Annotated in this window: 95 protein-coding genes, 2 tRNA genes and 1 rRNA gene; 19 read left to right on the top strand and 79 right to left on the bottom strand. The window is 58.5% G+C overall.

Annotated features, from left to right (window positions below; genetic code table 11):
• Nucleotides 1-75: 75 nt before the first annotated feature.
• The 8 genes from tpiA to uvrA all read right to left on the bottom strand — a co-directional run bounded on the left by tpiA (nucleotide 76) and on the right by uvrA (nucleotide 11,038).
• Entirely contained in the window at nucleotides 76-852 is a 777-nt protein-coding gene (gene tpiA / locus DD236_RS05500; RefSeq protein WP_109093385.1) for a triose-phosphate isomerase, read from the bottom strand.
• Nucleotides 853-855: 3 nt separating this feature from the next.
• A complete protein-coding gene (locus DD236_RS05495) occupies nucleotides 856-2,049 on the bottom strand; it encodes a phosphoglycerate kinase (protein ID WP_109093384.1) in 1,194 nt (397 codons plus the stop codon).
• A gap of 66 nt (nucleotides 2,050-2,115) precedes the next feature.
• Nucleotides 2,116-3,120, bottom strand: coding sequence for a type I glyceraldehyde-3-phosphate dehydrogenase (gene gap, locus DD236_RS05490; protein ID WP_109093383.1), 1,005 nt, complete (start codon nucleotides 3,118-3,120; stop codon nucleotides 2,116-2,118).
• Nucleotides 3,121-3,284: 164 nt separating this feature from the next.
• Nucleotides 3,285-4,274 carry a DNA-binding protein WhiA gene (whiA, locus tag DD236_RS05485; protein WP_109093382.1) on the bottom strand — a complete coding sequence of 330 codons (990 nt, stop codon included), beginning with the start codon at nucleotides 4,272-4,274 and terminating at the stop codon, nucleotides 3,285-3,287.
• Nucleotides 4,275-4,285: 11 nt separating this feature from the next.
• On the bottom strand, nucleotides 4,286-5,230 hold the full coding sequence (locus tag DD236_RS05480; protein ID WP_109093381.1) for a gluconeogenesis factor YvcK family protein: 945 nt from the start codon (nucleotides 5,228-5,230) through the stop codon (nucleotides 4,286-4,288).
• Nucleotides 5,231-6,163: an RNase adapter RapZ gene (gene rapZ, locus DD236_RS05475; protein WP_109093393.1), complete on the bottom strand. Its 933-nt coding sequence runs from the start codon at nucleotides 6,161-6,163 to the stop codon at nucleotides 5,231-5,233.
• Nucleotides 6,164-6,194: 31 nt separating this feature from the next.
• Nucleotides 6,195-8,198 (bottom strand): excinuclease ABC subunit UvrC, encoded by a 2,004-nt coding sequence (gene uvrC, locus DD236_RS05470; RefSeq protein ID WP_109093380.1) that lies wholly within the window; start codon nucleotides 8,196-8,198, stop codon nucleotides 6,195-6,197.
• The gene (gene uvrA, locus DD236_RS05465) at nucleotides 8,198-11,038 is read right to left on the bottom strand and encodes an excinuclease ABC subunit UvrA (RefSeq protein ID WP_423716459.1); all 2,841 of its coding nucleotides are present in this window, start codon (nucleotides 11,036-11,038) and stop codon (nucleotides 8,198-8,200) included. The genes uvrC and uvrA overlap by 1 nt, the downstream gene beginning before the upstream one ends.
• 95 nt (nucleotides 11,039-11,133) lie before the next feature.
• On the opposite strand from uvrA, the gene DD236_RS05460 reads away from it, so the two are divergent.
• On the top strand, nucleotides 11,134-11,415 hold the full coding sequence (locus DD236_RS05460; RefSeq protein WP_109093379.1) for a YciI family protein: 282 nt from the start codon (nucleotides 11,134-11,136) through the stop codon (nucleotides 11,413-11,415).
• An 11-nt stretch (nucleotides 11,416-11,426) separates the two neighbouring features.
• Here the strand turns inward: DD236_RS05460 and DD236_RS05455 are convergent, their stop codons facing one another.
• Both DD236_RS05455 and uvrB read right to left on the bottom strand, forming a co-directional pair.
• Nucleotides 11,427-12,440, bottom strand: a complete 1,014-nt coding sequence (locus tag DD236_RS05455; RefSeq protein WP_338078993.1) for a TerC family protein — start codon at nucleotides 12,438-12,440, stop codon at nucleotides 11,427-11,429.
• Between the two features lie 191 nt (nucleotides 12,441-12,631).
• A complete protein-coding gene (gene uvrB / locus DD236_RS05450; protein ID WP_109093390.1) occupies nucleotides 12,632-14,713 on the bottom strand; it encodes an excinuclease ABC subunit UvrB in 2,082 nt (693 codons plus the stop codon).
• Nucleotides 14,714-14,805: 92 nt separating this feature from the next.
• Here uvrB and ftsH point away from each other — a divergent pair, with 92 nt between their 5' ends.
• A complete protein-coding gene (ftsH, locus tag DD236_RS05445) occupies nucleotides 14,806-16,872 on the top strand; it encodes an ATP-dependent zinc metalloprotease FtsH (RefSeq protein WP_109093378.1) in 2,067 nt (688 codons plus the stop codon).
• On the opposite strand, the gene coaE is transcribed toward ftsH, so the two are convergent.
• From coaE to DD236_RS05420, 5 genes are read right to left on the bottom strand one after another with little or no spacing between them, the layout of a single operon-like run.
• Nucleotides 16,859-17,689: a dephospho-CoA kinase gene (gene coaE / locus DD236_RS05440; protein ID WP_165819833.1), complete on the bottom strand. Its 831-nt coding sequence runs from the start codon at nucleotides 17,687-17,689 to the stop codon at nucleotides 16,859-16,861. The two genes, ftsH and coaE, sit on opposite strands and share 14 nt — an antisense overlap.
• Before the next feature lie 10 nt (nucleotides 17,690-17,699).
• The gene (locus tag DD236_RS05435) at nucleotides 17,700-18,539 is read right to left on the bottom strand and encodes a MetQ/NlpA family ABC transporter substrate-binding protein (protein WP_109093376.1); all 840 of its coding nucleotides are present in this window, start codon (nucleotides 18,537-18,539) and stop codon (nucleotides 17,700-17,702) included.
• A gap of 11 nt (nucleotides 18,540-18,550) precedes the next feature.
• Complete coding sequence (locus DD236_RS05430) at nucleotides 18,551-19,219, bottom strand: methionine ABC transporter permease (RefSeq protein ID WP_109093375.1); 669 nt, start codon at nucleotides 19,217-19,219, stop codon at nucleotides 18,551-18,553.
• Nucleotides 19,219-20,241 (bottom strand): methionine ABC transporter ATP-binding protein, encoded by a 1,023-nt coding sequence (locus DD236_RS05425; RefSeq protein WP_109093374.1) that lies wholly within the window; start codon nucleotides 20,239-20,241, stop codon nucleotides 19,219-19,221. Before DD236_RS05425 ends, DD236_RS05430 begins: the two co-directional genes overlap by 1 nt.
• Nucleotides 20,234-21,424 carry a M20 metallopeptidase family protein gene (locus tag DD236_RS05420; protein WP_109093373.1) on the bottom strand — a complete coding sequence of 397 codons (1,191 nt, stop codon included), beginning with the start codon at nucleotides 21,422-21,424 and terminating at the stop codon, nucleotides 20,234-20,236. Before DD236_RS05420 ends, DD236_RS05425 begins: the two co-directional genes overlap by 8 nt.
• Before the next feature lie 175 nt (nucleotides 21,425-21,599).
• Here DD236_RS05420 and DD236_RS05415 point away from each other — a divergent pair, with 175 nt between their 5' ends.
• Nucleotides 21,600-22,748, top strand: a complete 1,149-nt coding sequence (locus tag DD236_RS05415; protein ID WP_109093372.1) for a trans-sulfuration enzyme family protein — start codon at nucleotides 21,600-21,602, stop codon at nucleotides 22,746-22,748.
• Nucleotides 22,749-22,753: 5 nt separating this feature from the next.
• Nucleotides 22,754-23,185, top strand: a complete 432-nt coding sequence (locus DD236_RS05410) for an RrF2 family transcriptional regulator (protein WP_341476530.1) — start codon at nucleotides 22,754-22,756, stop codon at nucleotides 23,183-23,185.
• 90 nt (nucleotides 23,186-23,275) lie between these two features.
• Here DD236_RS05410 and rpsA read toward each other — a convergent pair whose 3' ends face one another.
• Together rpsA and polA are read right to left on the bottom strand one after the other, a co-directional pair.
• A complete protein-coding gene (gene rpsA / locus DD236_RS05405) occupies nucleotides 23,276-24,751 on the bottom strand; it encodes a 30S ribosomal protein S1 (RefSeq protein ID WP_109093371.1) in 1,476 nt (491 codons plus the stop codon).
• Between the two features lie 153 nt (nucleotides 24,752-24,904).
• Nucleotides 24,905-27,586 (bottom strand): DNA polymerase I, encoded by a 2,682-nt coding sequence (gene polA, locus DD236_RS05400; protein WP_109093370.1) that lies wholly within the window; start codon nucleotides 27,584-27,586, stop codon nucleotides 24,905-24,907.
• 22 nt (nucleotides 27,587-27,608) lie between these two features.
• On the opposite strand from polA, the gene DD236_RS05395 reads away from it, so the two are divergent.
• A complete protein-coding gene (locus DD236_RS05395; protein ID WP_109093369.1) occupies nucleotides 27,609-27,983 on the top strand; it encodes a PaaI family thioesterase in 375 nt (124 codons plus the stop codon).
• On the opposite strand, the gene DD236_RS05390 is transcribed toward DD236_RS05395, so the two are convergent.
• From DD236_RS05390 to hisF, 12 genes are all read right to left on the bottom strand, one after another.
• Nucleotides 27,980-28,585: an ANTAR domain-containing response regulator gene (locus tag DD236_RS05390; RefSeq protein ID WP_109093368.1), complete on the bottom strand. Its 606-nt coding sequence runs from the start codon at nucleotides 28,583-28,585 to the stop codon at nucleotides 27,980-27,982. The two genes, DD236_RS05395 and DD236_RS05390, sit on opposite strands and share 4 nt — an antisense overlap.
• A 64-nt stretch (nucleotides 28,586-28,649) precedes the next feature.
• Nucleotides 28,650-28,733: transfer RNA gene (locus DD236_RS05385), tRNA-Leu, on the bottom strand.
• Nucleotides 28,734-28,738: 5 nt separating this feature from the next.
• A complete protein-coding gene (pyk, locus tag DD236_RS05380) occupies nucleotides 28,739-30,166 on the bottom strand; it encodes a pyruvate kinase (protein ID WP_109093367.1) in 1,428 nt (475 codons plus the stop codon).
• Between the two features lie 67 nt (nucleotides 30,167-30,233).
• Nucleotides 30,234-31,658, bottom strand: a complete 1,425-nt coding sequence (locus tag DD236_RS05375) for a glutamate synthase subunit beta (RefSeq protein WP_109093366.1) — start codon at nucleotides 31,656-31,658, stop codon at nucleotides 30,234-30,236.
• Nucleotides 31,651-36,141: a glutamate synthase large subunit gene (gene gltB / locus DD236_RS05370; RefSeq protein ID WP_109093365.1), complete on the bottom strand. Its 4,491-nt coding sequence runs from the start codon at nucleotides 36,139-36,141 to the stop codon at nucleotides 31,651-31,653. Before gltB ends, DD236_RS05375 begins: the two co-directional genes overlap by 8 nt.
• Nucleotides 36,142-36,243: 102 nt before the next feature.
• A complete protein-coding gene (gene lgt / locus DD236_RS05365; protein WP_109093364.1) occupies nucleotides 36,244-37,200 on the bottom strand; it encodes a prolipoprotein diacylglyceryl transferase in 957 nt (318 codons plus the stop codon).
• Nucleotides 37,197-37,988, bottom strand: coding sequence for a tryptophan synthase subunit alpha (gene trpA / locus DD236_RS05360; RefSeq protein ID WP_109093363.1), 792 nt, complete (start codon nucleotides 37,986-37,988; stop codon nucleotides 37,197-37,199). Before trpA ends, lgt begins: the two co-directional genes overlap by 4 nt.
• The gene (gene trpB / locus DD236_RS05355; RefSeq protein WP_423716458.1) at nucleotides 37,985-39,208 is read right to left on the bottom strand and encodes a tryptophan synthase subunit beta; all 1,224 of its coding nucleotides are present in this window, start codon (nucleotides 39,206-39,208) and stop codon (nucleotides 37,985-37,987) included. Before trpB ends, trpA begins: the two co-directional genes overlap by 4 nt.
• Nucleotide 39,209: 1 nt before the next feature.
• Nucleotides 39,210-40,028: an indole-3-glycerol phosphate synthase TrpC gene (gene trpC, locus DD236_RS05350; protein ID WP_109093361.1), complete on the bottom strand. Its 819-nt coding sequence runs from the start codon at nucleotides 40,026-40,028 to the stop codon at nucleotides 39,210-39,212.
• The gene (locus DD236_RS05345) at nucleotides 40,025-41,611 is read right to left on the bottom strand and encodes a chorismate-binding protein (RefSeq protein WP_109093360.1); all 1,587 of its coding nucleotides are present in this window, start codon (nucleotides 41,609-41,611) and stop codon (nucleotides 40,025-40,027) included. Before DD236_RS05345 ends, trpC begins: the two co-directional genes overlap by 4 nt.
• A complete protein-coding gene (gene hisI / locus DD236_RS05340) occupies nucleotides 41,611-41,976 on the bottom strand; it encodes a phosphoribosyl-AMP cyclohydrolase (protein WP_109093359.1) in 366 nt (121 codons plus the stop codon). The genes DD236_RS05345 and hisI overlap by 1 nt, the downstream gene beginning before the upstream one ends.
• A gap of 2 nt (nucleotides 41,977-41,978) precedes the next feature.
• A complete protein-coding gene (hisF, locus tag DD236_RS05335; RefSeq protein ID WP_109093358.1) occupies nucleotides 41,979-42,749 on the bottom strand; it encodes an imidazole glycerol phosphate synthase subunit HisF in 771 nt (256 codons plus the stop codon).
• Nucleotides 42,750-42,797: 48 nt separating this feature from the next.
• Between hisF and DD236_RS05330 the strand changes: the two genes are divergently transcribed.
• Nucleotides 42,798-43,373: a nucleoside/nucleotide kinase family protein gene (locus DD236_RS05330; protein WP_133246061.1), complete on the top strand. Its 576-nt coding sequence runs from the start codon at nucleotides 42,798-42,800 to the stop codon at nucleotides 43,371-43,373.
• On the opposite strand, the gene DD236_RS05325 is transcribed toward DD236_RS05330, so the two are convergent.
• From DD236_RS05325 to DD236_RS05300, 6 genes are all read right to left on the bottom strand, one after another.
• A complete protein-coding gene (locus DD236_RS05325) occupies nucleotides 43,351-44,184 on the bottom strand; it encodes an FKBP-type peptidyl-prolyl cis-trans isomerase (protein WP_109093356.1) in 834 nt (277 codons plus the stop codon). The genes DD236_RS05330 and DD236_RS05325 overlap by 23 nt on opposite strands.
• 2 nt (nucleotides 44,185-44,186) lie before the next feature.
• Nucleotides 44,187-45,545, bottom strand: a complete 1,359-nt coding sequence (gene pafA, locus DD236_RS05320; RefSeq protein WP_109093388.1) for a Pup--protein ligase — start codon at nucleotides 45,543-45,545, stop codon at nucleotides 44,187-44,189.
• A gap of 14 nt (nucleotides 45,546-45,559) precedes the next feature.
• Entirely contained in the window at nucleotides 45,560-45,739 is a 180-nt protein-coding gene (locus tag DD236_RS05315; protein ID WP_109093355.1) for a ubiquitin-like protein Pup, read from the bottom strand.
• A gap of 9 nt (nucleotides 45,740-45,748) precedes the next feature.
• Entirely contained in the window at nucleotides 45,749-47,341 is a 1,593-nt protein-coding gene (gene dop, locus DD236_RS05310; protein WP_109093354.1) for a depupylase/deamidase Dop, read from the bottom strand.
• Between the two features lie 9 nt (nucleotides 47,342-47,350).
• Nucleotides 47,351-49,003 carry a proteasome ATPase gene (arc, locus tag DD236_RS05305; RefSeq protein WP_109093353.1) on the bottom strand — a complete coding sequence of 551 codons (1,653 nt, stop codon included), beginning with the start codon at nucleotides 49,001-49,003 and terminating at the stop codon, nucleotides 47,351-47,353.
• A gap of 69 nt (nucleotides 49,004-49,072) precedes the next feature.
• On the bottom strand, nucleotides 49,073-50,107 hold the full coding sequence (locus tag DD236_RS05300) for a tRNA (adenine-N1)-methyltransferase (RefSeq protein WP_109093352.1): 1,035 nt from the start codon (nucleotides 50,105-50,107) through the stop codon (nucleotides 49,073-49,075).
• Nucleotides 50,108-50,148: 41 nt separating this feature from the next.
• Here DD236_RS05300 and DD236_RS05295 point away from each other — a divergent pair, with 41 nt between their 5' ends.
• The 3 genes from DD236_RS05295 to DD236_RS05285 all read left to right on the top strand — a co-directional run bounded on the left by DD236_RS05295 (nucleotide 50,149) and on the right by DD236_RS05285 (nucleotide 53,368).
• Nucleotides 50,149-50,988, top strand: a complete 840-nt coding sequence (locus tag DD236_RS05295; RefSeq protein ID WP_109093351.1) for a RecB family exonuclease — start codon at nucleotides 50,149-50,151, stop codon at nucleotides 50,986-50,988.
• An 89-nt stretch (nucleotides 50,989-51,077) separates the two neighbouring features.
• Nucleotides 51,078-52,496, top strand: coding sequence for a xylulokinase (gene xylB, locus DD236_RS05290; RefSeq protein WP_109093350.1), 1,419 nt, complete (start codon nucleotides 51,078-51,080; stop codon nucleotides 52,494-52,496).
• A 44-nt stretch (nucleotides 52,497-52,540) separates the two neighbouring features.
• Nucleotides 52,541-53,368 carry a proteasome assembly chaperone family protein gene (locus DD236_RS05285; RefSeq protein WP_109093349.1) on the top strand — a complete coding sequence of 276 codons (828 nt, stop codon included), beginning with the start codon at nucleotides 52,541-52,543 and terminating at the stop codon, nucleotides 53,366-53,368.
• Here the strand turns inward: DD236_RS05285 and DD236_RS05280 are convergent.
• Nucleotides 53,365-54,060: an HAD family hydrolase gene (locus DD236_RS05280; RefSeq protein WP_165819832.1), complete on the bottom strand. Its 696-nt coding sequence runs from the start codon at nucleotides 54,058-54,060 to the stop codon at nucleotides 53,365-53,367. The genes DD236_RS05285 and DD236_RS05280 overlap by 4 nt on opposite strands.
• A 10-nt stretch (nucleotides 54,061-54,070) precedes the next feature.
• Entirely contained in the window at nucleotides 54,071-54,907 is an 837-nt protein-coding gene (locus DD236_RS05275) for an undecaprenyl-diphosphate phosphatase (protein WP_109093387.1), read from the bottom strand.
• A 63-nt stretch (nucleotides 54,908-54,970) separates the two neighbouring features.
• On the opposite strand from DD236_RS05275, the gene DD236_RS05270 reads away from it, so the two are divergent.
• Nucleotides 54,971-55,918, top strand: a complete 948-nt coding sequence (locus DD236_RS05270; protein WP_109093347.1) for an aldo/keto reductase — start codon at nucleotides 54,971-54,973, stop codon at nucleotides 55,916-55,918.
• A gap of 5 nt (nucleotides 55,919-55,923) precedes the next feature.
• Here the strand turns inward: DD236_RS05270 and DD236_RS05265 are convergent, their stop codons facing one another.
• Nucleotides 55,924-56,244 carry a hypothetical protein gene (locus DD236_RS05265; RefSeq protein ID WP_109093346.1) on the bottom strand — a complete coding sequence of 107 codons (321 nt, stop codon included), beginning with the start codon at nucleotides 56,242-56,244 and terminating at the stop codon, nucleotides 55,924-55,926.
• Nucleotides 56,245-56,300: 56 nt separating this feature from the next.
• A complete protein-coding gene (locus DD236_RS05260; RefSeq protein ID WP_109093345.1) occupies nucleotides 56,301-58,343 on the bottom strand; it encodes a M3 family metallopeptidase in 2,043 nt (680 codons plus the stop codon).
• Between the two features lie 211 nt (nucleotides 58,344-58,554).
• On the opposite strand from DD236_RS05260, the gene DD236_RS05255 reads away from it, so the two are divergent.
• A complete protein-coding gene (locus tag DD236_RS05255; protein WP_109093344.1) occupies nucleotides 58,555-59,268 on the top strand; it encodes a C40 family peptidase in 714 nt (237 codons plus the stop codon).
• 167 nt (nucleotides 59,269-59,435) lie between these two features.
• Here DD236_RS05255 and betT read toward each other — a convergent pair whose 3' ends face one another.
• From betT to DD236_RS05240, 3 genes are all read right to left on the bottom strand, one after another.
• A complete protein-coding gene (gene betT / locus DD236_RS05250) occupies nucleotides 59,436-61,514 on the bottom strand; it encodes a choline BCCT transporter BetT (protein WP_109093343.1) in 2,079 nt (692 codons plus the stop codon).
• Nucleotides 61,515-61,587: 73 nt separating this feature from the next.
• Nucleotides 61,588-63,303, bottom strand: coding sequence for a choline dehydrogenase (gene betA / locus DD236_RS05245; RefSeq protein WP_109093342.1), 1,716 nt, complete (start codon nucleotides 63,301-63,303; stop codon nucleotides 61,588-61,590).
• 115 nt (nucleotides 63,304-63,418) lie between these two features.
• Nucleotides 63,419-64,909 (bottom strand): aldehyde dehydrogenase family protein, encoded by a 1,491-nt coding sequence (locus DD236_RS05240; protein WP_109093341.1) that lies wholly within the window; start codon nucleotides 64,907-64,909, stop codon nucleotides 63,419-63,421.
• 431 nt (nucleotides 64,910-65,340) lie between these two features.
• Here DD236_RS05240 and DD236_RS05235 point away from each other — a divergent pair, with 431 nt between their 5' ends.
• Nucleotides 65,341-66,507, top strand: a complete 1,167-nt coding sequence (locus DD236_RS05235; protein WP_279322695.1) for an IS1249 family transposase — start codon at nucleotides 65,341-65,343, stop codon at nucleotides 66,505-66,507.
• Between the two features lie 158 nt (nucleotides 66,508-66,665).
• Here DD236_RS05235 and DD236_RS05230 read toward each other — a convergent pair.
• A tRNA-Leu gene (locus DD236_RS05230) sits at nucleotides 66,666-66,751 on the bottom strand.
• 186 nt (nucleotides 66,752-66,937) lie between these two features.
• The gene (locus tag DD236_RS05225; protein WP_109093339.1) at nucleotides 66,938-68,371 is read right to left on the bottom strand and encodes an alanine/glycine:cation symporter family protein; all 1,434 of its coding nucleotides are present in this window, start codon (nucleotides 68,369-68,371) and stop codon (nucleotides 66,938-66,940) included.
• Nucleotides 68,372-68,500: 129 nt separating this feature from the next.
• On the opposite strand from DD236_RS05225, the gene DD236_RS05220 reads away from it, so the two are divergent.
• On the top strand, nucleotides 68,501-69,550 hold the full coding sequence (locus DD236_RS05220; RefSeq protein WP_109093338.1) for a GNAT family N-acetyltransferase: 1,050 nt from the start codon (nucleotides 68,501-68,503) through the stop codon (nucleotides 69,548-69,550).
• Here the strand turns inward: DD236_RS05220 and DD236_RS05215 are convergent.
• Genes DD236_RS05215 through DD236_RS05195 form a run of 5 tightly spaced genes read right to left on the bottom strand, consistent with a single transcriptional unit; the run spans nucleotide 69,547 to nucleotide 76,976 of the window.
• Nucleotides 69,547-70,863 (bottom strand): UTP--glucose-1-phosphate uridylyltransferase, encoded by a 1,317-nt coding sequence (locus DD236_RS05215; protein WP_109093337.1) that lies wholly within the window; start codon nucleotides 70,861-70,863, stop codon nucleotides 69,547-69,549. The genes DD236_RS05220 and DD236_RS05215 overlap by 4 nt on opposite strands.
• Nucleotides 70,863-71,345: a hypothetical protein gene (locus DD236_RS05210; protein WP_109093336.1), complete on the bottom strand. Its 483-nt coding sequence runs from the start codon at nucleotides 71,343-71,345 to the stop codon at nucleotides 70,863-70,865. The genes DD236_RS05215 and DD236_RS05210 overlap by 1 nt, the downstream gene beginning before the upstream one ends.
• Before the next feature lie 54 nt (nucleotides 71,346-71,399).
• On the bottom strand, nucleotides 71,400-74,714 hold the full coding sequence (locus DD236_RS05205; RefSeq protein WP_109093335.1) for an error-prone DNA polymerase: 3,315 nt from the start codon (nucleotides 74,712-74,714) through the stop codon (nucleotides 71,400-71,402).
• Entirely contained in the window at nucleotides 74,707-76,269 is a 1,563-nt protein-coding gene (locus DD236_RS05200; protein ID WP_109093334.1) for a Y-family DNA polymerase, read from the bottom strand. Before DD236_RS05200 ends, DD236_RS05205 begins: the two co-directional genes overlap by 8 nt.
• Nucleotides 76,266-76,976: a hypothetical protein gene (locus tag DD236_RS05195; RefSeq protein WP_109093333.1), complete on the bottom strand. Its 711-nt coding sequence runs from the start codon at nucleotides 76,974-76,976 to the stop codon at nucleotides 76,266-76,268. The genes DD236_RS05200 and DD236_RS05195 overlap by 4 nt, the downstream gene beginning before the upstream one ends.
• A gap of 128 nt (nucleotides 76,977-77,104) precedes the next feature.
• Here DD236_RS05195 and DD236_RS05190 point away from each other — a divergent pair, with 128 nt between their 5' ends.
• Together DD236_RS05190 and DD236_RS05185 are read left to right on the top strand one after the other, a co-directional pair.
• Nucleotides 77,105-77,638 (top strand): YbhB/YbcL family Raf kinase inhibitor-like protein, encoded by a 534-nt coding sequence (locus DD236_RS05190; RefSeq protein WP_109093332.1) that lies wholly within the window; start codon nucleotides 77,105-77,107, stop codon nucleotides 77,636-77,638.
• A gap of 38 nt (nucleotides 77,639-77,676) precedes the next feature.
• On the top strand, nucleotides 77,677-78,150 hold the full coding sequence (locus DD236_RS05185) for a tRNA (cytidine(34)-2'-O)-methyltransferase (RefSeq protein ID WP_207785700.1): 474 nt from the start codon (nucleotides 77,677-77,679) through the stop codon (nucleotides 78,148-78,150).
• On the opposite strand, the gene DD236_RS05180 is transcribed toward DD236_RS05185, so the two are convergent.
• The 6 genes from DD236_RS05180 to glgA all read right to left on the bottom strand — a co-directional run bounded on the left by DD236_RS05180 (nucleotide 78,147) and on the right by glgA (nucleotide 83,217).
• A complete protein-coding gene (locus DD236_RS05180) occupies nucleotides 78,147-78,440 on the bottom strand; it encodes a helix-turn-helix domain-containing protein (RefSeq protein WP_109093330.1) in 294 nt (97 codons plus the stop codon). The genes DD236_RS05185 and DD236_RS05180 overlap by 4 nt on opposite strands.
• A 69-nt stretch (nucleotides 78,441-78,509) precedes the next feature.
• On the bottom strand, nucleotides 78,510-79,364 hold the full coding sequence (locus DD236_RS05175; RefSeq protein WP_109093329.1) for a TrmH family RNA methyltransferase: 855 nt from the start codon (nucleotides 79,362-79,364) through the stop codon (nucleotides 78,510-78,512).
• 106 nt (nucleotides 79,365-79,470) lie between these two features.
• The gene (locus DD236_RS05170; protein WP_109093328.1) at nucleotides 79,471-80,601 is read right to left on the bottom strand and encodes an SPFH domain-containing protein; all 1,131 of its coding nucleotides are present in this window, start codon (nucleotides 80,599-80,601) and stop codon (nucleotides 79,471-79,473) included.
• Between the two features lie 25 nt (nucleotides 80,602-80,626).
• Complete coding sequence (locus tag DD236_RS05165) at nucleotides 80,627-81,058, bottom strand: NfeD family protein (RefSeq protein ID WP_109093327.1); 432 nt, start codon at nucleotides 81,056-81,058, stop codon at nucleotides 80,627-80,629.
• Between the two features lie 90 nt (nucleotides 81,059-81,148).
• Nucleotides 81,149-81,955, bottom strand: a complete 807-nt coding sequence (locus DD236_RS05160) for an ABC transporter ATP-binding protein (RefSeq protein ID WP_109093326.1) — start codon at nucleotides 81,953-81,955, stop codon at nucleotides 81,149-81,151.
• Between the two features lie 23 nt (nucleotides 81,956-81,978).
• Nucleotides 81,979-83,217, bottom strand: a complete 1,239-nt coding sequence (gene glgA, locus DD236_RS05155; RefSeq protein WP_109093325.1) for a glycogen synthase — start codon at nucleotides 83,215-83,217, stop codon at nucleotides 81,979-81,981.
• A gap of 147 nt (nucleotides 83,218-83,364) precedes the next feature.
• Between glgA and glgC the strand changes: the two genes are divergently transcribed.
• The 3 genes from glgC to DD236_RS05140 are packed head-to-tail and all read left to right on the top strand — an operon-like array spanning nucleotide 83,365 to nucleotide 85,862.
• Nucleotides 83,365-84,615 carry a glucose-1-phosphate adenylyltransferase gene (gene glgC, locus DD236_RS05150; protein ID WP_109093324.1) on the top strand — a complete coding sequence of 417 codons (1,251 nt, stop codon included), beginning with the start codon at nucleotides 83,365-83,367 and terminating at the stop codon, nucleotides 84,613-84,615.
• Nucleotides 84,616-84,629: 14 nt separating this feature from the next.
• A complete protein-coding gene (serB, locus tag DD236_RS05145; protein WP_243410005.1) occupies nucleotides 84,630-85,550 on the top strand; it encodes a phosphoserine phosphatase SerB in 921 nt (306 codons plus the stop codon).
• Nucleotides 85,551-85,589: 39 nt separating this feature from the next.
• On the top strand, nucleotides 85,590-85,862 hold the full coding sequence (locus tag DD236_RS05140) for a DUF6767 domain-containing protein (protein WP_109093323.1): 273 nt from the start codon (nucleotides 85,590-85,592) through the stop codon (nucleotides 85,860-85,862).
• A 4-nt stretch (nucleotides 85,863-85,866) separates the two neighbouring features.
• Here the strand turns inward: DD236_RS05140 and DD236_RS05135 are convergent, their stop codons facing one another.
• Both DD236_RS05135 and DD236_RS05130 read right to left on the bottom strand, forming a co-directional pair.
• Complete coding sequence (locus DD236_RS05135) at nucleotides 85,867-86,358, bottom strand: SixA phosphatase family protein (RefSeq protein WP_109093322.1); 492 nt, start codon at nucleotides 86,356-86,358, stop codon at nucleotides 85,867-85,869.
• A gap of 16 nt (nucleotides 86,359-86,374) precedes the next feature.
• On the bottom strand, nucleotides 86,375-87,988 hold the full coding sequence (locus DD236_RS05130; protein ID WP_109093321.1) for an ABC-F family ATP-binding cassette domain-containing protein: 1,614 nt from the start codon (nucleotides 87,986-87,988) through the stop codon (nucleotides 86,375-86,377).
• A 131-nt stretch (nucleotides 87,989-88,119) separates the two neighbouring features.
• Here DD236_RS05130 and DD236_RS05125 point away from each other — a divergent pair, with 131 nt between their 5' ends.
• Nucleotides 88,120-90,114, top strand: a complete 1,995-nt coding sequence (locus tag DD236_RS05125) for a GmrSD restriction endonuclease domain-containing protein (RefSeq protein ID WP_165819831.1) — start codon at nucleotides 88,120-88,122, stop codon at nucleotides 90,112-90,114.
• 20 nt (nucleotides 90,115-90,134) lie between these two features.
• Here DD236_RS05125 and DD236_RS05120 read toward each other — a convergent pair whose 3' ends face one another.
• The 22 genes from DD236_RS05120 to rrf all read right to left on the bottom strand — a co-directional run bounded on the left by DD236_RS05120 (nucleotide 90,135) and on the right by rrf (nucleotide 110,514).
• Nucleotides 90,135-90,497 carry a metal-sulfur cluster assembly factor gene (locus DD236_RS05120; RefSeq protein WP_109093319.1) on the bottom strand — a complete coding sequence of 121 codons (363 nt, stop codon included), beginning with the start codon at nucleotides 90,495-90,497 and terminating at the stop codon, nucleotides 90,135-90,137.
• Nucleotides 90,490-90,963: a Fe-S cluster assembly sulfur transfer protein SufU gene (gene sufU, locus DD236_RS05115; RefSeq protein ID WP_109093318.1), complete on the bottom strand. Its 474-nt coding sequence runs from the start codon at nucleotides 90,961-90,963 to the stop codon at nucleotides 90,490-90,492. The genes DD236_RS05120 and sufU overlap by 8 nt, the downstream gene beginning before the upstream one ends.
• Nucleotides 90,963-92,219, bottom strand: coding sequence for a SufS family cysteine desulfurase (locus DD236_RS05110; RefSeq protein WP_109093317.1), 1,257 nt, complete (start codon nucleotides 92,217-92,219; stop codon nucleotides 90,963-90,965). The genes sufU and DD236_RS05110 overlap by 1 nt, the downstream gene beginning before the upstream one ends.
• A complete protein-coding gene (gene sufC, locus DD236_RS05105) occupies nucleotides 92,219-92,971 on the bottom strand; it encodes a Fe-S cluster assembly ATPase SufC (RefSeq protein WP_109093316.1) in 753 nt (250 codons plus the stop codon). Before sufC ends, DD236_RS05110 begins: the two co-directional genes overlap by 1 nt.
• A 15-nt stretch (nucleotides 92,972-92,986) precedes the next feature.
• Complete coding sequence (locus DD236_RS05100; protein ID WP_109093315.1) at nucleotides 92,987-93,322, bottom strand: non-heme iron oxygenase ferredoxin subunit; 336 nt, start codon at nucleotides 93,320-93,322, stop codon at nucleotides 92,987-92,989.
• Nucleotides 93,319-94,506, bottom strand: coding sequence for a Fe-S cluster assembly protein SufD (gene sufD / locus DD236_RS05095; protein ID WP_109093314.1), 1,188 nt, complete (start codon nucleotides 94,504-94,506; stop codon nucleotides 93,319-93,321). The genes DD236_RS05100 and sufD overlap by 4 nt, the downstream gene beginning before the upstream one ends.
• A complete protein-coding gene (gene sufB / locus DD236_RS05090) occupies nucleotides 94,507-95,958 on the bottom strand; it encodes a Fe-S cluster assembly protein SufB (RefSeq protein ID WP_109093313.1) in 1,452 nt (483 codons plus the stop codon). It lies immediately after the preceding gene.
• The gene (locus DD236_RS05085) at nucleotides 95,939-96,652 is read right to left on the bottom strand and encodes a helix-turn-helix transcriptional regulator (RefSeq protein WP_109093312.1); all 714 of its coding nucleotides are present in this window, start codon (nucleotides 96,650-96,652) and stop codon (nucleotides 95,939-95,941) included. Before DD236_RS05085 ends, sufB begins: the two co-directional genes overlap by 20 nt.
• A gap of 244 nt (nucleotides 96,653-96,896) precedes the next feature.
• The gene (locus DD236_RS05080; protein ID WP_109093311.1) at nucleotides 96,897-97,475 is read right to left on the bottom strand and encodes an NUDIX domain-containing protein; all 579 of its coding nucleotides are present in this window, start codon (nucleotides 97,473-97,475) and stop codon (nucleotides 96,897-96,899) included.
• Nucleotides 97,472-99,151 (bottom strand): CTP synthase, encoded by a 1,680-nt coding sequence (locus DD236_RS05075; RefSeq protein ID WP_109093310.1) that lies wholly within the window; start codon nucleotides 99,149-99,151, stop codon nucleotides 97,472-97,474. The genes DD236_RS05080 and DD236_RS05075 overlap by 4 nt, the downstream gene beginning before the upstream one ends.
• A 46-nt stretch (nucleotides 99,152-99,197) precedes the next feature.
• Entirely contained in the window at nucleotides 99,198-100,820 is a 1,623-nt protein-coding gene (gene murJ, locus DD236_RS05070; protein ID WP_109093309.1) for a murein biosynthesis integral membrane protein MurJ, read from the bottom strand.
• Entirely contained in the window at nucleotides 100,817-101,629 is an 813-nt protein-coding gene (locus tag DD236_RS05065; protein ID WP_109093308.1) for a hypothetical protein, read from the bottom strand. The genes murJ and DD236_RS05065 overlap by 4 nt, the downstream gene beginning before the upstream one ends.
• Nucleotides 101,629-102,594, bottom strand: a complete 966-nt coding sequence (locus DD236_RS05060; RefSeq protein ID WP_243410008.1) for a copper transporter — start codon at nucleotides 102,592-102,594, stop codon at nucleotides 101,629-101,631. Before DD236_RS05060 ends, DD236_RS05065 begins: the two co-directional genes overlap by 1 nt.
• Nucleotides 102,595-102,604: 10 nt before the next feature.
• A complete protein-coding gene (gene steA / locus DD236_RS05055; RefSeq protein WP_109093306.1) occupies nucleotides 102,605-103,798 on the bottom strand; it encodes a putative cytokinetic ring protein SteA in 1,194 nt (397 codons plus the stop codon).
• Nucleotides 103,785-105,485 (bottom strand): DNA repair protein RecN, encoded by a 1,701-nt coding sequence (gene recN, locus DD236_RS05050; protein WP_109093305.1) that lies wholly within the window; start codon nucleotides 105,483-105,485, stop codon nucleotides 103,785-103,787. The genes steA and recN overlap by 14 nt, the downstream gene beginning before the upstream one ends.
• Before the next feature lie 24 nt (nucleotides 105,486-105,509).
• Nucleotides 105,510-106,376: an NAD kinase gene (locus DD236_RS05045; protein WP_109093304.1), complete on the bottom strand. Its 867-nt coding sequence runs from the start codon at nucleotides 106,374-106,376 to the stop codon at nucleotides 105,510-105,512.
• A 5-nt stretch (nucleotides 106,377-106,381) separates the two neighbouring features.
• The gene (locus tag DD236_RS05040; RefSeq protein WP_109093303.1) at nucleotides 106,382-107,209 is read right to left on the bottom strand and encodes a TlyA family RNA methyltransferase; all 828 of its coding nucleotides are present in this window, start codon (nucleotides 107,207-107,209) and stop codon (nucleotides 106,382-106,384) included.
• A gap of 2 nt (nucleotides 107,210-107,211) precedes the next feature.
• Nucleotides 107,212-107,355: a hypothetical protein gene (locus DD236_RS12035; protein WP_165819829.1), complete on the bottom strand. Its 144-nt coding sequence runs from the start codon at nucleotides 107,353-107,355 to the stop codon at nucleotides 107,212-107,214.
• Complete coding sequence (locus DD236_RS05035; protein ID WP_109093302.1) at nucleotides 107,345-108,376, bottom strand: HAD-IIA family hydrolase; 1,032 nt, start codon at nucleotides 108,374-108,376, stop codon at nucleotides 107,345-107,347. Before DD236_RS05035 ends, DD236_RS12035 begins: the two co-directional genes overlap by 11 nt.
• A gap of 8 nt (nucleotides 108,377-108,384) precedes the next feature.
• The gene (locus DD236_RS05030; RefSeq protein WP_207785699.1) at nucleotides 108,385-109,101 is read right to left on the bottom strand and encodes a hypothetical protein; all 717 of its coding nucleotides are present in this window, start codon (nucleotides 109,099-109,101) and stop codon (nucleotides 108,385-108,387) included.
• Nucleotides 109,074-110,087, bottom strand: coding sequence for an autotransporter outer membrane beta-barrel domain-containing protein (locus tag DD236_RS05025; RefSeq protein WP_109093301.1), 1,014 nt, complete (start codon nucleotides 110,085-110,087; stop codon nucleotides 109,074-109,076). The genes DD236_RS05030 and DD236_RS05025 overlap by 28 nt, the downstream gene beginning before the upstream one ends.
• A gap of 309 nt (nucleotides 110,088-110,396) precedes the next feature.
• Nucleotides 110,397-110,514, bottom strand: a 5S ribosomal RNA gene (rrf, locus tag DD236_RS05020).
• Between the last annotated feature and the right edge of the window lie 93 nt (nucleotides 110,515-110,607).

The following is a 110,607-nucleotide window of genomic DNA, read 5'->3' as shown; positions in this document are numbered from 1 at the left end:
TGTTCATGACCCCCCCCCCCGGTGTCCGGGGGGGGGGGGGCGGCCTCAACCTCCCCCCCCCCCCGCGCCTGTCACCTACTTGAGGAAGGTGACGATCTTAGAGAATTCGTCAGCCTTCAGGCTAGCTCCTCCAACGAGTGCGCCGTCAACATCGGGCTGGCCCATGATGTCGCGGACGTTCGAGGACTTCACGGAGCCGCCGTACTGGATACGAACGGCATCGGCAACGCCCTGGTCATACAGTTCGGCGATACGAACGCGAATCGCGCCGCACACTTCCTGAGCGTCCTCCGGGGTTGCTACCTCGCCGGTACCAATTGCCCAAATGGGCTCATAGGCGATAACGGACTTGGCTACCTCTTCGGCGGAGAGACCTGCGAGCATTGCATTGATCTGGCCCACCACGTACTCCACATGAGTGCCAGCCTTACGAATATCCAGCGCCTCACCACAGCACATGATCGGAGTCATGCCCGCATCCAGAACCTTCTTGGCCTTGGCGCCAACAAGCTCGTTGGATTCGCCGTGGTACTCGCGACGCTCGGAGTGTCCAACCACAACGTAGCTACAGCCAAGCTTGGTCAGCATACCCGTTGAGACTTCGCCGGTGTAGGCGCCCTCATCGTGGGTGGATACGTCTTGCGCACCATAGCCAATGGGCAGATCGTCGGCATCCACAACGGTCTGGACCGTTCGAATGTCAGTGAAGGGTGGAACCACAACAACCTCGGTTGCCGAGTAATCGTGGCCGAGATCCTTGAGAGTGAGCGCGAGCTTCTGGACAAGGTGATTTGCCTCAAGGTGATCGAGGTTCATCTTCCAGTTACCCGCCATAATTGGGGTACGTGCCATGTGTCAGTCCTCCAGAACTGCGATGCCGGGAAGCTCCTTGCCCTCGAGGAATTCGAGGGAAGCGCCGCCACCTGTGGAAATGTGTGAGAACTTGGATTCGTTGAAGCCCAAGTTGCGTACAGCGGCCGCGGAATCGCCGCCACCAACGATTGAGAAGCCGTCACCGTCTTCGAGTGCCTGCGCCACGGCTTTGGTGCCCGCCGCGAATGCTTCGAATTCGAACACGCCCATGGGACCATTCCAGACGATCGTCTTGGAGTCCTTGATGGCGTCAGCGTAAGCGGTACCAGACTTCGGGCCGATGTCCAGTCCCATTTGATCCGCGGGTATTGAGTCCGCACTCACCACTGATGCCGGGGAATCCGCCTTGAATTCTGGGGCGACGACGACGTCAGTTGGCAGCAGCAGCGTCACTCCGTTTGCCTTGGCGCGCTCAATGTAGGATGCGGCCGTATCAACCTGATCAGCCTCGAGGAGCGAGGTGCCGATCTCATAGCCGAGTGCCTTGAGGAAGGTGAAGGCCATGCCACCACCGATGAGAAGGCGATCGGCCTTATCAAGAAGGTTGTCGATCACGCCGATCTTATCGGACACCTTGGATCCGCCGAGCACCACGGTGTAGGGCCGCTCAGGGTTCTGCGTGGCGCGCGAAAGCGAATCAATTTCCTTGAAGACGAGCTCTCCAGCAGCAGAGGGAAGCAGCTTCGCGATGTCATAGACGGAAGCCTGCTTGCGATGGACCACGCCGAAGCCGTCGGACACAAACGCATCAGCAAGGCTGGCGTACTCGGCCGCGAGGGATTCGCGATCCGCATCAACCTTGGAGTCCTCGCGCTTGTCGAAGCGGACGTTCTCCAGAAGCAGTACCTGTCCATCTTCCAGCGCAGCGGCGCGGGCCTTGGCATCCTCACCAACGGTGTCGCCCGCCAAGGCAACGTCCTGAGCGAGCAGCTCGGTTAGGCGCGCAGCTACCGGAGCAAGAGAAAACTCCGGCTTAACCTCGCCCTTGGGGCGGCCGAGGTGTGCGGAAACGATAACCTTGGCTCCAGCATCGATCAGACGCTTCAGGGTGGGAAGCGCGGCGCGAATGCGGCCATCATCCGTGATATTGCGATCGGCATCGAGTGGAACATTGAAATCTGAGCGGACGAAAACCCTCTTGCCTGCCAGATCACCAAGTGAATCAATTGTGCGCATATAGTTTCCTTTCGAAAATAGGTGCCCGTACACAACGTGTACGGGCACCTATCGAATTCACTGAACTTAGAGCTGCTCGGCAACCAACTTGGTCAGATCAACGAGGCGGTTGGAGTAACCCCACTCGTTGTCGTACCAAGAGAGCACCTTGACGAGGCGGCCGATAACCTTGGTTTCGGTTGCATCGAAGATGGAGGAGTGCGGATCGCCCACGATATCGGTGGAGACGATCGGATCCTCGGTGTACTTGAGAATGCCCTTGAGGGGGCCTTCCGCAGCTTCCTTGACCGCAGCCTGAATCTCCTCAACCGTAACGTCCTTGGAGGCCTCGAACGTGAGGTCCGTCAGGGAACCGGTGGGGGTAGGAACGCGAACTGCGAGGCCGTCGAACTTGCCCTTGAGCTCGGGGATAACCAGAGCAACAGCCTGAGCCGCACCAGTCTTGGTGGGGATCATGTTGAGGGCAGCGGCGCGGGCGCGGCGGAGATCCGAGTGAGGAGCATCCTGTAGGCGCTGATCGCCAGTGTAGGCGTGGATCGTGGTCATGATGCCACGCTCAATGCCGAAGCTGTCGTTCAGGACCTTGGCCAACGGCGCGAGGCAGTTGGTGGTGCAGGAGGCGTTGGAGATGATGTTGTGGTTGGCAGGATCGTAATCCTTCTCGTTCACACCAATCACGAAGGTTCCATCCTCATTCTTCGCCGGAGCGGAGATGACAACCTTCTTGGCGCCACCGTCAAGGTGGGCCTTGGCCTTGGTTGCATCGGTGAAGAAGCCTGTGGACTCAACAACGATGTCAACACCGAGATCGCCCCAAGGAAGATCTGCGGGGTTGCGCTCTGCGAGCACCTTGATTTCCTTGCCGTCAACGGTGATCGAGCCTTCGCCAGCTGCAACTTCGCCCGGGAAGCGGCCCATGATCGAATCGTACTTGAGCAAGTGTGCGAGTGTCTTGGTATCGGTAAGGTCGTTCACTGCCACAACATCAAGATCGGCGCCCTGTTCCTTGAGAGCGCGGAAGAAGTTGCGTCCGATGCGGCCAAAACCGTTAATTCCAACGCGAATGGTCACTCTATTCCTCCTAGTGTGCATGCACACGTCTGGTTTCACGAGCGGTTAGGCCCGTCAGTACCGAACCCTTTTCGTTCGGTCATCGCCATCTATTCTAACCGCTTGTCCCCCACTGTGGTGGGCGTGAAGTCCCTCGTTTTTGAAATATCTCACGCAGTGAAATCTCAAACTCGATTAATGCCGCGCTCCGCGGCGTCAACCGCCGCTAACGTGCCCGGAATACCCAGTTCCGCGGCCTTGCGATCCGCCATCGTGTTGAGGCGGCGGAGCCGGCCGGCAACGGCATCCTTCGTGGCGGGTGGATTCAACCTCTCCCCCAGCAGGTTGAGCGAATCCTCTGGATACTTAATGCGGAATTCCCCCGCCTCGCGAAGGTTATCGGGAACATCATCACCCAGGATCTCGAAGGCCCGTTGAACACGGATAACGGCCACCACGGCAGCGTCAGCAGATCGGCGCATGTTGGCATCATCAAAGTTCGCGAGGCGGTTAGCGGAGCCGTGTACCTCCCGCTCCACGCGTAGCTCCTCCCACTTAAGCACCGAATCGTTAGCTCCCATTCGGGCCAGCATGGTGGAGATCGCATCTCCCTCACGGATATCCACTCGGTGAGCACCTCGCGATTCCCTCGCTCGATACGGAATCTCCATACGGCGCGCTAGGCCACCAATCGCATAGGAAGCCTCTAAGCTTGGGCACACGATCTCGAGAGAAGCGTTGCGGCCGGGCTCCATAAGCGAACCCCGCGCAAGAAACGCCCCGCGCCACGCAGCAGCGGCATCGGCCTTACTCCCACCGATGATCGACGGTGGGAGCCCACGCACCGGCCGTCCGTAGGAATCCAAAAGGCCCAAGCGGCGGGCGATGCGCTCGCCATCCTTACCTACGCGAACCAGGTATTGGTTACCTTGCCGCATCGATGTAGACACAGCCACTAGCTCCGCTTCAACGTTCCACAGCTGCTTGACAAGATCCCACAAGTGACGGGCGCTGGAAGCGTGCCCAAGTTCCGCCTGAACTGTCACCCTCCCGGAGTTAATGCTGAGTCCACCACCAAAGCGGAACATCGCGCAGGCCTCCGCTGTGGCGCTTGACACGATCCGAGGGTGGACCTGTGCAAGCTCATCTTTGACAAAATGTGTCAAGGCTGGCATGTAGCTTCTTTCTAAATCTGTTCGAAGGCATCGCGGTACGCCGCGGCAAAACGCAGTGGATCGTGCCGGGCCGAACCGTCATTCATTCTAACGTTTCGCGCGAGTAGCTGGGCGCCGCATGCTTGCGCAGCCCGCTCAATTTCCGCACGATCATCAATTACGCCAGGATCGATAATAATCGCATCCAGACGCAGTTCGGGCGCGTGATCATTGAACGATCTGATGTGTTCGGCCACGCTCAGGCCGCGCGTTTCCTTTTCGGATCGAAGGTTGAGGGCCAAGACCCGCTTTGCAGAGGTCTCGCACAGCGCCTGATGAAGTTCCGGCACCAACAGGTGCGGAATGATAGAGGTGTACCAAGATCCTGGACCGAGAATGACCCATTCAGCATCATGCACGGCCTCGATAGCCTCCGGCTGGGCCGGTGGATTCTCGGGAAGCAGCCGGACATGATCAACGTGCCCCTGCGTGACGGCCACATCCACCTGACCCCGAACGGTTTCGCAGATACCGTTCTCGGTTACGTCCGCCTCAATCTTGAGCGGCATTGATGACATGGGAAGGACCCGGCCCCGGATCTCCAAGAGCTGCCCCACCCATTCGAGCGCCGGAACAGAGCCACCAAGCTGCTCCCAGAGTGCCACGATCAACAAGTTTCCCAGCGCGTGTCCGTTCAGCGGGCCATCGGATGTGAACCGATGCTGCAACACGTCCCGCCACGTCTGGCCCCACTCCGAATCGTCGCACAAAGCCGAAAGCGCCATACGAAGATCACCTGGCGGCAGCACCCCGAACTCCTGACGTAGCCGCCCTGAGGAACCACCATCATCGGCCACTGTCACGATGGCGGTGATGTTATCGGTGAGAAGACGCAACGCCGAAAGGCTGGCGTAGAGCCCGTGCCCACCGCCTAGTGCGACAACCTTCGGTCCACGAGCCCCGCGCGCCGCAGCCACTTATTCCCTCCCTAGATCGCGGTGAAGGGTCCGAACAGTCCGGCCCCTCTTTCGCAGCTCCTCAGATACAGCCTCCGCGATGGCAACCGAACGATGCTTACCGCCCGTACAGCCAATCGCAATGGTGACAAAGGGTTTGAGTTCGCGGGTATACCCGTCAAGTATCGCGGCCATCAGATTACTGTAGCTGGCGACGAACTCAGAGGCACCTTTCTGTGCAAGAACAAAATCCGAGACGGCGCTATCGTGCCCTGTTAGGTGCCGCAGCTCGCTGACCCAGTAAGGATTCGGTAGGAACCTGACATCGGCAACGTTATCTGCGTCTAAAGGCAGGCCATATTTGAAGCCGAAAGACATAACGGTGACCTGCAGGTCGGTTGGAGATTCGTTCGCCACGAGGTGGCGGATTCTCCGTGAAAGATCGTGCACAGAGAGTTTGGACGTATCAATGATCGTGTCCGCGCGCCCCTTGAGATTCTTGAGCTGCCGGCGCTCCTCATGGATGCCATCGAGCAGACGTCCGTCACCTTGAAGTGGGTGGGGCCGGCGCACGGATTCGTAGCGGCGTACCAATTCGTCGTCGTCACAATCCAAAAACAAGAGGCGATAGCCAAGCCCGCCTTCACGCAACTGATCCAGCGTGACACTCAGCTCCGAGAACTCCCGCGAGCGTACGTCTACAACCGCGGCGAGCCGCTTTACCCCGCCATCGGGAGTCATCAACCCGGCAAGTGCCCGGAGGAATCGTGGCGGAATGTTATCCACGACGTACCAGTCAAGATCCTCGAGCGTTGCCGCGGCACGCGAGCGGCCAGCACCCGACATACCCGTAATCACGAGGATTTCGGGAAGCTCGGTAGCGGGCAGGGAGGCTGCGGCATCCTGTTGCGGGATGCCAACGGGAATTGCACCGGTATCGTTGATGTCACTCATAGCCACCATCTTGCCACACCCGTGGCGCTCGTCACTCCTTTGGGGTATGAAGTGCTTGAGAAATCGTCGCTGCCAGGGCAGGGCCTATCCCCGGCGCCTCCATCAAATCGTCAATGCTGGCCGCCCTGATTTTGGAGACGGACCCAAAGTGTTTGAGTAGTGCCTTCTGCTTAGCCGGGCCCAACCCGGCAATCTGGTCAAGAACAGACCGTGTCATCGCCTGTCCCCGCTTCTTCCGGTGGAATGTAATGGCAAAGCGGTGCGATTCATCGCGAAGCTGCTGGAGCAGTCGAAGGGCTGGCGATGTACGCGGGAAAATAACCGGGAACACGTCACCCGGCACCCATACCTCTTCGAGCCGCTTGGCAAGTCCAATTACGCGAACATCTGCGTCCAGCTCATCAACCACACGCTGGGCCGCGTTGACCTGCGGCAGCCCTCCGTCCACCACGAGCAGATCTGGGCGGTAAGCGAACCGGCGTGGCGCCCCGGACACTTGGCCGGACCCTTCTAGCTGGTCCTCAGCTGGCTCATCCTCCGCACCCCCGGCATCGTCCCCGGCTGCGCCTTGGACTAACCGGGAAAGACGCCGGCGCAGCACCTCATCCATAGCTGCCGTATCGTCCGGCACTCCATTTCCTTCCGGCCCGCGAACGATAAAATGCCGGTAGTCCGCCTTCTTGGACAGGCCGTCTTCAAAAACCACCATTGAGCCGACCTGCTGGTGGCCCTGAGTATGTGAGATGTCATAACACTCTATGCGAAGCGGTGCCCGATCTAGCTCTAAACCCTCCCGGAGCTCTTCAAGGGCTTGCGAACGCACCGTGAGGTCCGAGGCGCGCGCCAACTTGTGGCGCTGGAGAGCCTGCACCGCATTCTCGTGAACCGTCTGGGAGAGCTGTGCCTTGTTACCCCGTTGAGGAACCTTCAGATGGACCGGCCGATCCCCGCGCCGCTGGCGCAGCCAATTCTCAATCTGGGACACATCGGAGGGGAGCTCCGGCAACCAAATCTGGCTGGGAATCGCATCGGTACGAGTGTGCTTGCGATCGTCAATCGCCTTGGACTCGGCCCGCGCGGGGTCAACCGCGTCATAGTCTTGGGCGCCGTACACCTGAAGAAGGAGTTCGGCCACGATCTCACCATTGGCCATGCCACCCACCTGTTCGGTGACCCAGCCGCGCTGGCCGCGGATTCGCCCGCCGCGTACGAAGAACACCTGGACGGAGGCCTCCAGCTCATCTGCCTCAAGCCCGAAAATGTCCGCGTCCAGATTCTCATCGAATACCACGACGTTGCGTTCGCCAGCCGTTTCCAGAGCAGAGACCTCATCGCGAAGGCGCGCCGCCCGCTCGAACTCCTCAGCTCCCGCGGCATCCATCATCTCTTTCTTGCGCTCTCGGATAATGCCGGAGGTGTCTCCCTCCAAGAAATCAATGATTTGTAGTGCCGTCTCGCGGTGCTGCTCTGGTCCGATCCGTCCCACGCACGGCGCCGTACACTTGCCAATGTAGCCAAACAGGCACGGCCGCCCTGCGCGTTGAGCCTGATTGAACTGACCCTTCGTGCATGAGCGCATCGGGAACGCGGTGAGGATGTTGTCCAGCGTTTCCCGGATCGCCCACACCTTGGTATAGGGGCCGAAGTATCGAGTACCCGGGCGATGCTTTTCCCGGGTAATCCACACCCTAGGAAACTCCTCAGAAAGTGAGATTGCGAGGTAGGGATAAGACTTGTTATCCCGGAACACCACGTTGAAGCGCGGTTCAAACTCTTTGATCCACGAGTACTCCAGCGTGAGCGCCTCCACCTCGGATCCCACCACCACCCATTCAACGCGGCTGGCGGTATACACCATCTGGCGGATACGGGGAGAAAGGCCCCTCTCATCTTGAAAATAGTTAGCTAGGCGGGCCCGCAGACTCTTCGCCTTGCCCACGTAGAGGACGCGGCCCTCCGGATCCCGGAAGCGATACACCCCGGGCTGAGCCGGGACGCTTCCCGGCGCGGGCCGATAACTAGCCGGATCAGCCATTACAGCATCGGCGCCAAGAATTGGCCGGTGAACGAAGCAGAGTTCTTGGCAACCTGTTCCGGCGTACCCTCTGCCACCACTAGGCCGCCTCCGGCGCCGCCCTCAGGACCCATATCAACGATCCAATCGGCGGACTTAATAACGTCCAGATTATGTTCGATCACGATCACCGTATTCCCCTTATCGGCCAAGGATTGCAGCACCTGAAGAAGCTTGCGGACATCTTCAAAGTGTAGCCCGGTCGTGGGTTCGTCAAGGATATAGACAGTTTTGCCAGAGGAACGGCGGTGCAGTTCGGAGGCCAGCTTGACGCGCTGGGCCTCGCCTCCCGACAGAGTGGTTGCGGCCTGCCCCAGGTGGACGTAGCCCAAGCCCACCGATTCCAGAGTGTTCAGGTACCGGGTGATGGACTGGATGGGATCGAAAAACTCGCGCGCCTCATGAATCGTCATGTTGAGAACATCCGAGACGGACTTACCCCGATACTTCACTTCGAGGGTCTCCCTGTTGTATCGGGCCCCGTGGCACACTTCGCAGGGCACATACACATCTGGCAGGAAGTTCATCTCAATCTTGATAGTGCCATCGCCCTTACAGGCTTCACACCGTCCGCCTTTGACATTAAAGGAAAAACGCCCGGGCCCGTACCCGCGAACTTTTGCCTCCTGCGTTTGGGCAAACAGTGTGCGAATCTTGTCCCATACCCCCGTGTAGGTGGCCGGATTCGAGCGCGGGGTACGCCCAATCGGGGACTGATCTACGTGAACAACCTTATCGAGGTTCTCAGCTCCCGTAACTGCCTTGTGACGGCCCGGGACAGTGTGTGCTCCATTGAGCTGATTGGCAAGGGCCTGGTACAGAATCTGGTTCACCAACGTGGACTTGCCCGAGCCGGATACACCGGTCACCGCGATCATGCAGGACAGTGGGAAATCAACGGAGACGTTATCTAGGTTGTTCTCCCGCGCGCCGGTGACGCGGATCTTCCTCTTGGAATCGATGGCACGGCGTTTGGGCGGCACGGGAATCTGGCGCTTACCGGCCAGGTATTGACCTGTGATCGAGCGGCCATTGGTCAGGATCCCGTCAACAGGTCCTGAGTAGACAACCTCTCCCCCGCGTTCGCCAGCGCCCGGCCCGATATCCACCAGCCAGTCTGCCGTGCGGATAGTTTCCTCATCGTGTTCCACCACGATGAGGGTATTGCCTAAATCGCGCAGCTTCGTCAGTGTGGCGATGAGACGGGCATTATCCCGCTGATGCAGGCCGATCGAGGGCTCATCCAGAACGTAGAGCACTCCCACCAGCCCCGAGCCGATCTGGGTGGCAAGGCGGATGCGCTGGGCCTCGCCTCCCGACAAGGTGGCTGCCCCGCGGGAAAGAGTGAGGTAGGTCAAGCCCACGTCTACGAGAAATCCGAGCCGAAGCTGGATCTCCCGGAGCACCTGGTCCGCGATCTTGGCCTGACGCTGATCCAACGTCAGGCCATCGAGGAACTTTTTCGCTTCGAAGATCGAAAGCTCGCACAATTCATAAATGTTCTTGCCACCAAGCCGCACGGCAAGCACTTCTGGCCGAAGGCGAGCGCCGTGACAAACCGGGCACGCAACCTGCCGCATGTATCCCTCGTAGCGTTCACGGGACCACGATGATTCGGTCTCATCGTGCTTTCGCATCACGTAGTGAAGCGCTCCTTCGAACCCCGAGGCGTAGATGCGCTCCTTACCCCAGCGGTTCCGGTACTTGACCTTAACCTTGTAGTCTTTGCCGCGCAGGATCGCGTTGCGGGCAGCTTTCGGAAGGTCTTTCCACGGCGTGTCCACTGTGAACCCAAGTTCCTCACCCAAGGCCTCAAGTTGCCGCGTGAAGAAGTCCTGATGGCTCGTCCAGGGCTTGACCGCACCCTGTTCGAGGCTGAGGCTTTCGTTCGGGACCACGAGTTCCGGATCCACCTCTAGGCGCGAGCCAATACCGTCGCACTCCGGGCACGCCCCGTAGGGCGCGTTGAAAGAGAAAGTCCGGGGCTCGATTTCTTCGAGCGCTAACGGATGGTTATTGGGGCAGGCTCGTTTCTCCGAGTATCGCCGGAAACGGTCAGGATCCTCTGCCTCCGTATCAACGAATTCGACGACGACGATTCCATCGGCCAGCCGCAGAGCCGTTTCGATCGAATCAGTGAGGCGCGAGCGGATACCTTCACGGGACACCAGCCGGTCCACCACCACATCAATATTGTGGCGGAGCTTCTTCTCTAGTTTCGGGGGATTGTCAAGCCTCACCAGCTCGCCATCAACGCGGGCACGGGTGTAGCCGGCCGCTGACAAATCGTCAAACACGTCCTGATACTCGCCCTTACGGCCACGCAGCACAGGGGCAAGCACCTGGAACCGAGTCCCTTCGTCCAACTGCTCGATCGAATCGACGATCTGTTCGGCGCTCTGGGCCTGAATGCGTTCTCCACATACAGGACAGAACTGCTCACCGGCACGGGCGTAGAGGAGCCGCAAATAATCGTAAACCTCGGTCACGGTGCCCACGGTGGATCGCGGGTTGCGATTCGTGGATTTCTGATCAATAGAAACGGCTGGTGAGAGCCCCTCGATGAACTCCACATCAGGTTTATCCATCTGGCCCAGGAACTGGCGTGCATACGAACTGAGCGACTCCACGTACCTGCGTTGACCTTCGGCGAAGATCGTATCGAAGGCCAGAGAAGACTTTCCGGAACCAGAGAGCCCGGTAAACACGATCATTTGATCGCGAGGAAGCTCGATAGAGACATTCTGCAGGTTGTGTTCACGGGCACCTTGCACACGAATCAGTTCACTCACATCGAGCATCCTACACCACTAGAACAACTGTTCGGCGCTCAAGGAGGCTATTCATCTAAGGGCATGACATGGCGCTGGCCACACCGCCGTATTAGTGTGATCCCATGACTATTATCGCTGTGAACTACGAATACGATGCCACAAAGCTCGCCGAACTAGCCGAACACCGTCCTGCTCACAGGGCATTCCTCGGCTCACTCAATGAGGAAGGGACGCTGCTAGCTTCAGGCCCACTCGCATCCAACAGTGCGCTCATCGTGCTGAACGTCGAAGATCGCGAGGCCGCCCTCTCGCTCTTAGAAAGCGACCCCCTGTACAAGGAGGGAATCATCGAGACCCGCGTGGCTCGTATCTGGAACCCCACCCTCGGGCCGTGGAGTAAGTAACCTCCCGCACGCTAGTCGTTACTTTCGGGGCCCTCATTCTTTTTTCTCCTTTTTGTCCCGGCCATCGAGGCAAAGACCGTCACCAAAATCGTTCCAATGATGACAATGAGGGAGACCGTGATGTTTGGCTCAGGGATCGCGGTAAGAATGTCGTAACCGTGGAATGCGTGCAGCATTAGCTTGACAGCAATGAAGCCGAGGATGAATGCCAGCCCGTAGTGCAGATAGAGGAGCTTGTCCAGAAGGCCGTCAATGAGGAAGAACAGCTGACGCAATCCCAGCAGTGCAAAAGCGTTCGCGGAGAATACGATGAACGGTTCCTTCGTCAGGCCGTACACGGCGGGGATCGAATCGAGTGCAAACATAAGATCGATTGAGCCGATCGCGATGATGCACAGCAGAAGAGGCGTTATCCAAGTCTTGTTTTCGCGCCGCACAAGCAGTTTCTGGCCAACGTAGCCATCCGTCACGTGAAAGTGGTTCATCGCGAAGCGGGTAATGCCGTTGGGTTCGAACTCTTCTTGCTCGAGGGCGCCCGGCTCCTGAACTCCCTCGGTCACCTGCTTGATGGCGGTGTATAGAAGGAAGAAGCCGAAGACGAAGAAGACCCACACGAATCGCTCGATGATGGCGGCTCCAACAAGGATGAACACCAAGCGCATCACCAGTGCCATCACAATGCCGTAGAGCAGGACCTTCTGCTGATACTTTCGCGGTACTCTGAACGAGGCAATGATAATGATAAAGACGAAAATATTGTCGAGAGACAACGCCTTCTCAGTCAGCCATCCAGCGTAGTACTCTCCCGCGAAGGTGCCGCCGTGACGTACGTAGAGCACTCCCCCGTAGAGCAGCGCCAAACCAATGTAGAAGAGAGACCATAGGCCGGCCTCTTTAAGAGTTGGTTCGTGTGCCTTACGTACATGCCCGAACAAATCGAACATGATCAGAGCCACGATGATGATTGCAAGCGCTCCCCATTCCCATGGGTGAACAACCATCTGTCCCGCGCTCGAGACATTCATAGGGATATTCACAAAGTACCTCCGGGTCGAAATTGGATCCGAAGGTCTCTTCCCACCATTGCTGGCCTCGGCCCGGACGTAACGCCGTGATGACGAACCGATGTTGTACGGGAATACTCCCCTTCAGCGCTAAAGTCTAGGGCAAGGGAAGCTTCCCCGCAGCCTTACGGTGCCGTAATACTCCTCATAGATCACTTCTGGGCCTGCTGGGAATGCCACAGCTCGCTCTTCAGCCCCTTGATTTCATCGCGGTATCTTGCCGCTAACTCGAACTGGAGCTGTTCCGCTGCCGTGTGCATTTGCTCCGTAAGGTCCTCGATCAGACTCGCCAGATCCCGTGCACCTTCCTCACGCGCTTCCGTTCGGATATCGGGCGCATGGCCCTTAGCATGCTCCGGTTCGCTCCGATAGCCGCCCTGAAGCAGCTCTTGGGTATCTATATCCTCTCGCGCAAGCATGTCCGTCACATCGGCGATCTTCTTCCGGAGCGGTTGAGGATCAATCCCCTGTTCCTTGTTATATGCGATCTGCTTGGCGCGGCGGCGGTTGGTTTCATCGATCGCGTCTCGCATATTGGGGGTGATCGTGTCCGCGTACATATGCACCTGGCCAGACACGTTGCGGGCCGCGCGGCCAATCGTCTGGATGAGCGAAGTTGTAGACCGTAGGAATCCCTGCTTATCAGCGTCAAGGATCGCCACCAGGGAAACCTCGGGTAGATCCAGCCCCTCGCGCAGGAGGTTAATGCCCACGAGCACATCAAACTTGCCGAGGCGCAGCTCCCGCAAAAGTTCCACGCGGCGCAGGGTATCCACATCCGAATGCAGATACTCCACGCGAACCTCCCGATCTGCCAAATAATCGGTCAGATCCTCCGCCATCTTCTTCGTCAGCGTGGTGACCAATACCCGCTCGCCGCGTTTGGCTCGGATCCACACCTGCTCCAACAGGTCATCAATCTGCCCCTCTGTGGGCTTAACGACGATCTCCGGATCCACGAGGCCAGTGGGACGGATAATCTGCTCCACGTAGCCATCAGATTGCTCCATCTCATACTTTCCGGGGGTGGCGGAAAGGTAAACGGTCTGCCCGATCCTCTCCAGGAACTCGTCCCATTTCAGGGGACGGTTATCCATAGCCGATGGCAGCCGGAAACCGTATTCCACCAGTGTGCGCTTGCGAGACATATCGCCCTCATACATCGCGCCGATCTGTGGAACGGTCACATGAGATTCGTCAAGTATTAAGACGAAATCGTCCGGGAAGTAGTCAAGCAACGTGTTTGGGGCGGTTCCTGGTCCGCGTCCGTCAATGTGGCGCGAATAATTCTCGATGCCCGCGCAGCTTCCGATGTTGCGCATCATTTCCACGTCGTAGGTGGTCCTCATTTCCAAGCGTTGGGCCTCTAGCAGCTTGTTCTGGCGCCGCAACTCTTCAAGCCGTTCGGCTAGTTCCGCCTCGATCGATTCGATGGCGCGTGCCATGCGCTCCGGTCCCGCGACGTAGTGCGAAGCCGGGAAAACGTGGGCAGTCTCCGCCGAACGGATAACGTTCCCTGTTAGTGGATGGAGCAAGGTGATTGAATCGATCTCATCACCGAAAAACTCTATCCGAATCGCAAGCTCCTCATACACGGGGATGATCTCCACCGTGTCCCCACGCACCCGGAACGTCCCACGGGTGAAAGCAATATCGTTACGGGTGTACTGCATCGCCACGAACCTGCGTAGTAGCTCATCGCGATCGAGGGACTGGCCCACCTGAAGCTGAACCATACGGTCCACATACTCCTGCGGAGTACCCAAACCATAGATACATGACACCGAGGCCACCACGACGGTGTCCCGGCGGGTCAGCAGATTATTCGTTGCAGAGTGACGTAGGCGCTCTACCTCATCGTTGATAGAGGAGTCCTTCTCAATGAACGTGTCCGTTTGAGGCACATAGGCCTCGGGCTGATAGTAATCGTAATAGGACACGAAATACTCAACCGCGTTGTTGGGCAGAAGATCCCGGAACTCCGCAGCCATCTGAGCAGCGAGAGTCTTATTGGGCTCGATGATCAGTGTTGGGCGCTGAATCTGTTCGATCAACCACGCGGCCGTTGCTGACTTTCCGGTACCAGTGGCACCCAGTAGGACGATGTCCTTCTCGCCAGCGTTGATGCGCTCAGCCAACTCAGCGATGGCCTGTGGTTGATCACCTGCCGGGGTGTAATCGGAGATCACCTCAAAGGGTGCAACGGAACGTGTCAGTTCGGTAACGGGACGCATAGCCTCAACGCTACCGCGAAGTGGGCCAGAGGGCATTACGCCTGCCGCGCAATGAAGTGCTCACGCCGGATCCCGAGAACCAAAATAGGCGTATGGCAGATAACAATCCGAGCTGGCGCGCCGAGGGCGTTGACGGCGACAAGCAGCAGGAAGGGCGACGCCGCCCATCGTGGAAGCGACTCATCGCGATCTTCCTCATTGCCTGGGTGGCAAGCTATTTCCTGTTTTCGTGGATCCAGCAAGCGGTCAATCCCGTTGTTGAATTGCCCTACAACGAGTATTACTCGCAGGTCCAGAATGACAACGTCGAGACCCTGGCCTCGAAGGGTGACACCCTCGAGGGAGAGCTCCGTCAAGCCATCACCTATGAGGGAGTGAAGTCTGCCCAGTTCGTGACCGAGCGGCCTACTTGGGCCGAGGACGCAATGGCGGAGACGCTATCGGCGAATGATGTGACGATCACGGCGGTTTCGCCCGTCACCAAGACCAACCCCATCGTGACACTCATCTTCTCTCTGCTCCCGATCGCCCTCCTTGTCGGGCTGTGGTACTGGTTCTTCCAGAGACAGATGAAGGGCGGGGCCGGAGGCTCACTCTTCGGCGGCAAGAGCCACGAACCGATCGATCCTGAGAAGAACCGCGTCAATTTCGAAGACGTGGCCGGTATCGATGAGGTCGAGGATCAGCTCCGCGAGGTCGTGGATATGCTGAAGAACCCGGATCGCTACACGCGATTGGGTGCAAAGATCCCACGCGGCATTCTGCTTGAGGGCGGTCCTGGAACGGGCAAGACGCTGCTTGCCCGGGCTACCGCTGGGGAGGCCAGCGTACCCTTCTTCAGTGTCTCGGCTGCCGAAATTGGCGGCATCCTCGCGGGCAAGGGCGCTTCCGATATTCGTAGCCTGTTCGAAGCCGCCCGCAAGGTAGCACCAGCGATCGTCTTCATCGATGAGATTGATGCGATCGGACGTTCCCGCGCCTCTGCCCAAAGCATCGGATCCAATGAGGATCGCGAGCAAACACTGAATCAGATCCTCACGGAGATGGACGGCTTCTCTGCCTCGGAAGGCATCATTGTTCTGGCCGCCACCAACCTCGCTGAGGTGTTGGATACCGCGCTAACAAGGGCCGGGCGTTTCGACCGAACCATTACGGTTTCGGCGCCAGACCAGAAAGGCCGCGAGGACATCCTCAGGGTGCACACGCGCGAACGACCCATCGATCCAAGCGTCTCGCTTGCCTCCATCGCCAAGAGCACGCCAGGGCTCACTGGCGCAGACCTAGCTAATTTGGTGAACGAGGCGTCCCTGTTGGCCGCCCGGCGAGGGAACAAGACAATCCAACTCAGTGATTTCACGGACGCTCTAGAGACGATCCAATTGGGTGTTGAACGTTCCGTCATGATGGATCCAGAGGAGCTTAAGCGCACCGCATGGCACGAAGCCGGTCACGCCCTGCTTGGCATGATCCAGCCAGGCGCCGATCCAGTTCGAAAGATCTCGATTATCCCCCGTGGGCGCGCCCTCGGCGTCACACTCTCAACGCCGGAGGCAGATAAGTACGGGTATGACAAGGCGTATCTGCGCGGCCGCATTATCGGCGCACTGGGCGGCATGGCCGCCGAAGAGGTGGTGTTTGGGGTAGTCACTACTGGAGCCGAATCCGATCTTCAGGCCGCCACCAACATCGCGCGTCAGATGTTCGGGCGTTGGGGAATGTCCGAGACGATCGGACCGGTGCAGGTATACCCGACCGAGGGCGATCCGCGTTCCCAAGGCGTTTCAGATTCGCTCCTTTCTGCCGTTGATTCTGAGGTCCGTGCTCTGCTCGCTGATTGCTATGAGGACGCCAAGCAGCTCTTGCGCGAGCATTCCGAACAGCACAAGGCCCTCGTCGATGCACTCATGGAGCACGAGACTCTAGACGAAGAAGATGCCTACCGGATCGCGGGGATTGAGCACAATACGGCGGCTGAGCGTCACGTCGTGGCCGGAACCATTCCACCCAGTCCGCGGATGACCGATCAAGATGGCGATCAAGATCCCGGTTCTCGGGAGGCTGGCACAACGAACGGTGAGGAGACCGGCGCAACCTCAGACCCAGACGCGAGCACCGACCCGGAACCGCATCCAAATACTAGCGGCCCTACGACAGAGTGAGCTGATAGGCAGGATCAGCAAGTTCGAAGCAGCCCTCCCCCGGCACAAATCCTGCCGCGGAGAGGGCTCTTCCATCGGTTGGTTGGGAGGCGGTGAGGTTCCCGGACCCTTCGTTCTTGGCCTGGATGCCATAATATTTCAACCGTGCCACGCAACGCTGCACTTCGGCCGGCTCGGGATGCCGATCTAAACCGTGGATACGCTTGTGAGCCGCGAGGTTCGCCGCGTACGGAGCAAGTCTCTCTTCCCACAGCTGGGAGATCTGGGTGGCCAGATCGCCAATCACACCGGAGTTGTCTAGCCATGCATCCGCAAGATCGGCCAACTCCGCTTGAGGCCGCTGATTGTTCATGCGAGCCAACGCCTCATCACGAGTCAGCCCTCGCCCCTCTAGCCTCTCCAGCCGAACGTCCATATCTGCGCCGATCACCACGTTGAGGTGGGAGCTGAACTTGCGAGGGCTATTCGCCAGAATTGCGATCTCAATTACGGCCACTTCCGCGTCACCACTTGCGTCCCACCCCTCGAGGATGCGTTCAGCGGCTTGCCAGGTGCGAGGGTGGGTGATGGCGTTGAGTTGAGCCAAAGCCTTCGGATCACCAAACACGATCTTCGCCAGAGCCGCCCGATCCACAAGGCCATCACGCACCACTGAGGGCCAAATCTGGCTCACCTCCCAAGTTGCGGAAGTGCCCGGATCCAGGATGGTCCGGGCAACTTCATCAAGCACAAGTACTTGTGCTCCGCGCTGTTTCAGTAGGCTCGCAGCGGTAGATTTTCCAACTCCAATGCCTCCGGTCAGCGAGATAAGCAACATGCAGATTAGCCTACTGGAGTTCCTCCGGAATCCACCACAGGCCGTCGTTGTTCTCCTCCATGTAATCCTTAAGTTCGTCGGAGTGATAGGCGGCCGCAATATCCTGCGCCCACTGTGCATCCTGATTCTCTTCTTTTACAACCAACTGCAACACGAGGTTATCCACGATATCCTCCGTGGCAAGCGCAGTGGAGGGATCGATTTTCGCGTTGTACACGATCGAACCGGTGATCACGATGTAATCGAAATCCTGCGAGACAGCGGGGATGGAGAGTGACTTCATCTCCGTGAATTCAATGTTGTGCGGGTTCTCGGTGACGTTTGATTCATCGATGGCGGCAAAGTCTCCGGAATCGTCAACTTCGATCCAGCCCACCTTCTCCAAAAGAAGATATGCTCTGGCACGGTTGGAGGCATCGTTGGGTACGGCCACCGTTGCACCGTCCGGGATGTCTTCCAAGCTGTTGTAGTTGTCCGAATAGATACCCGCGGGGACTGTGGGGATCGGGCTGATAGCCACGAGATCGCCCGAGTTATTGTTGTTGAAGTCTTCCATGTACGCGGTGTGTTGTTCCACGTTGAAATCAACATCGCCGTCGTTCAAGGCGATATCCGCATTGAGTAGATCCGAGAAGTCCACACCGTTGACCGTATAGCCCTTCTCTTCAAGGATGGGGACGATGGCCTCCTCAAAGAGCTCCGAGTATGGTCCCTGCGAGCGGGAGAACGTGAGCGTCTTCTTTTCGCCTCCCGAAGCGTCATCTCCCCCTGACGAATCAGAGCCGGGCGCAGAGCATGCAGAGACGGTAAGAACTAAAGCTCCAGCTAGTGCAATAAGTTGTCTTTTCATTGGTCTTCTCCTTAATGGGGTTCGCGCAAGCGGCGGGCAAAGCCGTTGCCGAGCGCTTGAAGTATTTGAACAAAGATGACGAGGATAACAACGGTGAACACCATGAGTGGTGTATTCATGGCCTCGCGCCCGTAGGTGAGCGCCAGATCGCCTACGCCGCCACCGCCGCCGTAGCCAGCCATAGCAGTTGCCCCGAGCAATCCGATCATCCCAGTGGTCATAGCTAGAACGATCGAGCTGTAGGTTTCGGGCAGAAGAAAATAGCGAATGATCTGGAGGTTCGTGGCCCCCATTGCTTGGGCAGCCTCAATCACTCCGGGCTTGACCTCCAGCAAGCTGGTCTCAACCAGCCGGGCAATATACGGGGTGATGTAGATAACTAACGGCACTAGCTGTGCCTGCGTCCCCACGGGAGTCCCCATAATCAGGCGAGTGAGCGGCATGATCGCAACCAACAGAATGATGAATGGGATCGAGCGGATGATATTTACCGTCACATTGAGGATCCCATACACAACGCGGTTCGCCATCAGCCCGCCACGCCGCGTCAGCACTAGGCCCAGCGCCGTGATGACCCCGAGGATACCGCCCACGATCATGCCCCAGCCAAGCATGTAGATGGTCTGGCTCCCGGCCAGAACGAGTTTTTCTACTGTGACGCCAAAGAGTTCGTTTTCCATCACACGCTCACCCTCTCGCGGCGTACGCCCTCGCTATCGATATACCGTTCAGCCGAATCGATAGCGGCTTGATCTCCGATCAACTGGACTAAGTAGAGGCAAAGAACCGTATCTTGTAGCTCTTCCACCTTGGCACCAAGAACATTGACCTCAAGATCAGGGATCTTTGCCAGCGTGGCAAGAACAGGCTTGCGCGCTGTCTCCCCCACGAAACGCATACGCTCAACGCAGTAGTGACGAGCATCGGTGTGGAGCTGACCGATCAGTGTTGCTGGAATCCGATCGTTAAGAACAGTCCGAACGAACTCCTGCGTGATCTGCTCGCGGGGAGAATCGAACACCTCCAAAACAGAGCCATGTTCCACGATCCGGCCCTCTTCCATGACGGCTACCTTGGTACAGATTCGCTGAATCACATGCATCTGGTGGGTGATCAGCAAGATCGTCACACCCATTTCCTCGTTGATCCTCTTCAGGAGCGCCAAAATTGATTCTGTGGTTTTGGGGTCAAGCGCACTGGTTGCCTCGTCACAGAGCAGGATTTTCGGCTCGGTGGCGAGTGATCGAGCGATGCCAACACGCTGCTTCTGACCGCCCGAGAGCTGGGAAACATATGTGTTTCGTTTGTCCTCCAGCTCCACGATTCGTAGCACTTCTTCAACACGCTCGCGGATGGCCGCCTTCGGGGTGCCAGCGAGAATCAATGGCATGGCTACGTTGTGAAAGACACTCTTACGTTCAAGTAGATTGAACTGTTGAAAAACCATGCCTATATTTCGGCGTACTACGCGTAGGGCCGCAGAAGGCAAATCCGTGAGGTCTTGGCCATCAACGCTTATCGTTCCAGAATCGGGCGTCTCTAGCTGATTGACTAAGCGCAAGAGGGTGGATTTCCCTGCGCCGGAAAACCCGATGATCCCGTATATTTCACCCGCTTCCACCTCAAGATCTACATCTTTGAGGGCCTCTACTGTGCCGGCTTTGCCGCGAAATGTCTTCGAGGCATTCTTGATGCTAATCACGGGCGGTGCCTTTCGTGAGCCACCAATATGCGTATTCGGCATATAGGCTCGCACCCAGCGGAAGCGCCGCCTCATCAATATCGAAGTTTCCGTTGTGATGCGAGTTTTGCGAGTTGGGAACCTCTGGATTACCGGTTCCTACGAACGCGTAGACGCCCGGGACGCGAGCCTGGAATTCGGCGAAGTTATCCCCTCCCAATGAGTAGGGGCGTTCTTTGACAATTACCACGTCGGATCCTATTTCGGCAGCCGCCAACGCCACCTCTTCGCTCACGTCACGGGGGTTGACCACGGCCGGTGTTACATGACGCCAGCTCACCTCAGCACTTGCCCCAAACGTGGCAGCAGTTGAGGTCACCAGCTGGTCGATCTTCGCGCGCAGCGCCAGCCGTGTGGCCTCATCCACCGTACGCGTGGTTCCTTCTAACATCGCTGTTTCCGCGAGGGCGTTATAAGTTGTTCCAGCATGGAAGGACCCGACTCCAATCACAACGGGCTCCACAGGATCAGTAGTCCGGGCAACAAGCGCTTGTATGGCCACAACGATTGAGCTCGCAATGTATAGTGCGTCCGCGCCCAGATGAGGACGCGAAACATGGGCTCCCGCCCCATGAACGTTGATCGTGAAGAGGTCTACCGCGGCGAAGTTAAGTCCCTCGCAGATGCCAAGTGTGCCCGAAGGTAGATCTGACGCCGCGTGTAAACCAAAGGTCCGCTCCACGCCCTCGAGCACGCCCGCGTCCACAAAATCGAGGGCACCGTAGCCATGCTCTTCGTCAGGCTGGAAGATGAGCTTCACAGTGCCACCAAAAGCCGAACGCGCCTCGGACAACGCCTTCGCCGCGCCGAGGAGGCTGACTATGTGTGAGTCGTGTCCACACGCGTGCATCACGCCGTCATTTTGGGAGCGGTAGGAAACACTGTTGATTTCCTGAACCGGAAGCCCATCAATGTCAGCTCGCAGTGCGATGGATCCGCCCCCGTGCCCACTACCCTCTATAGTTCCCAATACACCCGTGCTTCCCACCCGAACGTGAGCCACACCGAATTGATCAAGTTCCTTTTCTATGCGATCTGCGGTCCAAAACTCTTGGAGACCGATCTCCGGATGCTCATGAAACTCACGCCGAAGATCAGTCAGGTATTCCTGCTGGGTCCGTAGGCTCTCGCTCAGTTGTGTCATCTAGACCACCCCACCCCTATATTCCTACTATTCCACTAGGTTATTCTGCTGATAACTGGTAATCTACAGAATTGGCCAGTGACTCGACAGGCACGCCACATCGTGAACATCCGATGACGCACTGCCCAGTTTCATACCAAACTTGTAGGTAAGTTTGTGCAGAGAGGGAGAGGTCATGTACGAGCATCGCGATACACGCTGTATTCATGGCGATCTGGAACGTCCGGCGTTTGAAGCTACACGCGCCGTGAGCTTCCCGATATACCAGACGGCAACGTTTGGGCATATCGGCTTCGGGAAATCGAGCGGATTCGACTATACCCGCGAGACTAACCCGACTAGGGGAAAGCTCGAAGAAACCATGAGCTCCCTCGAAGGAGCAGTAGATACGTGTGCATTTTCCTCCGGCATGGCGGCTGTCTCTGCTTGCTTTGAGCTATTGAGCCCGGGGCAACACATCGTCTGCTCGGAGGATCTATATGGCGGAGTGATTCGCCTGTTTGACAAGGTGAGCATCAAGAACGGCCTGAGCGTGGACTACGTAGATACTGGTTCTCGCGATGCCATCGAGGCTGCCATAACTCAGGACACAGCGGCGCTATACATCGAAACGCCCTCCAATCCCATGATGAACGTGGCGGATCTACGCGCCTGTCACGAAATTGCTGAAGAACACGGCCTCCTCCTGATCGTGGATAACACGTTCCTTTCGCCCTACCTACAGAATCCGATCGAGTTAGGCGCGGATCTAGTGATCCACAGCGGCAGCAAGTTCATTGCGGGCCATAACGATACAATCTCAGGTTTCGTTTCTTCGGGTACGCCCGAACTTGCCGAGCGCATTCGGCTCATCCATAAGACAACTGGGGCGGCCCTCTCCCCCTTCGATTCGTGGCACGTGCTCCGCGGGATCAAGACTCTTGGCATCCGTATGGAGCGGCAGGAGTCCAACGCGCAAGAACTCGCGCGCTGGCTCAGCACCCAGCCAGGCGTCGCACAGGTATTTTACGTGGGGCTCGAAGACCACCCGGGCTACGCCGTTAATGCATCACAGGCTCGAGGAGCTGGGGCAATGATCTCTTTCCGTACTGATACAGTGGAGATTGCTCATCGTGTCCTAGAACGCGTCAAACTCATTACTTTCGCCGAAAGTCTAGGTGGCACCGAATCACTCATCACCTATCCGATGGTTCAAACCCATCCTGACGTCCCAGAAGCTGTCCGCGAGCACCTCGGCATCACAGACACGCTCCTCCGCCTATCCGTTGGCCTCGAGAACGTTGACGATCTCAAGTCAGATCTCTCTCAGGCACTCTCAAGTTAAAGGAAGTGAACACCGTGTTGGTTTCAACGAAGGGGCGTTATGCCCTTCGTGTCATGATCGATCTCGCAGAGAATCAGACATCGGGATATGTCCCTCTCAAGGAGATTGCACAACGCCAGGACGTTTCAGAAAAGTACCTCGAATCGATCTTGAAGACGTTGGTCAAGGCCGGTGTTTTAACAGGTCAGCGCGGAAAGGGCGGTGGCTACCAGCTCACTCGTGATCCCGCAGACTATACGGTAGCTACCATTCTTCATCTAACTGAGGGTAGTCTAGCCCCGATTGCCGGGCTCGATAGCCCCACCGTAAACCAGGACCGCGGAGCCACTCTTCAGATGTGGCACGAACTTGATGATCTGATCACAGACTTCTTTGAAAAGCGCACTATCGCTGACCTCGCGTCTAACGCCGCAGGCGGCGGCAACTATGTGATCTGATAAAGCCGCGGCGATCGTAGGAGAGATTTCACGCGAATCCAGGCATAAAAAAGATGGGGCCCAATTGGACCCCATCTTTTTGTGACAACCTTAGTTGTTCGTCAGCTTCTCGCGCAGTGCGGCGAGTGCCTCATCGGACGCCAGAGTGCCACCGGCCTCTGAATCGTTCGAGGAGTAGGACGCCGGTACCGGCTCGGCCGGGGCCGAAGCAGTGGACTGACCAGCGGCCGCATCCTGCTCAGCTGCCTTAGCAACCTGAGCCTTGTGGGCCTCCCAGCGCGCCTGAGCAGCTGCGTACTCATTCTCCCAAGCCTCACGCTGAGCGTCGTATCCGGGGAGCCACTCGTTGGTCTCAGGATCGAAGCCCTCGGGGTACTTGTAGTTACCCTGCTCATCGTACTCAGCAGCCATACCGTAGAGCGACGGATCGAAATCTTCGGAGTTCGGATCCACACCCTCGTTCGCCTGCTTCAGCGAGAGGGAAATCCGGCGGCGATCCAGATCGATATCGATAACCTTCACGAAGGCATCGTCACCAACCTTGACAACCTGCTCGGGCAGATCGATATGGCGCTGCGCCAACTCGGAGATGTGAACCAGGCCTTCGATACCGTCTTCCACACGCACGAAGGCGCCGAAGGGAACAAGCTTCGTGACCTTGCCGGGGACGATCTGGCCAATGGCGTGCGTACGTGCGAAGGTCTGCCACGGATCTTCCTGCGTAGCCTTGAGGGACAGGGAGACGCGCTCGCGATCCATATCCACATCGAGAACTTCCACGGTGACCTTCTGGCCAACTTCGACAACCTCTGACGGATGGTCGATGTGCTTCCAGGAAAGCTCGGAAACGTGAACTAGGCCGTCTACGCCACCAAGATCCACGAAGGCACCGAAGTTGACGATCGAGGAGATGACGCCTTCGCGCACCTGCCCCTTCTTAAGGTTAGTGAGGAACTCGCCGCGGGCCTGAGACTGGGTCTCTTCGAGCCACGCACGGCGGGAAAGAACTACGTTGTTGCGGTTCTTGTCCAGTTCGATGATCTTCGCATCGAGCTCGCGGCCAATGTAGGGCTGGAGATCGCGCACGCGGCGCATCTCAACGAGCGATGCGGGAAGGAAGCCGCGCAGACCGATGTCGAGGATCAAGCCACCCTTAACAACTTCGATAACGGAACCGGTGACAACGCCATCGGCTTCCTTAACGTTTTCGATCTGGGACCAAGCACGCTCGTACTGTGCGCGCTTCTTGGAGAGCAGGAGGCGGCCTTCTTTGTCTTCCTTCTGCAGGACGAGGGCCTCAATCTGATCGCCTACGTGGACGACGTCATCGGGATCTACATCATGCTTGATGGAGAGTTCCTTAGAGGGGATGACGCCCTCGGTCTTGTAGCCAATATCCAGAAGGACTTCGTCGTGGTCGACCTTGACTACAGTTCCTTCGACGATATCCCCGTCATTGAAGTACTTGATGGTCTGGTCAACAGCTGCGAGGATTTCGTCTTCGCCGCCGATGTCGTTAATTGCGACCTGTGGGATCGTCGAGGTAGTGGGCGTGTTATCGGTCATGAAGTTGGTGACTCCGTTACGGACTGAATTAGTAGTTGGACAGTTACAATGCAGAATGAAATCCTGCACCAATAGTTAACTCTACGTTAGGTGAGCATCTGCCGCAAACACATTGGCGCGAGAACTCGCCGAAAATTGGTGATCTTCAGCCCACTAGTGAGCTGCGGCGCGCCAGTTCTCCCCGTAACCAATTCCCACGGACAGTGGCACAGCTAGGTCCGCCGCCCCGCCCATATCGTGGCGCAATAGCAATTCAACCTTTTCGCGCTCGCCCTCAGCCACTTCCACCACAAGTTCGTCGTGAACCTGCAGCAGAACCCTAGACGCAAGTCCGGCTTCCTTCAGATCCCGCGCCACATCAACCATCGCAAGCTTGATGATGTCCGCGGCCGATCCCTGAATAGGAGCGTTCAGGGCCATTCGTTCGGCCCCTTCGCGCAGCTGCCGGTTGGTGGATGTAAGTTCGGGCAAGTAACGTCGGCGCCCGAGCATGGTTTCGGTATATCCCTGTTCACGCGCTCGGTCCACCAGATGGTTGAGGTAGTCCCGGACCTTCCCGAAGCGCGAGAAGTAATCGTCCATCAGCCGCTGGGCTTCGGACACTTCAATTCGTAGCTGCCTGGACAGGCCGAAGGCGGACAGCCCGTACACGAGCCCGTAGCTCATTGCCTTAATCCGTGAGCGCTGGGCGCCGCTCACCTCGTCTTCGGATATACCGAACACGCGCGAGGCAACATACGTGTGCAGATCAGCACCGTGGTTAAATGCGTCGATCAGCTCCTGATCACCGGACAGCGATGCCATGAGACGCATTTCGATCTGTGAGTAATCTGCAGTCATCAAACCCACAAATCCATTACCGGGGACAAATGCCTCGCGAATCTGCAAACCCTCTTCAGTACGAGCATGAATGTTCTGCAAGTTCGGATCCGTGGAGGATAGCCTCCCAGTAGCTGCAACTGCCTGTTGATAGGTGGTGTGAATACGCCCATCGGTCAGGACTGATCGCTGGAGTCCCTCAACAGACTGGCGCAATTTAATGGCGTCGCGGTGTTCCAACAGGGCACCAAGGAATGTTTGGCCAGCCAGCGCCTGATCGTCCTCTCGCTCAGCAATCCGCACGGCCAGATCTGCCAGGGCTTCGGCGTTCGTGGTGTACCCAGACTTCGTCTTCTTCGTCTTGGGTAGCCCAAGCTCATCAAAAAGGACCGTCTGAAGCTGCTTTGGACTAGAGAGGTTCACCTCGTGCCCAATTGCCTCATAGGCGGCCTCTGCGGCCGCCTCCACACGGGAGTGGAAATCTGTCCGAAGCTCCTCAAGGCGCGTATCACTCACCTTGATTCCTGTTTCTTCCATTCGCTGGAGCGTGCTAGAAACTTCCAGCTCCAGATCCAAAAGAGCCCCGTCTTCGCCCTGATCCTTAAGAGCTGATCGCAGTGCTTCGGCAAGCGGAACCACTACCGCGGCCGCGCTGGCCAAACCATCCGATCCGCCAAGCCCTGGAAGCATCTGTGTTTCCTCAGCAATGTCCACCCCTAGGTAGCGCAACGCGAGATCGTGCAAATCATAATCGCGCTGATCAGGGTGTAGCAGGTACGCGGCTAGGACGGTATCGGAAGTAACTCCGACCAACCGGAAATCACCAGCTCCGTGAAGTCCGTGCCAATACTCCTTAGCACCATGGCACACCTTGGACTGGGCGGGATCGGCAAGCCACGAAGCAAACGCATCCTCATCCTGTGGGCTCAGCGCCGACCGCACGGTAGAGAAGACATGTCCGCTTTGATCCGCAATCGCGATCGATTCAATCTCTCCGCGCCCTGGCGCAAAACTACCCGTTAGCGCCAAACCCCACACTGGCGATGCGTGACTGGCAAACCAACCTGAGAGATCCTCGCCGGTCACCTCCAAATCATCGAGGTTGAGGCCGTCTGTCTCCTCAACCTGACTTCCATCCCGGGCAGGTAGCTCCTGCAGCACCCGTGTACGCAGGCTCTTGAAGTCCAAGGCATCGAACAGCTCGTGCAGGCTCTCGCGGTCCACTCCCCGAAGTTTGAAAGCATCGAAATCTGCTCCGATGGGAAGATCGCGAACTAGACGGTTGAGCTCACGATTGAGCCTCACTTGTTCGGTGTGTTCGCGCAGCGAGCTACCGGCCCGCCCCTTGATATCCTCGGCGTGAGCAAGAATCGACTCTAGATCGCCGTATTCGTGAATCCACTTCGCCGCGGTTTTCGGGCCAACCCCGGGAACGCCAGGCAGGTTATCGGCACCCTCCCCCACGAGGGCGGCAAGATCCGGATACTCCGTAGGTGTCACTGAAGTCTTCTCTTCCACGCCCGCTGGGTCGAGCACCTGCATCTGGGAGCGCGGCATCGGGTAAAGCAGCGTGCAATCGTCGCTGACCAACTGATAGGCGTCTTTGTCCCCCGATGCTATATAGCTGTGCATCTGGAGCTCACCGGCGCGGGCGGACAGGGTAGCCACAATATCGTCCGCCTCGAAATCCTCAACTGACAGCCAGGTAATACCCAGAACATCCAGCGTCTCTTGGATCACACTGATCTGGCCCTTGAACTCCTCGGGCGTCTTCGCCCGTCCGCCTTTGTAATCCGGGAACTGCCTTGTGCGGAACGTGCCACCGGGCAGATCGAATGCAACGGCCACGTGGGTTGGACTATAGTCGGCCATCATCTTCAGCAACGTGTTTGTGAACCCGTACACGGCGTTGGTGTACTGGCCCTGCGATGTCAGGAAACTATCGGCCCGCAGCGCGTAGAAGGCCCGGAAAGCCATTGAGTTGCCATCGATTAGGAGGATTCGCTCATCAGTCACTCCCCTAGCCTACTATTAACTCATGGTAAGCAACCTCGGAGAACTCGCTGAACGCCTCAACATGACCGCTATATCCGTAACGGACGATAAGGTCATCATGGCCATGCCGGTGGAGGGAAACCGTCAGCCCGCAGGTCTGATGCACGGTGGCGCCAACGCCGCACTAGTTGAGGAAGCCGCTTCGGTCCTTGCGATCCAAAGAGCTCCACAGGGAAAGATCCCTGTGGGCACAGAGTTGAACGTATCTCAGTTACGCGGAGCAAAGAAAGGGCTTGTAACAGCTACCGCCACCGTACTGGCCCAAGCCCGTTCCTCGATCTGCTCGCAGGTGGAAATTCGGGACGAATCTGGTGAACTCACAGCCGTTGGCCGAATGACCAACGTGTTCATAAGTTAGTCGGCGCGGCCAACCTGCTCGATAACGGCGTCTGCCACTTCGCGCATGGTGAGCCGGCGATCCATCGACGTTTTCTGGATCCATCGGAACGCCTCTGGCTCGCTGAGTCCCATACGCTCTTCGAGCAGGCCCTTGGCGCGGTCCACGCGCTTACGGGTTTCGAATTGCTCAGTCAGGTTGGCAACTTCATCCTTCAGCGCCACCATTTCCTTGGCACGAGATACAGCGATCTCCACCGCAGGGATCAGTTCAGCCGGTGTAAAGGGCTTGACCACGTAGGCCATCGCCCCGGCATCGCGTGCACGATCAACGAGTTCGCTCTGGGAGAATGCCGTGAGCATGACGATCGCGCAATTGTGCGTTTCCAAGATCCGATCGGCGGCAGTAATGCCGTCCATCCCCGGCATCTTGACGTCCATTACGATGAGCTCGGGGTCCAGTTCGTCAGCTAGCGCAATGGCTTGTTCACCATCGCCTGCCTGACCTACTACCTCGTAGCCAGCGCCCTCGAGCGTTTCGACGATATCCAAACGGATAAGGGTCTCATCTTCAACAACCAGAGTGCGAGCGCCTTGTGTGGCCTCGTCTGCTTCCTGTGCCATAACGTCTCCTTTGACCGGCAGCTGCCTACGGTCATTCACATAATCCCCTTCAAAAGAAGGGCAGTGCTCCCGGCGGGACTCGAACCCGCATGCCCGCAAGGGCGCTGCATTTTGAGTGCAGTGTGTCTACCAATTCCACCACAGGAGCTGATGCTAGGCGTAACGGATTAGCGTTTCGCCCATCTTATGCACGCGGATGGTATTGGTAGAACCAATCACACCAGCGGGCATCCCAGCCACGATAACGATACGATCGCCATCTTCAGCAAGGTTCATCTCACGGAGGAGATGATCAACCTGACCTACCATATCATCTGTGTGAAGCACGTGAGGAACCGTAAAGGTCTCAACGCCCCACGTCAACGCCAGCTGATTACGTACATCAGGTTCCGGAGTGAAGCATAGCAGAGGCAAACGGGCGCGAAGCCTCGCTACACGCCTCGCAGTCTGCCCCGACTGGGTGAAAACAACCACATACTTCACGCCAAGTGCTTCACCGATCTCCATGGCGGAACGCGTAATCACGCCGTTACGGGTGCGATGCAGATTCCCAAGTTCGGCGATCTGCTCAAGCCCGTGCTCCTCGGAGTAGGCAATGATGTTCGCCATTGTCTGCACACACTCGATCGGGTACAGGCCAACCGATGTTTCGCCAGAAAGCATCACAGCATCGGCACCATCGATGATGGCGTTTGCGCAGTCAGAAGCCTCGGCGCGGGTTGGGCGCGGGTTCTCAATCATCGATTCGAGCACCTGCGTGGCCACGATAACCGGCTTCGCCTTCTTGCGGCACAGATCAATCGCGCGCTTCTGAACGATCGGTACCTGCTCTAGCGGAACCTCAACGCCAAGATCTCCACGGGCAACCATGATCCCGTCGAATGCCCGAACAATCGCCTCGAGATTCTCTACAGCCTGCGGCTTCTCAATCTTCGCGATAACCGGGCGGCGCACGCCAACGGAATCCATAATTTCGTGGACATCTTCAATGTCCTTGGCATCCCGGACGAACGAGAGTGCCACGATGTCGCATCCGAAACGCAACCCCCAGTCCAGATCCTCACGGTCCTTCTCGGACAGCGCAGGAACGGAAACTGCAACGCCTGGCAGGTTAACACCCTTGTGGTCAGAGACGGGCCCGGGAACCTCAACAACCGTGTGAACTTCTGGACCCTCAACGGAAACGACGCGAACCGCGACCTTGCCATCGTCGATGAGAATACGATCACCGGGGCTGCAATCACCCGGCAGGCCCTTGAACGTAGTAGAGACGAGTTCCTTTGTGCCGGGGACATCCTCGGTGGTGATGGTGAATTCGTCACCCACGTTCAGCTTCACCGGGCCGTCGGCAAACGTACCCAAGCGGATCTTGGGTCCCTGAAGATCCACAAGTACCGCGATCGGACGCCCGATGATCTCTGCTGCCTTACGAACTCGAAGAATGCGCTCCTCATGCTCCGCATGGGAGCCGTGGGAAGCATTGATTCGAGCTACGTTCATGCCCGCTCGGGCCAACTCTAGAATTTGCTCTTGGGTGGTTGTAGCCGGTCCAAGTGTGCACACAATCTTTGCTCGTCGCATGGTGTATATCCTACCTGAGGTACCAATCAAAGGAATGGTGTTGTTTGGTTGTACCAGACACACCGGCTCACAGCATGAGAGAAACGTCCTGAGCCTGAACCGGTGTGGGGAGTGACGTTGACCCACGAAGGTACTTGTCCACGCCAGCCGCGGCTGCCCGCCCTTCGGAGATTGCCCACACGATAAGAGACTGCCCTCGGCCAGCATCCCCCGCCACAAACACGCCGGGAGTTGCCGTAGAGAAATCGGCGCCGCGCTCAACCCGGTTACGTTCGTCCGTTGTCAGGCCAAGCTGTTCCACCATGCCTTCCTTCGCAACTCCAAGGAATCCCATGGCAAGCAGCACGAGTTGCGCGGGGATGAGCCGCTCTTCGTCGTCGGTCTTAATACGAAGGTGACTCACAACCCCGTCCTCCCCCACGAACTCAACGGTAGCCGTGGAGTAGAGAGTAGTGCCTCCCTCAGCCATGGAGGTGGAGACCTTGTAGAGCTTCGGGAAAGTGGGCCAAGGCCAATTATCCGGGCGTTCGCTCGGCAACTGGGGCATGATCTCGAGCGACGTCACACTACGCGCGCCCTGCCGGACGGACGTACCGATACAGTCGGAACCGGTATCACCACCCCCGATGACAACCACGTCCTTGTCCTCAGCGGTCAATCCCACATCGGGAAGGCCATGAACCCGGCGTGTCGAATCCGTCAGGAACTCGACCGCTTGATGGATTCCGTCCAGCTGACGCCCTGGGACAGGAAGCTCGCGAGCCATCGGCGTGCCGGCGGCAACCACCACTGCGTCGTAACGCTGAAGAAGGTCGCGGGCGTTGACCTTTCCACCAACGTCAACCCCGGTGTAGAACACGGTTCCCTCCGTCCGCATCTGGTCCAGCCTGCGGTCCAGAACCGCCTTCTCCAGCTTGAACTCGGGGATACCGTAACGCAGGAGGCCGCCGATCTCATCGCTCTTTTCGTACACCGCCACGGTGTGTCCGGCACGGGTCAGCTGTTGCGCTGCCGCTAACCCCGCGGGCCCGGAGCCGATCACCGCCACAGTCTTGCCCGTCAGGTATTGGGGAACGTGCGGCTCTACAAGACCGGCTTTCCACGCCTCATCGATTATCGCGTGCTCCACAGCCTTGATAGTGACGGGTTCCTGATTGATACCAAGTACGCAACCTGATTCGCATGGGGCCGGGCACAGCCGGCCGGTGAACTCCGGGAAGTTGTTCGTAGCGTGCAGGTGCTCGATTGCTCCCGGTAGATCGTCACGCCACGTGAGATCATTCCATTCGGGGATTAGGTTGCCGAGTGGACAGGAAAAGTGGCAGAAAGGTATCCCGCAGTCCATGCAGCGCGATGCCTGTCGCTTGAGCTGAGCGGAATTATCCACCCTGCTATCCTCGATCTCCTTCCAATCCATGATGCGCACGGGAATGGCGCGCTCGGACGGTAGTTCGCGTTGACGATGCTTAAGAAATCCGCGTGGATCAGCCATGACTAGCCTCCATAATGTCGCTCCATACTGTGGCGTTGGTGATATCCAAGCCCTTAATTCGTGCGTCTTCAAGCGCAGCCGTAACCAGCGAATACTCGCGCGGTACTAGCTTGGTAAACCGCGACAGGTCTGCCATTGCCCGTTCGCCAGGCTCTGAGCCTGTCAGCTTGACGTGCTCTGTGAGGATTGCCGTTAATTGCTCGCGGTCCGCCGCGTTAAGGCCGGATTCGATGAACTGCCCGTCGGCCGCAGCTTCAGGGTTGAGCTTGCGCGAATCGAAGTCCCACACGTATGCGACACCGCCGGACATTCCGGCACCAAAGTTCCGCCCGGTTTGCCCCAACACAACCAGCACACCGCCGGTCATGTATTCGGCGCAATGATCACCAGCGCCCTCAGCCACAAGCGTGGCGCCGGAGTTTCGTACCCCGAAGCGCTCACCCACTTGACCTCTGACAAAAATCGATCCCGAGGTGGCACCGTAACCAATCACATTGCCTCCGATCACCTGTTCCTCGGCAACAAACGGGCTCTGCCCATCCGGGCGAATCGCGATCACTCCCCCGGAGAGCGACTTGCCCACGTAATCGTTAGCCTCACCGATGAGGGTTAGCCGAATTCCGTGTGGCAGCACGGCCCCGAAGGATTGCCCGGCCGCCCCCCTCAAGGTGATATCAATTGTTGCCGGCGGCAGGCCGTCTCCCCTATACTTCCGCGTCAGCTCGTAGCCCAGCATAGTTCCGGCGGTCCGATTGACGTTATGAATAGGTAGGTCCAACTGGACGGGCTGGCCGTATTCCAAGGCCTCACGGCAGGAATCGATCAGCGTTTGGTCAAGCGCATGATCCAGTCCGTGATCCTGCCCCACGCTCTGGTAGAGGGTAGACGATGAATCCGGCTTGACCAGCACCGGAGCTAGATCCAGCCCGGATGCTTTCCAGTGCGAGACCGCACGCCGAGCATCTATCAGCTCTACGCGGCCAACTGCCTCTTCGATTGAGCGCAGCCCAAGAGCGGCAAGGATCTCTCGCACTTCCTGAGCGATGTACTCGAAGTACGTCACCACATACTCAGGTTTGCCTGAGAACCGCTCGCGCAGTTCCGGGTTTTGAGTGGCCACACCCACCGGGCATGTGTCCTTGTGGCAGACGCGCATCATGACGCAGCCGGAAACAACTAGCGGAGCCGTTGCGAATCCAAACTCCTCAGCGCCCAGGAGTGCAGCGATAACTACGTCGCGCCCTGTCTTGAGCTGCCCGTCGGTCTGGACCACGATACGGTCACGCAGGTTGTTAAGCACCAAGGTTTGCTGGGTTTCCGCAAGACCAAGTTCCCAGGGCGCCCCGGCATGTTTGAGGGAGGTGAGTGGGGCGGCACCAGTCCCGCCATCGTGTCCGGAGATCAGGACAACATCCGAGTGTGCCTTTGCTACACCCGCCGCCACGGTTCCCACGCCTACTTCGGAGACCAGCTTCACATGGATTCTTGCACGCGGATTCGCGTTCTTTAGATCATGAATCAACTGAGCAAGATCTTCGATCGAATAGATGTCATGGTGCGGGGGCGGGGAAATAAGCTCCACTCCCGGCGTTGAATGTCGAACCTCCGCTACCCACGGGTACACCTTCTGGGCCGGTAGCTGGCCTCCCTCACCAGGCTTTGCGCCCTGTGCCATCTTGATCTGGATGTCTTCCGCATTCACCAGATATTCGCTGGTCACACCGAAGCGGCCCGATGCCACCTGCTTGATCGCGCTTCGCCGCGAGGCATCGTAAAGACGCTCGGGCAATTCGCCGCCCTCACCAGTGTTCGAGCGCGCACCGATCCGGTTCATCGCCACAGCGAGAGTCTCGTGCGCCTCTTGCGAGATAGAGCCGTAAGACATCGCGCCTGTAGAAAAACTCTTCACAATGGATTCAACGCTCTCCACCTCATCGATCGGGATCGGATCCAGTTCGCCTTCCTTAAGGCGAAACAAGCCGCGCAACGTCATGAGCTTTTCAGCCTGATCGTTGATCTTCTGCGTGAACTTTTTGAACAGTGGATAAGATTGGGTCCGAGTAGAGTGTTGGAGCAAGAACACGGTTTCTGGGTTGAAGAGGTGCTCCTCACCTTCACGCCGCCACTGGTATTCGCCGCCAACTTCGAGTTGGCGGTGGGCTGGAGATATTCCCGACGACGGATAGGCGCGTCCGTGACGCTCCGCCAGTTCGTGGGCGATCACGTCCAGTCCAACACCCCCTAGCGGGCTCGCCGTACCTGTGAAGTAGCGGTCCACGACCGCTTGGGACAGACCAACCGCTTGGAACACTTGTGCGCCGCGATATGAGGCCACTGTGGATATGCCCATCTTGGACATCACTTTGAGGAGTCCTGACCCAAGCCCACGAATCACGTTCTGCACGGCTACTTCCGGCTCCACGGCGATCTCTCCCGTGCGTACCATGTTTTCCGCCGATTCAAGCGCAAGGTAGGGATTCACGGCGGTAGCGCCGTAGCCGATCAGAAGGGCCACGTGGTGCACTTCCCTCACGTCCCCCGCCTCTACGAAGATCGCAACCTTCGTGCGAGTTTGCCGGCGCAGAAGGTGATGATGAACGGCACTCGTGAGGAGCAGCGAAGGGATTGGCCCCATCTCAGCGCTGGAATCGCGGTCCGAGAGGACTATGAAGGCAACGCCATCCTCAATTGCATCGTCAATATCGCGGCAAATCTGATCAATAGCTCCCTTGAGCGATTCCTCGCCACCTGAGACTCGGTAAAGTCCCGAGAAGGTCTGAGCACGCAGACCTTTGCCCTGTTCTGGGTAACGCCCGATCGTGCGGATCTTGGCAAGCTCATCGGAGTGAAGGACTGGATAGTCAACGATGAGCTTTCTCGCGTGCTCAGGCGCCTCAGACAGAAGATCCGGTTCGGGGCCGGCCACGGAGGCAAGCGATGTCACAAGCTTCTCGCGAATGGCGTCGAGAGGCGGATTAGTCACCTGAGCGAACTGCTGACTGAAATAATCGAAGATGAGGCGTGGGCGCTCCGAGAGTACCGCGATGGGAGTGTCAGTACCCATCGAACCTTTGGGTTCAGAGCCAGAGACCGCCATCGGCTTAATGAGCATCCTCAGCTCCTCGTCGGTGTATCCGAACGCCTGCTGGCGGCGTACCACCGAGGCACGAGAGTGATCCACGTATTCACGATCCGGCAGGTCAGTTAACTGAACGCTATGTTCAGCAAGCCACTCGCCATAGGGTGCGCGGTCAGCCAAACCTTCCTTGATCTCCTCGTCCTCAACCACGCGGTGAGCATGAGTATCCACGAGGAACATCTTGCCTGGGGCAAGGCGCCCCTTCCTGACGATATTCTCTGCGGGGATATCCAGCACGCCAGCTTCGGATGCCAGCACCACTAGGCCGGAGTCACTCACCCAGAAGCGTCCCGGACGCAGGCCGTTGCGGTCCAGTACGGCCCCTACCTGCGTGCCATCGGTGAAGGTAATGGACGCAGGCCCATCCCACGGCTCCATCATCGTGGCGTGATACCGGTAAAAGTCACGTAGTTTAGGATCCATGTCCGTATGGAGCGGCTCTGGGATCATCATCCGTACGGCGTGAGGCAGTGAGCGCCCAGCCAGATGCAAGAGTTCCAAGACCTCATCGAAGCTGGCCGAATCGGATGCGCTCATCGAGTTGACGGGCAGAAGCTGGCTTATATCACCAAGTAGCTCGCTGGACATTCCGCTCTCGCGCGCAGACATCCAATTGCGGTTGCCCCGCACTGTATTGATCTCACCGTTGTGCGCAACCAGCCGGAACGGCTGTGCGAGCGGCCAAGACGGGAATGTATTCGTGGAGAAGCGCGAGTGTACAACCGCGATAGCCGAGGCGAACAGGGAGTCCTGTAAGTCTAGGAAGAAAGGCTCGAGCTGTTTCGTGGTGAGCATGCCCTTGTACAGCAAGGTCCGGCAGGAAAGCGAGGCGAAGTAGGTCCCGGCGATCTCAGCGCGTTTGCGGAGCCGGAACGCCTTCCGGTCCAACTCGATACCCGAGCTCCCGTGCACATCACGGACAAATATCTGGCGGAAGGTGGGCATGGAGCCAAGCGCCGTGGGGCCGATCATGGAAGGATCCACCGGTACAGTGCGCCAGCCAAGGACCTCTAGGCCTTCATCCGCGGCAATCTCCTCGATCTGTGCAACCGTCCCGGAGCGCTCGCCAACTGCAGGAAGAAAGGCCATACCCACGGCATAGGCTCCGAGTTCAGGAAGCTCGAAGGGCACGGCTGCACGCATGAATTCGTCGGGTACCTGGACTAGAATGCCCGCGCCGTCGCCGCTGTTTTCCTCAGCGCCTACCGCACCACGATGGTCCAAGTTCTCAAGCGCGGTGATGCCCATTTGAACGACGGATCGTGACTGATCCCCATGGAGATCTGCAATAAAGGCAACTCCACACGCATCGTGCTCATACTCGGGACGATATAACCCGTTCATTACGCCTCCTGACACTAAGTAACAAGGCAATAAAATAATGCGGGCAGGCCATCTCAAATGGCTGCCCGCATTCTGAACAGAGTCAAAACAGTTTCAGGAAAGTTACGGTTTTGTTTCGGAGGGCGTGGGCCCTTCTCCTTCGCCGTGCCCACTGGGGCTTTCCGTGCTCTCTTCGGAGTCCCCGCCCGATCCGGCTGCAACCCGCGCTGCTTCAAACTTTTCTCGGGCCTCTTGGCTCAGCCAGATGTCATTGCGTTCGGGGTTCTTCTTGTAGAGCCTGCGCAGGATCACTAACGCTGCCGCTGCGACACAGAATGAGATGAGGGAAGTCCATACATTGAGACGAAGTCCCAAAATGTGATGTGCGTTATCTATGCGCAGCATCTCTATCCATACTCGGCCCGCGGTGTAAACCATCCCGTAGGCAGCAAAGAGCTGACCTGCCACTAGGTCAAAGCGCTTTTCGATCAATACCAGGAGCGCTGCCCCCGCGAGGCACCACAGCGATTCGTAAAGGAAGGTAGGGTGGAAAGTAGTCCCGGCGGGGTATCCCCCCACAATATGTTGAGGGTCAATCTCAAGAGCCCAAGGCACGTCAGTCGGGCTTCCATAAAGTTCCTGATTGAAGTAGTTCCCCCATCTACCGAGGGCCTGCGCAACTAATAGGGCCGGTGCTAACGCGTCCGCCATGGGCAGCATCCGAAGCCCTCTGCGCCTCATCGCGATGAATACACCTACTCCTCCGAGTGCGATGGCTCCCCAAATTCCGAGGCCGCCCTCCCAGATGTAGAAGGCGCGCCACGGGTCCTTGCCCTCTCCGAAGTAGAGTTGGTAATCGGTGATGACGTGGTAGATACGTCCGCCCAAGATACCGAAGATAACGGCCCAAATCGCGATATCGATACTGACCTCGTCCGGTCCGCCCTTCTTGCGGTACCGCCGATCCATCATCCACCATGCGACAACAATGCCGAGGATGATCGCGATGGCATAGGCACGCAGAGGGAACGGGCCGATCGACCATTCAGCCTGGGCGGGCGATGGAATAGATAGTCTCATTCCCCGTGTGCTCCAGCCGCTAGCTGTTCTGCGGTCTCACGCAGCGAGGCCAGCGCGGTTGGCTCATCCTCCTCGAATAGGCATCGGACCATCGCAGATCCAACGATCACACCATCGGCGTATGCCGCTACCTCACGCGCCTGAGCGGGCGTGGACACTCCAATACCCATACAGACTCTCTCGGCCCCAGCCGCGCGAGTGCGCTCAACGAGCTTGCGTGCCCCTTCATCGATAGAGTCTCGCGTACCCGTCACACCCATCGTTGAGGCGGCATAAACAAATCCGCGCGAAGCCGCGGCCGTCGCGGCCAAGCGCCGATCGCGAGAAGACTGGGCCACGAGGAAGATCCGGTCCAGATCGTATTGGTCCGATGCCGCGATCCAATCGCCTGCTTCATCGGGAATGAGATCGGGGGTAATCAGCCCGGCTCCCCCGGCACTGGCGAAGTCGCGAGCGAAGTCTTGAACGCCATACCGGAAGATCAGGTTGTAATACGTCATGATGAGCGGGACAGCGCCGGTGTTCGCAACCGCCTCCACGTTGGCAAAAACATCCCGAACCCGAAACCCATTAGCCAAGGCCCGTTGGCCAGCCACCTGAATGGTTCCGCCGTCCATCGTCGGATCGGAGTATGGCAGGCCGATCTCTATAATGTCTGCTCCGGCCTTCGCCAGTTCTTGCGCGGCTCGGACGCTTCTCGCGCCGTCGGGGAAGCCTGCTGGGAGGTATCCGATGAAGGCGGCAGTGTTTTCGCCCTTGCGAACATCAATCGCTTCACCTGTTCTCACAGTTCCACTCCCTTTCCCTCAATGCCGAAGTAATCCATCGCCGTGGATACGTCCTTATCGCCGCGCCCGGACAGGCTCACCAGAATCGTCGGAGATTCGCCGGCCTCTTGCGCCTTCTGTCCAAGTTGAATGGCTCCCGCCAACGCGTGAGCCGATTCGATCGCGGGAATAATCCCCTCTTCTTGAGAGAGAAGCCGGAAGGCCTCCATAGCGTCGTCGTCGTCAATCGGAACATACTCGGCCCTCCCAATTTCTGAAAGCCAAGCGTGCTCGGGCCCAACGCCCGGGTAATCCAGCCCGGCAGAAATGGAGTGGGACTCGATCGTCTGGCCGTCCTCATCTTGCATCAGGTAGCTTCTCGAGCCCTGGAATACACCCAAACTGCCGGCGTTTATGGACGCAGCCGTCCGCCCGGAACTAATTCCCGATCCCCCGGCCTCAAATCCATATAGCTGAACGGATGGATCATCCAAGAACGCATTGAACATACCAATTGCATTCGAACCGCCGCCAATGCAGGCGCACACCATATCCGGAAGCCGCCCTGTTAGCTCTAGTACCTGAGCGCGGGCTTCCTCGCCGATGACCTTCTGGAGGTCGCGCACCAAACTTGGGAACGGATGTGGCCCGGCGGCTGTGCCGAAAATGTAGTTAGTTGTATCCACGTTGGTTACCCAATCGCGGAACGCCTCATTGATGGCATCCTTGAGCGTGGCCGATCCGGCGGTCACGGAGATAACCTTCGTACCCAGAAGCTCCATGCGAGCCACGTTCAGCGCCTGACGGCGCACATCCTCTGCGCCCATGTAGATCGTGCAGTCCAGCCCAAGGAGCGCAGCGGCCGTAGCCGTGGCAACGCCGTGCTGCCCCGCCCCAGTTTCGGCAATCACTCGCGTCTTGCCAACGGAACGCGTCAGCAACGCCTGCCCCAGTACGTTGTTGATCTTGTGTGAACCGGTATGGTTCAGATCCTCGCGCTTGAGGATGATGCGGGCGGCGCCACAGTGCGCGGCAAACTTTGGAACCTCGGTGATAATCGAGGGACGCCCTGAATACGTGCGATTGAGATGATCAAGCTCGCTACGGAACTGCGGATCCACCTTGAGAAGGTCCCAGGCCTGCGTTAGGTCATCGAGCGCTGTCATCAGGGCTTCCGGCAGGTATTGACCTCCGAATTCTCCAAAGTACGGCCCATTCACGCCACTGAGTGTCTCGCTCACGTTACCTCTCCATTGCATCGAGTGATGGGTGTTGGCCAATGGCCACCATGTCACGGATAGACGCCGCAGGGTCGCCGCTTGTCACAAGCGCTTCGCCCACCAGCACGGTGTCGGCGCCGCAGCGCGCATAGTTCATAACGTCCTGCGTTCCGCGCACCCCAGATTCGGCCACGCGAATAACATCGTGCGGTAGCACGTCAACAACCTGCTCGAACACGCCACGGTCAACATCCAGTGTTTTGAGATCGCGGGTGTTTACGCCGATCACCCGTGCGCCGGCATCGATAGCCCGCAGGGCTTCGTCCCGATCGTGGGCCTCAACTAGGGCAGTCATCCCGAGGGAATGTACACGCTCGATGTAGGAGGTGAGGACTGTCTGTTCAAGGGCAGCCACGATGAGAAGAACGATATCCGCACCGTGGGCGCGCGCCTCCCATATCTGATAGGGAGTTACTACAAAATCCTTGCGCAAGACCGGTATATCCACGGCTGCGCGTACTTTGTCCAGGTCTGCCAGAGAGCCCTTAAAGCGCCGCTCCTCCGTCAACACGGAGATGGCCGCGGCACCGCCTGCCTCGTAGGATGCGGCAAGGGCAGCCGGGTCAGCGATCTGTGCAAGGGCGCCCTTAGATGGGCTGGAACGCTTGCATTCAGCAATGATCGTCACACTGCGGTGTTCCCCTCCGCGAAGCGCCGCCTCTGCGTTCCGGGCGCTGGGGATCCGAGAGGCGCGTTCCTTAAGCTGATCAAGACTCACACGGGCTTCGCGTAGCGCGAGATCCTCGCGCACGCCAGCGATGATTTCATCGAGCACTGTCATGCTTCCTCCATCCCTAGGGCTTCACCATATCGTGAGAGCCCTGCCTTCTCACCGCTGTGTCCACCGGCGCCCAGCGTTCCAGCAATCTGAATTGCACGAACGGCAGCCGCCGCCTTATTCCGAGTCTCAATAAACTCCGTCTCGGGCACCGAATCGGCCACAATACCAGCACCCGCCTGAACGGATGCCCTCCCATGGGAAAGCACACCGGTTCGAATGGCGATGGCCAGGTCCGCATTGCCTGAAAAATCAAAGTACCCGATGACCCCACCGTAGATGCCCCGGCGTGCTACTTCCAAACTGTCAATCAGCTCGATCGCCCGCGGCTTTGGCGCACCCGAGAGAGTACCCGCGGGGAAGGTTGCCGCCAAGCAGTCAACCGCAGTCTTATCCTGCGCAAGCTCGCCGGTAACCGTGGAGGAAATATGCATGATGTGGCTAAAGCGCTTAACCTCCATGAACTCCACAACTTCCACCGTTCCGGGCTGGCACACCTTGGCGAGGTCGTTGCGTGCTAGATCCACCAACATTACGTGTTCCGCGATCTCCTTGGGATCTTCAAGCAGTTCATCGGCTAGATCCCGATCCTCGCTGGGAGTTGCCCCCCGGGGGCGGGAGCCGGCAATCGGGAAGGAGGTAAGCTGCCCATCGTCCAAACGCATGAGCGTTTCGGGCGAGGATCCCACCACCGCGAACCCTTCGTCCGTCCCATCTGCCAGTTTGAGGCAGTACATGTAGGGGCTTGGATTGATGGTCTTAAGAACTCGATAGACGTCCAGCGGATCGGCATCACAGGTGATATCAGCTCGCTGAGAAAGTACAACCTGAAATACCTCGCCATCTCTGATCGCCTCCTTACCCGCTCGTACGGCATCCTCATACAATGGTTGCGGCGTCCGTAGGACCGGGTCAGTGGCCTCATCGCCGCCCACGCCCACGGCATGGAGAGATTCCGGGCGATCTAGCGCCGCCTCCATTTCACCCAATCGAGCCACGGCCCGATCGTATGCTTCGTCCACCCCGGTCTCGCGATTATTCGAGTTCACCGCGTTGGAAATAAGCCAGATCGTTCCCTCATGGTGATCAACCGCCACCATTTCAGTCACGAGGCACATAACCGCGTCCGGTGTGTCCAGTTCGGCCGGGGCGGAACGCCGCAGATTCGGCTCCCAATCGAACACCGTGTCCCATCCGAGCGCACCCACGAGCCCACCGGTGAGCGGCGGGAGCCCGCCAATCGATTCAGTATGCAGCTCATCCAGCGCTGAATCCAGAAGCTCCGTTGTGGTCCCGGATAGTTTCAGGCCCTGGGGAACCTCGCCGATCCATTCGGCCACCCCTGCCCGCGCCACGAGTTGGGCCTGCGACCGCACGCCCACGAAAGACCAGCGGGTCCATGCGCCATCGAACTCGGCGGATTCCAGAATGAAGGTGCCGGTTCCCTGAGCAAGGCGGCGGTAAATACCAACGGGCCCGGGATCGTCCACCAGCAGCTTCTTGACCACCGGAATAACTCTGCGGCCCCGAGCGAGCTCGCCGAACTCCTCACGCGACGGCCATACGCTGCCCCAAGTTGGTGCCATTACTCCGCCTGTCCCACGACGGCCGGAATCTCCCCGCCCGCTTCGAAGCATGAGCGCGTACCCGTGTGGCACGCTGCCCCCACTTGGATGGCGCGAACCAAAATACAATCCCCGTCGCAATCGAGCCGCACTGACTGCACAAGCTGGATGTGGCCGGAGGTGTCCCCCTTGCGCCAATATTCTTGCCTAGAGCGGGACCAGAACCAGACCCGAGCAGTAGAAAGCGTGCGGGCCAGCGCCACATCGTTCATATAGCCCACCATCAGTACTTGATCGTTTTCGGCATCCTGAACTACCGCGGCAATCAACCCAGCCTGATCGAACTGCAAACGTTCCCGCAAACCGTTTGGCAAGTTATCTGACATCGTCACCTCACCTCGAATCCCTCGCTGGCCAAATGCTCCTTGACCTGCGCGATGCTTAACGTGCCGAAGTGGAACACGGACGCGGCAAGAACGGCGTCTGCCCCGGCGCGAACGGCCTCGGCAAAATCCTCGACCTTACCCGCCCCACCGGAAGCTATGAGCGGAAGGCGCATCGTCTCGCGCACACGAGAAGTCATCTCTAGGTCAAACCCGGATTCGGTCCCATCGGCGTCCATCGAGTTGAGGAGAATCTCCCCGGCTCCCAGTTCCTGGCCCCGGTGTGCCCACTCCAGCGCGTCTATTCCTGTGCCGCGCTTTCCCGCGTGTGTGGTCACTTCATAGCCGGATGGCGTGCAGGCATCGCCGGTAACTCGCCGGGCGTCTACGGACAGAACCACCACTTGGTTTCCGAACTGATCCGCGATCTCTGTGATGAGTTCCGGGCGCCCCACTGCCGCACTATTGATCTCGATCTTGTCCGCTCCTGCTTCCAAGAGCACCCGCACATCTTCAACGCTGCGGATGCCTCCGCCTACCGTGAGAGGGACAAACACCTGCTCGGCCGTCTGACCCACAACATCCAGCATGGTTCCGCGTCCATCTGCCGTGGCAGAAACGTCTAGAAAGGTGATTTCGTCCGCCCTGTGGGCGTCGTAGAGTCTGGCAAGTTCCACGGGATCTCCGGCATCCCTCAGATTCCTAAAGTTGACACCCTTGACAACTCGGCCACCCGAGACATCAAGGCATGGAATTACACGTATGGCGGGACTCATCGCGCTCCTTTCGTCCTAGGATAGGGTACCCCGGATATGCTGGTGGGCATGTTCGCGTCCAGCTCTCAGGCAGCCCCCTTAATCGCCAACGCGCTGGGCGCCACCACTCTTCCGCGCCATGCCGTGCTCGCTATCGATGGGCGGACGGGATCGGGGAAGACCACATTGGCAGGGCAGCTAGCCAAGGAGCTCGCGTCCAAGTATTCGGTGTGCCGTGTAGAAGTGGAGAGCCACATTGAGGGATGGGCGGGACTCGCTTCCGGCCTTCGCGACCTCGCCCGGGGCCCGATTCCCCAGTTCCGGGCGGCTGGAGCTTGCGAGCTCCCGGTGTGGGACTGGCACGCTGAAGCATGGGGCCAAGCTGAACGTGTGCCCGCTCGCGGCATCGCCTCCGTCATGCTCCTTGTTGGTTGTGGGTCTTCGAGCCGCGCCCTCGCCCCGCTATTGGATGGCTCGATCTGGCTGGATGCGCCGAAGGAGCTGCGCAAACAGCGCGTGACCAGCCGGGAGGGATCGCCCGATTCGTGGTGGGATATGTGGGAAACTCAGCACACGGAATTACTTGAGCAGTGGGATAGTGCATCCCACGCCACGTGGCGGGTTAGTGAGTTGTCTGGATCGTAGCCAGAATGTCCACGATGATCACCAAGTCGCCATCGCCTCGGGCCTGGGCGCTTGGCACAAGAATTACCAGTCGCGAACCCACATTTTGATCGGTGATCCCAGTACGCAAGCCCGTCATGACGTCCTGAAGATTCGCGGAGATGGGTCCACTGTCCTGCCAGGAAGATTCCGTTACCTTGCCCTTAGAATCGGCCACGAGGTATTGCATGATCACCGTGTCCGTGGCATCCACCTGAGTTCCGGCCCCCTGAATAAGGGGAACTACCTCGAGATCGGGGATCTCTCCCCCGCCAGATGCTATGCCGGGCGTTGTTCCACGAGCTTCAGTGAGCTTCGGCATCCCCTTGGGTTTCGGGTCTGGTATTGAGATATCTTCGCCTTGAGCGGTGGTGGGAAGGAGATCGACGACGACGATTTCTGCTCCCTCAGCCCCGCTGGTCAGTCCTGGGCGCGTGATCAGGAGCCGAGTGCCTTCCTTTTCGCCAGCTACTTGAGAAGAGAGTTCTCCCAGCCCCTTCTCATCCACGGTGGTCAGGCGCACCGCGCCCGTGTTGTAGGAGTCAATGATCGAACCATCACGCGAATCGAAGGAGGTGGCGCGCATCAGCACATACGAATCTTCTTCGAGGGCTCGGCCGTCGCCCTCGATCAACACATCTTTCGTGACGGCTTCCGGGGCGGCAGAACCCGCCACGGAGATCGTGACGGGGGCGCCGAAATTTCCATTGACCGTCACGTCTAGGGGCTGATCACCCGAGCAGGCGGTCAGTCCCACCAGCACCAGAACTAAGGCGAGGATCAGCCGCTGCACAGCTAGATCTCCGCCATTAAAGAATCGGCGGCCTCATCCACCGTGGCAAACGGATCCTTGAGAACAACGCTTCGGGCACCCTGAGCCTCCATGAGCCGGAGGTTCATCCAGTCCGCCATATAATCACGGCGTCCATCTTGTGCCCGCGAGACAAACTCGCCACGAATCTTTGCACGAGTGGTCTGCGGTGGCACCGTCATGGCGCGCTCTGCGATGCCTTCAGGAAGGAGAGTACGCAAAAGACCGCCCTGTTCCATCGATCCGCGAAGGCCATTGGCCGTAATGTCGTGGTAGGCGAGGTTCAGGCGAGCGATCCGCGGATCGGCGAACGTGAGCCCGCCGCGATCGCAGTACCGCGAGAATAGGTTAAGCTTTGCCGCCCAATCGATCTCCGTGACAATTCCCGAGTAGTCACCGGAATCCACGGCGTCGATAGCCCGTCCCCATAGATCCAAGAGGTACGTGCGTGTTTCGTCTAGCTCATACCCCTTGCGATCAAGGTGGTTGAGCGCGGCGTCCCGGGTTCTACGCTGGATATCAATGGGGGTGGTGGTTCCACCGGATTCCAGTTCCAGCGGCGTCTTTCCGCTCAGGTCCGCGCTTGTTGCTCTGATCGCCTCCATCGGCTCCGCGAGAGCCAAGTTGGGAAGGATCCCGCCGTCCTCAATCATGATGAGGATCGCCTCAGTGGCAGCAACTTTAAGGGCCGTAGTGGTCTGGGCAATGTTGGAATCACCCACGATCACGTGCATTCGACGGTACTTTTCGGCATCACCGTGCGGTTCGTCCCTCGTGTTGATCATCGGACGTGAACGCGTGGAGGCAGATGAAATGGCGTCCCACATCTGCCGGGCGCGCTGGGAAAACTCGTAACGTACGGACCCACCAGCGCCCCTCGCAAGGTGCCCTGCACCCGTACATATCTGGCGGGTCACGAAGTAGGGAACCATGGAGGAAATACGCGAGCGGTAGTCCGGACGGCGGCGTACCAAGTAGTTTTCGTGGCAACCGAATGAATTTCCCTCCGCATCCAAATTGTTCTTGAAGAGGTGGATCCGGCCAGCTAGCCCCTCGGATTCAAGCGAGGTGTTCGCCTGAGCCGCCAAATCCGCAAAGAGAAGCTCGCCAGCCCGATCGTTGGCGAGGAGGTCATCAACCGAATCGCACTCTGCGGTTGCGTATTCGGGATGAGAACCTACATCGAGGTACAGCCGCGCGCCGTTACCCAGAAATGTGTTCGTCGAACGGCTCTGCGCGATGACAGGCCGGAACAGGCGCTGAGCACTCTCTTCGGGATCGAGCGGCGGGGTGCCACCATTCATCGAAGCACAGGTGATCCCATACTCCGTCTCGATACCCATGACGCGACGTGGAATCACTGTCCGCCCTTTTGAACGAAGCCCTGAACAAACGCGGAAGCGTTCGTCTCAAGAACCGAATCGATCTCATCGAGCAGGGAATCTACCTGAACGTTCTGTACCTGGGCCTGTGGCAGCTCCTCCTGAACGGACTCTTCCTGCTGGCGGCGCGGTTGTGCAAATTCTTGACTTGACATGCTTTTCTCCTAGCTATGGGTGCCTGTAAGGCGGACGAGGAAATCCTCGATGGACGTCGAGTTCTCGAGCATCGGGCCAATCAGCTCATAGATAGCTCGAGCTGGGCGTGGCGTGGGTATGCGAACAAGGTCCTGATAACCCGGAATATCCAAAGTAATGCCATCCCATCCGGCGCTGGACACATTATCGGGATACTTCTCGATGAGGCCACCTCGCAGGTACGCCCGTGTTGTTTCAGGAGCGTGATAGGCCGCGTAGGCCACCTCTCCGGGAGAGAATATACGCTCGATCTTGCCAGCTGCATCGAGCCGCGCAACGATAGAGCGCTCCGGGCGCAGATCGTGCCACTGCAGATCGAGGGCACGAAGTTTATCGTTATCCCAGGTCAGTCCACTGCGGGCCCGCATCGACTCCAACAACTGGTACTTGGCAACCCATTCAACTTGACCGCTGGCGGAGAAGGGATCAGTGCGCAGAGCGTCGAGCACTTCCTGCCATCGAGTGAGGATCTCCGTCGTATCGAAATCAGGCTCTCCCCTGCGCTCGATCGCCGCGCGGACCACGTCAAGGTAAACCTGTTGGATATCGAGTGCCGTGCGCTCCGATCCGTCATGCATTTCCAGCTTGACCTTAAGGCTGGGATCTTGGGAAACAATCCACGTTGCCGTAACCGGATCATCCAACATAAGGGAGTCAAGATCCAGTGGAATCTCGCCAGTTTCCAAGAGCCATAGCACGAGCGAGGTGGTTCCAACCTTCAGCAGGTTGGACACATCAAACAGATTCGCGTCTCCCCCAATTACGTGGAGGCGGCGCCACTTAGCGGCGTCCGCGTGGGGTTCGTCCCGGGTGTTAATTATCGGGCGGTTGAAGGTGGTTTCTAGGCCAACATCGTTTTCCACGTAATCAGCGCGCTGGGAAATCTGGAAGCCCGCGCCCTCGCTCCGTTGGCCAAGGCCTACACGGCCGGTGCCACAGATAATCGGACGGGTCACGAAGAATGGCGTCATATAGCGAATCACATCCGCAAATGCCACCTCGCGGCGCATCAGATAATTCTCGTGGGAGCCGTATGCCGCGCCCTTGCCATCCACGTTGTTCTTATAGAGCAAGATCTCGCGGCCCGACCGCTTGGCGAAGTCCATCGCCTCGCGCATGACAGTTTCGCCCGCGCGATCCCACAACACCGCTTCCCGAGGATTCGAGGTTTCCGGGGAGGAATACTCTGGGTGAGCATGATCCACGTACAGGCGCGCGCCATTGGTTAGTACCGCGTTGGCCGCACGAGGGTGAACGTATTCTCCCTCCCGGGGCCGCGCCACGTTTTGGAGATAGGTCCCCGATGGGGCAAGTTGATTAGGGTCATCGGTGAGCTGGGAGGGATGGGCAGCGGCGCGTTCTAGGCGGTAGCCGCGGGCATCGTTGAGGGGATCCTCGCCGTGGAAGTCCCACTGGACTCCTCCACGTCCCCCCGCGGATGAGCCGGCCGCGGCGTAGCCCTCCACAATATTGGCCGATAGCTCGATCGCGTTCGCGTATGGATCGGTAGGCTCCAAAACTCCATACTCTGTTTCCATACCGATAATACGTTTGGCCGTCATGAAAACTCCTCAGATCAGCTCATCGGGAATGACATTGTTCCACTCGTTAACTCCGCGGCCGGAGGCCTCTGGACTAGCTATGAGCGGGCTACCGCCACCAATCGGGCGTACCATCGTGACCCGTTCGCTGCGGGACCGGCCGTTCACACGGGCCCATTCGTCGGGATTGGTGATGGTGGCAATCTCTTCGTTTTCCCGGGTCTCTTCAGCGGTAGCGGCAAGCATGTGTTCGATCTTGAGCCCGCGCTCCCCCGTGGAGAGCAGATCCTTGATGGCGTGCTTCTTGGCCCGATCAACAATCGCAGCCATCATGGCACCGGAAACGAACTCGTCAATGTAGAGGATTTCACGCTCACCATTGGCGTAATGCACCTCAACGTATTCGTTTTCCGGCTCGTGAGCGAAAAGCTTATCGGCGGTCGCCTTGCGCAGCGCTGAAGCTGCCTCCTCGGTGCTACCGTAACGCTCGATCTCCTTTTCGTGGATCGGCAACGAGCTCGTGAGGTACCGCGCGAGGATATCCACACATCCCTCGTACTTCGGACGCTCGATCCGAATCTTTACATCCAGCCTGCCCGGGCGCAGGATCGCCGGATCGATCATATCCTCACGATTAGACGCGCCAATCACGATCACGTTATCGAGTTGTTCTACGCCGTCAATCTCCGCCAAGAGCTGCGGCACAACGGTGGTCTCGACATCCGAGGAGATACCCGATCCGCGGGTCCGGAACAGGGCCTCCATCTCATCGAAGAAGATCACCACAGGAATACCATGGGCGGCCCGGTCCCGTGCCCTAGAAAAGATCTCACGGATCTGACGCTCAGTTTCGCCCACGTACTTATCCAGTAGCTGAGGCCCCTTGATGTTTAAGAAGTAGGAGCGAGCGGTTTCCGCGCCGGACCTCGCCGCCGCGTTGTGCGCCAAAGATGTCGCGACGGCCTTGGCGATGAGGGTTTTTCCGCATCCAGGAGGGCCGTACAGGAGTACTCCCTTCGGCGGCTTGAGGCCATGCTCACGATACAGCTCCGGCTGCTCGAAGGGCAGCTCCACGGTGTCTTTAATCTGCTCGATCTGAGGGCCAAGGCCGCCGATATCTTCGTAGGAGACATCTGGGACCTCTTCGAGCAGAAGGTGCTCAACGTCGGGACGCTCCACGTGCTCCAAGATGAAGCCGTTGCGCAGATCAGCCAGCATCGTGTCGCCCACTCGCAACCTATCGGGATCCAGTCTCCCCACTATGTGAACGATCCGGGATTCGTCCTGATGGATGCGAACCAACACCCGCTGCTCGTCAATCACCAGCTCAATCTGAACGATCGAGCCCGTATCCTCGTAACCAGCCGCTCCCACTACAACCAACTGCTCGTTGAGCCGGAGTTCTTGGCCCGGCCGCAAATCGCGTAGATCCACACGAGAGCTTGCCGCAAGGTTCATCTTTCGCCCGCCCACCAGCGCATCCACTGAGTGATCTTCGTGGCGGGCAACAATGAACGTGCCGAAGGATGCAGGTGGCCGCGACAACGCGGTGAGTTGTTCGCCCATATCCTGAAGGCGATCTCGGGCCGCGACGAGCGAGGAAGAGAGCCGTTCGTTCTTTTCCTCGAGGGAAATAACCTGCTGGCGAAGCTCATAAAGTTCGCTTGGACCTGGCTGGCTCATCACTGCCTTTCGTTGACTGTCGTCTCACTTTAGAACATGGGCAACGTTCTTGCCGTGGTCTGAATGACACTATCTATCCCGCAACTCAGCTTCAATCCTTTCGCTTACGGCTTTCCCGTGCGCTCCCGGATCTGACTCACCCGTTTCCTCGACATCGGCTCGATGAGCAACATCGCGCCGGACGCGCCGAAGCTTTTTCGGAGAGATCGCGCGTTCACCAATCTCTTCTTCCCACGCCAGTGGCTCGGAATGAGCAGCTTTGGCTGGCCGCCGCGAGAGGACTAGCGGGTCAGACTGCGGGGATAGTCTACGCGCCACCACGAGGAAGCCGGTGTGGGCGACCATTCGGTGATCCGGCCGCACTGATAAACCGTCAAGATGCCACGTTCGCACGAGGGTCTCGGAGGCTACCGGCTCCGTAAAATTCGAACTGTCCCGCAGTTCCTCGACGAAGCGGGACATCTGGGTAGTAGTTGCAACATAGGCCAATATGACGCCTCCGGGGCGCAGCGCGTGCGCGGCACCTTCAAGCATCTCCCACGGCGCCAGCATGTCCAGCATCACCTGATCGCGATCATCCTGCGGAAGGCTAGCCAGTGCCTCGTCCGCTTCACCGATCTCCACACTCCAAGGAGGGACATTGGCGCCGTACCAGGACGTGACGTTGCCCTGCGCGATCTCCGCAAACTCCGAGCGGCGTTCCACGGACAGCACATGGCCCTCATAGCCGGCCGCCCCCAGCAACGAGAGTGTGAGCGCCCCAGATCCCAGTCCCGCCTCGAATACACGTGAGCCGGGGAAAACATCCGCCGTATGGACGATCTGGGCAGCATCCTTGGGATAGATCACCGTGGCGCCCCGAGGCATGGAAAGCACATAGTCCGAAACCAGCGGGCGCAACGCCAAAAAACGCCTGCCTTCTCCCGCCTCGATCACCGTTCCCTCGTCCGCTCCGATCAGCTCGGAGTGCCGGAAGGAGCCGCGGGTTGATTGAAAGAAACCTTTGTGCGTCAGCGATATAGTGTACTGGCGTCCCTTCGGGTCGGTTAACTGGACGCGTTCACCGGCTCGGAAAGGCCCGCGACGAAGCTCTGCACTACTCATGACTCCCAATTGTAGTGGGAGGCGCGCGTTAGGCTTGCACCATGAGTTTCCATGCCGCGCTTTCGCCGTCACGCACCAAGGACTTTCGCCAATGCCCGCTACTGTTCAGGCTCCGCGCAATCGATCGTCTGCCCGAACCACCATCGGTTGAGGCGTTGCGGGGCACGCTCGTGCACGCCGTCTTAGAGCACCTCTTTGACGCGGATCCCGCGCAGCGAACTGAGGAAGCTGCTCAGAGCCTTCTTGAGCCTCAGTGGCAGGAGCATGTAGAGAAATCTCCAGAAGATGAGCAGCTCTTCGAAGATTCGGCCACATTCGACGATTGGTTCTCCAGCGCCCGCACACTCATTGGAAACTACTTCACGATGGAGAACCCTCAGTTTCTCCAACCCGATGCACGGGAGACGTTCGTGAACGCAACGCTGCCCTCCGGTCTGCACATCCGCGGGATTATTGATCGTATAGACAAGGCTCCTAATGGCGCGCTGCGGGTTGTGGACTACAAGACCGGTAAGTCCCCGAGCCCGCGATTCCAGCACGAAGCCATCTTCCAAATGCAGTTCTATGCGGCCGCACTTTTTATCTCACGCGGATCGCTGCCGGCCCGCACCCAATTGATCTACCTCAAGGATGGCCGCACTCTTACCTACGATCCGGTGCCCGCGGATGTCGATTCACTAGCCCTCGAACTGGATTCAACCTGGTCGGCCATCAAGGAGCGGATTGACACCGGTCACTTTGAACCCAAAACATCGCCATTGTGTAACTGGTGCAAGTTCAAGGAATTCTGCCCCGCATTTGGCGGGCAGGCACCTCCCATCGATGAGTCCGGCGTATCCAAGTTGCTCACCGCGAAGGCATCAACGGCCACACCTCGCTGAGCATACGGCCCCCTTGAAGCCGTGGTACGCGATGCGTAAGCTGGCCCCAAATTGTGTCGTGAGACACGTAAATCACGTGAGGAATATACATGACGCTGGTTGCAGGATTCGATTCATCCACCCAAAGCTGCAAGGTCCTTGTCACCGATCTTGATTCTGGTCAGATACTCCGGCAAGGCTCGGCCCCTCATCCGCCAGGAACCGCCGTTGACCCGGTGAAATGGTGGAACGCGCTCCTTGCATCGGTCAAAGACGCCGGTGGGATTGAAGATGTCTCCGCCATTTCCGTTGGTGGTCAGCAACACGGCATGGTGGCTCTTGATGGGCAAGGCAACGTAGTGCGCGATGCGCTGATGTGGAACGATACGAGCTCGCATCCTCAAGTTGATAGCCTCACCGAAAAACTCGGCAAAGACGAATGGATTCGGCGCACCGGCCTTGCCCTGCTTACGTCGTTTACCATCACGAAGATCCGGTGGATGGCCGAAAATGAGCCAGAAAATGCACAACGCACCGAAGCAGTTGTGTTGCCGCATGATTATCTGACTTGGCGGTTAACAGGTGGTGGCCCCGGCAATTTCAGGGCCGAGGATCTCAGCACCGATAGGTCCGATGCCTCGGGAACTGCTTATTGGTCTGGTGCTACGGAAGACTACTGCACTGATCTGTTCGAGATGGCTCTTGGGCATTCCGCGCAACTACCACGCGTTCTAGGGCCCACGGATATTGCTGGTCACACCGCGGCGGGACTTCCCGGAATACCAGAGGGCATCCCGATTGGTGTTGGCGGCGGGGATAATGCGCTAGCTGCCCTTGGCCTTGGCCTAGAAATCGGTGACGTTGGGTTATCTCTTGGAACCTCTGGAACTGTGTTCGCGCCAGCTCCTGACCCGATTCACGATCCCTCGGGCGTGATCTCGGGGTTCGCCGACGCCACGGGGAAACACCTGCCCCTTGCCGCAACCCTTAATGCTGCCCGTGACATGGATGTGGTAGCTAGCCTGCTGGGTGTTACTCATGATCAGCTTGCCGAAATGGCCACTACGGTAGCCCCGGGAAGTGACGGTCTTACCCTCCTGCCATACTTCGAGGGGGAACGCACCCCGGCATTGCCGCAAGCTCGTGCTTCTTTGCTGGGGATGTCTCTGTCCAACACCTCACCGGCCCATCTAGCACGGGCAACGATTGAAGGAATGCTGTGTTCTCAGGTTGCCATGCTTGATGCGCTCATTGATCTGGATGTTCCGGTCAATAAGGTATTTCTCATTGGCGGTGCTGCTAAATCTGCGGGCGTGGCGCAGATTCTTCCCCAGATTGTTTCGCTTCCCATCTGCCTGCCTGAGTCGGGCGAATATGTTGCTCTGGGTGCCGCCAAGCAGGCTGTTGCAACGCTTACGGGAGATTTCCCCGGGTGGCGCCCCGAGAGCGCCGATTTACCGCAGGCAGAGCATCATCCCATCATCATGGACCAGCACCTCGCTGGGAGAGCATCTATCTATGGCGTATAAGCCCAGCCTTTGTCAGTGCCACGCCACAACGCTAGAATATAGCGATGCCAACAGATAAAGGTCCGATCGTGATCCTCGCTCTCAACGGCTGGGCAGATGCCGGAGCGTCCGGGAGCGGACTCGCCGAGTACCTCATCGATCATTACGAAGGCGAAGAGATCCTCCGCATCGATGATGAACGGTACTTCAACTTCCAAGATGTCCGCCCCATTCAACGTATGCGCGCCGAAGGCATGTCCATCGATTGGCCGGCCGTCATCCTTCACCGGCTCCATCTTCCCGGTCAGGACGTCATTCTGGGGTACGGGAGTGAACCCAGCCTGTACTGGCGCACCTTTATCAGCGAGTTTCAAGCGAGCGTGAAGGGGCTAGAACCCAGCGTGGTGGTCACGCTCGGCGCCCAACTGGTGGATATCCCTCATACTCGGCCGTTCCCTTGGGGTGTTTACAGCACGGATCCACAGCTCGTGGCAGACCACCCGCAGATCGAGCCGCTCGAATACAACGGACCCACCAGCGCCCTTGCAGTTCTTTGCGCGGAGCTGGACGCCCAGCACATTCCAACCGCTCAGGCGTGGGTATCGGTACCCCATTATGTTGCTGATCCCCCGAACCCCAAGGCCCAGCTAGCGCTCTTGGAGGCGCTGCGCGATTGCTTCGGGCTGGAACTGGAATCGGACGGCCTGCCGGATGCTTCTCAGACTTGGGAGGAGCAGATCACCCAGCTCACGGGGCAATCGCCTGAAATTGGAACCTATGTGAATCAGCTTGAAACCGCTTTTGACGATGAGGCGGAGCAGGAATCCAATTCTGGCCAAGTGGTTGAAGAGATCGAAAAGTTCCTCCGAGACCTCGGAGAGGATCGGGATTAGTTCGCGAAAGCAGCCATGCCCTCATCGTTGACGATGCAGTGAAGAGCTGCTTCATCAACCAAGGTGAGCGAATCAATCTGCGCCATGCCATCAATGGTGGGTGCGGCGGCTGAAAACGGCACATACACCGCGTGAGTTCCGGCAGCAATGGCCGCCTCCATGCCGGGCACAGAATCCTCGAACGTCACGCAAAATTCGGGTGCGACCCCCAGCACTGCGGCACCTCGCAGGTAACCCTCGGGATGCGGCTTCGGATGGGTCACCATATCGCCACTAATATGCCCGGTGAGCGTTCCAGCCGGTGCAGCATGCGCGATAGTGCTAGTAAAGCTCTCATAAGAGGAACTCACCAGCGCCGATGGAATGCCCAAACGAGCCGTTAACTCGAGAAGCTCATATGCTCCCGGACGCCACTTGATGGGTTCCGAGGAGGCAATCTGGGCGATGGTAGCCGCCAGCTCGTCGCGCAGCGCTTCGGGCGTCACCGCGAGCCTTCCCTGCTCCACGACATACTCGCAGCATTCGAGGAGCGAGGCCCCGATCCATTCAGTGGATTGTTCGGGAGTCCAGCGGAACCCTAAGCGATCAAACACGCGAGTTTCGGCCGCGTACCACCAAGCATCGGAATCGATGAGAGTTCCGTCCATGTCAAAAAGCACGGCGCCGGGAAGGACGAGGTTCTGGGCACTCATACCGGTCATCCTAGAAGACGGATAGCAGCCCCGCACCAAGAAGTGCCACCACGGTGATGGCCAACAAGATGCGGTAGATGACGAATGGCAGGTAGGAGTACGTGGAAACGATCTTCAGGAACCAAACGATCACCGCGTAGCCCACTACGAACGAGATGATGGTTGCCACGGCGGTGGGACCAAATTCGAGGGTGCCCTGTCCGCTAGACTTCGCCAATTGGAAGAATCCCGAGGCGATGACGGCCGGGACCGCAAGTAGGAAGGACATCCGAGCCGCGGCCTCACGGGTGTAGCCCAGAAGCAAGCCTACAGTGATAGTTCCGCCCGAACGCGACACACCTGGAATGAGTGCAAGTGCCTGCCCAAAGCCCAGAAGGATTCCATCTCTGATGTTGATGTCATCGAGCGTCTTAGTCTTCTTCGCGTATCGATCCGCAAATCCTAGGATAAGCGCGAAAAATGCCAACACGAACGCGACGATGTAGAGGTTCCGCAAGCTTGTTTCGATGGTATCGGCGAAGAAGAAGCCCAAGATGCCAATGGGCAGCGTGCCCGCAATAACAACCCATCCCATGCGAACATCCGGATCTTTCTGGGAGACGGGGTTCGACCACTTGAACCAAGGAATCGCCCGGAACCACTTTGAGATGATCCGCACGATGTCATGCCAGAAGTACACGAGGACTGCGGCCTCGGTACCGAGCTGAATGATGGCCGTGAAGGCCGCCCCAGGATCGCCCCAGCCAAAAAGATCCCCGAAGATGCGAATGTGCGCTGAGGAGGAGATCGGAAGGAACTCGGTGACGCCCTGAATGACGCCAAGAATTATTGCTTCGAGAATACCCACGGCGGTCAGCATAGCCGCCCACGCTGTGCTGCACAGTCTCCTAGTGCATTAGGCTTAGTGTTTATGAGGGAACGCACAGTCGGCCAGAGTGGCTTGGTGGTTGGAGAAGTTGGGCTCGGAACGCTCACGTGGGGCCGCGATACGGACGAAACTCAGGCCATCGCACAGCTCAGGATCCTGTTGGAAGAAGGCGGCAACCTGATCGATACCTCGCCCGCCTTCGGTGCGGGTGCCGCCGAGTCCCTCGTTGGCACACTGCTATCCGGGAAGTTCACCCGCGAGGATGTCGTGCTCTGTACCAAAGCGGGATTCACCGCGAATGGCTCACGCTCCCGATTCGGTGCTGGCCGTGGCGCGATCTTTGATTCTGTCGAGGCGTCCCTAGAGCGAATGAAGACCACCTATATCGATGTCCTCATGGTTGCTGCTCCGGATCCCCTTGCCCCTAACGCTGAGACGGCAGAGGCCCTCGCCGCACTCGTGACCAACGGAACCGTCCGGTATATCGGCCTCATGGGGTATCCGGCTTGGCGCGCAGCCGCCGTTCAACAGCTTCTTATCGAACGCCACCTGCCCATTCTCACGGCCATCGAAACCGAGTATTCTCTGCTCGCCAGAGACTGCGAAGAAGAAATCATCCCAATGTCGCAGCACATGGGTATGGGCATTTTCGCTGCTTCTCCCCTGGGCCGTGGCGTGCTCACAGGAAAGTACCGACGGACCATCCCACCCACATCACGAGCTGCCTCTGAGCACCTCGCTGCCTTCGTGGATCCCTATCTGCTTCCCAGCCCACGGCGCATCGTAGAGGCCGTTGCCACCGCGGCGGACGGGCTTGGGACGTCTGCAGCCGGGATTTCTCTCTCGTGGCTGCTCGGCCAACCCGGCGTGAGTGCAGCTATCACGGGCGCCCGGACGGCTCATCAGCTAAAGCACGTGCTCAACGAAACGATTGAGGTACCCGAGGCAATCGACGCCGTGCTGGCCGAAGTGACCGAACGCGCCTCCTGACTAGCTCAACGGTTGTCGAGATCATCCTCGTCAATATCGATGATGTCGTCATCATTGTCGAGGGGTGAATCGTCGTCGTCAAAATCGTCAAAATCGTCGTCGCCATCAAACGGATCGTCCTCAACATCGGAATAAACATCCAACGGAAGCTCAACATCGTAGTGAGTGAACATGACATCGTCATACACGGTATACGCGTCGGCTAGCCGGTCAGAGGCTTCAATCATGCTGGGAGTATCCGGATCCTGAGCGCTCAACGCAGCCTGATGGAACGCCTCGAGAGCACCGATGAGACTGTCTAGAGCTGAACGCGGGTCAATAGCCATGGATCAAGATTAGCGCGGACCTTCCACGCATTCCACCGCCTTGGAGGAGACCGCGGCTAACTCAAGCGACGCCGGCGAAGGAGAGCGCCCGTATCAACGGACCGTCCTCGCAACTCCTCGAAGCCGATCAGAGGATTACGCGAGTTTCCACGCGAGAGGATACACGAGCGCATCTTCAATCCAGCCGCCCGGTTAAGCCCGCCATCTCCTGCCTGGGACCCCTTCGTTTGGAACCAATCGACAGTGTCCGCATCCAGAGCCTCGGACCACAGGTACGAGTAGTACCCGGCCGCGTAGCCGCTAGAGAAAATGTGGTTGAAGTATCCAGTACGGTACCGCGGTGGGATCCACTCGGACAGTACTCCGGCGCGTTGGAGCGCCTGCTGTTCGAATGCTTCCACCTCGTCAGCTTCGGGGACACTGTCACCCGTACCAAACCGATGCCAGGCCTGATCTAATAGCACGGCCTGGAGAATCTCCGACGTACTGAACCCCTCGGCGAAGCCGTCCGAGGCAGAGAGGCCCTCCCGCAGGCGCTGCGGCATCGGCTCGCCGGTCTGCCAGTGGAGCGCGTAATTGCTCAGGACCTCAGGGTGAGCCGCCCAGACCTCATTGACCTGCGAGGGGAATTCGACGAAGTCACGAGGAACGTTCGTGCCCGCCGCTGATGGCCATTCGACGTCCGTCAAGAGTGCGTGGAGGGCGTGGCCGAACTCGTGGAAGCAGGTGTTGACCTGATCCCACGTCAGCAGTGTTGGCTCTCCCGGTGCGGGTTTTGTGACGTTCAGGTTGTTAAAGACGATCGCGTATTCGTTGCCTTGGCCCGCCCGCAGTGAGATCTCGTGCATCCAAGCACCTCCCCGCTTGCCTTCGCGCGCGTAGTAATCACCAAGGAACACGCCTAGGACCGTCCCATCCTCCTCTCGCACTTCCCACACACGCACGTCTTCCGCGTATCCCGCAAGGTCCGGCCGGGCTGCGAACTGAAGCCCGTACAGTCGGTTCGCTGCGTAAAACACACCGTCCTCAACCACATGCCATAGCTCCAAGTAGTTCGAGAGCTCAGAATTATCGATCGCGAATCGGGAGGCGCGCAGCGCTTCCTGGGCATAGAGCCAATCGGATGGGGCGAAAGTTCCGGCGGCCCCGGCACTGTCTGCATAGGACGGCTTGAGCTGCTGGGCCTCGTGTTCCACGTTCTTCTGGGTAGGCGCCACCATGGAATCGAGCAAGCTATCTACTGCCTCGCTTGAGCCAGCGGTGGATTGCGAAGCGACAAACTCCGCGTAGTTCTCAAACCCGAGCAGACCCGCCTGCTCGGCTCGCAGCCGCACCAGTTCCACGATGAGTTCGCGAGGATCGGTGGCCGCGTCGTGCCCATCGCACCGGCTTACTGACGCCTCGAAGATTCGCTGCCGGGTGTCCGGGTTGGCGAAGGATGAGGAAATGAGCTGTTGGGAAGGCAGAGTGAGGTTGAGCAGGTAAGGGGCGCCGGCCGCGCGCTGTGGGTTGGTGGCGGCGTTTGCTGCTAGCCCTGCTCGTTCGGCCTCACTCAGCCCGGCCGTCTCCTCCTCGCTAAGCCTGAGGGCACCATCTTGTCCTGCCTTGACAATTATCTGGCCGATCGAACTGGCCAGTTCGGCCATGCGGCCGTTGAGCGCCCGCAGGCGAGCTTGATCATCGGCTTCCAGCTGGGCCCCATGTGCCCGAAACTGCTTCAGATGCTCCGCCACACACCACATGGTTTGGCTGTCGAGATCGTGTGTGCCAAGCGCCTGGAACCTTCCGAAGAGCTGCCTATCAAGGTAGATGTCATCATCATGGGTAGCAAGTAGCGGGGTTATTTCAGTTTCCACAGCTTCCCACTTCGGGCCACCTACCGATTCGATGAACGTCCAGGCAATGGTGATCGGTCGCTGCAAGGCCAGCGCTCCGCGCTCAAACGGAGCTAGCGTGTTCTCAACCGTCGGCGCAGCCTTCTGGGATGTTATGTTCGCAATCAGGGAGCGGTGCTGTGCGATCGCCTCACGGATCTGGGCCACGCTGCCCTCCGGAGTAATAGTGGCGAATTCTGGTAAACCGTACGCTTCATAAGTCATTGAGTAATCCTATCGCTCCTGAGCCTTTAGTCCGGGTCCGCTTGGCGTTCCGCAGGCTAGATAACAATCTGTTACCTAACTAACGCAAGATCAGATGACGAGAGGTGGAGCGATAGTGTACGTTGGGTAACGTCCGATAACGATTCGATAACAGGCACACGGCCTCAGGGCCTTTCCTTCACGCAATACCGGGAAGGCCAAGGAGATAAGTATGAAGGTTTCGTCCAAGCAGATCATTGCTCCAGGAGTTTCTGGCTTAGTAGTTGGAGCGATGCTCGGCGGGTTGGTTCCCGCCGCTCAGGCCGACGACGACGCGGCAGCCAATCAAACAGCCGCCTTCACTGCAGCGCATGCGACACCTGAGGTCACTGCTACGAAGGCAGTCACGGCCACTGAGAAGATCGAGAAGGCCGACAAGGTCAGCTTCGAGACACTCGATGCCACCGTTACGGTCACTGAGCCGGAACCTGAGCCCGTTGTTGAAGAAGCGCAGGCCGAAACAGCAGCCGCCACGGACACGGCCGCCACGGACACGACAGCTTCCGATTCTGAGTCAGCGGCCACCGAGTCCGAGACAGCCACCGCAGCTCCCTCCACCGCCGGCGGGGTTGTAGGTATTGCCCGTCAATACGTTGGAGCACCCTACGTGTGGGGCGCAGCGGGCCCCACCGCATTCGACTGCTCCGGTTTTACCAGCTATGTTTACGCCCAGATGGGCATCAACCTTCCCCGGTCTTCGGGAGCCCAGCAATCGGCAGGCACACCCGTCAGCGCTTCGGAAGCCCAGCCCGGCGATCTCGTGTGGTGGCCCGGTCACGTCGGCATCTACACCGGCAACGGGAACCACATCGCAGCACGCAACCCCAGCACTGGCGTGCAAGAGGGTCCGGTCTACGGCAGCCCCACCTACATCCGAGTTGGCTAGTTAGTAGCTCTTCAGGCTTAAAGCCTCACCCCCGATCATGATGTTTATGATCGGGGGTTTTATAATGCGGTTGCTGTAGATTTGCGCCACAGAATAGGCCCCGACCTAGGTGGAAACTCTTGATTCACCACCCAGTACGGGGCCCATGCCAAGGACCGCCTCTTTACCTAATGTTGTTCCTGAAAACGGAGGAACTCTAGGTGGCGTTCGTACTGATCCATAACATCGTCCACAATCTGTTCATAGTTGTAGCCCATGATGTCGTAGCCATTTCCGGCGGCGCCAAGGTAAACCTCTAGGCGCATGTACTGATCCTCGGCGGATGAAATCCTGCCGCCATACGTGGGCAGCGGAGTTAGGGTCCGCCACACCTGATATCGGAACGGTTGATCTTCCCCATCTTGGGCGCACAGCTCTATGTACTTATTGCCCAGTTCGTCCTCACACCATTCAACAGAGGAGGCAATGCCGCGCCTCTCCATTTCGGCCGCCACTTCGTGCAGCGTTGGCTCGAGAACCTTCTGCTCGAAACGCAGAGACTCCTTTACGGTTGGGAATGAAAGCGCCCGAGAAAGCCGCTGCTTCCATTCATGCCTGCTGCGCGGCGGACCGCTCACACGCCCGGACAGGGCCAGCGCAAGCGATTGGTTATCCGCCTCCTCCTGATATCTCTCGATCCGTAGCGCACGGTACAGTCCGATCATGACCAGCACCATGACTATGGCAAACGGTAATCCCATGATCACTGTCGCGTTTTGCAGCGCACCGATACCGCCAACCAGCAGCATCGCTATCGTCAGAGCGCCGGTCACGAAGGCCCAGAAAATGCGGAGGGCCGGACGGCCATCATGCTGCGGAGTGGGAAGTTTGGAGGTCAGGTTGGCCATCACTAGGGCCGCCGAATCCGCAGAGGTGACGTAGAAGAGGACAGCAGTAAACGTGGCTAAACCGATGATAAATGTTGCGGCCGGATACTCCTGAAGGAGACTATAGAAACCACCCTCCGGATCCAAGACTGTGTCTGCTCCGAATTGTTCGTTCCCGCCTCGAATCAGGTCCAACGCTGCATTTCCATAGATGGAGATCCACATGAGGATGTAGATGAGGGGAATCGCGAGTGTTCCACCAACAAACTCTCGGATGGTGCGGCCTCGGGAAATCCGAGCGAGGAAGAGCCCCACAAAGGAGGACCAAGCTACCCACCATGCCCAGAAGAACAACGTCCAATCGGACATCCACGTACCGGTATCTTCAAAAGCAAAGGTTTGGAGCACCATGTCGGGGAACAGCCGGAAGAAGTCACCGATGTTGAGAACCAGGCCCTCCAACAAATACTGCGTTTTGCCGGTCACTAGAATCCAGAGGGCAAGGACCACAGCCAAAAGCACGTTGAGTTCGGACAGGCGCCGGATACCGCGGCCCACACCGGATACGGCGGAGAGAGTTGCAACAGCAACGCCTACCACCACTACGCCGATTTGGACGTAGATGTTCCTTGGGAGGCCAAAGAGGACTTCTAGGCCCACGTTGATCATGACAACGCCGATACCCAGCGCCGTAGCCACGCCGAACACGGTGCCGATAACGGCCGCTAGGTCAACGCCGTCCCCTAGTTTGCCTTCTACTCTCTTACCAAAGACGGGGCGTAGAGCGGATCGTACAGCTAGCGGCAGGCCTTTGCGATAGGCGAAATAGCCCATCGCCATTCCCATGAGGGCGTACATGCCCCATCCAGATAACCCGTAGTGGAACAGAGTCCACACGGTTCCCTGACGGGCGGCATCCACCGTTTCGGCGGCACCGCTAGGCGGTTCCAAATACTGGGTCACCGGCTCGGCCACGGAGAAGAACATGAGATCCGTTCCGATGCCAGCCGCAAACAACATCGTTGCCCATGTCATCGTATTGAACTCAGGTTTGGAGTGCGCGGGGCCCAGCTTGATGTTGCCGTAATTAGAGACCGCTAGGTAGATCACAAAAACCAGCACAGCGGCTGCCAACAGGATGTAGAACCATCCGAAGGAATTCGAAATCCACGTCACTGCGTTGGCCAGGACGGATCCAGCGTTTTCTGGCGCCAGAACTCCCCAGAGCGTGATCGCCATAATCCCGATAGCGGAGCCAATAAACACCACCCAGTTTATGGGAGCATGGTATCCCTCTCCGGGTTGGGTATCGTCCTGAGGTTCGAGGATTTCGCGAGTTTCTTCGGTCGCCGATTCATCTGTTTCTGGCGGTCGGTCCATGTACGCTTTCCTTTAGTTGTCAGCAATCGAAGGGCTGGGACGCACTGGCGTCCCAGCCCAATGTGAAGGCCGTTTAGCGGTGGCCGTGCACGGTTCCGGGCACGGCTTCGTTGTTCCGCGGATCGCCCTCAGGCCACAGCGGCGTATCGGTTCCGTGCTTGTAGTAGGGGGCGTCGACCGGGCCCAGCGGCGTGTTGCCTGCGATAAGATCCGCGGCCTTCTCCGCCACCATCATCGTGGGCGCGTAGATATTGCCGTTAGTTACGTAAGGCATGACGGAGGCGTCCACGGCGCGAAGTCCCTCCACTCCGTACACCTTCATGGAATTGGGATCCACAACGGCGTCCTCGCCCACGCCCATCTTCGCTGTACAGGAGGGGTGCAGGGCCGTCTCGGCATCCTTGGCCACCCAATCGATGATCTCTTGATCGGTCTGGACGGAGGAGCCTGGGGAGATTTCTCCATCGCTGAAGGGCTCGAAGGCTGGCTGCTCCAGAATCTCGCGAGCCTTGTGGATGATCTCCACCCACTCGCGACGGTCCTTCTCCGTAGAGAGGTAATTGAACTGGATAGCTGGATGCTCCGTGGGATCGGTTGACTTGATCTTCAGGGTGCCGCGCACATCCGAGTACATCGGGCCGATATGGACCTGATAGCCGTGCTCCGTGGGCGGGCGAGTGCCGTCGTAGCGAATAGCAATCGGCAGGAAGTGGAACATGAGGTTGGGGTAATCCACCTGATCGTTCGAACGGATGAAGCCACCGGCCTCAAAGTGGTTGGATGAACCCACGCCAGAACGGAGGAACAGCCATTCGGCGCCGATCCGCGGGTAGTGGCGTAGCTTGTACCAGTTACCAATCGATACCGGCTGCTTCGAAGCGTGCTGGAGGTAGACCTCCAAGTGATCCTGCATGTTCTTGCCCACTCCGGGCAGTTCAGAGATCGTGTTGATACCCAGCGGGGCAAGGTCCTTCGGATCACCGATGCCGGTGAGCTGGAGGAGCTGAGGCGTGTTGAAGGCGCCGCCACAGAGAATGACTTCGCCAGCGCTGACGGAGCGGTGCTGCTTACCCCCTCTTAGGTACTCCACGCCGGTCACCCTATTGCCCTGCGTGCGCAGGCCGGTCACGAGGCTGAGCGTGTGCACGGTCAAGTTCTTCCGGTTCATCACCGGATGTAGATACGCGCGGGCTGCGCTCCAGCGGCGGCTGTTCTTCACATTTGCATCGAAGGGGGCAAAACCTTCTTGGCGGTATCCGTTGACGTCATCAGTCAGCGGATAGCCGGCCTGCTGGACGGCCTCGAAGAAGGCGCCGAAGAGCGGGCTGCTGGCGGAGCCGCGCTCTAGGTTGAGCGGCCCGGAGCCTCCGCGCCACAGATCTGCTCCAGCTTGGCAAGTTTCCATTCGCTTGAAATATGGAAGGCAGTGGGCATAGTCCCAGTTCTCCATACCCGGATCACCTGCCCAACGTTCATAATCCAGCGCATTTCCGCGTTGGAAGATCATGCCGTTAATGCTGGACGATCCGCCTAGCACCTTGCCACGAGCGTGCTCTACTCGGCGCCCTCCCATGTAAGGCTCCGGCTCCGTTTCGTACTTCCAATCGTAGAGCGGGCTACCAATGGGAAAGGAGAGGGCCGCTGGCATGTGAACGAATGGATCGATCCGGAAGTCTGAGTGGCCCGCCTCCAGAACAAGCACCGAAGTCTCCGGATCGGCAGTGAGCCGATTTGCCAAGGCGGAGCCTGCTGAGCCTCCACCAACGATCACATAGTCATAGTTCTTCATTTTTCTGTTCCTCCCATGAGTTGCTGTCATTGCGGGCGAATGGTTGCTCCATGCGCCTTGGAATCGTGGATTTATCAGAAATTGCGCCGCCAGACATACTCTGACGCCGTGAATCTCACTTGCTGCCAAACCATCCTTGTGGGGCAGGGCGTGTGTTATGCCAAATATGCTTGGTTTCGCGGTACTCGTCTAATCCTTCGAGCCCCAGTTCCCGGCCCACACCGCTCTGCTTGAATCCTCCCCACTCTGCTTGAGGCACGTAGGGGCCGTAATCATTAATCCAGATAGTGCCGTGGCGCAGGCCTGCAGCTACGCGCTGTGCGCGGCCAGCGTCGCTGGTCCACACTGCCCCAGAAAGCCCATAAATCGTGTCATTGCCCAGAGCAATCGCGTTCTTTTCCGCCTCGTCGCGGCTATAGCCGGAGAAGGTCTCCACGGTGAGCACCGGGCCGAAGGATTCATCTTGAACGCATCGCATATCAGAGGTGCAGTGGTCCAGAATTGTGGGGAGATAGAAGTAACCGTCGGTGAACTGTTCGTCCGTGGGCCGGCCGCCGCCTACCCGCAGTTCCGCTCCTTCCTCCAAAGCGTTCTCAACGTACTTTTCCACCTTTTCACGGTGTGCCGCGCTGATAAGCGGACCCGTTTCCGCGGATTCATCAAAGGGGCCACCCAGCCTGATGGCACCGGCGCGGCGAACCAGTTCGTCTACGAATTCGTCGTGAATCGACTCCTCCACGATCAGCCGGGCGCCTGCAGAGCACACCTGACCGGAATCGAGGAAGATTCCGGTAGCCGCCATATCCACGGCCGCATCGAAATCCGCATCCGCGAACACAACATTGGGGTTCTTACCGCCCAGCTCCAAGGCAACCTTCTTGACCGTTGCTGCACTCGATGCCGCGATGCCGCGGCCGGTCACAAGCCCGCCGGTAAAGGAGACCATATCGACATCTGGGGACTCAGTAAGAACCGGGCCAACAACGCCGCCGTCTCCCAAGATCAAGTTGCCGACGCCAGCGGGTAGACCCAGCTCATCAAGTGCTGCCATCAGCCAGATGGCCGTGGAGGGAGTGAGCTCGCTTGGCTTCAAAATGAACGTGTTACCTGCCGCCAGTGCCGGGGCCACCTTCCACGACGTTTGAAGGAGCGGGAAGTTCCACGGCGTAATGAGCGCGCAGACGCCCAGAGGCTCGTGGACAATCTTGCTCACCACGTCTTCTTGGCCCGTATCCACTATTCGTCCGGCATCGCCATCGGCCACAGTGGAGTAGAAACGGAACACACCAATCACATCATTGATGTCGATGCGCGCTTCGACCATTCGTTTGCCCGTATCGAGTGCCTCGAGCCGGGCAACCTCCTCGATTTCCGCTTCCATCTTGTCGGCAAGCTCAGCCAACATCCGGCCCCGTGACACAGCCGGTGTGGCTCGCCACTGCCCTCGCTCAAATGCCCGCTTCGCAGCCTCTATGGCCTCTTGGGCGTCCTGAACAGTTGCTTCACTTACTTCGATCACATTGCTGACGTCCGCAGGGCAGCGAATCTCACGTGTTCCACCATCGTGGGCCGCTCGCCACTGACCGTCAATAAATAACTCTGGCACCCGTTCACCCTTTTCCAGATTTAGTATTAGACCTAGTTAAACGAAACTTACACTGTGGCGTCAATTATACGTGCGTGCCATAATGGCGGATACGAAAGTGCGTAGGTAGTGGGATTAAGGCGCCTCAACACCTGTTAAGCTGCGTCATTGCAGGTATTACTCGAGAGACCTTCCGACAGTCCTTTGACGCGAAATTACGGAAGTCCATACCTTCTACATCTCACGATACGGACTGTTTTATGCGCCTGCTTAAATGAAAATACAGAGCACCAACCGCCCAGCATAAAGGGGATATAGGCCCATACGTGGTGTTTATAATTGGAGTTTTGGTTGTTAGGGCGCCGGAAAGTCGTAGTCTTTATGGTGGGCAGACCATAATACGGGTGGGTCGTTGACAAATGGACTGATGTGGGCTGCTTTTCTAGTTGCTCGTGAGAAAACGATCCACGCGGGCCCGCCGGTGTCCGATCTGTCAGGAACCAATGATCAAATCAGGCAAGAGTGCTGCGGGTTCTCAACGCTGGAAATGCACCGCTTGTAGTGTCAGTAGCACAGCCCCACGCACGGACCAATCCACCCTAGCCACCTTCACCAGCTTCCTGACCTACCTGCTCGGCAAGCTCTCTCAGGCCGAGATCTCCGGCAACACTGGGAGAGGATTACGACGTCGCTTGGCCTGGTGCTGGCAGGTCCCCACCCCTGCTATTGAGATTACTGGCGAGGTCTATGACCAGTTGTTCATTGATGGGATCTACCTGCCCTACAACTGGTGCCTGCTCGTTGCCCATAACGGGGAACATGTCCTCGCCCGCCAGTGGTGCCACCAGGAGAATAGCGCGGCCTACACCGCCCTGCTCGCAAAGATTCCACCCCCAGACCTAGTGACCACGGACGGACACGGTGGAGCTCTCAAAGCATTAAAACAGCTCTGGCCCGAGGTGGCGGTCCAACGCTGTCTGGTCCATGTCCATCGCAACAATCTGTCCGACCTGACCAAGCGTCCGAAAACAGATGCTGGTAAAGCATTGCTGGCACTATCACGGCGTTTGCTGAAAGTCACCAGCAAGGAAGAAGCCGCCACGTGGGTCAAACTCTTGATCGAGATCAACACCGAATACGACACCTATTTCAAAGAACGCACTTGGGCGAAGGACGTCCCGGCCTCCCAGCGGCGCGGGAACCAAACATGGTGGTACACCCACGAACGCGACAGGCGCGTTTATCGCCGGCTAGCATCCCTACACGGCAAGGACCACTTGTTCGCTTTCCTTGAATTCGACCCGCCCAGAGAGCGGACCACGAACCCGTTAGAATCCTTCAACAATTGTCTGCGCCTGGTTGTGCTCTACCACCGAGGCCTGTCCGAGGCCCACATGATCGCCGCGATCGACTGGTACTGCTACACCCACAGCCAATTCGTCCAGACCACCCGCCAGATCCTCACCGAGTGGGAGAAAACCGGAAGACCCTCCCGGCGAATCATCCCCAAAACCAAACACACCAAGCCCACACCTGATGGTCCTGAACACTACGGCACAGCCATCACCAACGAAGAAGGCCTCTGGGCCCGCAAAGGCTGGGCCGGACGCTCCAAATAAACCCCACAACACGCCGCTAAAACACCACGTATTGGCCTATAACCCGCATAAAGGGCGTGAACATAGCATCCACACCAGCCCCTATGAGCTACTCATGTGACAATAGAAAAAGGTGCATCCACATGCTTTTACAGCACATGGATGCACCCATTATATCGTGCGCGGAGGGGGACTTGAACCCCCACCCTCTAATACGAGGACTAGCACCTCAAGCTAGCGCGTCTGCCTATTCCGCCACCCGCGCAGGTGACTTGTTTCCGGGTTATCTCCCCGAGCAACGGATAAAACTTTAGCATGCAGTTCGAGTTGCCGACAAAACGAAAGACCTCTTTTTGGGGTGAGCTGCGTCGCCTTTGACGAGCGACGCAGCTCACTGGGCTTCCCTTTAAGAATTGCATGAGGTCATTGCTTGCTAAGCTCCGTCGTCGTCCTAAACTCCACTGGTTTCGTACGTATCGATCCCACCCGGGTGCCCCTCCATGAAGGTATCAATTTCTTGTTTGTTCGCACGCAAATGAGGATCGTTATCCAGGTAGTACTTGGTCTCGCGCGCGATCAGCCCGGACATGACGATGAGCCCAATGAGGTTGGGGATAGCCATCAAGCCGTTAAGGATGTCCGCAACGTTCCACACAACGGAAAGAGACGTGGTGGCGCCAACGAAGACAATCAGACTGAAAAGCACCCGGTACGGCAGCACCCACTTCACACCTACGAGGCGTTCCACGTTACGCTCACCGTAGTAGCACCAGCCCAAAATTGTGGAGAACGCGAACATCGCAAGGCAGAGCGTGACGATGATACTCCCCCACTGGCCGGGCAAACTTGTGTCAAAGGCGGTTCCGGTAAGCGTGCCCGCACTGTCACTATCCGCACCATTCCACACACCGGTGGTGACGATCGCGATGCCCGTACACGTCACCACGATCATGGTGTCGATGAAGGTTTGAGTCATCGAGACGAGGCCCTGGCGCACCGGGTGGGTGGTCTTTGCGGCGGCGGCAGCGATCGCAGCCGATCCCATGCCAGATTCGTTCGAGAAGATGCCGCGTGCCATGCCAAACCGGATTACGGTACCGAGTGCGCCACCGGCAACCGCTTGGCCGGTAAAGGCATCCGAGAAGATGAGGCCGAAAGCGGGAAGAATATCGCCAACATTCAGTACCAAGAGGACGATGGTGGCAACCACGTAGACGAGGATCATGAAGGGAACAAACCGCTCCGTGACCCGTCCGATTGACTTAATTCCGCCAACAAGGACGAGAAGCGCGAGGATAGCGAGCACGCCACCGGTAACCCACGTGGGAATATTGAATGTTCCCTCCATATTCGCGGAGATCGAGTTCGCCTGCGTCATGTTGCCGATACCGAAGGATGCGAGGACAGCAAAAACGGAGAAGGTTAGGGCTAGGATCTTGCCTCCCGCACCTTTAATACCGCGCTGCAGGTAGTACTGCGGGCCTCCACTGATCTCGCCTTTGTCATCACGGGTACGGTAGCGCACCGCAAGGAACGCTTCAGAATACTTCGAGGCCATACCGAAGAATCCGGAGACCCACATCCAGAAGATAGCTCCGGGCCCGCCCATCAGCACGGCAGTAGCCACGCCCACGATATTTCCGGTACCCACCGTGGCTGCCAGCGCTGTAGTCAGCGCTTGGAACTGACTAACATCTCCCCCTTCGGCATCTTTGTCCTGACGCTCAAACAACCCGAGCCGCAGTGCTGGAATGAGCTTCGTGATCTGAATGCCACGCAGCCGCCACGTCAGGATCACGCCGGTCACAAACAGAAGGGGAATGAGGCACCATGGCCCCCAGACCCACCCCGATATCGTCTCGAGAACAGAATTAAAGCTATCCATGAGGTCACCTTTCGCCGGACGGTCATGGTTCCGATTGGCGTTAGTGTTGCAGAGTTATGTGTCCGGCATGTTGCGTAGCTAGATAGCGGGACGGAGCAGGCAAATCTGTTGAGCGGTAGACTCTTTGGCATGTTGCCTAAGATCCTTACTACCCACCAGCTCAGGCTTGATGTTCCCTCGCTAGCCGATGCAGACGAAGTGACAGTGCTCTGTCAGGATCCGGAGATCCAAAAGTGGACGACGATTCCGGTCCCCTATGGTCGCGAGGACGCCGTCAGTTTTATCCAGGATGTTGCGTTGCCGGGTTGGGAAAAGGACTCGCCTACGTGGTTTATTAGGGCGACGACGACGGATTCTTCCCCCATCCTCGGCGCCATCGGGCTAACAAAGAGCGCGCCGTCCATCGCCGAGATCGGATTTTGGCTGGCGCCCGAGGCCCGCGGACGAGGGGTCATGATCGAGGCCCTCCAGAAGGTCGTCGATTTCGGCTTTGCTGAACTGGGCCTAGAGGCCATCCAGTACTCGTGCTACGTGATCAACGGAGAGCCCAACTGGCCCTCGGCAAAGGTCGCGTGGCGCGCCGGGTTTACGTTCGAGGGAAAGCTCCGCAAGAATCTAGTCACTAATCAGGGTGAGGCGATCGGTTCGCTAGTGGGCTCGCTCCTTAAAGATGATCCACGTTCGCCTCAACACGCATGGTTTGGACCTTCATTGGTTCGTCCGGCGATTCCCGATTCGAGGGATCCGGAGGCATTGGTGCGGCAGTTCCACGAGACCTACGGCCTGCCGATCGTCTCCGACGGGCCCAACTCTGATCGCGAGCGGGTACATATGCGTATGGCGCTTGTGGCCGAGGAGTTCTCCGAGCTGGTTGGGGCGGTGTATGGGTATGACGCGCGTTCCTTGATCGAGGAGGCGTTCGCAAAAGGTGTCGCCTCGGATACGGGCGCGCGCGACACTGTGGAAACTGCCGATGCGCTTGCTGATCTGGTGTACGTAATCTACGGGATGGCGCTCGAACTCGGAATACCGATGCGTGACGTTCTAGCGGAAGTACAGGCTTCGAACCTCTCCAAATTGGGTTCGGACGGCAAGCCGATCTATCGCGAAGACGGCAAGGTTCTCAAGGGGCCCGGCTTCTTCCCTCCGGACATCCCCCGGGTTCTGGGGCTGGACTAGGCCTCTGGTTCATCCTCGATGATCTGCGCATTGCCCTCGGCAACGTAGCCGGGGGGAATACGGACGTCGCCGCGAATCGTAAGGGAGTGTGCACGGAGGAGCGAGGGGGTCTCGGGCACCCGTGCAGCAAAATCTTCGTAGCGTGCGAAGTAGCGTGGATCTAGATCCACGATGGGACGTTGCGGGGCCCGATCCTTAATGATGCCCTCTGGTGTCAGCTCAAAGGCATCCGAACGCAGCAGCATGAGGTCTGCCATTCGCTTGACCGGGATGAAGCGAGTGTTATCCACTTCTAGGAGCTCAGCGTGGGCAAAGTTCCCGATTGCCGAGCCCATCGCGCTCTCGATCTGGATGGCAGGCACCTTGTGTCCTACAGTCTTGTGATTGACGATCACAGGCAGGGCGAGGCCTCCATTCTCATATACCTGTTTTAGGGAGGCGAGATTGATCCAGAGGTTATTCGTGTTGAGGAAAGCGTGACGCTGAATATCCATGAAGAATGGCAGGTCAGATTCCGGGGTTTGAGCCAGTTCGCGTAGAACAATGCCGTCATCGGAAATCCTTCGGGCGAAGTGCCCACCCTTAGTGTCCATGGGGGTGCGGCGGACTACCTCAGCCGCGAAGTCCGCGCCAGTGTGATCGAACCACGATGCGATCGTAGGATCTGGTACGGCTCCCAAGTTATCCGCGTTCGCCACGAAGAGATAGGAATAGCCTTTCTCAAGGAGAAGATCGAGCAGGCCAGTGCGCACGAGAACCCCGTAAAGATCGCCGTGGCCAGGAGGGGCCCACTCTTGGGACGGATCGGCTGGCCACGAAATTGGCTCGTACGTATCGGGATCAAGGCGCGGGACCACCGTCTGTAGAACAGTTGACGGGATGCCATCGGTTGGTGCGTTATGTGCACCAAGGGCCTTCTGCGTGGCGGATGCCGTTGCATCTGAGTTCAGAAGGATGAATGGAAGAGGGATCTGGTAGTGCTCCCGCAACCAGAGGATTTGGCCGAGCGCAATGTCAAGAAATGTACGGCCTTCGTGCGCCTCAAGAAGGGATTTGGGACCGTTCAGCCCCATCGTTGTCCCGATTCCACCATTGAGTTTGAGCACAGCGGTGTGCGAGATAGCTTGCGCCGCATCCTGTGGTGTTTCCAGTGAACTCAAGGAACGGATGCTCGTGAGTGGATCGATCATACGCTCGGGGATAAGAGTCCGCTCACCAGAGTACACACGGTTAAAAGCACGCGAAAAATCGGCTATTTCTGCTTCCGTTTTGCCGTGCGCTCGCATCTTTGCAATGGCGGCGGGTTCTGTCACTATGGCTCCTGAGGGTCCTCGAAGTTTTCGTTATCCTCAGTATCGTCTAGGACAATCGCATCCTCTACCTCGTCCGTCAGACTCGCAGCGAGGATCTGCTGCGATAGTTCGTCCAGACGCCGTGAGAACTTCCTACGTTGGGCAACCTGAGAACTGTGCTTCATGGCCCCAATAACGGGAAGTGCCCGCTCGATCGCATCAAGCTCATTGCGCCAGACTATGGCCTGCTTCGCCACCTCGGACGTATTGGCCGAAGCATACAGGTACACCACTTGTTCACGAAGAATCGTCACGCGGTTTTCCAGCCCCTTCGGGGCCTTTTCCTTCTTCTTGGAGTCCTGAACAAGCTTGAACCGTTTCAAGAGATCAGAGAACGCATCGGGATTGTCTTTGAGGATCTTCTGAATCTGTGGGGCAAGCTGCCGGGCCACAATGAGGACTGCCGGCCCCAGTTTCGCGGCTATTCTCCAGATGTTCGGCAACGCACTCCCCTTCCCACGGATATGTCTGCTCTAGTCTACCCGGTGGTGAATGCCTCACCGGAAATCTCTGGATTTGAGCGGCACTCTCAGGCCAAGGGGCTCAAGGCGATCCGCGACAAAATTCATAGCGCCATCACCGCGCTCTACCATCCCACGCACAATCAAGGCAGGGCTGGTTCGCGCCACTTGACGGTAGCGCTGCCACAGCCCGTGAGAGCACACAACATTAAGGAGGCCCGTCTCATCTTCAAGAGAAATAAAGGTAACCCCTTGAGCGGTGTGCGGACGCTGGCGGTGGGTCACAACGCCAGCAACGAGTATTCGATGGCCTTCCTCTTCCTGCCCAAGATCCGCAATGCGCACAACGTTCCTCTCCTTAAGGTCTGGGCGAAGAAACTCCGTGGGATAGGCGGAGGAGGATATCCCTGTCACTTCCAGATCAGCATTCACCTTTTCCGCCTCGCTCATTTGAGGCAGAGCAGGTATGTGGGCCGGTGCGGCAGTACCGGGGATTGTGGGCTGATAGTACAGACCATGGATAGCGCCGTGATCCTCTAGGCTTTGGGCCAACCAGATCCCCTGCCGTCTCCCCGTCCCTAATGATTCAAGAGCTCCCGCGCTGGCCAGAGCCTCAATATCCTGACGCGACAGCTGTGCCCTATGCGCCAGATCGGCGGCATCGGAGAACGGGGCCTCCCCACGGGCCTGCAAGATTCTGGGAATGGCCTGCTGTAGCCCGCTAACTTGAGAAAGGCCCAGCCGCACCACCTTCTCGGGATGGGCATCAACAAGCCGATGGCGTTCAACGTCCCTCGGCGCGCATTTTTCTACCGAGGCCTCCTCCAAGGAGAAGGAAACATCGGGAGGGCGGACGGCAACCCCGTGAAGCCGAGCATCGCTCACGAGAGATTGAGGCGAATAAAAGCCCATGGGTTGAGCACCGAGAAGACCGGCGTAAAACTCTTCCGGATAGTGCACTTTGAGCCAAGCGGAGGCGTACACCAGATAGGCAAAAGAAAACGCATGAGATTCGGGGAAGCCAAACTCTGCGAACGCTTGAAGCTTGTCATAAATCTCCTCTCCCGTCTCCTCATCGATACCGCGAGCGCGCATTCCCTCGATGAGTTCAGCGTGGATCTGCTCCATGCGTTCGTGGGAGCGTTTGGAGCTAATGGCCTTCCTCAGTTTGTCTGCCTGCACAGGAGTGAAGCCAGCCCCATCGATGGCGATCTGCATGAGCTGTTCCTGAAAGAGTGGCACACCTAGGGTCTTTTCGAGTGCCGGGCGCAGGAGTTCGTGAGGGTAGGTGACTGCCTCGCGCTTTCGCCGTCGCTTGAGATAGGGGCTGACCGCTTGGCCTTGGATGGGACCTGGGCGTATGAGGGCCACTTCAATGACGATGTCATAAAACTCTTCGGGGCGTAGCCGCGGCAGCGTGGCCATCTGGGCGCGCGATTCAACTTGGAAAACACCCACAGTGTCCGCTGCCTGAAGGAGATGATAGACCCGTGGGTCCTCTTGGGGAAGATTGTGAAGGTCGGGGGCTTTCCCGTCAGTTCCACGGATGCCACCTTCCGCGAGCCATGTGAACGCGATACGCAGCGCGGTGAGCATCCCCAGTCCGAGGAGATCAAACTTGACTAGTCCGGCCTCCGCGCAATCGTCTTTGTCCCACTGCAAGACAGTTCGCCCGGGCATGGTGGCCCATCCGACGGGGCACACGTCAATCACCGGACGATCGCACAACACCATCCCGCCCGAGTGTATGCCCAGATGGCGCGGGAGGCGTTGGAGGCGGGCTGCAATCTCACTAATCTCCGGTGGCATGCTTCCCGTTTCCCAACGCTCGTGAAAAAGGCCCGAGCGGCCACTTTGGGAGATCAGTCGCTGTGTCTGTGCTTGGTGAAGGTCCTTGGTCAGGTCCACGGTGCGCCCGGACTGGCGTGGAACCTTGTGCTCAACATTCTTCGCCCACTGATCAGCCTGCCCTTGGTCATAGCCAAAGGCGCGGGCGGTATCCCGTATGGCTGATCGCGGGCGGTAGGTGATCGCGTTGGCCACCTGTGCGGCGCGCGTGCGCCCGTAGCGTTCATAGACGTGCTGGATCACTAACTCGCGGCGGCCAGATTCAATATCTACGTCTATATCCGGAGGGCCTGACCGCCCGGGGGAAAGAAAACGCTCGAAGAGCATGTGATGTTTGACTGCGTCAACGGCAGTGATTCCCAGTGCGTAGCATACTGCCGAGTTTGCGGCAGATCCGCGTCCCTGACACCAGATGCCCTCACTTCGGCAGAAGTTCGTGATCTCTTCAACAATGAGGAAGTAGCCGGGAAATCCCAACTGCTCGATCACGTCAAGCTCGTGGTTGATCTGCTTCCATGCCGCCGGATTATCTTTGGGGGTGCCGTATCGTTCCGTCGCGCGCCGCCCAGTGAGCTCGCGCAGCCACGTGGCCTCTGTGTGCCCCTTGGGCACGGGAAAGGGCGGAAGATTAGGAGCCAAAAGATGAAGATCGAAGGAACATTCACGTCCGAGCCGTGCGGCCGCTTCAATGGCTTGAGGGTGATCGCGGTGGCGCTGGAGCATCTGGGCCCCCGAACGCAGGTACTGTCCCGAGGCTGGCAGGTAGGGATCCATCGCGCTCAAGGGGCGGCGGGCCCGCGTTGCGGCAAGAACATCAGCAATCGGGCGGTCCTGTGCTCTCGCGTAGTGCACGTTGCCCGTGGCAACCGAGTCCACCCCGACGGACTGGGCAAGCTCCGCCAGAAGGTTGCAGCGCTCGCGGTCAAGCGGGGCACCTGTGTTCGTGAGCTCAACGGCCACGTTGTCGCGTCCAAATAGACTGATCAGGTACTCAAGTTCACGCCGGGCTGTGTCCGGATCAAAACCGGGACCTCTGCTTGATAGCCCGCGGTTCACCCTACCCTTGCGGCATCCTGTAAGCAGGAGCCATTGGCCGCGAGCGCTCTCGGCCAACCCTTCCAGCGTGTAGTGTGCCTCCCCTTTCTTGCCGCCGGCCAACTTGGCTTGGCCAACAGTGCTGGAAAGGGACTGATATCCCTGAGCATTTCGAGCTATGAGGAGAACGTGTTCTCCGGGCGGATCCTCAGCTCCGGTGCGCGAGTCCCCGGCGTTCGGGGAATTGCCCAACGTGAGCTCTGTGCCAAACACCGTGGCGAGGCCGGTGCTGCGGGCCGCCTCCATGTGCTGGACAGCACCCGGGAAACCATCGTGATCGGTGATGGCGAGCGCTTCGAGTTCGAGCTCAACGGCCCGTTCTACCAATTCGGAGGGAAGGGAGGCCCCGTCAAGAAAGCTATAGGAGGAATGAGCGTGAAGTTCGCAGTAGCTGGTCCAATCAGACATAGCGTCCTTCTTCCTTCCACTCGTTGTTTTCGATGTAGACAAGTACGCCGATGCCCGCGCCCGCGACCTGCAGGTAGGCCCGGCGCACGGGATGGTCCCACCATCGTTGTTCGATAATCCACGGACCCGCGAACCTCGTAATGGCGATATCTCCGCCGCGCCCGCGAAGAAGCGACGGCTGCTGGGCTGCGCATCCTTGGGGGCATCCAAGTTCACCTTCTCCCGATACCTGCAACTGATGCCCACAAGCTCCCAGGAGATTCACAGCGATCGGCTCGGTGTGAAGGAGACATGGTGGGGGCTCGGGGATAGAACCGGGCCAGGGCAACTCACCTTGGTCTTCATGATCGGGTGCCTCGTTCCAGGCTCTGGTGCGGTAACGCTCGCTCGGAATGCGGCTCCCCACCCGATAGGGAACCGCGATCGATTCTTCTCCTAGAAGGCTTTGAAGTCTGAGCGCCGCCTTCGTCGCCTGATGTTCGCTTACGCTCTGTCCGCCCCACAGCGGCTGTGGCCGGTAGCCTGCGGGCAGGAGATCACTCATCTTCAGACTTAACCGAACAATGCTCGATCCGTCCTCCCCGCTCGATAGCCAGCTTCCTAACTGCCATCGAACCCGGTCAACAACATCTTTGACACTGCCGCCATCAAGCAGCCATGCCCTTTCCAGTTCGTTCCCGTTCATCAAAGAGGCCGTGATGAGAAGCCTTCCTCCGGCCAGAGAACGCGACACAATCTCTTCACCCAGTTCATCTGCGAGTATTTTTGCGGCGAATACGGTCTGCTCTGTGGTTTCCAGCGGCGGCTCAAATGTGCGCGTAACAGAGAATTCAGGTGTGGCCTCCTGACGATGTGCCACATGCACATCGTCCCCATCAACTAGGGCCCAGATAAGCTGACCAATCTTCCCGAACCTAGTGGTCAGAGCAGTTCGCCCCAACTGGCGAACCTCTCCAAGACGCCGCAGCCCGAGCCTTTCCAAGAGGTTGAGACACTCCATTAGGTCTTCGCGGCTATCCTCTGAGGGGGCCGCAACAAGCAGTGAAGACAGTGGCTCTCTACCAATGAAGGAGTCCGTCTCCGCGAGGGAAACGACGCTGTTATCTCTGGCAGCCAAGAGGGTGGCCAGTGTTCCGTAGCCAAATCCCACGAGGGCCTCACAACCAGCTACATCGTTGATTTCTCCGATGATCTCCTCTCCAAGAAGTTCCGCCGATCCCGCTGCCTTTATCGCCCCCGCGGCGGTGAAGAGAACGCTGCCGGAGCTAACAACTGTCACGTTGGCGATATGGCGATCCAAAGCCCGCAGGACTGGTTCGAACCTGAGAGACTCGCGCTCCGGATCAGCGGGAAGCAACAGGGCGTGAGGGCTCAGGGAATGCGCGCTGCGTTGACGCATTCCTTCGGTGATCCCCTCTCTGCGCGCCCACGAGTTTGCCGAGAGAATGCCACGTTTTCCATATACCGCCGCCGGCGTTGCCGAATCCACATCTCCGGCTATCTCCGCGGCAGTGACCGGCCAGTCCGGAATCCAGACACTTCCAGAGAGCTTCATAAGCTCACGACCTCTAGATGCCGGTGAGTCTTTCCGCTAACCGTTTCCTTAGTTCCCTTCCATCCGGTGTCCGTTATCTCTATGAGGGCCGATTCCCCGGATACCTCCGAGGAGGACATTCCTGCCAGGCGCAGGGCGAGTGAAGAAATGTGGCCCTCTCCTTGGTCAAGTCCTTCTAAATCAACGAGGGTGCCGCGGGTTCCGACGCGCGTATCCCACCCCTCCCCAAGCAGGAGGGTCTCGCGTGATAGAGCCCGGCGGGAAAGCACTCGCCTATCCCCCTGCTCCAGCAAGCCCTGGCCAACAAGTACAACGTCAAAGCCGTCAATGGCAGCCGATATCGCCTGAGGTAGGAAGGAGCTGGAGCACTGGGGAACCCAGACTGTGTGTTGCAGGTTCATGCCAAGGATCGAGGCAAGGCCCCAGCTCATATCCGGCATACCTAGGCACGCCACCCATGCCCCTTGATCACTGGCGATCCCCGCAGTAAGCATGCTGGCGAGACGGCTTCCGTGAATACCAATGGTCATTCCGTAGCGAAGTCCCGAAGGAAACACTCCACTCAGGCAGGTGGGGATCTCCCAGCGCCCACCGCCCGCCTGAAACTCTTCTTCGTGAACCGGGAGAGATTGCCTTGCCAGCCCCACTGCCGCCTCGGCCTGCACAAGTGCATTTCGTGCGGCGCTCAGGCGTCCAGACGCGTCCATGTCCCCTCCCTTCATGTTCGAAATGGTGTTCGATATTCAGGATAGTCTCTTCCTCCGACACCTTTCTACTCACCATCTTTCGGCCCAGCCTCTTTCGCTTGGAACTCACGATGATTTAGCGTTGTGTTATGGACATCACACGACCAATCGCACCCGAACCTTACAACCTGCTCCCACCTTGCCCGTCATTCACTCTCACCAGTACGGACATGCACGATGGGGAGGCCCTACCTCTCATCCACACAGCCGATGGAGCAAACCTTTCCCCACAACTCTCCTGGGAAGGCTTCCCAGAGGAAACTCAAAGCTTCCTCGTCTCCTGCTTCGATCCCGACGCACCCACTCCCGCCGGGTACTGGCATTGGACAATCCTTGACGTACCGCGCACCACAACAAGTCTGGATCAGGGTGCGGGTAGCTCCGACATTCTCCTACCAGACCCCGCGGCTCACGTGAACAACGATGCGAGCGAAGCTCGCTACGCGGGATCCGCCCCGCCTGCCGGCGATCGTCCGCATCGCTACATCTTTGCAGTGCACGCACTTGACGTCCCCACTCTTGGCCTAGACGCCTCGGCCGTCACGGCTACCACAACCGCATTTACCGCACTTTTCCATACGATCGCTAGGGCGCGCCTAACCACCACATACCAACGCCCATAAAAGCGCAAACACCCCCACGAGCCGCGTACCATGTGGGGGTGTTTCATATCGTCTTTTTCGAGCCACGCATCCCCGGCAATACCGGAGCGGCTATCCGCCTCGCCGCATGCACAGGTTCAACCCTGCATCTTGTGGAGCCATTGGGCTTCAACTTCTCCGATGCCCACCTCAAGCGCGCTGGCCTTGACTATCATGATCTCGCCGACCTTCGGATCCACAAGGATTTCGATGCGCTCCTTGCGGACGTAGCGGGCAACCGAATCTTCGCATTTACCGGACACACGGAGAACAGTTTCGCCAACGTCTCCTACCAAGAAGGGGACGTACTCCTCTTCGGCCCCGAACCCACTGGACTTCCCGCCAGCGTTGTTGCCCACCCAGCGATCGAGAAAGCTCTGCGCATCCCCATGATGCCGCACCTGCGTTCGCTCAATCTAGCCAACTCGGCATCTATCGCAGTCTACGAGGCATGGCGCCAACTGGATTACGCCGGGGCTTCCGTTATCTCTTAAACACCGGCACCGCTTTCACGGCGATAGGTGATAGAGATCCCCTCGAGAAGATCTTCGAGGGGCATATCGAGCGCCTCAGCCAACCGCAAAAGAGTGAACATCTGCGGGTTAGCTGGCCGATTTGTCTTGCGGTCAGAACGCGCGTGCTCCATGAGCTGATAGTGATTGCGATCAATTCCCGCCTTCTGAGCCACCTCTTCTTGAGACATTCCCAGATCCTCGCGGCGCTCGCGGATAGTTTTCGCGAAGAGGGATGCAATGTTCTTTTCCAAAGGTGAAGGTTCGGCCATAGCTTCACCTTCACCGGGTATGCCCCGCACATCGACGGGGTATACCCGGTAGTCTTTAAGAACGTCTTGCTAGGGAAGCCGCAGCTCCCAGCACGCCACCGCGCTGGCCGCCGCCACATTAAGCGAATCCACGTGACCAGCCATGGGAATAGTCACGGCGTAGCTGGCGGCACTAATGGTTCGCTGCTTGAGCCCGTCTCCCTCGGTTCCCATGATGAGCGCTACCCGCGAATCCTCTCCTGTACACTCTTTCAAGCGCGCGAACTCATTCAGCGCCATCGCGTCATCCCGAAGGGCTAGAGCCGCCGTGGTAATACCCGCTTGATGCAACCGCTCGATAGAACGTGGCCACTCGTGAATTCGGGTCCACGGGATTTGGAACACCGTTCCCATGGACACACGCACCGAACGCCGATAAAGCGGATCCCCACAATCGTCGCTCACAAGCACGGCATCCACCCCAAGGGCGGCCGCCGAGCGGAAAATCGCCCCAACGTTGGTATGGTCAACAAGCCCCTCAAGGATCACAATCCGGCGAGCGGGCCCTCCGGCTCGCGCCGTACGCACAAGATCCACCGGATCGGCCAACGGCGGCCGGTTCATCGCCGCCAACGCACCGCGATGCAGATGGAACCCGGTGATCTGTTGAAGCTTTTCCTCTTCTCCGATGAATACGGGCAGATCCCCACCATCCGCACTCCCGGTGGCCTGCTCGATCCACGGCTGAAGATCGGCCAACCAGCGGGCATCCGTAAGGAACGAACGCGGCGTATGCCCCGCCTGTATCGCGCGCATAATCACCTTGGTGGACTCGGCCATGTACAGCCCATGGTCCGTTTCCAGCTTTCGCCGCAGCGCCACATCGGTTAGATGCGTGTAGTCAAGAAGACGCGGATCGTCCAAATCGTTTATCGGAATAAGCACGCCTAATCGTTGCACGCCGATCCCGCTACCCGCGAATCGTTCCCACCACCAAAGCAAAAGGCGCGGACCGAGTTTTCCCCAGTCCGCGCCTTTTTAGCTATTGAGTTTAGATTCCACCCGGCACGTCGGGACGCTGCCCAGCTTCCGCATCCGGGTTGTAGCGCCGTCCACTCTGCTGGCCCGATTCGGCTGCCACATCAGTGGCCTTATTCGCCTCGCCCTTGGCATCGGCGAGCGCCTGATCAATATCTGGCAGGTTGGTGGAGGCCAACGCATCGGCAATTTCGCCGTTTTCGGGGAACCGCACACGTGGAGCCCCGGGCACATCGTTTGCATCGGAACCGTCATCGTCTGCATCTGCCGGCTGGCTAAAGCCCTTAGATACGGCGTCCAGCGCAGAGGTTAGATCGGACGGGATCATCCAGAGCTTCGAGGAAGAAGACTGAGCGATCTGCGGCAGCATCCGAATGTACTCGTAGGAGAGCAGCTTCGGATCGGCGTTGCCGCGATGGATAGCGTCAAACACCTGAAGGATGGCTCGCGATTCACCTTGAGCCTTCAAGATCGTGGACTGTGCCTGACCTTCGGCGCGAAGAATAGCGGACTGCTTCTCACCTTCAGCGGTCAGAATAGCGGACTGCTTGACACCTTCAGCGGTGAGAATGGCTGCGCGGCGATCACGTTCGGCCTTCATCTGCTGTTCCATGGCACTCTGCACGGTTGCCGGCGGATCAATCGCCTTAAGCTCCACGCGGGAAACGCGGATACCCCAGCGTCCGGTTGCTTCGTCCAGCACTCCACGGAGTTGTCCGTTGATCTGATCGCGGCCCGTAAGCGCCTGCTCCATGTCCATCGTGCCAATGATGTTACGCATGGTTGTAACTGAGAGCTGCTCAATAGCCGACATAGGGTTGGCGATCTCGTATGTTGCCGCCTCGGGGTTAGTGATCTGATAGTAGATGACAGTATCGATCGAAACGTTGATGTTATCCGACGTAATCACCGTTTGCGGCGGGAACGGAACAACCTGCTCACGCATATCGATTCGCTGACGAATCGTGTCAAAGAACGGCACGAGGAAATGAAGCCCCGGCTGATACGTCTTGTGGTAGCGCCCTAGCCGCTCCACAATTACGGTATATCCCTGATGTACCTTGAAGATCGCCCGAAAAACAGACACAACTACAAGGACGAGCAGCAGGATAAGAAGAATTCCTACAACATTGCCCGGTTCCATATGGTTCCTCCGATGGTTGATGGGATTACGGTTGGGGTGGGCGAGGTGCCACGACCGCGGTGGCACCGTCGATTTGGACGACGACGACGTCACTGCCCTCCGGGATCAATCCGCCCACTGAGCGAGCTGACCACACATCCCCACCAATCTTGACGCGGCCTGACCGCTCGTCTACGCCCGTGAGCGTGCGAGCCGCTTTTCCAACTTGCCCGTATACGTTACCCGCGGCAGCGCCTTTCGGGTTCATCTTTTTTAGCGCCCATGGCCGGGCGAAAAGAATGAGAACAAGTGCCGCCAAAGAGAAGGCGAGAACTTGCCATACAATGCTCTCTGTTCCAAAGGCAACGCCCGTTGCAATAAGAGCCGATCCGCCGAGCATCAAGAATGTGAACTCCACCGTGAAGGTTTCGATGATGAAACATACGATGGCAACAATCAGCCAAATGTACCAGCTCATGGCGGAAATCCTCCCGGTCGTGTGGCGCTCCGTGGCGGCCGTTGCAAGTCAGTGTACAGGTTTGCGGTTATCGAGGGACAAAGGGCCCAACTAGAGACTTTGGCGTTCCTCCCGACGCAACGCACGTGCGGTGTAGCGCCCGTGCGAACTCTCAACCTCAAGAGGCAAGCCGAAAACCCGCGACAGATTGAAGGAAGTGATCGTTTCGGAGATCGGGCCGGCCGCGAACACCGTCCCGTCCTTCAAGAGCAACGCATGAGTGAAGCCCTCGGGGATCTCCTCGACGTGATGGGTCACCAAGATGAGAACGGGAGCATATGGCTGGGCAGCCAGTCCTGTCAGGGTTTCCAGCAGCGATTCGCGGCCTCCCAAATCAAGCCCCGAGGTGGGCTCATCTAGAATGAGCACCTCGGGATTGGGCATGAGGGCCCGGGCGATACCCACTCGCTTGGTTTCTCCCGAGGAGATCGTATTAAACACCCGATCCGCTAGGCTGCCAACCCCCAAACCGTCAAGCAGTTGCTGAGCGCGCGCCGTGTCCTCATCCTCGTATATCTCACGCCACCTCGCCAGATGCCCATAGGCTGCCGTGCGCACAACGTCAAGAACGCGCTGGCCCGCCGGAATCCGGGTATCAAGTGAGGCAGAAGTGAGACCCACGAGTGGCCGGAGCTCGTTCACATCAACGCGCCCGAGGGTCTCCCCCACAATGGTCACCGTGCCGCTAGAGGGATGCATCCGTCCGGCCGCCAGTTGAATCGAGGTGGTTTTACCCGCGCCATTAGGCCCTAGTACAACCCACCGCTCACCTTCGTTAACCCGCCAGTTGACTCCATCCAGAATATTGCGTCCACCGCGCTTGACGATAACGTCTTTTAGTTCCAACACATCACGCATGGTTCTACCCTAGACCAGCCTGACTAAAACCCAGCGATAACGTCCCGGTAGAACTGCATGGTCTTGACACCAATTGACTCCCATGAGAACTGGTCTTCAACCCGCTTACGCCCGGCTGCTCCCATCTTCTTGGCGCGATCGAGATCCGAGCACATGTCCTCTAGTGCCTTGGCCAAATCGGACTCAAACTGCTCGGGGTGAATCGGTGTGCCCGTCCCATCGTCCACCTGCTCGATGGGCACGAGGGTGCCGGTCACGCCGTCGTCGATACAATCCGGAATACCTCCGGTGGCTGTCCCAACTACTGGCAAATTAACTGCCATTGCCTCCAAGTTTACGATGCCGAGCGGCTCGTAAATAGAAGGAGTCACGAACACTGTGGAACATGCTTCAAGCTGGACAATGCGATCGTGCGGAAGCATATCGTCAATCCACACAACCGAATCGCGCGTCTTCTGGAGGTCCTCAACAAGGCGGCGCGTCTCCTCTGCAATAGCCGGGGTGTCGGGTGCACCCGCACACAGAATTACCTGAATCTCCGGGGAAATCTTCCCGAGCGCGCGGAGCAACCCTGGCACTCCCTTTTGACGAGTGATTCGGCCAACGAAGATGATCGTGGGGCGATCTGAGTCAAGGCCGTAGGAGGAGAAGAACTCGCGGGCCTGATCCCATCCCTCGTCGGTTTGCGGCGCCTTCCAATCCTCTAGGTCAATGCCGTTGTGGATCACCCGCACGCGATCGGGATCAATCTTCGGGTAAGCGCGCAGGATATCTTCTCGCATACCGTTGGAAACGGCCACGATTCCAGCGGCGGCTTCATAGGCCGTCCGCTCCGCCCAAGACGATACGTTGTAGCCACCTCCGAGCTGTTCACGCTTCCACGGGCGTAAGGGCTCAAGCGAATGAGCAGAAACAACGTGAGGAATATCGTAGAGCAACGAGCCAAGGTGGCCCGCCATGTTGGCGTACCACGTATGGGAGTGCGCGATGTCAGCTCCCCGAAGGTCCTCGGCGATAGCCAGATCCACTGAAAGCGTACGCAGGGCCGCGTTAGCGTCCTCTAACCCCTGAAGGTACTCGTATCCAGTCAGAGAGACGCCCGCGGGGAGCCCCTCAAGGTCTTGCTTTGACCTCTCGCCATCGAACGCACGAACCTGTACCTCGGCATGTTCACCCAGAACCTTCGCCAACTCAGTTACGTGCACCCCCGCTCCACCGTAGACGTGTGGTGGATACTCACGGGTTAGCAGATCAACTCGCATTGCTGGACCTCCTCGTTGAATGAATGCCTCCTGCACCACTCTAGTGGCAAATGAGCCTCCATTGTCCCAATCAATCGGACTGGAATACCGATTTCGCCGATACGGGCAAACGTGCGCTGGATCACTCCCATTAGGTATGGTGGTTTCATGAAAACAAATCCACGGGTACTCAGTATCGTCTTAGCAGGCGGTGAGGGGAAGCGTCTGATGCCGCTAACCCAAGACCGCGCGAAACCCGCAGTTCCTTTCGGCGGGATTTACCGGCTTATCGATTTTGCCCTGAGCAACATCGTGAACTCCGGCTATCTCAAAGTCATCGTCCTTACCCAGTACAAGTCCCACTCGCTTGACAGACACATCACGAAGACGTGGCAGATGTCCAACCTCTTGGGCAACTATGTAGCACCGGTTCCCGCCCAGCAACGCCGCGGGAAGAACTGGTTCCTCGGATCGGCCGATGCGATCTATCAGTCCTTGAACGTGCTCGATGATGAGCGCCCCGATATCGTGTTGGTCACCGGGGCAGACAACATTTACCGCATGGACTTCTCACAGATGGTCCAGCAGCACATTGACTCCGGCTTCGATCTCACGATTGCCGGCATCCGCCAACCACTCGACCTTGCTCCTTCCTTCGGCGTCATCGATGTTGATGATGACAATCCGCTCAAGGTCTCTCGTTTCCTCGAGAAGCCCAAGGACACCACCGGCCTCGGGCTTCCAGATTCGCCAGACGAGTTCCTCGCGTCGATGGGCAACTACGTATTCTCTACCGAGGCTCTTTATAAGGCGCTCATGGAGGATGCCGCAGAGGACGAATCCAACCACGATATGGGTGGAAACATTGTTCCCTCGTTCGTGGAACAGGGAAACTGCGGGGTTTACGACTTCACGTTCAACGATGTGCCAGGGGCCAAGGAACGCGACAAGAAGTATTGGCGCGACGTGGGTACGATTGATGCTTTTTACGACGCAAACATGGATCTCATCTCTGTGGAGCCCGTCTTCAACCTGTACAACGATCGCTGGCCGCTCCTGACCGGCTACACCGGCCTTCCCCCGGCGAAGTTCGTGTACGGACATCACGAGAGGCTGGGGCACGCGCTCGATTCGATCATCTCTCCGGGAGTAATCATCTCCGGTGGCGAAGTGATAGGTTCGGTGCTTTCACCCGGGGTGCGCGTGAATTCGTGGGCATCCGTCCGGCAATCCGTTGTGTTCGACGGCGTTCAAGTGATGCGCAACGCCACCATTGTCAATGCCATCATTGATAAGCACGCTGTGATCGAAGAGGGTGCCAGCGTTGGCGTTGATCACGACAGGGACCGCGAACGCGGCCTAGACGTTTCACCCGAGGGCATCACGGTGGTACCCAAGGGCATGCGCGTTCCTAAATAGGTAGTCTCTAGGCCATGAGCCAGACTATTCGCGAGGGAGAGCCTGTCAGGTTCTCCCTCGCCTCATCTTCCCCGCTTCCTCCCGGGCTTTCGGCCCACACCGCCCACGTGCTGGAGGAGGCCTGCTCGGATACCACCATCATCGAGCCGTCGGTGGCCGGACTCTTCACTCGGAGCTTCTTGGGGCGGGCGCGCAAGGAACTCGATAGGGGTTGGCTACGTGAGGAACTGCGCGGGCCCGCTCTAGCACTGCGTGTGGATGCTGCGTTTCTAACAGGCGAAATGGCTACAGACGGCCCGGCGCTGGTAGTGACAGACGTGGACTCCACATTCATCGCCAACGAAGTGATCGAGATGCTCGCGGCCGCCGCCGGGAGCGAAGAGCAGGTCCGCGATATCACCACGCGCGCGATGGCGGGCGAACTCGACTTCGCCGGATCTCTTACCGAACGCGTGGCAACTCTGGGCGGCGTTCAAGCCACGGTTTTCGAGGAGGCGGCGCAGAGCGTCATCGTGCATCAGGGTGCGCGCGAACTCGTTGCTGCGGTACACGCCCACGGGGGTATCTTCGGACTTGTTTCGGGAGGGTTCCACGAGGTGGTGGACCGCTTCGCCTATCCGCTTGGGGTGGATCGTCTACTCGCTAATCGCCTCGAGGTCGCAGACGGACGGCTGACGGGCCGGACGCGCGGACCGATCATTGACCGAGCGGCCAAGGCACAGGCGCTCACCCACTGGGCTGAAACATTAGACGTCCCGCTTGACCGGACAGTCGCCGTGGGAGACGGCGCAAACGATCTGGGGATGATGGAGATCGCAGGGCTCTCGGTGGCCTTCTGCGCGAAGCCGGTGGTACTGGAGAGCGCTGACTCCGCGATTACCAGCCCACGGCTGGACATCCTCATTGCTCTTCTTGGATGGGACGCGGTGAGCTAGGCGACGGCACCTAGCACGTAACGCTCGTACAATGGCTACGTGTCCAACGCCAACGCTCCAAAGTGCCCACTGCGATACGGTGAACCCTGTACTTTGTGCCAACCGTATGTGACCGGCCCCGAAGATTGCCAAACTGTGGCCCTCGTAATGTCCGATCCGGAGCTGAAAGCTCAATGGGCCAAGGGATATTCGGCATGGGCACGCCAGCGCCGCGAAGAGCGTAAGAAGGCGCACAAAGCAGCTGAGCCCACCGGCGCCCCTGCAAGTCCCCCTAGTCAGGGATTAGTGACGGGAATGCCAGCCTCGTGGTGAGCCGCTAAATTGCCACCCGGAGAACCTCGCTGAGGGTTAGCCCGCCTTCTTCAAGCGTGCGCCATTCCGGTAACGTGCCAATCGCGGCCGTTGCCGTGGGGAAACCCGCACGGAGTTCTCCGTAGCCCGGAGAGTCCTCAGAGGCGAGCATAGCGGAGGTGATCGACATGGTTGGCTCATGCCCTACCACTAGAACCGTACCGGTGGAACTGGGGACCTCTCGGAGCATAGCCAACAGATCGTGCCATCCAGCGCCGTAGAGCTCCTCGCTTGAGCGAACCTCCCCCACCTGCAAGCCGCCAGACTTTAGCCCCTCAAGGGTTTGCATTGTGCGTTCAGCAGCAGATACCAATACCAGATCGATGTGGGCCGCGCGGGCGGAGAGCGGGCCAGCCTGCGCGTTCGCCTGCTCCCTGCCCGTACGGCTCAAGGGACGTTTGAAATCTCGGCTGCCGTTGGCGGCCTTGGCGTGTCGCATCAGAATGAGTTGTGGCATGGGCCAAGCCTACAGGTTAGGCAAGGGCGATGAGATCCAGATAGTCATCGGACCACAGGTCCTCATCTCCATCGGGCAGCAGCAGTACGCGCTCGGGCTGAAGAGCTTCGACCGCGCCCTCGTCGTGGGTTACGAGGATGACGGCGCCCTCGTACTTGCGCAATGCGTTGAGGATCTCCTCGCGTGAGGCGGGATCAAGATTATTTGTTGGCTCGTCCAACAGCAGAACGTTGGCAGCGGACACCACCAGCATCGCCAGCGCCAGTCGCGTCTTTTCTCCACCGGAAAGCACCGAAGACGGCTTATCAGCGTCTTCCCCGGAGAACAGGAAGGAGCCGAGAACCGAGCGCACGTGAGTATCGTCTAGCTCCGGTGCAACGTAGCGAAGGTTCTCCACTACCGTCTTGTCCAGATCGATCGTCTCGTGTTCCTGCGCGTAGTACCCAAGTTTGAGCCCGAAACCATCGATGACGCTGCCACTGTCGGGTTCCTCAACTCGCGATAGCAACCGTAACAGCGTCGTTTTTCCCGTACCGTTCAGTCCGAGCACTACAACACGGCTCCCACGATCAATCGCCAGATCCACACCGGTAAATACTTCGAGGGATCCATATGACTTGGACAGCCCCTTAGCAGTGAGCGGCGTACGCCCACAGTGCGCTGGCGCAGGGAAACGTAGGTTCGCCACCTTGTCCGCACGCCGAGCTTCTTCGGTACCTTCGAGGAGCTTGCCTGCGCGGCGCGCCATATTCTGGGCAGCAACCGCCTTTGTTGCCTTCGCGTGCAACTTGTCTGCTTGGGCAAGGAGCGTCTGCGCCTTCTTTTCTGCATTGGCACGCTCACGGCGCCGCCTACGCTCGTCGGTTTCGCGCTGAGCCTGATACTGCTTCCACCCCATGTTGTATACATCCAAGGATGCGCGGTTGGCGTCCAAGTGCCACACCGCATTCACGGTATCTTCAAGAAGCTCCACCGAATGCGAGATCACCACGAATCCCCCGCGGTACACCTTGAGGTAATCACGTAACCACACGATCGAATCGTGGTCCAAGTGGTTGGTTGGCTCATCCAGCAGCAGGGTTTCTGCCTGAGAAAAGAGTATCCGCGCCAGCTCCACTCTCCGGCGCTGTCCGCCAGAGAGTGTTGCTAGGGTCTGGTCCAGTACCCGCTCAGGTAGCCCGAGCGCAGCGGCCATCTGGGCGGCCTCCGCGTTGGCGGCCCAGCCGCCGGCCGCAGTGAATTCTTGGTCCAACCTGACGTAGCGCTCCATCGCCTTCATCTGGCGTGCGCCCTCGGTTGTGGACATTTCCTTTTCCGCCTTGAGAATACGGCGAATCGTCTTATCGATATCCCGAACGGAAAGGATGCGATCGCGCGCTATCTGCTCGGGATCACCCGTATGGGTGTCCTGAGGGAGATACCCGATCTTCCCACTGCGGTTGATCTGACCGGTGTGCTCGATAACCTCGGAGGTGACGCCTTCCCCTGCCAGCAGGCGTGTCAGCGTGGTCTTACCCGCGCCATTACGCCCCACCAGCCCGATCCGCATTCCCTTATCAATACGGAAGCTAGCGTTCGCAATCAGTTCACGCGTACCGATTCGCATGGTCAGGTCTTGGGCATTAATCACGCGCTCTAGCCTACAAAGCTTTACCACTCGCGCCCAATCCCCAGACCGGGGTGTATCGCAACCCACGTCAGCCTCAAAGCCATTAGTATGGGGACGGTATTGATATTGCGTACCCAACTGGCGGAGGAAACGTGGCTCTACAGGTCCAAGAACTCAGGCTGGAACAGCTCTTTAGTGAGGCGTTCCTCCTGCGTATACCCGATTTCCAGCGGGAGTACGTGTGGGAAACCGAGCAGGCGATGCAGCTGTTAGACGATATCGCCGAAGCCTGTACAAGGGGACGATCCACGTACTTCCTTGGCTCGCTCGTGTTAGTTGGTTCGGAAGAATCGGGTGCCACATGGGACGTGATCGATGGCCAACAGCGCATCACTACTCTCATGTTGCTGCTCGCATCGCTGCGGGATCTCGAAGATGATGACCAGTTCCGCGAGTCTCTGGACTACCGCCTCAACGATCCAGGCGATCCTGTGGTTGGGCGCAAGGCGAGCCCTCGTCTAGTGCTGCGCGAATTGGACCGCGAATTTGTCCGAACCTACGTCCAAGAAGGCTCCGTCGAGGAGCTGTTCGCACTGTCCTACGAGGACACCTCCACACACGCCCAGCGGCGCATGATTGAAAACACGCGAGCTTTCTATGACTACTTGGACGCCACGTACGATTCCGCCGAACGGCGCCAAATCGCCCGCTACCTCCTGAGGGAGGTAGCCGTTGTCATGGTGGGTTCTAGCGATTACGCGGATGCCTACCGCATGTTCCATGTGCTCAACGATCGGGGCATTCCACTTGGCCCGTCCGATATCCTCAAGGCCCGCGTAGTCTCCTCGATCAACGCCGATCTGCAGGCAGAATACGCCCAGAAGTGGGATGCCATCACAGAAACCCACGGCCCAGACTTCGAGGAATTCCTCCGAAACATCTTCATAGTGGAGCAGGGAGAACCGCTGGCCGGTGACCTCATCGACGATTTCCCGGAGAAGCTGCTAGCGGCCTATGAGCCCGATCGGAACGACGAATTCATCGAACACGTTCTCCTACCCTATTCCGCGATCTACGAGCGTATTCGCCGCCCCGATTCTCGTAACGAGAAGCCGGAAGTCTGGGAAGAACTCAACCTTCTCAGCCAGTACAACTCTCGCGAGTGGCATGCTGCCGCCATGTGGATTCTTCGGAACCTTGACGACAACCCGCAACGGCAGGCTGAACTGCTTCGCGATTTAGAGCGGGTGATTGGGATAGACGCTCTTGCCCATACGGCACACAGCCAGCGGGTGGGACGAATTGTCCAGATTATCCGCGATCTGAAGGACGGAACTCCGCCCACCCAGATATTCGGTGTGTCCGATGAGTTACGCAGGAAGGCCGTGAGCAACCTTCGCGGCGCATTCGCCACGAACAGCCCACTGGCGAAAATTGTTCTCCAGCGTGCTAACGCACAGGCAGAGGGGCTTGCCAGCCTGCCCACACGCCGGGCTCTCAACGCCGTCCGGGTCATCCCCTCTAAAGACCCATCATTGAAGTGGGCTGGCCTATCGCCCTCTCAGCAAAACTACTGGTACGACAGGCTGGCCAACATCGTGCTAACCTCGGCCCGCCCGGCCAACCTCAGAAGCTCATCGGACTACTCCACTCGCCGCAAGAAGATCCTAGGAGTCGGAGATGCCTACGTACTGACTTCTCAGCTCCAGGACCTGCCTGAGTGGACCGATGATGTGCTAAACGAGAGGCAGACAGCCATCGTGCGGTCCATCTGTGATTACTGGTCAATTCGCCAAGATTCTGAGGGAATCGATCTGACTGCCGTTGAGGAGGACCGCCTTCTCCTTGGCTCCCGAGCTTCGGCACGCGGTGGCCGCCAAGTCAAGAATATTGACCTGCTACGCGTTGGGCTTATCCACGAAGGCGATGTGTTCGTGTGGGAGCGCCCTCGCCTCGGCAACAGCTATCGCGTCACAATCACCGCGGAAGGCCGCTTCGCCCTTGAAGATGGAACCATCGAAACATCGGCTTCCGCTGCGGCGCGCTCCGTTTCCGGCACATCTCAGAGCGGGCTGAAAGTATGGAGGCGCGAAGCAGATGGAAAATCGCTGGGCGAACTCAACGAAAGCTATCTGCAACGCGCCTAACCGTTATACGTCAAAAATCGCTACACGTTAAAGCCGAGAGCCTGAAGCATCTCGCGCCCATCGGGTGTGATGCGCTCGGGACCCCACGGTGGCAGCCACACCCAGTTGATGCGCATGGAGGTGACCATGCCTTCGAGGGCCATGGCCGACTGATCCTCAATCACATCGGTGAGCGGGCAGGCCGCGGACGTGAGGGTCATGTCTACGATTAGCTTCGTGCCATCGAGGTGGACACCGTACACGAGGCCCAGATCCACAACGTTGATCCCCAGCTCGGGATCAATGACGTCACGCATAGCTTCGAGGATGTCCTCCTCCGTGACCGCGGGGATCTCGGGGGTGCTTCCCGGGTAAGCGGGAGCGGCTTCTCTCTCCTCAGTCATCTTTTCCTCCTAGATCGGCGCCCAGCGCCTGATCGGTTGCATCTCGCATCGCCATCCAACCCAGCAACGCGCACTTGACTCTCATGGGAAACTTGGACACTCCAACGAACGCGCCGGCGTCCTCCAGTTTGTCCTCGTCCTGCTCGCTCAGTTCGTGCCCGCGGGTATCCATCAGGTGACGGAAGGTCGTGAACAGATCCATGGCCTCGGTGATGTCTTTTCCCTCAACCATTTCGGTCATAATCGAAATGGATGCCTGCGAAATGGAACATCCCTGTCCCTGCCATCCGATGTGCTCGATCCGCTTGCCGTCTTGAGACAACTGGACCTGCATATTCACCTGATCGCCACAGGTGGTGTTGACCTGAAAGGACTCCCCATCTGGCTCAGCTAGTTCGCCTTCGCCGTGGCGTTCACGAGCGGCGTCCAAGATGATCTGCTGGTACATCGCATCCAGATCGTCCATTAATCCTCCAAACGGAAGTATGGCCGCACGCCTGCTAGCGCGCGAAGAAACACGCCAACTTCCTCTTCCGTATTGTACGGGCCAAGCGAGGCACGCGTTGAGGCGAAAACCCCAAAGTGGCGGTGGATCGGCTGAGCGCAATGATGCCCAACGCGAACGGCCACACCAAGAGAATCGAGGTACTGCCCCACATCATGAGGATGTACACCCTCCACGTGGAAGGCCGCCGCGCCTGTTCGATCCACAGAATCTACCGGGCCAAGTAGCCGCACGCCGGGGATCTCCTTGATCCCGTCAAGCATGATAGCCGTCAGTTTGGCCTCGTGGGCCGCGATCTCTTCCATCCCTATCTCTGAGAGATAGTCCGCCGCCTCACCCATGCCCACGATCTGGGCCACTGCTTGAGTACCAGCCTCAAACCGTGCGGGTGGATCCGCGTATGTGGTCTCTTCCATCGTCACCAGCTCGATCATGGATCCGCCAAACTGATACGGAGGCAGGTCCGCCAGAAGCTCCCGGCGCCCGTAAAGCACGCCAACCCCAGTAGGACCGAGCATTTTGTGCCCTGAGAAGGCCGCGAAGTCCACGCCAAGTGCGCGGAAATCAACCGGCATGTGCGGAACGGACTGGCACGCATCGAGAACCGTAACGGCTCCAACAGCGTGTGCGGCAGCCACGATTTGATTCACTGGAGAGATCGCACCAGACACGTTAGAGACGTGGGTAAAAGCCACGACCTTGGTGTGGGAATCTATAACGTCCAGCGTGTCCAGATCGATACGCCCATCGTCCGTAAGATCCAGCCACTTGAGCGTTGCTCCCGTACGCAAGCAGAGTTCCTGCCACGGCACGATGTTGGAATGGTGTTCGGCCCGAGTGACGACTACGGAGTCCCCCTCGCCCAACACGAACCGCTCGGGACCACGCCCTACGCTGGCGTCTGACATGGCATAGGCGAGCAGATTGATGGACTGGGTGGTACCCGAGGTCCACACAATCTCGTCTGCATCTACACCCACGAAGCGAGCAACGGAATCCCGGGCCCCTTCGTAGGCGAGGGTCGCCTCCTCCGCCAGCTGGTGAGCTCCGCGCTTGACAGCTCCGTTGTGCTCCACGTCCATCGCCCGCACCGCGTCAAGGACACGCTGCGGGCGTTGGGATGTGGCACCTGAATCAAGATAGACCAGCGGTGCTCCCCCACGCACTGTTCGGGACAGAATGGGGAAATCGCCGCGCGGTGCCGGCGAAAAGGGCATCAGGCACCCACGACCGCATCGTATCCGGTCTGCTCAAGCTCATCAGCAAGTTCGGCGCCACCGGTCTTCACGATCTGGCCGTTGGCAAACACGTGCACGAAATCGGGCTTGATGTACTGCAGGATGCGCGAATAGTGAGTGATGAGAAGGATCGAGTTATTCGTCTTCTCGTGGGTATGCACAACACCCTCAGACACGATCCGCAGGGCGTCAACGTCAAGGCCGGAATCGGTCTCATCAAGCACGGCAACCTTGGGCTCCAGCAGTTCCATCTGGAGAACCTCGGTGCGCTTCTTCTCTCCACCGGAGAAGCCAACGTTGAGATCACGCGCGATGAAGTCCGGATCCACCTTAAGGTTCGCGGTGGCTTCCTTGACCTTCTTCGACCAATCGCGAAGCTTAGGCGCCTCACCATCAATTGCTGTCTTCGCGGTACGCAGGAAGTTGGTAACGGAGACTCCGGGAACCTCAACAGGGTACTGCATGGCGAGGAAGAGCCCCGCGCGCGCCCGCTCATCAGCGGTCATATCCGTAATGTCTTCGCCATCCAGCAGCACCTTACCCTCGGTGATGTGATACTTGGGATGGCCAGCCAACGCGTAGGCGGTGGTGGACTTTCCGGAGCCGTTCGGGCCCATGACGGCGTGAACTTCTCCATCGCCGATATGCAAGTTGACACCATGCAGGATCGGCTTGAGGCCCTCGGTGGTTTCAACCGAGGCGTGAAGGTTTTGAATATCAAGAGTGGACAAGGTGATGATCTCCTTTTACAGGGTGACGTCGACGTCGACAAGAACGTCGCCGTCATTGATCTCAATAGAGTAGACAGGGACCGGCTTGGTGGCCGGCAGTGAGAGCGGATTGCCCGTGGCAAGATCGAACGGGGCGCCGTGCTTCCAGCACTCGATCGTTCCGTCTTCCACGTCGCCTTCCGCGAGTGAATAGTTCTGGTGCGAGCAGGTATCGCCAATCGCGTGCCAAGAGCCGTCAGAGTCCCGGACAACTGCCACGGGAACATTAGTCCCCGCGGAGTCGGCCAAGATCACCTGAAGGGCCTCTTCAGGATCTAGCTCCGTGGTAGCGCACGCGACTTGGAAACTCACTTCGGTTCCTCCGAGTTGGCTTCAAGTTCAGCGATATCAAGCTCGCGCTCAATGGCGGCCATGAGCTTGTTTTCGATGGACTCAACGCCGATCTGCTCAACGAGTTCCGCAAAGAACCCGCGGACCACCAAGCGGCGCGCGATATCCTCTGGAATTCCACGTGCCTGCAGGTAGAAGAGCTGCTCCTCATCGAAACGTCCGGTAGCTGAAGCGTGGCCAGCTCCGACGATTTCGCCGGTCTTGATCTCGAGGTTCGGAACGGAATCCGCCTTAGCTCCACGGGTCAGAACGAGGTTGCGGTTGAGTTCGTAGGTATCCGTGTTAGCAGCCTCAGCCCGGATCAGCACGTCGCCAATCCACACCGAATGTGCTTCCTCCCCTTGGAGCGCACCCTTGTAGGTGGCGCGGGACACGCAGTTCTTCGGCCCGTGATCAACGAAGATGCGATGCTCTTGATGCTCGCCGCTCTCCGTGATGTAGGCACCCAGAAGTTCGGCGGTGCCGCCTTCACCCTGATAGCTCACCGAGGTGGAGATTCGCACAAGGTCGCCACCGATGGTCACGAGGATGTGCTTGACCTTTGCATCGCGGCCAACCGAAATGCGCTGGTTGGAGAAATGACGCGCAGTGCGATCAGCCTCCTGAACGGACACAACTGTCAGTTCGGCTTCGTCACCCACGGTGATTTCGACGCCCTCGGTCAGCTCGCCCGTGCCGGTATGCTCCAGCACAACCGTTCCCCTGGACCCGGCTTCAGCAATGATCGCTGTGTGGGCGGCATGCATTCCGTCTGGAACATTGAAGGAAACGGCGATCTCGTGGGCTTCGTCGTCGTTAGGAATCGTAACAACGTAAGCCTCGGAAAATGCTTCCCAAGCCAAAGCCGCGGAGCGATCGTCCGGTTCGCCCACGGTGCCGAGGCGCGGATCCTTACGGGTCACGGTCTCGAGCTTTGCCGAATCGGACGTCACGTTAGCCGGGGAGGCAAGGAGCCGATTACCAATGAAATCCGCAACGCGGTCCATGGGAGTAAAGCGCCACTCTTCCTCTTCGCCCGTGGGGACAGAGAAATCGTCTGCGGAGAAAGACGTGGGGCGATCAGCGCGGGAAACTCCAGTCCCAAAATCCTCGTCTTCGACGAGTTTTGCGCGCGAGTGATCGGTGGACAAATTTGGCGTTGTCATTTAGCCGACGCTTCCTTCCATCTGAAGCTCGATAAGCCGGTTGAGTTCAAGTGCGTACTCCATGGGCAGCTCACGGGCGATCGGCTCCACGAATCCGCGGACAACCATGGCCATGGCTTCCTGCTCGGTTAGCCCACGCTGCTCCAGATAGAACAACTGATCCTCGGATACCTTGGACACCGTGGCTTCGTGGCCCATCTCCACATCGTCCGTGCGCACGTCCACGTAGGGGTACGTGTCGGTCCGGGAAATGTCATCTACCAGGAGGGCATCACACACAACCGAGGACTTTGACCGATGCGCATTCTCCTCAATCTGGACAAGCCCACGGTAGGATGAACGGCCGCCGCCACGGGAAATCGACTTCGAAACAATCGAGGACGTGGTATACGGAGCAGAATGAATCATCTTCGCGCCAGTGTCCTGATGTTGTCCCGGGCCAGCAAAAGCAGCGGAGAGAGCTTCACCGTGAGCATGCTCGCCAAGGAGCACGCAAGCCGGGTACTTCATGTTGATTCGCGAACCAATGTTGCCATCGATCCACTCCATCGTTCCGCCTTCGTACACGGAGGCGCGCTGGGTCACGAGGTTCAGCACGTTATTGGACCAGTTCTGGATCGTCGTGTAACGCACGTGAGCATTCTTCTTCACGATGATCTCCACGATGGCCGAATGCAGCGAATCGCGCTGGTAAATCGGGGCGGTACAACCCTCAACGTAGTGAACGTAGGATCCTTCGTCCGCGATGATGAGTGTGCGCTCGAACTGGCCCATGGACTCGGTGTTGATGCGGAAGTATGCCTGAAGTGGGATGTCCACATGAACGCCCTTGGGCACGTAGATGAACGAGCCGCCGGACCACACTGCGGTGTTCAGCGAGGCAAACTTGTTGTCACCCGAAGGGATCACCGTACCGAAATACTCTTTGACTAGATCCCCGTGCTCGCGCAGTGCGGTATCCGTATCGAGGAAGATGACGCCCTGCTCTTCGAGATCCTCACGGATCTGGTTGTACACAACTTCTGATTCGTACTGGGCCGCAACGCCGGACACAAGACGGGCCTTCTCCGCCTCGGGGATACCCAAACGATCGTAAGTTTCGCGGATATCCTCGGGGAGCTCCTCCCATGACTTGGCGGGCTTCTCAGTGGACTTAACGAAGTACTTGTACTCGTCAAAATCAATGCCGGAGAGATCGGCGCCCCAAGTTGGCATCGGGCGACGCTCGAACAGCTTGAGCGCCTTCAGGCGCCGCTTGAGCATCCACTCCGGCTCACCCTTCACTGAGGAAATGTTGCGAACAACGTCCTCGTTCAGGCCCCGCTGCGCAGCTTCACCGGCGGCATCGGAATCGTGCCAACCAAAGCTGTAGCGGCCTCCCAGTGCCTCAATGGTTTCCTGCTGCTCATTAATAGCCTCAGCAACCGCGGCCTCATGCCGGGTTTGTGTCATGGCTGTCCTTCCATGTTGGTGTTGTTTCACGGGTGCGCGAAACAAGAGGGATCGTAAGCGTGCACACGTGCTCGCCACCCGCAAGAGTGGCTAGGCGCTGAACGTGCACGCCGAGAAGTCGATGAAATGCTTGAGTCTCTGCCTCGCACATCGCCGGGTATGCAGTTGCCACTTCCTGAATTGGACAGTGGCCCTGACACAGTTGAAGCGTGTAGCCCCCCGGGCCCTTTCGGATGCTTGCCGCATAACCGTCTTGGGTCAAGACCCGTGCGAGGGCGTGAGCTCTGGCTTCGAGATCATCTCCGGATGAAGCGATGGCGTCCCGGTAGCGGGCCTCAAGGCCATGGATGCGTTGCTGTGCAAACTTCCATATACCGTCATCACCCAGAGAGTCATACAGGAAGTCGAGGGCCTGAGTGGCCACGTCCCCATAGGAGTCTCCGAAAGTCGCTTGGCCTTCGCCAGTTGCTACGTAACGCCTAGAGGGCCGCCCACGCCTTGCTGGCTTGGACGCGACGCCCTCGTATTCGGTTATTTGTCCGTCTATCTCAAGCTGAGCCAAATGCCTCCGCACTGCTGCGGCGGTCAAGACAAGTTCCTTCGCGAGTTCCGCTGAAGTAACCGGGCCCTTCTCAATAATGAGACGGAGGATCCGGTCTCGTGTGCCGATATCGTTATCTGATAAGCCGGTCATCTGAGCCTCCTCCCCTACCCCCACTATTAAACAACAAGGACCTTTCAAAATTCCACCGCCGAGTCGCTTTTCTGGAATAATTCCAATGTGAGGATTGGCACGTTAGGTTAGCCGTGCTTTAAGTGCACGAGCTGCGCAGCCCGTGATAAACCGCCACTTTCTCAGAAAAGCGCCCGAAATACATCCGTATTTATTCGTGCCCTTAACCCGTTCGCGCGCAGAAGAGAGCAGGAAGAAACGGTCCCTACCGGTTAGTGGCGTAAGCCAAGACAGCCACCACGAGGCTTGGGGAATGGAGCTTGCCCGCAAGAACTGCAGCGGCAACATCTTCAAACGGGAACCAGTGAGTTTCGATCTCCGCTTCCTCATCCTCTCTCGCAAAGTTGGACAATGAGGGGCTGACTCCACGAGCAAGATACACATGGAGGAGTTCGTCCGAACAACCGGGCGACGTGTAGAAGCTCGCGAGCGGCGTCAAGCTCTCCGCCTCGTAATCCGTCTCCTCTCCAAGTTCCCGTGCAGCCGCCACAGCCTTATCCTCGCCCTCAATGTCGAGGAGCCCCGCCGGGATCTCCCACAGGAGGCTGCGGACCGGGTGGCGATACTGGCGTATAAGGAGAACCTCTTCGCCTGCGGCACCATCGCGCACTGCCAAGATTCCCACTGCATCGTCATGGCGGATGTACTCCCGAGTTATGGATGCGCCGGTTGAGGCCAGCTCGATATCATCAGCCACCACATCCAGGATGTGGCCGTGATAATGCTCGGAGCTCCGGACAAGGCGCGCGTGCTCATCATCGCGCACGTCCACAAGCTCAGTCATAATTTCCTCCTCTGGCAGGCGGCGCCGATCAGGCCCGCGAAAAGCGGGTGAGCGGCAGTGGGCCGGCTCTTAAACTCTGGATGGGCCTGGGTGGCCACATAGTAGGGATGAAGGGCACGGTCTAGCTCTACAAACTCCACCAGTGTACCGTCTGGGGAGGTTCCGCTTACCTTCAGTCCGGCCTCCTCCAGCTCGCTACGATATGCCTGGTTCACTTCATAGCGGTGGCGGTGGCGCTCACTCACGCGGTTCGATCCATAGGTCTCAGCGGCAAGCGATCCCTCAGAGAGTTCGGCTGGGTAGGCACCTAGACGCATGGTCCCTCCCAGGTCCCCTTCACCATCTACGAACTCGCGCTGCTCGTCCATGGTGGCAATGACGGGTACCCCGGTAGCCGGATCGAACTCGGTTGAAGAGGCGCCGGTGAGACCGCAGAGGTTTCGAGCTGCCTCAATCACCATGCATTGCAGACCGAGGCAGATACCGAGTGTTGGGATGCCATGCTCTCTGGCATACCGTAGGGCGCCAATCTTCCCGTCGAGTCCGCGAACGCCGAACCCGCCTGGCACCAAAATAGCGTCAATATCGGCGAACTGTTTGCCCGCACCTTCTTCGGTCTCACACAGATCCGAGGCTACCCATACGATCTCCACGGCAACAGAATGGGCGAAGCCACCGGCACGTAGTGCCTCGGCAACGGATAGGTAGGCATCGTGCAGGTCAACGTACTTACCCACCAGCGCCACGCGGACGGTCGCACGCGGATGCCGTACGCGGTCTAGTAGAACGTTCCACTCGGTCCAATCAACGTCCCGGAAGCTCAGCCCAAGGCGCCGAACCACGTAGGTGTCCAAACCCTCATTAGCCAACGTCACCGGGATCTCGTAGATCGAAGCAGCGTCGCGGCATTCAACAACAGCTTCGCGGTCCACATCGCACATCAGTGCCACTTTGTTCTTAATACCCTCCGTCAGTTCGCGGTCGCAACGCAACACAATCGCATCCGGCTGGATGCCAATGTTGCGCAGGGCCGCGACGGAGTGTTGCGTAGGCTTGGTCTTCAGCTCGCCACCAGCGGCGAGGTACGGGACAAGGGACACGTGGATGAACAGAACGTTCTCACGCCCCACGATCTGACGGACTTGGCGCGCAGCCTCGAGGAACGGCTGGGATTCAATATCGCCAACTGTTCCGCCAATTTCGGTGATGATGACGTCCGGAACATTCCCGTCCTTGTCCGGGAGGGCCTGAGCACGCATCTGCTCAATAATTTCGTTAGTGATGTGCGGGATTACCTGCACACACTCTCCCAGATATTCGCCAGCCCGCTCGCGGGCAAGGACTCGCGAGTAGACCTGCCCCGTGGTGGAGTTCGCCGCACCGGTGAGCTCCACGTCAAGGAAGCGCTCATAGTGGCCGATATCCAGATCCGTCTCCGCACCATCTTCGGTCACGAAAACTTCTCCGTGTTGGAACGGGTTCATCGTGCCCGGATCCACGTTGATGTAGGGATCGAGCTTTTGCATCGCTACGCGCATGCCGCGCGAGCGAAGGAGCCGCCCTAAGCTAGAGGCCGTCAGGCCCTTGCCCAGTGAGCTTGCGACGCCACCGGTAACAAAAATGTGCCTAGTGACCGTGTTCTGATTTCCCGGGAGACGGGCCTTAGTATGTTCCACGGAACTCCAGCCTAACACCCCTCTATTTCGCGCACGTTAACAGGTGTTATTCACTTTCTAGGTCCGGACTGCCCGTTGCCTTGGTCGCCATTGAGAGGGCACGCCTATCCGTCAGGAATATCGCGGCTCCTCCGCCGCCCACGATAACCAGACCCCCCGCGACCACGGCAGCGAAGGCACCAATAAGACCAGAACCCAGCCAACTAAGCATGCCTTGAACCGCAGCATAGCCAATCGCGCCCACAACCGCCGATGCCGCCGTAACCGTGACGGCAGCCCGGCCCAGACCCGCGAGAGACCGCGGGCCAAGCGCGGCCCGTATGGCCCAAAGCTGCCCCACCGCCCCGATCGTCATACCAACCGATACTGCTACACCTATAGCAGCCAGTACTTCGGTGCGCCCACTGATGCCGAACAGAACTTGTATGCCCAACGCCAAACAGACCGTGAGCCAAGCCGCCACGTTAACAACAACAACGGCGCGCGAAGCCTCAAGGGCATAAAGAACCCTCGAACAGTGGTAGATCAGAGCGTAACCCACAAGACCCGGAGCCATAGCAATAAGCGCGATATCGAGCCCCGATGCCTCCCTCAGGTAGTCAAACACCAGTTTCGCAGGCTGTGCCAAGACAGCAAGCAGAGCCACACAGACAATGCCAATTTCCAGCACAAGGCGCGTGGACCGAGCAGTCAACTCGGCTAATCCCGGTCTTCCAGGAAGAGCCGCTGCCTCCGAGAGCCGCGGGAACACTGCCGTGGCAATCGGAACGGCGAACACGGCATAAGGCACCATGTAGATGGCGTTCGCAAAAGTGTAGATGGGGTAGGCACCCGTTTGCCCTGACGCTCCAGATCCGTACGTGTTAGCTACCACCATGATGGTGATGATCTGGATCTGCTGCGCAAGGATCCCGCCAAGACCGGCACCCATAAGCTTGATCGCCCGCTTGGCCACCCCCGGGGGGAACGTCCACGTGGGCCGAATCTGCATTAGCCGCAGAACGGGGATGAGCTGTGGAAGTGAGAACGCCACGGTGCCAAGGGTGGTTCCCCATCCAAGGACCATGATCGACGCAGTTGATAAAGCTGTTGGGCTATCCTGCTGGCCCTGCGCGAGCTGCCAGAACAACATCAGAGCGCCAATCACCGTCACCGCAGAGAGCATCGGCGCCAATGCCGGCAAAATAAATCGCCGATGGGCCTGAAGGATCCCTGTACAAACAAGCGAGATCCCGTACAAGGGAATCTGGAGCGCGAACATACGTAGCAGTGCCGCGGCCAGCTCCACCTCATCCGCGTCGCTCCCTCGCCCCAACAGCGCAGTCGTTATAGGCGTCGCCGCCAATGCGACAATACCAGCGATTGGCAGGCCCACCGTGACAATCCACGTCAGCAGCGCAGAGGCCGTCCGAGAGGCCTCCCCCTCCATCTTCTTCGCGAGGAAACCCGAGATGAGAGGGATCACCGCACCGGCAAGAGCGCCTCCGGCCGCCACCTCGAAAAGGACGTTGGGGACCGTATTGGAAGTTGAGTATGCCTCACCCGAGAGCGTGTCTCCGAGGGCTCCGTTTTGTACCCAGGTACGTACAAAACCAACCAGCCTCGAGAGCAGCGTCAAGATCGCTATTGACCCGGCCGCCCCCGTAACGGTGGCAAGCGCCTTGTTCACGGCCGTCCGAACTGATCAATTCGGGAGAGAACAGGGTTCTCTTCGATCACTTTCGAGAATGAGACTCTCTCACTGAGTAGAGTCAGTCCGCCCACGCATGCAAGCGCACCCACGCGAAGGGCCGCGCTAGGAGAAGACGCCAAAGCAAACCCAAGCCCGGCGCCCATAGCATTGGCGCCCATATCGCCCAGCATCGCACGCCCGGCAAGGTCATCGCGGGCACATACAGCGCCCGTTGCGATCACGCCGGCAGCAAGCCCTGAGCCCGGATTCGACCTCAATGCGAGCGGAACCGATGCTGCGGCGCTTGCCTTGATCGCGCGCCCCGGACGGAGATCGAGCAAATTGACGAAGTTGGCGGTTCCTGCGATAAGTCCTGTGCGAACTAGCCACCCGCCCAGCTTCCGTAACGCTCCTTGTTCGGTAGCCAGAGTTGCGGCGCCAGCGCTAGCGCCAAGCCCGATCACGCCGATTTTCACAGCACCAGACGTGAGCTTTCCTTGACGTAGCGCGCCCAGATGCCCATGAAACCCCTTGCCTTTGGCGGGAAATCGATCCTCCATCTGGTCATCAACGTAGCCTGCAACGGCACCGGCACCTACACTTGCGAGGGCTCCGATCTTGGCCCTGCCTGACACACTGGCAGCCGCGGCAATCATTCCCGCGCTCGCCACTAGGCCCTCAGTCAGAGTCAGTTCTTGCCCGCTAAATGACGTACGTTCCCACGATTCAAAAGATCCGGGGGAAGACTCGACAAACCGGTTAGTTCCGATCGCAGCTCCCAGCGATGCCAGCGCGCTGGCGAACATCAGTTGTCACTTCCATTGTCTTTAGAGGAAGCATCAACGCGTTCACCAAGTGGGGCATCCGCTCCCTGCTGGCTGCCGAGGGAAACATGATCTCCTGAGATCTCAGAGGCTACCGCCAGAGGTACGTTAATGCGGCCAGGTGTTGTGGCGATTGAATCGACTGTAGAGCCCTCATTGGTTCCGCGCAGGGTGGTCAGGAGATCGTCGTCGTTCAAAGCCCTTCCGTAACCAACCGTTGGTCCTCTCCCCGCAACTTCAGAGAACATCTCCGTGTAAATCCCGGTCTGAGACTCAATCTCGGACTTCTCATTCGCTGTGAGGTCAGCATCTTCGGTATTCAGACTCTCAGGAGTCACTACGATAACGGCATCTGCAGGATCCTTCACCTCGCGATCCACCGAAAGGAGGGCGTCACCCTCGGCCGTCAACGAACCAAGGAGAACCTTCGCGTTCTCGTCACCAGTTCCTTTACGCAGCACGTAATCGAGAGCCGACGCAACCACCTGATCATTTGTGGGATTGTCCGGGAGGGAATCGATGTACTCAGAGACCTGGTTGGAAAAGGCGCCGCGGTATGTGGCCTTTTCGGAATTAGCATAGGATTCGTTCAACGTAACTTGACCTGAAACAGAAGCTCCAGCCAGCTCTAAACTCTCGATGAGATCAGAAACCGCGTCGCTGCTCGCTTCAGGAAGAACAACAATCGCCACATTGCGTCCTGTCAATGTGCCGGGGAGTAGCTCGTTCGCGGCCACATCGAGTGCGCTATCTGACCCTGAAAGCTGGTCCTCCGTAACGGCGAGCTCATCGCGCAGACTATCGCGGGATTCACGCAACGTATCAATCTGACCCGTCAACGTGTTACCTATCGAGTTCTGTAATGGGCCGGCCCCCAAAATTATGCCAACTGCCAATGCCAGAAAAACCGATACGAGTGAAACGAGGTGGTACCTGAAATCAACCATCATCTACCTATCAGAAAAGAGTCGCGAACCAGTGGACGATATCACCGAACCACGTGGAGATGAGCCCGAACAAAGCGTGCCCAGTTGCAGTTGCTGCGAGAGCGGCCACGATAGCCACGCAGCCCGCAACGACGAGGAAGAAAATCTGCCAGTTGGAGATACGCGATCGATACAGTTGGGACACGCCCTTCGCATCAATCAGCTTTCCTCCAATAGCCAATCTGGTGAGGAATGTGGACGCCATCCCACTTCGGCCCTTGTCAAGGAACTCGATCAGAGTGTTGTGGGTGCCCACGGCAACAATGAGCTGCGCCCCCTTGTCATCAGCAAGCAGCATCGCCACATCCTCTGACGTGCCGGTGACCGGGAACACGACGTGCTCTACGCCAAGGTCTTGAACGCGCTTACGTCCAGGCGCACGCCCATCACGGTAGGCGTGCACAATGATCTCAGCTCCGGAGGTCAGCGCCTTGTCCGAAACGGAGTCCATGTCCCCAACGATCATGTCCAGCTGGAAGCCCTCCTCCAATATCGCATCGGCACCGCCGTCCACACCAATCATGATCGGCTTATACTCGCGGATATAGGGGCGCAGGGCGGCCAGGTCTTCCTTGTATCGGTAGCCGCGAACCACCACGAGCACGTGGCGGCCCTCAAAGTTCGTCTTCACGTCGGGTACTCCGACGCCATCGAAAATCAGATCCTGCTCTCGTTCCACGTACTCCATCGTGTTCGTGGCAAAAGCCTTAAGTTGCACGCTCATTCCGGCCCGCGCTGCCTCTTGAGACGCTGCGATGGTTTCCTCGGTTTGAACCGTTCCTTCTGCGATCAGCTCATCGCCGCGGTATACGCGCGCATCCTCGATATGGAGAATATCGCCCTCGCGAATATCCATTATCTCAGGGCCAAGATCATCAATGAGGGGAATACCAGCCGTCTCCAGGATCCCCGGGCCCAGATTCGGGTATCTGCCGGAGGTGGACTTGGCGGCGTTGAGCACCGCCCGCGGCTTGCATTCCACAAGCGCCTCGGCGGAAACCCGATCAATGTCCGAATGGTTGATCACAGCGATGTTTCCCGGCTGCAACCGTTTCGTCAGATTCTTGGTGCGCCGGTCTACCCGGGCTTGAGCCTCTAGCTCCCCGGTCTCCTGCACGTCCTTTTTGCGGACTAGTCGAAATGCCACGCTTTTATCGTGCCACATCCGCTGTGGAAAGCAGTTCAGCAGCGTGGGCGCGTGCCGTTTCAGAATCGGATCCCGCCAGCATCCGGGCTAGCTCACTAAGCCGTTCGTCCCTCTCTACCTCGATCACGTGCGTGATGGCGGATTTCTCCTTGGACTCCTTAACAACAACGGCTTGGGTCTGGGCGTAGGCGGCCACTTGAGCTAAATGGGTCACCACGATCACTTGGTTCGTTGCCGCCAGCGCGGCCAACCTATGTCCCACCGCCAACGCTGCGCGCCCTCCCACACCTGCATCGATCTCATCGAAGAGGAAAGTGTGGTGCTTATCATGTGTTTGCTCTGCCAAGGAGACCTCCACGGCTAGCATTATTCGTGAGAGCTCGCCGCCTGACGCACTCTTCGCCAGCGGCGCCAGAGGCGCTCCACGGTGCGAAGCTAGTTGAAACTTAACCACGTCATGGCCGTGTATGGCGGGGGCATCCGATTCCGTCACCGAAATCGAGAATGTGGCATCCGGAAGCGCTAGCTGCGGCAGTTCTGAGGCCACCGCGCTGGAGAGCTTCTTTGCAGCTGCCGTTCGAGCTGCTCGGAGCCTTTTACCGGCCGCTTCCATTTCGCTCTGTGCCTGAGATAGCTCCTTGGCCAAACGTTCTCGCGTCCCCTCCAGATCCCCCAGATCCTCGAGAGCAGCTCGCGCCTGATCGGCCTCTTCAAGCGCCTGATCCAGATCCATCCCCAGTGCTTTCCTCAAGCCCTGTAGCTGCTGGCGTCGCATGTAAATGACGGACAGCCGGTCTGGGTCCGCCTCCGAATGCGCCGCCAGATCCGCAAGTTCGTTAGCGATATCAGATAACTCCGCTTGAGCGGAGTCTAGACGCCCAGCCAAATCCGCTACATCCTCGGATTCTCCAGCACTCTGAAGGGAACTCTGCGCCTCCGCGATCCCTGCGAGTGCCGGATAATCCACCGTGTCCGAGCCGCTCAAGGCAGCGGCGGCCCCGGACAAACCCGAGAAGCGTTCTTCCACGTTCTCCAGCGCCAGCGCTTCCTGCTTGAGCGCGGCCTCTTCGCCAATACCCGGATTGACTTCCTCCACCTTGGCTACAAGCGCCTCATAGGCCAGACGGGCCCTTGCCGCATCGGCGGCCTGCTCGGTGAATCTCTGCAACTGGTCGCTTGCCTCGTTGTACGTGCCCCAAGCATCACGCCACGTCCGTGCCGCCCTTGCAACCGCCTCCCCACCGAATTCGTCTAGGGCCGCCCGTTGTTCTGCAGGAGCAGCAAGGCGAAGCTGATCCGTTTGGCCGTGAACTGTCACGAGGCTACCAGCGATATCGGCAAGTACCCCAGTGGGAACACTTCGTCCCCCGATAAATGAACGTGATCGGCCATTCGCCGGCACATGGCGCGAGATGATGACAGTGGCCATCCCATCTTCAGACTCTATATCTCCTCCGGCCTGAACGATTCGTTCCACAACAGCGGACTCCTCGGGCACAGAGAAAATCCCCTCAACAACCGCGCTCTTGGCACCGCGCCGTACCTTTGCCGGATCTGCCTTGGCTCCAAGCAGTAGCTCAAGCGAGGTGACGGCCATGGTTTTACCCGCGCCGGTCTCACCGGTCAACGCCGTCAGGCCAGAGCCCAACTCTAGTTCGGCCGATTCGATGACGCCCAGTTGAGAAATCCGTAGCTGCTCAATCACGCCAAATCACCCATCCTCTAGAGTTTACGATTCGGACCGATCAATGTCAGTCTTGCTTTCCGGAACCTGCACCCGCCAGCCCTTAACAGGCAGCTGGAACTTCGTCACTAGGCGGCCCGAGAACGGGGAATCGTTCAAGCGCGCCAGCAATACGGGCGCTTCGCCCCGCACCACGCGAACAACCGATCCGCGAGGCGCATGAATCATTCGCCGGCCATCGCACCACACGCGAGCGTTATCTTCTAGCACGTGCAGCTCAAGGGTGGAATCTGGCCCCACCACCAGCGGTCTGGTGAATAACGCATGGGCAGCAATCGGAGTCATCACCATGCACTCCACGTTCGGCCACACAACTGGTCCGCCCGCGGAGAAGTTGTAGGCGGTGGAGCCGGTGGCCGTAGAACACACAACTGTGTCCACTTTGAAGGAGGAAAGCTCGCGGCCGTCCACGCCAATGGAGGCTTCGAACATCTGCGAGTTCGCATCCTTTTCAATAGCCGTTTCATTGAGCGCCCAATCGGTATGGACCGTGCCATCGGGTAGCGTCACGGACACATCGAGTGTCATGCGCGTGGTCACCAACCAGTTGCCATCAACGATCTGCTGGATGACCTGAGGGATATCGTCAGGATCGGCCTCTGAAAGGAAGCCAACGTGGCCATAATTGATGCCCAGAACGGGAACTCCAGCGGGACGTCCCGATTCCGCCGCACGCAAGATCGTGCCGTCTCCACCGATCACCAAGATGAGTTCGGAGTCAACAACTGCCTCTGGCGTGCAGTCCGTGCCTACCTCGAAGCCGAGATCCGTCAGGTGGCTCGAAACAACGCCAGCGGTCTCGATGGCATCCTGACGTTCAGGATGGGATATGAGAGTGATCCGCCGGGTCATCCTGCCTACGCTTTCTGGCCCGCTGGGCCGTATTCAATCGCCTTAGCTACGTTATCAGCTAGGCCGTCTCCTAGCTGGTCCGGCCCACCGGAAACCATGTGGAGGAAGTACTCCACATTACCCGCTGGCCCAGGCAGCGGCGAAGCAGCAACCGCCTGAATAGCCAAGCCATCCTTACGCGCGGCCTCAGCAACCGACACGACGGCTTCAGCATGCAACCGGGTATCGCGAACAACGCCGCCCGCCCCCAGCTGGTCCTTGCCTACTTCGAACTGAGGCTTGACCATCAGGAGGAAATCTGCGCCAGTAGCCGCGGCTCGAACCAAAGCGGGCATCACCAAACGCAACGAAATAAACGAAAGATCGCCCACCACAATCTCTGGTGCTGGAGCCACGATCTCAGGGGCAAGAGTTCGTACGTTCGTCCGCTCGATCACGGTAACTCGTGGATCCTCACGTAGCCGCCAAGCGATCTGGCCGTAGCCAACATCCACAGCCACCACATGCTCGGCGCCGCGGCGCAGCAGAACGTCCGTGAAGCCGCCTGTTGACGCCCCCGCATCAAGGCACCGCTTACCCGCGATTTCAGGAGCAGCTTCCCCCAACGCCTCCAACGCGCCAATCAGCTTGTAGGCGCCACGCGAAACGTAATCTTCACGAGCGCACTCCACCACACGCAGCGGTTGGGCTGGATCCATCTGGCGGGCGGGCTTGGAAACCTCCTGCCCGTCAAGACGTACAAGACCATCAGCAATCAGCTCGCGTGCTTGCTCTCGTGACTTTGCTAGGCCCCGCCGCACCAGCTCAGTATCTACCCGGTTCAGCCTTCCCACAGCTAGCCCTGAGCCTTGCCTAATTCGCGGGTGAGATCCTCCAGCAGTTCGTCGAGCACCTGAATCTGCTCGTCCGTGTTCTGCTCATTGAGATGGCCAAGCACATCATCCGTATTGCGCGGCGCGCGGGGAATATTATTCGCCATGATCCCGGCTTACCGTGAGATTCGGAAGTGCCGAAGCCAACGTTTCGCTGTCCACGCCAGAGTCCGCCGCGTCCCAAGCCGCCTGAGCGAGGGCGCGGTAAGAATTCAGTCCGAGTGTCACCGGGCTAGAAGTTAGCTGCTCACCATTTACTTCGAAATCCTCGCCCGTCCAGCGTGCGGAGGCGTTGCCCACGCGAATTGTCTCCCCGTCCACGACAGTGTCCGGGTAAGGCTCTAGAAGGCACCGAAGATCATCCGCCAGATACGTGGGCCGCTGATGAATCGGAGCCACGCAGATGTCGCGCGCGGATGCCAAGCCAGTCAGTACATGAAGCACCGGCACGTTCGCACTCACAGCACCCTGAATATCCGTATCGAGGTTATCTCCGATGGCGAAGGGGCGGTTAGCGTTCAGCAACTTTGCCGCAATCTGGAAAATCTCCGGTTCAGGCTTTCCCGCAGATAGCGGTTCCACCCCGGTTGAATTGGCGATTGCGCGCGCAAGAGATCCGTTACCCACCATAAGTCCCCGCTCCCGGGGAATAGTCGCGTCAAGGTTCGTGCAGACGTAGAGCGCACCCGCACGAATAGCCAGCGCCGCTTCGCTCAGGTCTGTCCAGTTCGCATCTGGGTAGAAGCCTTGGATTACAGCAGCTGGGTTGTCATCAGCAGAGTCGACGACGACGAGTCCCCTCGCCGTTACCTCATCCCTCAGGGCCTGTGCACCTAACACCAAAATCTTCGAGCCTGACGCCACATGTTCCGCGAGCATTTGCGAGCCAACCTGCGCAGAGTTCACAACGGAATCTGCTGGCGCCGGAATCCCCAAGGATTCCAACTGCGCCGCGACAACCGCCGGCGATCGCGAGGCGTTGTTCGTGACGTAGGCCTGCTTGAGGCCCATCGTCACCGCTTCAGAGATTGCTTCCGGGGCGAAGGGAACTGCTTCAGCGCCTAGATAGCACACGCCATCAAGGTCAAACAGCCCCACATCGAATTGGCTCACTAGTGCCTGGCTCACGAATCTTCCTACTCTTCGTTTTGCTCTACTGCCGTGTCTTCCTCAGGCTGAACCTTCTCGTCAGCTGCCTCAGCCACATCCTCAGCCACATCCTCAGACGGCACGGACTCGTCGTCCTCGTCATCCTCATAGACGTCCACTTCGCCCTCTTGGGCAAAGATGGGCTCCCACTTCGCGCGAATCTCATCGGCCTCATCTTCACGGCCTAGCTCGGCGTAGCGGTCCGCACGGATGAGCTCCACACGTGCCTGAAGCATCTCAGGAAGGTTCTCCGCCTTGATCTTCTCGATCACGGAAAGGCCACCTTCTGAATCACCAGTATCTGCACGGGCCCCTGACGTGACAAGCGCCAGCTCGATCTGTGCCTCGCTATTCAGCCGCTTCATGGGGATCTCGGAGATGAAGGTCAGGGCCTTCTCTGCACGCCCAAGCCCACGTTCGGAATCGGCTTCAATCGCGACGTGCGTGTAATCGTCGGTCATACGGCGGTAGGTACGGAGCTCACGGAGAGCCTCCCCGTAACGGCCCGTCACGTAAGCAGCAAGGCCGAGCGCCTCACGCACGATGTCAACCCGTGCCGCGTGCCGATACGCCGCCTGAGCATGCACATATGCGATCTCTGGATTCTCATCCATCATCGTGCCGGCGTAAACCAGATGGCGTGCAACGCGATCCGCGTTGTCCTTCGTGAGGGAATTCAGGCGCCTACGGGAATCCTTGTCCAAGTCAGCGGCCGCAATGCTCTCGGGTACCTCAGGATCGCGCGGGCGGGACTGCCTGCGGTCATCGCGGTCACCGTGAAAGTCCCTGCGATCGTCGCGCCGATCTTCCCGGTACCCGCCACGACGGTCATTGTCATGACCCCGGTTATCCCGACGATCATCCCGACGATCGTCACGCCGGTCGTCACGCCGGTCGTCACGATATCCACCACGCCGATCATTATCACGCCGGTCGTCACGGTAACCGCCACGCCGATTATTATCACGGCCACGATTGTCCCTGCGATCATCTCGGTATCCGCCACGGCGATCGTTATCGCGGCCCCGGTTATCCCGGCGGTCATCACGGCGATCAGAACGATCTTCCCAACGACGATCCCGATTGTCCCTGCGATCATCTCGGTATCCGCCACGGCGATCATTATCGCGGCCCCGGTCATCACGCCGATTATCACGGTATCCGCCACGGCGATCGTCACGGCGATCAGAACGATCTTCCCAACGACGATCCCGATTGTCCCGGCGATCGTCACGGTAACCACCACGACGGTCGTTGTCACGGCCCCGGTCATCACGCCGATTATCACGGTATCCGCCACGGCGATCGTCACGGCGATCAGAACGATCTTCCCAACGACGATCCCGATTGTCCCGGCGATCGTCACGGTAACCACCACGCCGATCATTATCACGGCCCCGGTAATCCCGACGGTCGTTGTCACGGCCACGGTAATCCCGGCGATCATCACCGTAACGGCCACGGCGGTCATCACGGCGATCAGAACGATCTTCCCAACGACGATCCCGATTGTCCCGGCGATCATCTCGGTAGCCACCACGCCGATCATTATCACGGCCCCGGTAATCCCGACGGTCGTTGTCACGGCCACGATTATCTCGACGATCATCACGCCGGTCATCACGGTAACCACCACGACGCTCGTAACCGCGATCGTTGTAGCTCTTCTTGCCGCGTCGGTCGGATGCATTCTGCCAACCTGAGGAGGTACGCTCCTGGCGCTCTGAATTCTCTGACGTATTCTGATCCTCTGACATACCTATCCTCGTGGTTCACTTATGAGCAAGCTTGACCTCGCGCAATGCGCTGGGCACTGCCGACAATTCTACAGAGTGTGGCACCCCAATGCGCCTTCAGGGACGGATCACACATATGGGCGACACCGAGTTCCCAAGCTACCCGCAAACATGCGGAAGTTCGGTGTCGCGCACTACTGGCGAACCTGTGGTTATATGAAGAAAGCCCCGGCCAGACTGGCTGGGGCTTTCCCGTAAGGGGGTGACGGCGGTGTCTTACTCTCCCACACCCTGGCGAGTGCAGTACCATCAGCGCTGGCAGGCTTAGCTTCCGGGTTCGGAATGGGGACCGGGCGTTTCCCTGCCGCTATGACCACCGTCAAAACGTTTGGATCCTCTACACGCATGCCACCGCTGGTAGGACCTACCAGCTGGCTGGTTTGGTGTTGAGGGATTGTATAGTGGATGCGACAC

This window comes from Ancrocorticia populi (genome assembly GCF_003123745.1).
GTDB lineage: Bacteria > Actinomycetota > Actinomycetes > Actinomycetales > Actinomycetaceae > Ancrocorticia > Ancrocorticia populi.
Note: the sequence above shows the minus strand (reverse complement) of the source record. Positions and strands in the feature narration are given on the sequence as shown.

Coding starts and splice junctions, on each gene's coding strand:
- tpiA (WP_109093385.1), bottom strand. CDS start 852: ATGGCACGTACCCCAATTATGGCGGGTAACTGGAAGATGAACCTCGAT.
- DD236_RS05495 (WP_109093384.1), bottom strand. CDS start 2,049: ATGCGCACAATTGATTCACTTGGTGATCTGGCAGGCAAGAGGGTTTTC.
- whiA (WP_109093382.1), bottom strand. CDS start 4,274: ATGCCAGCCTTGACACATTTTGTCAAAGATGAGCTTGCACAGGTCCAC.
- rapZ (WP_109093393.1), bottom strand. CDS start 6,163: ATGAGTGACATCAACGATACCGGTGCAATTCCCGTTGGCATCCCGCAA.
- uvrC (WP_109093380.1), bottom strand. CDS start 8,198: ATGGCTGATCCGGCTAGTTATCGGCCCGCGCCGGGAAGCGTCCCGGCT.
- uvrA (WP_423716459.1), bottom strand. CDS start 11,038: ATGCTCGATGTGAGTGAACTGATTCGTGTGCAAGGTGCCCGTGAACAC.
- DD236_RS05460 (WP_109093379.1), top strand. CDS start 11,134: ATGACTATTATCGCTGTGAACTACGAATACGATGCCACAAAGCTCGCC.
- DD236_RS05455 (WP_338078993.1), bottom strand. CDS start 12,440: ATGAATGTCTCGAGCGCGGGACAGATGGTTGTTCACCCATGGGAATGG.
- uvrB (WP_109093390.1), bottom strand. CDS start 14,713: ATGCGTCCCGTTACCGAACTGACACGTTCCGTTGCACCCTTTGAGGTG.
- ftsH (WP_109093378.1), top strand. CDS start 14,806: ATGGCAGATAACAATCCGAGCTGGCGCGCCGAGGGCGTTGACGGCGAC.
- coaE (WP_165819833.1), bottom strand. CDS start 17,689: ATGTTGCTTATCTCGCTGACCGGAGGCATTGGAGTTGGAAAATCTACC.
- DD236_RS05435 (WP_109093376.1), bottom strand. CDS start 18,539: ATGAAAAGACAACTTATTGCACTAGCTGGAGCTTTAGTTCTTACCGTC.
- DD236_RS05430 (WP_109093375.1), bottom strand. CDS start 19,219: ATGGAAAACGAACTCTTTGGCGTCACAGTAGAAAAACTCGTTCTGGCC.
- DD236_RS05420 (WP_109093373.1), bottom strand. CDS start 21,424: ATGACACAACTGAGCGAGAGCCTACGGACCCAGCAGGAATACCTGACT.
- DD236_RS05415 (WP_109093372.1), top strand. CDS start 21,600: ATGTACGAGCATCGCGATACACGCTGTATTCATGGCGATCTGGAACGT.
- rpsA (WP_109093371.1), bottom strand. CDS start 24,751: ATGACCGATAACACGCCCACTACCTCGACGATCCCACAGGTCGCAATT.
- DD236_RS05395 (WP_109093369.1), top strand. CDS start 27,609: ATGGTAAGCAACCTCGGAGAACTCGCTGAACGCCTCAACATGACCGCT.
- DD236_RS05390 (WP_109093368.1), bottom strand. CDS start 28,585: ATGGCACAGGAAGCAGACGAGGCCACACAAGGCGCTCGCACTCTGGTT.
- pyk (WP_109093367.1), bottom strand. CDS start 30,166: ATGCGACGAGCAAAGATTGTGTGCACACTTGGACCGGCTACAACCACC.
- DD236_RS05375 (WP_109093366.1), bottom strand. CDS start 31,658: ATGGCTGATCCACGCGGATTTCTTAAGCATCGTCAACGCGAACTACCG.
- gltB (WP_109093365.1), bottom strand. CDS start 36,141: ATGAACGGGTTATATCGTCCCGAGTATGAGCACGATGCGTGTGGAGTT.
- lgt (WP_109093364.1), bottom strand. CDS start 37,200: ATGAGACTATCTATTCCATCGCCCGCCCAGGCTGAATGGTCGATCGGC.
- trpC (WP_109093361.1), bottom strand. CDS start 40,028: ATGACAGTGCTCGATGAAATCATCGCTGGCGTGCGCGAGGATCTCGCG.
- DD236_RS05345 (WP_109093360.1), bottom strand. CDS start 41,611: ATGGCACCAACTTGGGGCAGCGTATGGCCGTCGCGTGAGGAGTTCGGC.
- hisI (WP_109093359.1), bottom strand. CDS start 41,976: ATGTCAGATAACTTGCCAAACGGTTTGCGGGAACGTTTGCAGTTCGAT.
- hisF (WP_109093358.1), bottom strand. CDS start 42,749: ATGAGTCCCGCCATACGTGTAATTCCATGCCTTGATGTCTCGGGTGGC.
- DD236_RS05330 (WP_133246061.1), top strand. CDS start 42,798: ATGTTCGCGTCCAGCTCTCAGGCAGCCCCCTTAATCGCCAACGCGCTG.
- pafA (WP_109093388.1), bottom strand. CDS start 45,545: ATGGGTATCGAGACGGAGTATGGGATCACCTGTGCTTCGATGAATGGT.
- DD236_RS05315 (WP_109093355.1), bottom strand. CDS start 45,739: ATGTCAAGTCAAGAATTTGCACAACCGCGCCGCCAGCAGGAAGAGTCC.
- dop (WP_109093354.1), bottom strand. CDS start 47,341: ATGACGGCCAAACGTATTATCGGTATGGAAACAGAGTATGGAGTTTTG.
- arc (WP_109093353.1), bottom strand. CDS start 49,003: ATGAGCCAGCCAGGTCCAAGCGAACTTTATGAGCTTCGCCAGCAGGTT.
- DD236_RS05300 (WP_109093352.1), bottom strand. CDS start 50,107: ATGAGTAGTGCAGAGCTTCGTCGCGGGCCTTTCCGAGCCGGTGAACGC.
- DD236_RS05295 (WP_109093351.1), top strand. CDS start 50,149: ATGAGTTTCCATGCCGCGCTTTCGCCGTCACGCACCAAGGACTTTCGC.
- xylB (WP_109093350.1), top strand. CDS start 51,078: ATGACGCTGGTTGCAGGATTCGATTCATCCACCCAAAGCTGCAAGGTC.
- DD236_RS05285 (WP_109093349.1), top strand. CDS start 52,541: ATGCCAACAGATAAAGGTCCGATCGTGATCCTCGCTCTCAACGGCTGG.
- DD236_RS05280 (WP_165819832.1), bottom strand. CDS start 54,060: ATGAGTGCCCAGAACCTCGTCCTTCCCGGCGCCGTGCTTTTTGACATG.
- DD236_RS05270 (WP_109093347.1), top strand. CDS start 54,971: ATGAGGGAACGCACAGTCGGCCAGAGTGGCTTGGTGGTTGGAGAAGTT.
- DD236_RS05265 (WP_109093346.1), bottom strand. CDS start 56,244: ATGGCTATTGACCCGCGTTCAGCTCTAGACAGTCTCATCGGTGCTCTC.
- DD236_RS05260 (WP_109093345.1), bottom strand. CDS start 58,343: ATGACTTATGAAGCGTACGGTTTACCAGAATTCGCCACTATTACTCCG.
- DD236_RS05255 (WP_109093344.1), top strand. CDS start 58,555: ATGAAGGTTTCGTCCAAGCAGATCATTGCTCCAGGAGTTTCTGGCTTA.
- betT (WP_109093343.1), bottom strand. CDS start 61,514: ATGGACCGACCGCCAGAAACAGATGAATCGGCGACCGAAGAAACTCGC.
- betA (WP_109093342.1), bottom strand. CDS start 63,303: ATGAAGAACTATGACTATGTGATCGTTGGTGGAGGCTCAGCAGGCTCC.
- DD236_RS05225 (WP_109093339.1), bottom strand. CDS start 68,371: ATGGATAGCTTTAATTCTGTTCTCGAGACGATATCGGGGTGGGTCTGG.
- DD236_RS05220 (WP_109093338.1), top strand. CDS start 68,501: ATGTTGCCTAAGATCCTTACTACCCACCAGCTCAGGCTTGATGTTCCC.
- DD236_RS05205 (WP_109093335.1), bottom strand. CDS start 74,714: ATGTCTGATTGGACCAGCTACTGCGAACTTCACGCTCATTCCTCCTAT.
- DD236_RS05200 (WP_109093334.1), bottom strand. CDS start 76,269: ATGAAGCTCTCTGGAAGTGTCTGGATTCCGGACTGGCCGGTCACTGCC.
- DD236_RS05195 (WP_109093333.1), bottom strand. CDS start 76,976: ATGGACGCGTCTGGACGCCTGAGCGCCGCACGAAATGCACTTGTGCAG.
- DD236_RS05190 (WP_109093332.1), top strand. CDS start 77,105: ATGGACATCACACGACCAATCGCACCCGAACCTTACAACCTGCTCCCA.
- DD236_RS05180 (WP_109093330.1), bottom strand. CDS start 78,440: ATGGCCGAACCTTCACCTTTGGAAAAGAACATTGCATCCCTCTTCGCG.
- DD236_RS05170 (WP_109093328.1), bottom strand. CDS start 80,601: ATGGAACCGGGCAATGTTGTAGGAATTCTTCTTATCCTGCTGCTCGTC.
- DD236_RS05165 (WP_109093327.1), bottom strand. CDS start 81,058: ATGAGCTGGTACATTTGGCTGATTGTTGCCATCGTATGTTTCATCATC.
- DD236_RS05160 (WP_109093326.1), bottom strand. CDS start 81,955: ATGCGTGATGTGTTGGAACTAAAAGACGTTATCGTCAAGCGCGGTGGA.
- glgA (WP_109093325.1), bottom strand. CDS start 83,217: ATGCGAGTTGATCTGCTAACCCGTGAGTATCCACCACACGTCTACGGT.
- glgC (WP_109093324.1), top strand. CDS start 83,365: ATGAAAACAAATCCACGGGTACTCAGTATCGTCTTAGCAGGCGGTGAG.
- serB (WP_243410005.1), top strand. CDS start 84,630: ATGAGCCAGACTATTCGCGAGGGAGAGCCTGTCAGGTTCTCCCTCGCC.
- DD236_RS05135 (WP_109093322.1), bottom strand. CDS start 86,358: ATGCCACAACTCATTCTGATGCGACACGCCAAGGCCGCCAACGGCAGC.
- DD236_RS05120 (WP_109093319.1), bottom strand. CDS start 90,497: ATGACTGAGGAGAGAGAAGCCGCTCCCGCTTACCCGGGAAGCACCCCC.
- sufU (WP_109093318.1), bottom strand. CDS start 90,963: ATGGACGATCTGGATGCGATGTACCAGCAGATCATCTTGGACGCCGCT.
- DD236_RS05110 (WP_109093317.1), bottom strand. CDS start 92,219: ATGCCCTTTTCGCCGGCACCGCGCGGCGATTTCCCCATTCTGTCCCGA.
- sufD (WP_109093314.1), bottom strand. CDS start 94,506: ATGACAACGCCAAATTTGTCCACCGATCACTCGCGCGCAAAACTCGTC.
- sufB (WP_109093313.1), bottom strand. CDS start 95,958: ATGACACAAACCCGGCATGAGGCCGCGGTTGCTGAGGCTATTAATGAG.
- DD236_RS05085 (WP_109093312.1), bottom strand. CDS start 96,652: ATGACCGGCTTATCAGATAACGATATCGGCACACGAGACCGGATCCTC.
- DD236_RS05080 (WP_109093311.1), bottom strand. CDS start 97,475: ATGACTGAGCTTGTGGACGTGCGCGATGATGAGCACGCGCGCCTTGTC.
- DD236_RS05065 (WP_109093308.1), bottom strand. CDS start 101,629: ATGTTCGCCAGCGCGCTGGCATCGCTGGGAGCTGCGATCGGAACTAAC.
- DD236_RS05060 (WP_243410008.1), bottom strand. CDS start 102,594: ATGGTTGATTTCAGGTACCACCTCGTTTCACTCGTATCGGTTTTTCTG.
- steA (WP_109093306.1), bottom strand. CDS start 103,798: ATGTGGCACGATAAAAGCGTGGCATTTCGACTAGTCCGCAAAAAGGAC.
- DD236_RS05045 (WP_109093304.1), bottom strand. CDS start 106,376: ATGACCCGGCGGATCACTCTCATATCCCATCCTGAACGTCAGGATGCC.
- DD236_RS12035 (WP_165819829.1), bottom strand. CDS start 107,355: ATGGCGAATAATATTCCCCGCGCGCCGCGCAATACGGATGATGTGCTT.
- DD236_RS05025 (WP_109093301.1), bottom strand. CDS start 110,087: ATGCATCCGACCGACGCGGCAAGAAGAGCTACAACGATCGCGGTTACG.